99 protein-coding genes and 2 pseudogenes (1 of these 101 only partly in view) are annotated in these 113,042 nt (G+C 70.2%); 55 read left to right on the forward strand and 46 right to left on the reverse strand.

Going from position 1 to position 113,042, the window contains the following annotated elements:
• Both ACIBQ1_RS06750 and ACIBQ1_RS06755 read left to right on the forward strand, forming a co-directional pair.
• Positions 1-74: the 3' end of a (Fe-S)-binding protein gene (locus ACIBQ1_RS06750; RefSeq protein ID WP_397275040.1), read on the forward strand. 1,129 nt of this gene lie to the left of the window's left edge; only the last 74 of its 1,203 coding nucleotides appear in the window; the start codon falls outside the window, past its left edge; it ends in the stop codon at positions 72-74.
• Positions 71-823, forward strand: a complete 753-nt coding sequence (locus tag ACIBQ1_RS06755; protein WP_397275041.1) for an IclR family transcriptional regulator — start codon at positions 71-73, stop codon at positions 821-823. The genes ACIBQ1_RS06750 and ACIBQ1_RS06755 overlap by 4 nt, the downstream gene beginning before the upstream one ends.
• Here the strand turns inward: ACIBQ1_RS06755 and ACIBQ1_RS06760 are convergent.
• Positions 798-1,535 carry a VOC family protein gene (locus ACIBQ1_RS06760; RefSeq protein ID WP_397275043.1) on the reverse strand — a complete coding sequence of 246 codons (738 nt, stop codon included), beginning with the start codon at positions 1,533-1,535 and terminating at the stop codon, positions 798-800. The genes ACIBQ1_RS06755 and ACIBQ1_RS06760 overlap by 26 nt on opposite strands.
• Before the next feature lie 45 nt (positions 1,536-1,580).
• Here ACIBQ1_RS06760 and ACIBQ1_RS06765 point away from each other — a divergent pair, with 45 nt between their 5' ends.
• On the forward strand, positions 1,581-1,793 hold the full coding sequence (locus ACIBQ1_RS06765; RefSeq protein ID WP_397275044.1) for a DUF2277 domain-containing protein: 213 nt from the start codon (positions 1,581-1,583) through the stop codon (positions 1,791-1,793).
• A 58-nt stretch (positions 1,794-1,851) separates the two neighbouring features.
• Positions 1,852-3,753, forward strand: a complete 1,902-nt coding sequence (locus ACIBQ1_RS06770; protein ID WP_397275046.1) for a hypothetical protein — start codon at positions 1,852-1,854, stop codon at positions 3,751-3,753.
• Positions 3,754-3,776: 23 nt separating this feature from the next.
• Here the strand turns inward: ACIBQ1_RS06770 and ACIBQ1_RS06775 are convergent, their stop codons facing one another.
• Complete coding sequence (locus tag ACIBQ1_RS06775; protein WP_397275048.1) at positions 3,777-4,763, reverse strand: helix-turn-helix domain-containing protein; 987 nt, start codon at positions 4,761-4,763, stop codon at positions 3,777-3,779.
• A gap of 126 nt (positions 4,764-4,889) precedes the next feature.
• On the opposite strand from ACIBQ1_RS06775, the gene ACIBQ1_RS06780 reads away from it, so the two are divergent.
• The 3 genes from ACIBQ1_RS06780 to ACIBQ1_RS06790 all read left to right on the forward strand — a co-directional run bounded on the left by ACIBQ1_RS06780 (position 4,890) and on the right by ACIBQ1_RS06790 (position 8,881).
• Positions 4,890-7,289, forward strand: a complete 2,400-nt coding sequence (locus ACIBQ1_RS06780; protein ID WP_397275050.1) for an FAD-dependent oxidoreductase — start codon at positions 4,890-4,892, stop codon at positions 7,287-7,289.
• 80 nt (positions 7,290-7,369) lie between these two features.
• On the forward strand, positions 7,370-8,050 hold the full coding sequence (locus ACIBQ1_RS06785) for an HNH endonuclease family protein (RefSeq protein ID WP_397275051.1): 681 nt from the start codon (positions 7,370-7,372) through the stop codon (positions 8,048-8,050).
• A gap of 42 nt (positions 8,051-8,092) precedes the next feature.
• Positions 8,093-8,881, forward strand: coding sequence for an endonuclease/exonuclease/phosphatase family protein (locus tag ACIBQ1_RS06790; protein ID WP_397275053.1), 789 nt, complete (start codon positions 8,093-8,095; stop codon positions 8,879-8,881).
• A gap of 71 nt (positions 8,882-8,952) precedes the next feature.
• Here ACIBQ1_RS06790 and ACIBQ1_RS06795 read toward each other — a convergent pair whose 3' ends face one another.
• The 3 genes from ACIBQ1_RS06795 to ACIBQ1_RS06805 are packed head-to-tail and all read right to left on the reverse strand — an operon-like array spanning position 8,953 to position 11,274.
• On the reverse strand, positions 8,953-9,279 hold the full coding sequence (locus ACIBQ1_RS06795; protein ID WP_397275055.1) for a PepSY domain-containing protein: 327 nt from the start codon (positions 9,277-9,279) through the stop codon (positions 8,953-8,955).
• 35 nt (positions 9,280-9,314) lie between these two features.
• Positions 9,315-10,553 carry a sensor histidine kinase gene (locus ACIBQ1_RS06800; protein ID WP_397275057.1) on the reverse strand — a complete coding sequence of 413 codons (1,239 nt, stop codon included), beginning with the start codon at positions 10,551-10,553 and terminating at the stop codon, positions 9,315-9,317.
• A 40-nt stretch (positions 10,554-10,593) separates the two neighbouring features.
• Positions 10,594-11,274, reverse strand: a complete 681-nt coding sequence (locus tag ACIBQ1_RS06805) for a response regulator transcription factor (RefSeq protein WP_355372769.1) — start codon at positions 11,272-11,274, stop codon at positions 10,594-10,596.
• Positions 11,275-11,366: 92 nt separating this feature from the next.
• Here ACIBQ1_RS06805 and ACIBQ1_RS06810 point away from each other — a divergent pair, with 92 nt between their 5' ends.
• Complete coding sequence (locus ACIBQ1_RS06810) at positions 11,367-11,813, forward strand: hypothetical protein (RefSeq protein WP_397275059.1); 447 nt, start codon at positions 11,367-11,369, stop codon at positions 11,811-11,813.
• A gap of 8 nt (positions 11,814-11,821) precedes the next feature.
• Here ACIBQ1_RS06810 and ACIBQ1_RS06815 read toward each other — a convergent pair whose 3' ends face one another.
• The 6 genes from ACIBQ1_RS06815 to ACIBQ1_RS06840 all read right to left on the reverse strand — a co-directional run bounded on the left by ACIBQ1_RS06815 (position 11,822) and on the right by ACIBQ1_RS06840 (position 18,053).
• Positions 11,822-12,580 carry an SDR family NAD(P)-dependent oxidoreductase gene (locus tag ACIBQ1_RS06815; RefSeq protein WP_397275061.1) on the reverse strand — a complete coding sequence of 253 codons (759 nt, stop codon included), beginning with the start codon at positions 12,578-12,580 and terminating at the stop codon, positions 11,822-11,824.
• A 104-nt stretch (positions 12,581-12,684) separates the two neighbouring features.
• Positions 12,685-14,961: a tetratricopeptide repeat protein gene (locus ACIBQ1_RS06820; protein WP_397275062.1), complete on the reverse strand. Its 2,277-nt coding sequence runs from the start codon at positions 14,959-14,961 to the stop codon at positions 12,685-12,687.
• A gap of 19 nt (positions 14,962-14,980) precedes the next feature.
• A complete protein-coding gene (locus tag ACIBQ1_RS06825) occupies positions 14,981-15,736 on the reverse strand; it encodes a hypothetical protein (RefSeq protein ID WP_397275064.1) in 756 nt (251 codons plus the stop codon).
• Between the two features lie 49 nt (positions 15,737-15,785).
• On the reverse strand, positions 15,786-16,598 hold the full coding sequence (gene dapF / locus ACIBQ1_RS06830; RefSeq protein WP_397275065.1) for a diaminopimelate epimerase: 813 nt from the start codon (positions 16,596-16,598) through the stop codon (positions 15,786-15,788).
• Between the two features lie 9 nt (positions 16,599-16,607).
• The gene (miaA, locus tag ACIBQ1_RS06835) at positions 16,608-17,513 is read right to left on the reverse strand and encodes a tRNA (adenosine(37)-N6)-dimethylallyltransferase MiaA (RefSeq protein WP_397275067.1); all 906 of its coding nucleotides are present in this window, start codon (positions 17,511-17,513) and stop codon (positions 16,608-16,610) included.
• Positions 17,514-17,540: 27 nt separating this feature from the next.
• Positions 17,541-18,053 (reverse strand): methylated-DNA--[protein]-cysteine S-methyltransferase, encoded by a 513-nt coding sequence (locus tag ACIBQ1_RS06840; protein WP_397275069.1) that lies wholly within the window; start codon positions 18,051-18,053, stop codon positions 17,541-17,543.
• Here ACIBQ1_RS06840 and ACIBQ1_RS06845 point away from each other — a divergent pair.
• Positions 18,052-18,966, forward strand: coding sequence for a ribonuclease Z (locus tag ACIBQ1_RS06845; RefSeq protein ID WP_397275071.1), 915 nt, complete (start codon positions 18,052-18,054; stop codon positions 18,964-18,966). The two genes, ACIBQ1_RS06840 and ACIBQ1_RS06845, sit on opposite strands and share 2 nt — an antisense overlap.
• Here the strand turns inward: ACIBQ1_RS06845 and ACIBQ1_RS06850 are convergent.
• From ACIBQ1_RS06850 to ACIBQ1_RS06860, 3 genes are all read right to left on the reverse strand, one after another.
• The gene (locus ACIBQ1_RS06850) at positions 18,942-19,592 is read right to left on the reverse strand and encodes a hypothetical protein (protein WP_397275073.1); all 651 of its coding nucleotides are present in this window, start codon (positions 19,590-19,592) and stop codon (positions 18,942-18,944) included. The two genes, ACIBQ1_RS06845 and ACIBQ1_RS06850, sit on opposite strands and share 25 nt — an antisense overlap.
• A 25-nt stretch (positions 19,593-19,617) precedes the next feature.
• The gene (locus ACIBQ1_RS06855) at positions 19,618-20,352 is read right to left on the reverse strand and encodes an isocitrate lyase/phosphoenolpyruvate mutase family protein (protein WP_397275075.1); all 735 of its coding nucleotides are present in this window, start codon (positions 20,350-20,352) and stop codon (positions 19,618-19,620) included.
• A gap of 82 nt (positions 20,353-20,434) precedes the next feature.
• Positions 20,435-20,986, reverse strand: coding sequence for a hypothetical protein (locus tag ACIBQ1_RS06860; protein WP_397275076.1), 552 nt, complete (start codon positions 20,984-20,986; stop codon positions 20,435-20,437).
• A gap of 682 nt (positions 20,987-21,668) precedes the next feature.
• On the opposite strand from ACIBQ1_RS06860, the gene ACIBQ1_RS06865 reads away from it, so the two are divergent.
• A complete protein-coding gene (locus ACIBQ1_RS06865; RefSeq protein ID WP_397275078.1) occupies positions 21,669-21,803 on the forward strand; it encodes a hypothetical protein in 135 nt (44 codons plus the stop codon).
• 91 nt (positions 21,804-21,894) lie between these two features.
• Here ACIBQ1_RS06865 and miaB read toward each other — a convergent pair whose 3' ends face one another.
• Complete coding sequence (miaB, locus tag ACIBQ1_RS06870) at positions 21,895-23,391, reverse strand: tRNA (N6-isopentenyl adenosine(37)-C2)-methylthiotransferase MiaB (RefSeq protein ID WP_397275080.1); 1,497 nt, start codon at positions 23,389-23,391, stop codon at positions 21,895-21,897.
• Positions 23,392-23,528: 137 nt separating this feature from the next.
• Here miaB and ACIBQ1_RS06875 point away from each other — a divergent pair, with 137 nt between their 5' ends.
• From ACIBQ1_RS06875 to ACIBQ1_RS06925, 11 genes are all read left to right on the forward strand, one after another.
• Positions 23,529-24,284 carry an amino acid ABC transporter ATP-binding protein gene (locus tag ACIBQ1_RS06875; RefSeq protein WP_394490018.1) on the forward strand — a complete coding sequence of 252 codons (756 nt, stop codon included), beginning with the start codon at positions 23,529-23,531 and terminating at the stop codon, positions 24,282-24,284.
• An 18-nt stretch (positions 24,285-24,302) separates the two neighbouring features.
• Complete coding sequence (locus ACIBQ1_RS06880) at positions 24,303-25,166, forward strand: transporter substrate-binding domain-containing protein (RefSeq protein WP_397275082.1); 864 nt, start codon at positions 24,303-24,305, stop codon at positions 25,164-25,166.
• 58 nt (positions 25,167-25,224) lie between these two features.
• A complete protein-coding gene (locus ACIBQ1_RS06885; RefSeq protein WP_397275084.1) occupies positions 25,225-25,893 on the forward strand; it encodes an amino acid ABC transporter permease in 669 nt (222 codons plus the stop codon).
• Positions 25,890-26,807 (forward strand): amino acid ABC transporter permease, encoded by a 918-nt coding sequence (locus ACIBQ1_RS06890; RefSeq protein WP_397275086.1) that lies wholly within the window; start codon positions 25,890-25,892, stop codon positions 26,805-26,807. Before ACIBQ1_RS06885 ends, ACIBQ1_RS06890 begins: the two co-directional genes overlap by 4 nt.
• A 119-nt stretch (positions 26,808-26,926) precedes the next feature.
• Positions 26,927-27,772: a transporter substrate-binding domain-containing protein gene (locus tag ACIBQ1_RS06895; protein WP_397275087.1), complete on the forward strand. Its 846-nt coding sequence runs from the start codon at positions 26,927-26,929 to the stop codon at positions 27,770-27,772.
• Between the two features lie 50 nt (positions 27,773-27,822).
• Positions 27,823-29,631, forward strand: a complete 1,809-nt coding sequence (locus ACIBQ1_RS06900; protein ID WP_397275089.1) for a S9 family peptidase — start codon at positions 27,823-27,825, stop codon at positions 29,629-29,631.
• A 196-nt stretch (positions 29,632-29,827) separates the two neighbouring features.
• Positions 29,828-31,654, forward strand: a complete 1,827-nt coding sequence (locus tag ACIBQ1_RS06905) for an ABC transporter substrate-binding protein (protein WP_397275091.1) — start codon at positions 29,828-29,830, stop codon at positions 31,652-31,654.
• A gap of 14 nt (positions 31,655-31,668) precedes the next feature.
• Positions 31,669-32,700, forward strand: coding sequence for an ABC transporter ATP-binding protein (locus tag ACIBQ1_RS06910; RefSeq protein ID WP_397275092.1), 1,032 nt, complete (start codon positions 31,669-31,671; stop codon positions 32,698-32,700).
• A complete protein-coding gene (locus ACIBQ1_RS06915) occupies positions 32,700-33,767 on the forward strand; it encodes an ABC transporter ATP-binding protein (protein ID WP_397275094.1) in 1,068 nt (355 codons plus the stop codon). Before ACIBQ1_RS06910 ends, ACIBQ1_RS06915 begins: the two co-directional genes overlap by 1 nt.
• Positions 33,764-34,717, forward strand: coding sequence for an ABC transporter permease (locus ACIBQ1_RS06920; protein ID WP_397275095.1), 954 nt, complete (start codon positions 33,764-33,766; stop codon positions 34,715-34,717). The genes ACIBQ1_RS06915 and ACIBQ1_RS06920 overlap by 4 nt, the downstream gene beginning before the upstream one ends.
• Entirely contained in the window at positions 34,717-35,679 is a 963-nt protein-coding gene (locus ACIBQ1_RS06925; RefSeq protein ID WP_397275097.1) for an ABC transporter permease, read from the forward strand. The genes ACIBQ1_RS06920 and ACIBQ1_RS06925 overlap by 1 nt, the downstream gene beginning before the upstream one ends.
• 165 nt (positions 35,680-35,844) lie before the next feature.
• Here ACIBQ1_RS06925 and rny read toward each other — a convergent pair whose 3' ends face one another.
• The 3 genes from rny to recA all read right to left on the reverse strand — a co-directional run bounded on the left by rny (position 35,845) and on the right by recA (position 41,170).
• The gene (gene rny, locus ACIBQ1_RS06930; RefSeq protein ID WP_397275099.1) at positions 35,845-37,461 is read right to left on the reverse strand and encodes a ribonuclease Y; all 1,617 of its coding nucleotides are present in this window, start codon (positions 37,459-37,461) and stop codon (positions 35,845-35,847) included.
• A gap of 679 nt (positions 37,462-38,140) precedes the next feature.
• Positions 38,141-38,620: a recombination regulator RecX gene (gene recX / locus ACIBQ1_RS06935; RefSeq protein WP_397275100.1), complete on the reverse strand. Its 480-nt coding sequence runs from the start codon at positions 38,618-38,620 to the stop codon at positions 38,141-38,143.
• A 1,461-nt stretch (positions 38,621-40,081) separates the two neighbouring features.
• Positions 40,082-41,170 carry a recombinase RecA gene (gene recA, locus ACIBQ1_RS06940; protein ID WP_397275102.1) on the reverse strand — a complete coding sequence of 363 codons (1,089 nt, stop codon included), beginning with the start codon at positions 41,168-41,170 and terminating at the stop codon, positions 40,082-40,084.
• A 773-nt stretch (positions 41,171-41,943) separates the two neighbouring features.
• On the opposite strand from recA, the gene ACIBQ1_RS06945 reads away from it, so the two are divergent.
• A complete protein-coding gene (locus ACIBQ1_RS06945) occupies positions 41,944-42,216 on the forward strand; it encodes a hypothetical protein (protein ID WP_397275104.1) in 273 nt (90 codons plus the stop codon).
• Between the two features lie 11 nt (positions 42,217-42,227).
• Here the strand turns inward: ACIBQ1_RS06945 and ACIBQ1_RS06950 are convergent, their stop codons facing one another.
• Together ACIBQ1_RS06950 and ACIBQ1_RS06955 are read right to left on the reverse strand one after the other, a co-directional pair.
• On the reverse strand, positions 42,228-42,422 hold the full coding sequence (locus ACIBQ1_RS06950) for a DUF3046 domain-containing protein (protein ID WP_355372682.1): 195 nt from the start codon (positions 42,420-42,422) through the stop codon (positions 42,228-42,230).
• A 252-nt stretch (positions 42,423-42,674) separates the two neighbouring features.
• The gene (locus ACIBQ1_RS06955) at positions 42,675-43,163 is read right to left on the reverse strand and encodes a VOC family protein (RefSeq protein WP_397275106.1); all 489 of its coding nucleotides are present in this window, start codon (positions 43,161-43,163) and stop codon (positions 42,675-42,677) included.
• A 90-nt stretch (positions 43,164-43,253) separates the two neighbouring features.
• Here ACIBQ1_RS06955 and ACIBQ1_RS06960 point away from each other — a divergent pair, with 90 nt between their 5' ends.
• The 9 genes from ACIBQ1_RS06960 to ACIBQ1_RS07000 all read left to right on the forward strand — a co-directional run bounded on the left by ACIBQ1_RS06960 (position 43,254) and on the right by ACIBQ1_RS07000 (position 56,802).
• Complete coding sequence (locus tag ACIBQ1_RS06960) at positions 43,254-48,032, forward strand: ATP-dependent helicase (RefSeq protein ID WP_397275108.1); 4,779 nt, start codon at positions 43,254-43,256, stop codon at positions 48,030-48,032.
• A 116-nt stretch (positions 48,033-48,148) separates the two neighbouring features.
• Positions 48,149-48,823 carry a GntR family transcriptional regulator gene (locus ACIBQ1_RS06965; protein WP_397275110.1) on the forward strand — a complete coding sequence of 225 codons (675 nt, stop codon included), beginning with the start codon at positions 48,149-48,151 and terminating at the stop codon, positions 48,821-48,823.
• A gap of 90 nt (positions 48,824-48,913) precedes the next feature.
• The gene (locus ACIBQ1_RS06970) at positions 48,914-50,530 is read left to right on the forward strand and encodes an ABC transporter substrate-binding protein (RefSeq protein WP_397275111.1); all 1,617 of its coding nucleotides are present in this window, start codon (positions 48,914-48,916) and stop codon (positions 50,528-50,530) included.
• Entirely contained in the window at positions 50,530-51,489 is a 960-nt protein-coding gene (locus tag ACIBQ1_RS06975; RefSeq protein ID WP_397275113.1) for an ABC transporter permease, read from the forward strand. The genes ACIBQ1_RS06970 and ACIBQ1_RS06975 overlap by 1 nt, the downstream gene beginning before the upstream one ends.
• Entirely contained in the window at positions 51,482-52,333 is an 852-nt protein-coding gene (locus tag ACIBQ1_RS06980) for an ABC transporter permease (protein ID WP_397275115.1), read from the forward strand. Before ACIBQ1_RS06975 ends, ACIBQ1_RS06980 begins: the two co-directional genes overlap by 8 nt.
• The gene (locus ACIBQ1_RS06985; RefSeq protein WP_397275117.1) at positions 52,330-53,295 is read left to right on the forward strand and encodes an ABC transporter ATP-binding protein; all 966 of its coding nucleotides are present in this window, start codon (positions 52,330-52,332) and stop codon (positions 53,293-53,295) included. Before ACIBQ1_RS06980 ends, ACIBQ1_RS06985 begins: the two co-directional genes overlap by 4 nt.
• The gene (locus ACIBQ1_RS06990) at positions 53,292-54,260 is read left to right on the forward strand and encodes an ABC transporter ATP-binding protein (RefSeq protein ID WP_397275118.1); all 969 of its coding nucleotides are present in this window, start codon (positions 53,292-53,294) and stop codon (positions 54,258-54,260) included. The genes ACIBQ1_RS06985 and ACIBQ1_RS06990 overlap by 4 nt, the downstream gene beginning before the upstream one ends.
• Positions 54,261-54,271: 11 nt before the next feature.
• Entirely contained in the window at positions 54,272-56,065 is a 1,794-nt protein-coding gene (locus ACIBQ1_RS06995) for a gamma-glutamyltransferase family protein (protein ID WP_397275120.1), read from the forward strand.
• Positions 56,062-56,802: a sulfite exporter TauE/SafE family protein gene (locus ACIBQ1_RS07000; protein WP_397275121.1), complete on the forward strand. Its 741-nt coding sequence runs from the start codon at positions 56,062-56,064 to the stop codon at positions 56,800-56,802. Before ACIBQ1_RS06995 ends, ACIBQ1_RS07000 begins: the two co-directional genes overlap by 4 nt.
• A 21-nt stretch (positions 56,803-56,823) precedes the next feature.
• Here ACIBQ1_RS07000 and ACIBQ1_RS07005 read toward each other — a convergent pair whose 3' ends face one another.
• The 3 genes from ACIBQ1_RS07005 to ACIBQ1_RS07015 form a co-directional block, all read right to left on the reverse strand.
• Positions 56,824-57,909 carry a glutamate--cysteine ligase gene (locus ACIBQ1_RS07005; RefSeq protein ID WP_397275123.1) on the reverse strand — a complete coding sequence of 362 codons (1,086 nt, stop codon included), beginning with the start codon at positions 57,907-57,909 and terminating at the stop codon, positions 56,824-56,826.
• An 89-nt stretch (positions 57,910-57,998) separates the two neighbouring features.
• Entirely contained in the window at positions 57,999-58,649 is a 651-nt protein-coding gene (locus tag ACIBQ1_RS07010) for a M15 family metallopeptidase (protein ID WP_397275125.1), read from the reverse strand.
• 12 nt (positions 58,650-58,661) lie between these two features.
• The gene (locus ACIBQ1_RS07015) at positions 58,662-59,810 is read right to left on the reverse strand and encodes an ROK family protein (protein ID WP_397275126.1); all 1,149 of its coding nucleotides are present in this window, start codon (positions 59,808-59,810) and stop codon (positions 58,662-58,664) included.
• 136 nt (positions 59,811-59,946) lie between these two features.
• Between ACIBQ1_RS07015 and ACIBQ1_RS07020 the strand changes: the two genes are divergently transcribed.
• The 4 genes from ACIBQ1_RS07020 to ACIBQ1_RS07035 all read left to right on the forward strand — a co-directional run bounded on the left by ACIBQ1_RS07020 (position 59,947) and on the right by ACIBQ1_RS07035 (position 64,640).
• Positions 59,947-61,272, forward strand: a complete 1,326-nt coding sequence (locus ACIBQ1_RS07020; RefSeq protein WP_397275128.1) for an extracellular solute-binding protein — start codon at positions 59,947-59,949, stop codon at positions 61,270-61,272.
• Positions 61,273-61,277: 5 nt separating this feature from the next.
• Positions 61,278-62,282, forward strand: a complete 1,005-nt coding sequence (locus tag ACIBQ1_RS07025) for a carbohydrate ABC transporter permease (RefSeq protein WP_397275129.1) — start codon at positions 61,278-61,280, stop codon at positions 62,280-62,282.
• Complete coding sequence (locus ACIBQ1_RS07030) at positions 62,282-63,133, forward strand: carbohydrate ABC transporter permease (RefSeq protein ID WP_397275131.1); 852 nt, start codon at positions 62,282-62,284, stop codon at positions 63,131-63,133. Before ACIBQ1_RS07025 ends, ACIBQ1_RS07030 begins: the two co-directional genes overlap by 1 nt.
• Before the next feature lie 67 nt (positions 63,134-63,200).
• Positions 63,201-64,640, forward strand: coding sequence for a glycoside hydrolase family 3 protein (locus ACIBQ1_RS07035; protein WP_397275132.1), 1,440 nt, complete (start codon positions 63,201-63,203; stop codon positions 64,638-64,640).
• A gap of 46 nt (positions 64,641-64,686) precedes the next feature.
• On the opposite strand, the gene ACIBQ1_RS07040 is transcribed toward ACIBQ1_RS07035, so the two are convergent.
• Entirely contained in the window at positions 64,687-65,868 is a 1,182-nt protein-coding gene (locus ACIBQ1_RS07040) for an ROK family protein (protein WP_397275133.1), read from the reverse strand.
• 147 nt (positions 65,869-66,015) lie between these two features.
• On the opposite strand from ACIBQ1_RS07040, the gene ACIBQ1_RS07045 reads away from it, so the two are divergent.
• Complete coding sequence (locus ACIBQ1_RS07045) at positions 66,016-66,465, forward strand: RrF2 family transcriptional regulator (protein ID WP_387565158.1); 450 nt, start codon at positions 66,016-66,018, stop codon at positions 66,463-66,465.
• On the opposite strand, the gene ACIBQ1_RS07050 is transcribed toward ACIBQ1_RS07045, so the two are convergent.
• From ACIBQ1_RS07050 to ACIBQ1_RS07060, 3 genes are read right to left on the reverse strand one after another with little or no spacing between them, the layout of a single operon-like run.
• Entirely contained in the window at positions 66,466-68,364 is a 1,899-nt protein-coding gene (locus ACIBQ1_RS07050; RefSeq protein ID WP_397275135.1) for a protein kinase, read from the reverse strand.
• Positions 68,361-70,313: a protein kinase gene (locus tag ACIBQ1_RS07055; RefSeq protein WP_397275137.1), complete on the reverse strand. Its 1,953-nt coding sequence runs from the start codon at positions 70,311-70,313 to the stop codon at positions 68,361-68,363. The genes ACIBQ1_RS07050 and ACIBQ1_RS07055 overlap by 4 nt, the downstream gene beginning before the upstream one ends.
• Before the next feature lie 24 nt (positions 70,314-70,337).
• Positions 70,338-71,567, reverse strand: coding sequence for an MFS transporter (locus ACIBQ1_RS07060; protein WP_397275139.1), 1,230 nt, complete (start codon positions 71,565-71,567; stop codon positions 70,338-70,340).
• Between the two features lie 82 nt (positions 71,568-71,649).
• Here ACIBQ1_RS07060 and ACIBQ1_RS07065 point away from each other — a divergent pair, with 82 nt between their 5' ends.
• Positions 71,650-72,246 (forward strand): TetR/AcrR family transcriptional regulator, encoded by a 597-nt coding sequence (locus ACIBQ1_RS07065; RefSeq protein WP_397275141.1) that lies wholly within the window; start codon positions 71,650-71,652, stop codon positions 72,244-72,246.
• A 9-nt stretch (positions 72,247-72,255) separates the two neighbouring features.
• Entirely contained in the window at positions 72,256-73,035 is a 780-nt protein-coding gene (locus tag ACIBQ1_RS07070; protein WP_397275142.1) for a DNA-formamidopyrimidine glycosylase family protein, read from the forward strand.
• Here ACIBQ1_RS07070 and ACIBQ1_RS07075 read toward each other — a convergent pair.
• From ACIBQ1_RS07075 to ACIBQ1_RS07100, 6 genes are all read right to left on the reverse strand, one after another.
• Positions 73,032-73,388, reverse strand: a complete 357-nt coding sequence (locus ACIBQ1_RS07075) for a helix-turn-helix domain-containing protein (RefSeq protein WP_397275144.1) — start codon at positions 73,386-73,388, stop codon at positions 73,032-73,034. The two genes, ACIBQ1_RS07070 and ACIBQ1_RS07075, sit on opposite strands and share 4 nt — an antisense overlap.
• Positions 73,389-73,665: 277 nt before the next feature.
• Positions 73,666-74,157: a CinA family protein gene (locus tag ACIBQ1_RS07080; protein WP_397275146.1), complete on the reverse strand. Its 492-nt coding sequence runs from the start codon at positions 74,155-74,157 to the stop codon at positions 73,666-73,668.
• 3 nt (positions 74,158-74,160) lie between these two features.
• The gene (gene pgsA / locus ACIBQ1_RS07085; protein ID WP_397275147.1) at positions 74,161-74,733 is read right to left on the reverse strand and encodes a CDP-diacylglycerol--glycerol-3-phosphate 3-phosphatidyltransferase; all 573 of its coding nucleotides are present in this window, start codon (positions 74,731-74,733) and stop codon (positions 74,161-74,163) included.
• Positions 74,730-76,139 (reverse strand): 30S ribosomal protein S12 methylthiotransferase RimO, encoded by a 1,410-nt coding sequence (gene rimO / locus ACIBQ1_RS07090; protein WP_397275149.1) that lies wholly within the window; start codon positions 76,137-76,139, stop codon positions 74,730-74,732. The genes pgsA and rimO overlap by 4 nt, the downstream gene beginning before the upstream one ends.
• A 60-nt stretch (positions 76,140-76,199) precedes the next feature.
• Complete coding sequence (locus tag ACIBQ1_RS07095; protein WP_397275151.1) at positions 76,200-76,970, reverse strand: helix-turn-helix domain-containing protein; 771 nt, start codon at positions 76,968-76,970, stop codon at positions 76,200-76,202.
• Positions 76,971-77,046: 76 nt separating this feature from the next.
• Positions 77,047-79,548: a DNA translocase FtsK 4TM domain-containing protein gene (locus tag ACIBQ1_RS07100; RefSeq protein WP_397275153.1), complete on the reverse strand. Its 2,502-nt coding sequence runs from the start codon at positions 79,546-79,548 to the stop codon at positions 77,047-77,049.
• Positions 79,549-79,694: 146 nt separating this feature from the next.
• Here ACIBQ1_RS07100 and ACIBQ1_RS07105 point away from each other — a divergent pair, with 146 nt between their 5' ends.
• Together ACIBQ1_RS07105 and ACIBQ1_RS07110 are read left to right on the forward strand one after the other, a co-directional pair.
• Entirely contained in the window at positions 79,695-80,363 is a 669-nt protein-coding gene (locus tag ACIBQ1_RS07105) for a tyrosine-protein phosphatase (RefSeq protein WP_397275155.1), read from the forward strand.
• A 150-nt stretch (positions 80,364-80,513) separates the two neighbouring features.
• Positions 80,514-82,967 carry a SpoIIE family protein phosphatase gene (locus ACIBQ1_RS07110; protein ID WP_397275156.1) on the forward strand — a complete coding sequence of 818 codons (2,454 nt, stop codon included), beginning with the start codon at positions 80,514-80,516 and terminating at the stop codon, positions 82,965-82,967.
• 176 nt (positions 82,968-83,143) lie between these two features.
• Here ACIBQ1_RS07110 and ACIBQ1_RS07115 read toward each other — a convergent pair whose 3' ends face one another.
• The 3 genes from ACIBQ1_RS07115 to ACIBQ1_RS07125 all read right to left on the reverse strand — a co-directional run bounded on the left by ACIBQ1_RS07115 (position 83,144) and on the right by ACIBQ1_RS07125 (position 86,582).
• Complete coding sequence (locus ACIBQ1_RS07115) at positions 83,144-84,082, reverse strand: aldose epimerase family protein (RefSeq protein ID WP_397275158.1); 939 nt, start codon at positions 84,080-84,082, stop codon at positions 83,144-83,146.
• The gene (locus ACIBQ1_RS07120; protein WP_397275159.1) at positions 84,079-85,041 is read right to left on the reverse strand and encodes a LacI family DNA-binding transcriptional regulator; all 963 of its coding nucleotides are present in this window, start codon (positions 85,039-85,041) and stop codon (positions 84,079-84,081) included. Before ACIBQ1_RS07120 ends, ACIBQ1_RS07115 begins: the two co-directional genes overlap by 4 nt.
• 746 nt (positions 85,042-85,787) lie before the next feature.
• Positions 85,788-86,582 (reverse strand): NAD-dependent epimerase/dehydratase family protein, encoded by a 795-nt coding sequence (locus ACIBQ1_RS07125; protein WP_397275160.1) that lies wholly within the window; start codon positions 86,580-86,582, stop codon positions 85,788-85,790.
• 135 nt (positions 86,583-86,717) lie between these two features.
• Here ACIBQ1_RS07125 and ACIBQ1_RS07130 point away from each other — a divergent pair, with 135 nt between their 5' ends.
• From ACIBQ1_RS07130 to ACIBQ1_RS07150, 5 genes are all read left to right on the forward strand, one after another.
• Positions 86,718-88,025, forward strand: a complete 1,308-nt coding sequence (locus tag ACIBQ1_RS07130) for an extracellular solute-binding protein (protein ID WP_397275161.1) — start codon at positions 86,718-86,720, stop codon at positions 88,023-88,025.
• Positions 88,022-88,951 carry a carbohydrate ABC transporter permease gene (locus ACIBQ1_RS07135; RefSeq protein WP_397275162.1) on the forward strand — a complete coding sequence of 310 codons (930 nt, stop codon included), beginning with the start codon at positions 88,022-88,024 and terminating at the stop codon, positions 88,949-88,951. Before ACIBQ1_RS07130 ends, ACIBQ1_RS07135 begins: the two co-directional genes overlap by 4 nt.
• Positions 88,948-89,808 (forward strand): carbohydrate ABC transporter permease, encoded by an 861-nt coding sequence (locus ACIBQ1_RS07140; protein WP_397275164.1) that lies wholly within the window; start codon positions 88,948-88,950, stop codon positions 89,806-89,808. The genes ACIBQ1_RS07135 and ACIBQ1_RS07140 overlap by 4 nt, the downstream gene beginning before the upstream one ends.
• A gap of 67 nt (positions 89,809-89,875) precedes the next feature.
• Entirely contained in the window at positions 89,876-90,637 is a 762-nt protein-coding gene (locus ACIBQ1_RS07145) for an IclR family transcriptional regulator (RefSeq protein WP_397275166.1), read from the forward strand.
• Between the two features lie 12 nt (positions 90,638-90,649).
• Complete coding sequence (locus tag ACIBQ1_RS07150) at positions 90,650-91,555, forward strand: 5-dehydro-4-deoxyglucarate dehydratase (protein WP_397275168.1); 906 nt, start codon at positions 90,650-90,652, stop codon at positions 91,553-91,555.
• 516 nt (positions 91,556-92,071) lie between these two features.
• On the opposite strand, the gene ACIBQ1_RS07155 is transcribed toward ACIBQ1_RS07150, so the two are convergent.
• Positions 92,072-93,541 carry an aldehyde dehydrogenase (NADP(+)) gene (locus ACIBQ1_RS07155; RefSeq protein ID WP_397275170.1) on the reverse strand — a complete coding sequence of 490 codons (1,470 nt, stop codon included), beginning with the start codon at positions 93,539-93,541 and terminating at the stop codon, positions 92,072-92,074.
• A 104-nt stretch (positions 93,542-93,645) separates the two neighbouring features.
• Here ACIBQ1_RS07155 and ACIBQ1_RS07160 point away from each other — a divergent pair, with 104 nt between their 5' ends.
• From ACIBQ1_RS07160 to ACIBQ1_RS07170, 3 genes are all read left to right on the forward strand, one after another.
• A complete protein-coding gene (locus tag ACIBQ1_RS07160) occupies positions 93,646-94,902 on the forward strand; it encodes a glucarate dehydratase family protein (protein ID WP_397275171.1) in 1,257 nt (418 codons plus the stop codon).
• Positions 94,899-96,149, forward strand: a complete 1,251-nt coding sequence (locus tag ACIBQ1_RS07165; RefSeq protein WP_397275173.1) for a hypothetical protein — start codon at positions 94,899-94,901, stop codon at positions 96,147-96,149. The genes ACIBQ1_RS07160 and ACIBQ1_RS07165 overlap by 4 nt, the downstream gene beginning before the upstream one ends.
• A gap of 119 nt (positions 96,150-96,268) precedes the next feature.
• Positions 96,269-96,766, forward strand: coding sequence for a DUF402 domain-containing protein (locus tag ACIBQ1_RS07170; RefSeq protein WP_397275174.1), 498 nt, complete (start codon positions 96,269-96,271; stop codon positions 96,764-96,766).
• Positions 96,767-97,082: 316 nt separating this feature from the next.
• Here the strand turns inward: ACIBQ1_RS07170 and ACIBQ1_RS07175 are convergent, their stop codons facing one another.
• Both ACIBQ1_RS07175 and ACIBQ1_RS07180 read right to left on the reverse strand, forming a co-directional pair.
• Positions 97,083-97,724, reverse strand: a complete 642-nt coding sequence (locus ACIBQ1_RS07175) for a response regulator (RefSeq protein WP_397275176.1) — start codon at positions 97,722-97,724, stop codon at positions 97,083-97,085.
• Complete coding sequence (locus ACIBQ1_RS07180; RefSeq protein ID WP_397275178.1) at positions 97,721-98,917, reverse strand: sensor histidine kinase; 1,197 nt, start codon at positions 98,915-98,917, stop codon at positions 97,721-97,723. Before ACIBQ1_RS07180 ends, ACIBQ1_RS07175 begins: the two co-directional genes overlap by 4 nt.
• A 113-nt stretch (positions 98,918-99,030) precedes the next feature.
• Here ACIBQ1_RS07180 and ACIBQ1_RS07185 point away from each other — a divergent pair.
• From ACIBQ1_RS07185 to ACIBQ1_RS07195, 3 genes and pseudogenes are all read left to right on the forward strand, one after another.
• Positions 99,031-99,678: pseudogene (locus tag ACIBQ1_RS07185) on the forward strand (ABC transporter ATP-binding protein); the annotation flags it as partial.
• Positions 99,679-99,746: 68 nt separating this feature from the next.
• On the forward strand, positions 99,747-100,511 hold the full coding sequence (locus ACIBQ1_RS07190) for an ABC transporter permease subunit (protein WP_397275179.1): 765 nt from the start codon (positions 99,747-99,749) through the stop codon (positions 100,509-100,511).
• A gap of 770 nt (positions 100,512-101,281) precedes the next feature.
• Complete coding sequence (locus tag ACIBQ1_RS07195; protein ID WP_397275181.1) at positions 101,282-101,950, forward strand: ABC transporter permease subunit; 669 nt, start codon at positions 101,282-101,284, stop codon at positions 101,948-101,950.
• A gap of 691 nt (positions 101,951-102,641) precedes the next feature.
• Here the strand turns inward: ACIBQ1_RS07195 and ACIBQ1_RS07200 are convergent.
• The 3 genes from ACIBQ1_RS07200 to ACIBQ1_RS07210 all read right to left on the reverse strand — a co-directional run bounded on the left by ACIBQ1_RS07200 (position 102,642) and on the right by ACIBQ1_RS07210 (position 106,733).
• Positions 102,642-104,327: a ribonuclease J gene (locus tag ACIBQ1_RS07200; RefSeq protein WP_397275184.1), complete on the reverse strand. Its 1,686-nt coding sequence runs from the start codon at positions 104,325-104,327 to the stop codon at positions 102,642-102,644.
• A gap of 54 nt (positions 104,328-104,381) precedes the next feature.
• The gene (gene dapA, locus ACIBQ1_RS07205; protein WP_397275186.1) at positions 104,382-105,299 is read right to left on the reverse strand and encodes a 4-hydroxy-tetrahydrodipicolinate synthase; all 918 of its coding nucleotides are present in this window, start codon (positions 105,297-105,299) and stop codon (positions 104,382-104,384) included.
• Between the two features lie 990 nt (positions 105,300-106,289).
• Complete coding sequence (locus tag ACIBQ1_RS07210; protein WP_397275187.1) at positions 106,290-106,733, reverse strand: GNAT family N-acetyltransferase; 444 nt, start codon at positions 106,731-106,733, stop codon at positions 106,290-106,292.
• A gap of 768 nt (positions 106,734-107,501) precedes the next feature.
• Between ACIBQ1_RS07210 and ACIBQ1_RS07215 the strand changes: the two genes are divergently transcribed.
• Positions 107,502-108,218, forward strand: coding sequence for a GntR family transcriptional regulator (locus ACIBQ1_RS07215; RefSeq protein WP_397275189.1), 717 nt, complete (start codon positions 107,502-107,504; stop codon positions 108,216-108,218).
• A gap of 313 nt (positions 108,219-108,531) precedes the next feature.
• On the opposite strand, the gene ACIBQ1_RS07220 is transcribed toward ACIBQ1_RS07215, so the two are convergent.
• From ACIBQ1_RS07220 to ACIBQ1_RS07230, 3 genes are all read right to left on the reverse strand, one after another.
• On the reverse strand, positions 108,532-108,735 hold the full coding sequence (locus ACIBQ1_RS07220; protein ID WP_397275191.1) for a hypothetical protein: 204 nt from the start codon (positions 108,733-108,735) through the stop codon (positions 108,532-108,534).
• A 542-nt stretch (positions 108,736-109,277) separates the two neighbouring features.
• Positions 109,278-109,874: a zinc-binding dehydrogenase gene (locus ACIBQ1_RS07225; protein ID WP_397275193.1), complete on the reverse strand. Its 597-nt coding sequence runs from the start codon at positions 109,872-109,874 to the stop codon at positions 109,278-109,280.
• Complete coding sequence (locus ACIBQ1_RS07230; RefSeq protein WP_397275195.1) at positions 109,819-110,382, reverse strand: alcohol dehydrogenase catalytic domain-containing protein; 564 nt, start codon at positions 110,380-110,382, stop codon at positions 109,819-109,821. The genes ACIBQ1_RS07225 and ACIBQ1_RS07230 overlap by 56 nt, the downstream gene beginning before the upstream one ends.
• A 153-nt stretch (positions 110,383-110,535) precedes the next feature.
• On the opposite strand from ACIBQ1_RS07230, the gene ACIBQ1_RS07235 reads away from it, so the two are divergent.
• The 3 genes and pseudogenes from ACIBQ1_RS07235 to ACIBQ1_RS07245 all read left to right on the forward strand — a co-directional run.
• Positions 110,536-110,799, forward strand: a complete 264-nt coding sequence (locus tag ACIBQ1_RS07235) for a TetR/AcrR family transcriptional regulator (RefSeq protein WP_397275548.1) — start codon at positions 110,536-110,538, stop codon at positions 110,797-110,799.
• A 324-nt stretch (positions 110,800-111,123) separates the two neighbouring features.
• The gene (gene radC / locus ACIBQ1_RS07240; RefSeq protein ID WP_397275196.1) at positions 111,124-111,780 is read left to right on the forward strand and encodes a DNA repair protein RadC; all 657 of its coding nucleotides are present in this window, start codon (positions 111,124-111,126) and stop codon (positions 111,778-111,780) included.
• Between the two features lie 509 nt (positions 111,781-112,289).
• A pseudogene (locus ACIBQ1_RS07245) lies at positions 112,290-112,461 on the forward strand (transposase); the annotation flags it as partial.
• Between the two features lie 313 nt (positions 112,462-112,774).
• On the opposite strand, the gene ACIBQ1_RS07250 reads toward ACIBQ1_RS07245, so the two are convergent.
• On the reverse strand, positions 112,775-112,933 hold the full coding sequence (locus tag ACIBQ1_RS07250; RefSeq protein WP_397275197.1) for a hypothetical protein: 159 nt from the start codon (positions 112,931-112,933) through the stop codon (positions 112,775-112,777).
• Positions 112,934-113,042: the final 109 nt, after the last annotated feature.

A 113,042-nucleotide genomic window follows, 5' to 3' on the forward strand; every position in this document is an offset into this window, starting at 1 on the left:
GCGCCGGCTCGGACATCAGGGTGGCCCACACGGCCGAAGTGCTGGACGCCTCGCTGCGCGGGGTCTCCCTATGAGCGTCCAGTCGGTGGAGCGGGCGCTGGACGTGCTGGAGGCGCTGGCCGAGCACGGGGGCGAGGCGGGCCTGTCGGAGATCGCCGCCCGGACCGGCCTGCCGTACGGGACCATCCACCGGTTGCTGCGCACCCTGCTCGCCCGCGGCTACGTGCGGCAGGAGTCCGACAAGAGGTACGCCCTGGGCGGCGGCCTCGTACGGCTGGGCGGCATCGCCGAGAGCATGGTGGGCGTGTGGGCGCAGCCGTACCTGACCAAGATGGTCGAGCTGTCCGGCGAGACCGCCAACCTGGCCGTGCTCGAAGGCGACTTCGTCGTCTACGTGGCGCAGGTGCCCTCGCCGCGCAGGCTGCGGATGTTCGCCGAGGTGGGCCGGCGGGTGCTGCCGCACAGCACGGCCGTGGGCAAGGTGATGCTGGCCGGGCGGCCCCCCGCCGAGGCGGTCGCCGTCTTCGAGCGCACCGGCATGCCCCGCCGCACCCCGAACACGATCACCGACCTGGCGGCCATGCTGACCGAGCTCGATCGCGTCAGGGCGCAGGGCCACGCCATGGACCTGGGCGAGGAGGAGCTCGGCGTGCACTGCCTGGCCGTGCCCGTGTGGGACGGCGACCGGGTGGTGGCCGCGATGTCGGTCTCGGGCCCCGCCGAGCGGATCGACGCGATCGACCGCGACGACCTGGCCGAGGGCATGCGCAAGATCGCCCTCGACTTCGGCAACGAGCTCAGCCCGGTGGCCGGCGGAGGCTGAAGAACCCGCCGCCCGCCGCGTGATGGACGACCGCGACGCGGCCGTACGGCGAGTCGAACGGCGGCACCGGCACCTCCGCGCCCAGCTCGGCCGCCCTGGCCACGGCGGCGTCGAGGTCGGCCACGTCGAAGTAGATCATCCAGTGCGGCGGCACGCCCGCCCAGTGCTCGTCCATCTGCAGCCGCCCGCAGACCGGCTCGCCGCCCGCGTGGTAGACCGTGTAGTCGATCCCGCCCGCCACCTGCCGCTTCTCGTACGGGAACAGCGTGCCGTAGAACGCGTCGGCCGCCGCGCCGTCGGGCACGTTGACCTCGGCCCAGCTCATCGCCCCCGGCTCGGCCAGCACCCCGGCCCCGGCGAACTCGCCCGGCTGGTAGATCGCGAACCTCGCCCCGAACGGGTCGGTGGCCAGCGCGTAGCCGGCCGCCGGGCCCTCGATCAGCTCGCCGCCCACCGCGTCGAGCCGGGCGAGGGCCGCATCGAGGTCGGAGGTGGCGAGGTAGACCGTCCAGGCCGCCGGGTCGGCGGCCCGCGGGTCGGGCGTGATCGCGGCGACGGGACGCCCGCCGACGTGGGCCATCGTCCATCCGCCCTGGTCACGGCACTCCCAGCCGAGCAGCCCCGCGTAGAAGCGCTCGGCCGCGACGGCGTCTCTCGTGAGGAGCTGCGCCCAGCAGGGCGCGCCGTCCGCGTAACTGGTTCTCTCGGCCATGCTCGCGAGCCTGCCACACGCCCCCGACAAAGTTACGGTTGAGGCATGTGTAGAAGCATCAAGACCCTGCGCCCCCCGTACACCGAGAGCGTGACCGAGGAGGACGTGCGAGCGGCGGCGCTGCAGTACGTCAGGAAGATCTCCGGCTTCCGCGCGCCCGCCGGGCGCAACGCCGAGGCGTTCGAGCGGGCCGTGGAGACGATCACCAGGGCATCGGAGGAGCTGCTCGGAGCGCTCCAAGTTCGCGGAACGCGTTGACAGGCACCCGCGGTCGGTGAAGTGTTCCCTCGTGTAGGCCCTGAGCGAGGGAGCTCCCATGATCAGCGGGTTGTACCAGGGGCAGGACGGCGACTCGCGGCTGGCGCTCCGGGTCGACATCGACGGGGCCAGGCCGACCGGGCGGGTGAGCGGCGACCTGTTCACCGTGGCGGGCGCGACGACGTCCTACGCCGGCTCGTTCGTGGTCAACGCCCCCACCGTGCAGGAGGCCGGGATCCAGGGGCGTGGGGTCTTCACGTTCGACACCCCGGTGAGGGACGTGAGCGTGACGATCGCCGGCGGGTCGGGCACGGCGGTGGTCGCGGGGCGCACGTACCAGGTGACCTTCTCCTCGCCGTTCTTCCGCAGCGTGCTGCTGGAGCAGGACTCCGTGATCGGGACCGTGCCGTTCGTGTCGTACCAGACCGGTACGCTGCCGGGGCCGAGCGGCTCGCCGGCCAGGGAGCTGAGCGTGCGGGCGGCGTACGCGGAGGCGGGCATCGAGCTGACCCTCGCCCAGCCCGGGGTGATCCCGGTGGACGGGTCGGGCGCGGACCTGGCGTGGGACGACGCCGAGCTGCATCACGCGATGAGGCAGCAGTTCAGCGGGTTCGGCGACGTGCCGGCCTGGCGCGTGTGGCTGCTGGTGGCCAGCAAGCACGTGGGCGGCTATCGGGGCATCATGTTCGACTACAACGACGCGCACCAGCGGCAGGGGTCCGCAGTGTTCTACGACGTGATCAAGGGGAGCACGCCGCAGGCGCAGCGGGCGCAGCTGCGTACGTACGTGCACGAGCTCGGGCACGCCTTCAACCTGCTGCACTCCTGGCAGAAGAACCTCGGCACCCCGCCCCAGCCCCTGGGCCCGGACGGCGGCTTCGGCGACCTGTCGTGGATGAACTATGTGCATAACTACCGCCCGGGCGGCGAACCGAGCTACTGGCTGGGGTTCCCGTTCCAGTTCACGGACCCGGAGCTGGTCCACCTGCGCCACGGCTTCTACCGCGACGTGGCCATGGGCGCGAACGCGTTCGGCACCGGCGCCGCCGAGATCGCCCCGTTCGAGCAGCCCGTCGAGGACCACTCCGGGCTGCGGCTGGAGCTGCGCGCCAAGGAGTCGTTCGAGCTGGGCGAGCCCGTCGTGATCGAGTTCAAGCTGTCCTACGCCGTCGAGCCCCGCGTCACGCACGGCCACCTGCACCCCGACACGGAGTTCACCCAGGTGTCGATCACGCAGCCGGGCGGCCGGACCGTGCTGTACCGGCCGATGATGCGGCACTGCGTGGACACCTCGCCGGAGATCCGGCTGGACGAGGGCAATCCGGCCATCTACCGCAGCGCGTACATCGGGCACGGCCGCGACGGGCACTACTTCCAGCAGCCCGGCGACTACCAGGTCCGCGCCCAGTACATCGCCGCGGACGGCTCCCGCATCGTCTCCCCCGCGTGCCTGGTCAGGGTGCGCTTCCCGATCAGCCGCGACGACCACCAGGTGGCCGAGCTGATGCTGGGCGAGGAGCAGGGGCAGCTGTTCTCGCTGCTCGGCTCCGACTCGCCCGCGCTGCGCTCGGGGAACGTGGCCCTCGACGAGGTCATCGACCGCTACGGCGCCCACCCGCTGGCCGTCTACGCCCGCCTGGTCAAGGGGCTGAACGCCGAGCGCGAGTTCAAGGCGGTGACGGCGGGCAAGCGGCTGCGCGTCCGGCCGCCGGACCCCAAGCAGGGCATCGAGCACCTCAGCGAGGTCGTCCGCGACGCGAGCATCGACAACATCACCCTGAACATGGTGATGCGCCGCCTGGCCAGGGCCGAGGCGCGGCAGGGGGATCTGGACCGGGCGAACGCGGTGATGGACCGGATGGTCGCCACGTTCCAGGCCAAGGGGGTGAACCCCATCATCATGGGGCAGATCCAGCGCCAGGCCGAGCTGACGAAGGTGGCTCTGAGCGCCGAGTCCTAGCTCATTCGGGGCTCACCCGGGGCTCATTCGAGCAGGCGGTGCTGGGCGGCCAGGAACCCGGCGTGAAAGCGGGTCCTGGCGTCCAGGCGCTCGCACAGCACCTGCACCCGGCGCTGCACCGTACGCGGGCTGAGCCCCAGTTGCCTGGCGATGGCGTCGTCCTTCATCCCGGCCGCCAGCAGCGCCAGCACCTCCGTGTCGGGCGTCTGCGGCCACACCTCGGGCTCCAGGCCGGCCTCGGCGGTCAGGCGGAGCGGCACGGCGGAGCGCCACAGCGTCTCGAACAGCCCCACCAGGGCGTCCAGCAGCGCGGACGGGTGCACCACGAGCGCGCTCTCCACGGCCTGGTCCTCGTCGGAGACCAGGGGCAGGATGGCGGTGCGGGCGTCGGCGATGGCCAGCTTGACCGGCACCTGCCCGAGCCTGGCCTGCTCGCCGTCGGCGATGGCCCGCCGCGTGTGGGCCAGCATGCCGGGGTGCTCGAACGCCTGCGGACCGTAGATGCCGCGGGTGGGCGCCCCCTGGTGGGCCGCCCGCCTGCGGTTCTCCCGGTCGTCGCTGACGTCCACCGCGTACGGGGGATGCACCAGCACGAGCATCTCCCGCGTGGCGTTGCGTTCCAGCTGGAGATAGCGGCGGGCCACGGCGTCGCGCCCGCTCACCACCTCCAGCACCTCCTCCGGGTGCGGCCCGCTGCGCTCGGCGACCTCGGTGGCCAGCAGCGCGGCGGCCGCCCTGCTGTGCGCGATCTCCTCCTGGCGGCGCGCGACGAGGATGTCGATGGCGACGTTCGGCGGAGTGGCGATCAGCCGCAGCGGCCGGCCGGCCACCCGGGAGATGAGGCCGAGGTCCTCCAGCCTGGGCAGCATGCGGCGGATGGCCGCGGCGGACGAGCCGGTCTCGGCGGCGAGCTCGCTCAGCGTCGCCGGTCCGTGCCTGAGCAGCGCGCGGTAGGCCGTCTCCTCGGCGACCGTGACGCCGAGCCCCTCCAGCAAGCGCCGCTGCGCCATGTCCCCTCTTTCCGACATGCCATGATCCACGTTCAGATTAAGGCAGGCTTGTTCGAAGGTGCACCGGGCTTTATCGTCGATGCATATCCGGCACGTGTTGCGCATTAAGGAACAACCGGAGGCGTCATGAGTCGGCCCCGTCTGGTGATCGTAGGTGCCGGGATCGTGGGCTGCGCCCTCGCCGACGAGCTCACCGAGCGCGGGTGGACCGACGTCACGGTGGTGGACCAGGGGCCGCTCTTCGCCGCCGGCGGGTCCAGCTCGCACGCGCCCGGCCTGGTCTTCCAGACGAACCCGTCGAAGACGATGACCGAGTTCGCCGCCTACACCGTGCGGAAGTACACCGGGCTCGGCGGGTCGTGCTTCCGCCAGGTCGGCGGCCTGGAATTGGCCACCACCCCGGAACGCTGGACCGACCTGCACCGCAAGGTCGGCTGGGCCGAGTCGTGGGGCGTCGAGGGGCACCTGGTCGACCCCGAGCGGTGCGCGGAGCTGTGGCCGCTGCTGGACAGGGACAAGGTGCTCGGCGGCTACCACGTGCCGAGCGACGGGCTGGCCGCCGCGGTCGCGTGCGGGCAGGCGCAGGCGGCGCGGGCGGCCGAACGTGGGGCGAGATTCCTGGCCCGGCACACGGTGGCAGGCATCGAGCAGAAGGGCGGCCGGGTCACCGGCGTCGCGGTCCTGACCTCCGGCGAGTACCGGACGATCCCCGCGGACGTGGTGGTGTGCGCGGCGGGCTTCTGGGGGCCCACGGTCGGGAAGATGGCCGGGCTGACGGTGCCGCTGCTGCCGCTGGCCCACCAGTACGCCAAGTCGGGCCCCCTCCCCGCGCCCCAGGCGGAGGGCCCCATCCTCCGCCACCAGGACCGCGACCTGTACTTCCGCCGGCACGGCGACCGCGTCGGCGTCGGCTCCTACTCCCACCGGTCCATGCCGGTCGCCCAGGACGAGATCGGCCCCAAGGGCACCGTCATGCCGTCGGTGCAGGCGTTCACCGCGGAGGACTTCGACCCCGCCTGGCGGGACGCGGTCGAGCTGATGCCCGCGCTCGCCGAGTCCAAGTACGAGGACGGCATCAACGGGATCTTCTCCTTCACGCCCGACGGGTTCCCGCTGATCGGCGAGGCGCCGCACCTCGACGGGTTCTGGCTGGCCGAGGCCGTCTGGGTGACGCACTCGGCCGGGGTGGCGCGGGCGCTGGCCGAGGTGCTGGTGGACGGGCGGTCGCGGGCGGACCTGCACGAGTGCGAGCTGAGCCGGTTCGAGCAGGCGCAGCTGTCGCCGGCCTTCGTCGAGGAGCGCGGCAGGCAGAACTTCGTCGAGGTCTACGACGTCATCCACCCGCTCCAGCCGATGGAGTCGCCGCGGCCCCTGCGGACCAGCCCGTTCCACGCGCGGCAGCGGGAGCTGGGCGGGTTCTTCCTGGAGGCGGCGGGGTGGGAGCGGCCGCACTGGTTCGAGGCCAACGTGCCGCTCCTGGAGGACCTCGGGGAGGAGGCCTTCCTGGGGACGGCCCAGCGCGGCGAATGGGCCTCCCGCTACTGGTCGCCGGTGGCGGCCGCCGAGTCGTACGCCACGAGGGAGCGGGTGGCGCTCTACGACATGACGCCGCTCAAGCGGATCGAGGTCGGCGGGCCGGGGGCGGCGGCGTTCCTGCAGCGCATGACGACGAACAACGTGGACAAGAAGCCCGGCTCGGTCACGTACACGCTGCTGCTCGACGTCAAGGGCGGCATCCGCTCGGACCTCACGGTGGCGCGGCTGGCGGAGGACCTCTTCCAGGTCGGCGCGAACGGCAACCTCGACCTCGACTGGCTGACCAGGCACGCGCCCGGCGGGGTGCGGGTGCGCGACGTGACGCCGGGGACGTGCTGCGTGGGCGTGTGGGGGCCGCGGGCGAGGGAGCTGGTGCAGCCGCTCACCGACATGGACCTGTCGCATCAGGGCTTCCGCTACTTCAGCTGCAAGACCGGATACGTCGGACATGTTCCGGTGCTCGCGATGCGGGTCTCGTACGTGGGCGAGCTGGGGTGGGAGCTCTACACCAGCGCCGACATGGGGCTCAAGCTCTGGGACACGCTGTGGTCGCGCGGGATGGCGGTCGCCGGCGGGCGGGCCGCGTTCGGGAGCCTGCGGCTGGAGAAGGGGTACCGGCTCTGGGGCGTGGACATGACGACCGAGCACAACCCGTACGAGGCCGGGCTGGGCTTCGCGGTCAAGGAGGACAAGGACTTCATCGGCCGCGACGCCCTGACCGCCGACGTCACGCGCCGGCTGGTGCCGCTGCTCAGCGCCGAGGTGGTCATGGGCAAGGAGCCGGTACGGCACGGCGGCCGGACCGTCGGGTACGTCACGAGCGCGGCGTACGGGCACACCATCCAGCGGCCCATCGCGTACGCCTGGCTGCCGAGCGAGCTCGCCGAACCCGGGACGAATGTCGATATTTCGTACTTCGATCGCCGGGTCCCCGCGACAGTCGCCGCCGAGCCGCTGTTCGACCCGGGAATGGAAAAGATCAGACGTTGACCGCCCAGAGGCGTAGTAAGGCCTTTTATGGGCACTTGACCTAGACTTTACGAAGGTCGGGCGAAGTCTGGGGAGTGGGCGTGGGGCGGCGGGTTCGGGCGTTCATGGCCGGTGCGGCCACAGTGGCGATGCTGGCGGGCTGCGGCGGGCTGCAGGGGCAGTCCTCGGCCGGTACCGATAAGGCGGACAAGTCCGACTCGGTCTCCGCCTCGGACGCCCGCAAGAAGCTCGCCAAGTTAACGGTCAAGGGCCGCGCCCCGAAGACCGGGTTCGACCGCGACAAGTTCGGCCCGGCGTGGTCGGACGTCGACCACAACGGGTGCGACACCCGTAACGACATACTCAAGCGGGACCTGGATGACGAGAAGTTCAAGGCCGGGACCCACGACTGCATCGTGCTGAGCGGCACGCTGCACGACCCGTACAGCGGCAAGACGATCAACTTCAAGCGCGGCCAGGACACCAGCACGGCCGTCCAGATCGACCACGTGATCCCGCTGTCGGACGCCTGGCAGAAGGGTGCGCAGCAGTGGTCGGCGGACAAGCGCAAGGAGTTCGCCAACGACCCGCTGAACCTCATGGCCGTCGACGGCCCGCTGAACGGCCAGAAGAGCGACTCCGACGCGGCCACCTGGCTGCCGCCGCGCAAGGCGTACCGGTGCACCTACATCTCCCGCCAGATCGACGTGAAGACGAAGTACGGAGTCTGGGTGACGTCAGCGGAGAAGGACGCCATGGAGACCGTCCTGGAGAGCTGCTGAAGATCTATACGAGCAGTCACGCGGTCCGTAAGATCCGACGGCATGCATACGACAAAAATGATCAAAGTGATGATGACCGCCGCGGTCACGGTGCTCGCCGCCTCCACCCTTCCCGCCCCGGCGCACGCCGCGACGAACCTGGTCGTCCTCGACTGGAACATCGCGGGTGACACCGCCGACATGAAGGCCATCGCCGCGGTGATCCGCGGCAGCGGCGCCAACATCGTGACCGTCCAGGAGATCCATCGCAAGCCCGACGCCGACCAGGTCAAGCAGTTAGCCGACGAGCTCGGCTGGGACATCACGGCCAACGCCCACTTCGGCGCGGGTGACAACCCCGGTCCCTGCGACGATCCGCAACCCGGCAAGGCGGGCAACGCGATCCTGTCCTCGTTCAAGATCGTCGAGCGCGTGACGATCCCGCTCACCGACTTCGAGACCTGCCCGGTCAACCGCTCCATGGCCGGGGCCAAGCTCGATCTCGGCGGCGGCTCGACGATCACGGTGTTCACCACCCACCTGTCCCCCGGCCTGTCGGCCACCTCGGTGGCCCGCCGCGAGGCCCAGGCGGACAAGGTGCGCGACTACTTCGGCTCCCGGTCCCAGCTGATCCTCACCGGCGACTTCAACGCGCCGCCCACGGACGCGCTGTCGAAGAAGTTCGTGGCCGCGGGCTGGGTGGACACCGGCGCAAAATACGCCAACAAGCCGACCCACGGGGACGCCCGCATCGACTACGTGTACACGAAGGGCGTCACCACCACGAGCGGCTCCGTCCTGTCGAGCACCCTGTCCGACCATCGTCCGGTCGTCATGAAGATGACCCGCTGATCCCGGGCACGGCAAAGGCCCACCGCCGCGTGCGGTGGGCCGGTGGCCGTGAGGGATCCGTGGGGAGGTTGTCAGTCGTCGTCGCGACCGTGGTCGTCGTCCCTGTCCGTCCGGTGCTTGACGACCTTGCCGGTGGCCGCGTCCACGTCCACTTCGTGGCGCTGCGCGCCCTTGGTCAGCTCTACCTCCCACACGTCGGGCCGCGTGTCCCTGGTCTGGTAGTCGACTTCGCTGACCCAGGCCCCCGCCACCTCCTTGTGCGCGATCTCCATGGCCCGCTCGGCCGTGACCTTGGGTGCGGCGGCCGTGGACGCGGTGGCGGCGAAGGCGGCGCCCCCGCCCGCGACCAGCACGACGACCCCGGCACCGACGGCGATGAACTTCTTCGTGATCTGCATGACTCCACGAAATCGCGATCGCCGCTAATCGCGCGCTAAGCAGCGGTTAAGACCATCTCCACCCGTGCGCCGCCCCCTTCGGGCGTGGAGACGGCCAGGTGGCCGCCCGAGGACTCGGCGGTACGGCGGGCGATGTCGAGGCCGAGGCCGGTCGAGCCGCCCCCGCTGTTTCCCCGTTCCAGCAGCTCCAGGTCGAAGCCGGGTCCCGAGTCCTCGACCGCCAGCACGGCCCCCGACGGGTGCGGCGCGAGCCGTACCGCCATGGAGGCCCCTTCGGGGGTGTGCGCGAAGACGTTGCCGAGCAGGGCGTCCACGCAGGCCGCGAGCTCCTCCGCACCCACCGCGACGGGCAGCGGCCCGTCGGGCAGCGAGATCGACAGCTCGCGGCACTGATCCTCCGCCAGCACCGACCAGAACCGCACCCGCTCCCCCACCACCGCCGCCGCGTCACACGACTCGCGCCCGGCCGAGCGGCGCCGCGCCTCCGTGATGACGGCGCTCACCGCCCGCTCCAGGGCGTCCACGCGGGCCTGCACCCGTGCCGCCTCCTCCAGGTCCCGCAGCGACTCGGCGTCCAGCCTCAGACCCGTCAGCGGGGTACGCAGCCGGTGCGACAGATCGGCCACCGACTCCCGCTCCGCCACCAGCAGCTCGTCGATCCGCCCCGCCAGATGGTTGAGCGCCAGCGCCACGGAACGCACCTCGGGCGGCCCGCCCGGCTCCGCCCGAGCCGTCAGGTCGCCCCCGGCCAGCCGGTGGGAGACGCGGGCCAGCCCGTCCACCGGCCGCGTCACGGCCAGCGCCAACCGGTCCGCCAGGACGATCCCCAGCACCACCAGCGCGAGCCCGAGCACGAGCAGCCCCAGCCACGCCTCGCGCACGCCCTTGGCCAGCTCCGCGTCCGGCACGAACACCCTGATCACGGCCGTGCCCCCGGCCGACTGCGCGGAGACCAGCACCTCCCTGCCGCCGGTGGTCGCGGCGGTGACGCTGCGCCCGGTCGCGGCCAGGCGCACCGCGTCGGTACGGGGCGCCGCCGCACCCGCCGTGCGCCCGCCCGGCAGGAACACCGTCACCGGCCGCGACACCTGCGCCATCGCCAGCTCCAGGTCGGGCGTGCCCACCGCGACCGCCACGGACTCGGCGGCGGCGGTCGCCCTGCCCATCGCGCCGTTCTCGGCCACGGCCCGGATGAGCAGCGCCATCGGCACCAGCAGCGCGATCAGCACGAGGGACGTCGTCGCCGCCACCAGCAACGCCAGCCACCGCCTCACGCCCGGTCCCTCCGTGTCCCCCCGGCCGTCGTCACGCGCGTCATGACGGCTCGACCAGCTTGACGCCGACCCCGCGCACCGTGTGCAGGTAGCGGGGCTCGGCGGCCGTCTCGCCCAGCTTCCTGCGCAGCCACGACAGGTGCACGTCCACGGTCTTGTCCGCGCCCCCGTACGGCAGCTGCCACACCTCCGTCAGCAGCTCCCGCTTGGTCACCACCTCGCCGGGCCGCGCGGCCAGATAGTGCAGCACGTCGAACTCCCGCGGCGTCAGATCCAGCGCCGTCCCGTCGAGCGTGGCCGTACGCGCCCGCGGGTCCACCCGCAACGCCCCCACCGCCAGCGACGGCTCCGGCGCCGACCCCCCGGCCCGCCGCAACACGGCCCGCACCCGCGCGTCGAGCTGCGCCGCGCTGTACGGCTTGACGACGTAGTCGTCGGCCCCCGCGTCCAGCACCGGCACCATCTCGGCGTCCCCGTCACGCGCGGTGGCCACGATGACCGGCACCCTGCTGACCGCCCGCAACATCCGCAGCAGCTCCACCCCGTCGAGGTCCGGCAGCCCCAGGTCGAGCACGATCAGGTCGGGACGGTCCTGCACGGCCAGCCGCAGCCCGTCCAGCGCCGTCGGGGACGAGGAGACGGCGTGACCGAGATCGCGCAGCCCGCGGCTCAGCGCCGTCCGGATCGCCACGTCGTCCTCGATGAGCAGGATGTCAGCCATATACAAGAACGTAGACGCTCGATGACGATGCCCCGAGCAGCCTTAGCGTCGCCTTAACCTGGCCTTAGTCGTACATGGGGGATCGTGAGGCCATGAAGAGACTCGTGCTGGCCTGGGCCGCCACCGCCGTCGTCGCGACCGGCGCGGCCGTGGCGGTGCTCGCCCTGCTCGGCACCGGCCTCACCGGCGACTCCGGCCACGTCCTCAGCCAGGCCGAGGTCAGCGCGGCCCTGAACACCGCCGCCCAGCGCACCCCCTCCGACGCGGTGAACGCCGCCACCCCGACGTCGACGGGCACGCCGCCGCAGACGGCCCAGGGCCGGCTGATCCGCACCGAGGGCGGCACCGTGATCGCCTCGTGCGCGGGCGACCTGGTCACGCTGCGCTCGTGGAGCCCGGCCCAGAACTACTCGGTGGACTCGGTCGAGCCGGGGCCCGCCCGCAAGGCCAAGGTGGAGTTCGAGCCGGAGGAGGGCGCGGAGGTCGAGCTCAAGATCGAGTGCTCGGAGGGCCGGCCGGTGGCCGGCCTCGACTCCTAGACCCCGCGTCAGGTGAGCAGGACCCCGCCGTCCACGGGAAGCGTCACCCCGGTGATGTAGGAGGCGGCGTCACCGGCCAGGAAGACGGCCGCGGCCACCAGCTCCGCCGGATCGCCCGGCCGCTTCATCACCACCCTGGACTCGACGACCGCCTCCACGTAGCCGGGCTTGAACTGCTCGGTCATCTCCGAATGGAAGAACCCCGGCTCCAGGCAGTTGACCCGGATGCCGCGCCGGCCGGTCCACTGCTGCGCGAGGTCCCGCGTGAGGCCGATGATCGCCGCCTTCGAGGCGCTGTAGGCGGCCTGGGGCAGCCCGGCCGTGGTCTCGCCGAGGATGCTGCCGATGTTCACGATCGACGAGCCGGGCCGCATCACCCGCGCGCACGCCTGGGCCATCCAATATGTGCCGAGCAGGTTGACGTCGATGACCTGCCGGAACTCCTCGGGCGTCTCCCGCAGCGCGGGCACGGCGGTGCCGATGCCGGCGTTGTTGATCAGCACGTCCACGGCGCCCATGGCATCGACGGCGGCGGCCACCAGCGCGTCGCAGTCCTCCGGGCGCGCCACGTCGGTCTGCACGGCCAGGCACCGGCGGCCGGTCTCCTCGACCAGCCGTCGCGTCTCCTCCAGGCGGTCGGCGCGCCGGGCGCCGATCACGACGTCGGCGCCCGCCTCCGCGAGGCCCCTGGCGAACGCCACGCCCAGCCCCGAGGACGCGCCGGTGACGATCGCCACCTTGCCGTCGAGAGCGAACCGCTCCAGCACGCCACATCCCGCCTTCCGCTCACCCGCACGCGCGGGTGACGCCCGAGCCCGTACGCCGGGGAAGGGCGCCACGCGCGGGTGACGCCCTTCCGAGGTCGGGCAGCCTAGAGGCCGTATTCCTTGACGATCCGCTCGTGCCGCTCGACCTCGACGTCGATCTCGCGGGCCAGGTCGAGCCAGGCCAGCGGGTGCACCCACCGCTCGGTGGCGTCGTCGAGCAGCGCGTCGACCTCGGAGGCCGAGACGTCCGGCGGGACCGCGACCCAGCCGAACACCCCGGGCAGCGACTCACCCGAGGTCGGGTGGGTGACGGCGTAGTTTTCGTCGCTGTAGACCCACATGGGCCAGCCACGCTCGGCCATGACCTCGGTGAACTCCGCCCAGTCCTCCTCGCTCGGCGCCGCGCCGTCGAAGAAGTAGCTGGTGTAGCCGCCGGGCCGCAGGATGCGCACCGCGGCGAACGGCGGCACGAAGTTCTGCTGCTCCTGGGGGTCGTCGGGCACAGGCTCCAGCAGCTGCGGGTCGAAGACGACCAGGTCGCCGGCGTTGTAGTCCATGCCGCGGGGCTGCGGCAGGGCGAGCCTGGCCGTAGCGGGGCCGGTGCGGATGGACAGCACCTGGCGCTGGCCGCCGTCGGGCGCGGGGAGGATGAGCCTGATCAGGCCCATCTCCTCCTCGATCGGGCCCTCCTTGGACTTGACCGGCATGCCGATCTTGGCGGCGCCCTTGCGTACGGTGTCCCAGTCCTCCGCCGAGGTGGCCATGACGATCATGCGCCAGACGTCCTCGTCGGCGAGCTCGTCGAGCACCTCCAGCAGCACCTCCGCGGCCCGGGAGTTGGCGTCGAGCTGCTGGGCGGCGCCGGACAGCAGGCGGCGGGCCTCGATCCCGGCGCCGGCCGCGACGGCGTGCTCGGCGGCCTCGACCGTCTCCGCCCAGCGCTCGCGCGCGCTGTGCAGCCGGGCCAGCGCGAGGTGCTGGGCGGCGTGCGGCAGCATGGCGGCCATCTGCTCCAGCCGCTCGTCCTGGCGGGCCTCGACGAGCAGCGTGGTCAGGTAGGCCACGTCGTCGGAGTCGGCGCCGGCGATGTCGCCGGTGTCGACCAGCATCTTCCAGTAGATGTCGGCGCCGGTGGCGGGGTAGCCGAGGAAGCCGAGCGTGGTGGTGTGGCGGCGGGTGGCCTCCAGGTCCTCGCCGGACAGCGGGGCCAGCCAGCCGACCCACTTCTCCGGGTCGGCGTTGAAGCCGTCGGCGGCGTCGAAGAGGCCGACCCGCTCGCCGAGCGGCCCCGGAACCTCGGGCTCGGACGTGGCCTCGGCGGCGGCCCGCAGCGCGGCCACCCGGTCGGCGATCCCCTCGGTCTCGCGCAGCTCGGCGGCTCCGGACTCGGCCAGGTCGGCCAGCAGCCCGGCCTGCCACACGCCCTGCCGGGCGACGGCGAGGTCGCCGGCGACCAGGGCGAGCTCGACGCGGGCGCGGTAGCCGCCCATCATGCCGAAGTAGTCGATCCACTGGCGCAGCACGCGGCCGAGCTGCCAGGTGTTGGTGATCTGGGCCGAGTCGGCCAGCTTGCTGACCGCCTGCGCCCACTCCACGAACACGCGCGGGTGCTCGCCGACCACGTCGAGGTCGGGCAGCGCGTCCACGGCCTCGGCGGTGCGGCCGAGGGTGGCCAGGATCAGGGCCCGCCGCACGCCGTCGCGGTGCTCCTTGGCCACCGGGTCGTCGGCCTGGAACTCCGCCGCGGCCTGCAGGGCGTTGAGCGCGTCCTCGGCGCGGCCCGCGGCGAGCAGCGCGCGGGCGCTCTCGGCGCCGAGCTCCCAGCTCGCCTCGCGGCCCGCGACCCGCAGCCGCTCGACGGCGGACTCGGCGTAGGTCACGGCCTCGCCCGGCTTGCCGGCGTCGATGAGCGCGGCGACGTACTGGGTGACGAGGCCGGTGAAGGCGGACTTCTCCGGGCTCATGCCCTCGATGTGCGCCCCCAGCGTCTCCAGGCGCTCGCTCGCGTAGCCGGGGCCGTCGGTGTTGGCCCAGGTGATGGCGAGCGCCTCGACCGCCGCCGGGGCGGCCGGGCACTCGCGGACGTCTTCGCGCTGGGCGAACGCCAGCAGCTGCTGCGCGTCGTCGACGGCGACCGCGCCCTGCGCCCGGTCGCCGATGCGGCCGATCAGGTGCCAGTAGCGGGCGTAGAACTCCAGCCAGGGCAGCTCAAGGGACTCGGCCTGCTGCGCGATGGCGGGGGCCATGACGTCGAGCTGCGGATATCGGCCCTCATAGGCCTGTGCGGGGAGGTCTCCCAGCGCCATGGCGAGGCCAACGTTGCCCGCCTCGGAAAGCTGCTGCTGGGTTTCGCCGACCCAGGCCCAGATGTCCACGTCCATGGGCAGCCAGTCTGCCAGGTCAACGAGCGTCCCCAAAACGCAGAAGGCCGATCAGCTCGTCCGATTCGCTGCTGTCAAGGACCGAAAATGCCGGTGCCATCAGGTCGTCCGTCGTCTCCTCCACCGCGGCGCGGCGCGCCACGACGTCCGGGCCGGGCGTGGCGTACGGCTCCGGCCACTGGAAGAACTTGGCGATCATCTCTCCCGCGGCCGCCCCGAACGGCGTCGCGTCGTGGTCGGCCGCGAGCGTGGCCTCCAGCGGGTGCAGGCCGGCCGCGATCACGGCGTTGGCGTGCAGGCCGCCGCGCAGCTCGCGTACGACGTGCATGAGCTGTATGGCCCGCGCGGGCGGGTCGTCCGGCAGCGGCACGGCCCGCCAGCCCGCGAACAGCGGGACGCCCACGCACGAAGCGCCCTCGGCGACCGGCTCCAGCAGCTCCGCGAGCCGCGCGCAGCCCTCGTAGCCGCCCAGCCTGCGCCGGCCCCAGGCCCTGCAGATCTCGGCGTAGAGCTCGACGGCCTGCTCGGTGGGGAGCTTGCGACCGCCGTTCCAGCTCTGCTCGACGTGTTCGGGCGGGAAGAAAACGACGACCGAATTGACGACGTCGGCGTCGCATTCGCCGAGCACGCCGCAGCGGCCCCGGAAGTAGAGCTCGCGGGCGCCGAGGCCGTACTCCTCGCAGACGGCCTTGGCCTCTCTGGAGACCATGAACCCGCCACCGTACTGACCTATCGCCGCTTTGACCTGCATCGCGGTGGTGCGTGGGTCAGCCATGATCCACCTCTCAGTTCGCGAAGTGGACCCAGCATCCCTCAGGAGAACATTATTCTGCAAGCCTCAGCTCGCCGCTGGCCACGATGACCGCGGGGCCGGAGAGGTAGCTCGTCTCCTCCTCCAGGATGACGGTCAGCGAGCCGCCGGGCACCTCGACCGTCCACGTGCCGGTGGTCTCGCCCGTCAGGGCCGCGGCGGCGACGGCGGTGGCCACCGTGCCGGTGCCGCAGGAGCGGGTCTCGCCGCAGCCGCGCTCGTGGACGCGCATGACCGCGCGGCGGGTGCCGACGGGGTTGAACAGCTCGATGTTGACCCCGCCGGGGAAGACGCCGGGGTCGAAGCCCGGCTGGTAGTGGAGGTCGAGCTGGGCGACGGGGTCGCCGATGGCGCAGGCCAGGTGGGGGTTGCCCACGTCGACGTGGAGCCCCGTGTATTCCTGGCCGCCGACGGTCGTCACGCTCTGGCCGTGCACGACGGGCTTGCCCATGTCGACGGTGATGTCGCCGCCGGGCTCGACGCGGACCGTGCGTACGCCGCCCCTGGTGGCCAGCATGAACTCGCCGGGCTTCTCCAGCCCCTCGTCGATCAGGTAGCGGGCGAACACGCGCACGCCGTTGCCGCACATCTCGGCCACGCTGCCGTCGGCGTTGCGGTAGTCCATGAACCACTCGGCCACGGCGGCGTGCTCGGCCACCTCAGGGCTCTCCTTGGTGCGCGTCACCACCAGCACGCCGTCCGCCCCTATCCCTGCTCTCCTGTCGCAGATCTTGGCGACGAGCGCGGCTGTCACGCCCGCCTCTCCGCCAGGGTCGGGAAGGATGACGAAGTCGTTCTCGGTGCCGTGCCCCTTAAGAAACCGCATCTTTCAAGCTTATGCGAACGGGTTTGCGGAGATCAGCGCCAGGGACCGCTCAAGCAGATCCGGGGCGTCGTACGGCAGCCACCGCACCCTGGGATCGCGGCGGAACCACGACTCCTGGCGGCGGGCGAAGCGCCTGGTGGTCCTGACGGTCTCCTCGATCGCCTGCTCCTCGCTCCACTCACCCTCCAGGAAGCGGATGACCTGGGCGTATCCAAGGGCGCGGCCGGCCGTGCGCCCCTCGGCCAGGCCCTGTCCGAGCAGGCCCCGCACCTCCTCGACCAGGCCCGCCTGCCACATGCGCTCGACCCTGAGCGCGATCCGCTCGTCCAGCTCCGGCCTGGGCACCTCAAGGCCGATCTGCACGCTCGGGTAGACGGCGTCGTAGCCCGGCATGGTGGCCGAGAACGGGCGCCCGGAGTGCTCGATCACCTCCAGCGCGCGGACGATGCGGCGGCCGTTGCTCGGCAGGATCGCCGCCGCGGCCACCGGATCGAGCTCGCGCAGGCGCTCGTGGAGCGGGGCGGAGCCGCGCTCGGCCAGCTCGCCCTCCAGCCTGGCCCTGATCTCCGGGTCGGTGCCGGGGAACTCCAGCTCGTCGATGGCCGCCCGCACGTACAGGCCGCTGCCGCCGACCAGCACGGGCACCTCGACGGCGTCGATGACCTGCCTGGCCAGCTTCTGGTATTCGGCCACGCTGGCCGTGACCGTGACGTCCCAGACGTCCAGCAGGTGGTGCGGGACCCCGCGCTGCTCGGCGGGGGTGAGTTTGGCCGTGCCGATGTCCATGCCCCGGTAGAGCTGCATGGAGTCGGCGTTGACGCACTCGCCCCCGAGGCGGAGCGCGATGTCCACGGCGAGGTCTGACTTCCCGGCCGCCGTGGGGCCCACGACGGCGATGACTGGCTGCTGACGCACGAGGACAAGTTTGCTGGAAGTCAGGCCCTAGAAATCCAGCAGGGTCGGTTGCAGGTAGCCCTCGTGGGTGAGCAGCCGGCGCTTGGTCTCCACACCCTCGCCGCCGCTGAACCCGCCCAGGCCGTTGCCCGCGATCACGCGGTGGCAGGGCACGATGATCGGGATGGGGTTGGAGCCCATGATCGAGCCGATGCCGCGGGCGGGCACGCTGGAGCCGCTGCGCGCGGCCAGTTCGCCGTACGTGACGGCGGTCCCGTACGGAACCTGGTGCAACGTCTGGAGCACCCGCAGCCGCGAGCCGGCCATCAGCCGCCAGTCCACCGGCGTCTCGAAGACCTTCAGATCACCGGCGAAATAAGCGTTCAGCTCGGCGACCGCGAAGGCCGTACGATCCGCATCATGGACTTCAGCCAGGCCGAGCCGATCGGCCAGCGGCGGACGGGACCCCCAGCCCGACGCGATGAGTCCGACCTCGGTGACGGCCAGCACGAACGGCCCTACCGGCGTCGGCACCTCGGCGAACGCGACTGTGGTCATCATGTCCTCACGTGAGTTGGTGGTGCTGGGCACTTCCAGCGCGGTTCCTACCCGACACCGTAACCACAACGGTTACCTTCTGCGCTGGGATGGACAAGGCTTCCTTTTCGACCCCGGCGAGGGCACCCAGCGGCAGCTGCTGCTCGCCGGGGTGAGCGCGCACGACGTGCACTGGATCTGCGTCACGCACTTCCACGGCGACCACTGCCTGGGCGTGCCCGGGATCGTGCAGCGCATCGCGCGCGACAAGGTCAGGCATCCGGTGCGCGCGGTCTTCCCCGCCTCCGGCACCGAATACTGGCGCCGGCTCCGCCACGCCGCCGCCTTCGCCGACACCTCGGTGATCTCCGAGCACCCTCTCTCCGGCGACCTGGCCTCCGTCGGCTCACTGACCGCGCGCCGCCTGTCCCACCCCGTCGAGTCGTACGGCTACCGCGTCCAGGAGCCGTCCGGCCGCACCATGCTGCCCGACCGGCTGGCCGCGTACGGCATCCGCGGCCCGGAGGTCGGCGAGCTCCAGCGCACCGGCTCCGTGCGCGGGGTCACGCTCGACCGGTGCAGCGTGCCCAGGCCGGGCCAGAGCGTGGCGTTCGTGATGGACACGCGGCTCTGCGACACCGTGTTCGAGCTGGCCTCGGGAGTCGACCTGCTGGTGATCGAGAGCACGTTCCTGTCGTCGGAGAGCGCGCTGGCCAAGGAGTACGGGCACCTGACGGCGTTCGAGGCGGGGCTGGTGGCGGCGGACGCGGGGGTGCGCAGGCTGGTGCTGACGCACTTCTCCGAGCGGTACGGCTTCGCCGACGAGCCCGCCTTCGTGGCGGAGGTGCGGCGGCACTTCGACGGGGAGGTCGTGCTCGCCCGCGACCTGATGAAGATCCCGGTGCCGAAGCGTCAGGTCCACAGGCCGGCGAAGTAGCCCACGCCGTAGGGGGCCGTCTCCATGAGCAGGCGGCCCTCGTACCTCCGCGTGCCGGCCGCGCCGGCCAGCACCTGGAGGGCGGCCCGCCCGCTCACCCACAGCCGGTCCGCGTGCGCGGGGTCGAGGGCGGCCAGGGCGCCGGGGTCGGCCTGGGCTATGGCGTCCGCGATCAGGCGGTTGTACGGTCGCGCGGCCTCGTCGTACTTGCCCGGGGCCCTCGCGCTGAGGCAGGCGGAGCCGTCGGCCATGACCAGCAAAGCCACCTTTGGCGCGATTTTTCCTAGTTTTTCGCCCAATTGGAGGCATTCCTCGATCGGCGCGTCGAGCGCGACGGACTGGAAGCCGTCCGGGGCGCGGTCGCCCAGCAACCAGCGGCCCACGGTCAGGGACAGCGGGAGCACGGGACCCTCGCGACCGGCCGTGACGTCCATCCCCCACGGGCGGAGGGTGCCCGCCGCCCGGCCTCCGTACGCGGTCGCTGCCTGGGCGCCGCCCACCACGACCAGCGCGTCGGGACGGGCGTCGTGGAGCGCGGCTATCGCCGCGCGGCAGGCGGTGCGGAGGTCGTCGAGCTGGAGGGTGATCAGCGGAGTGGGCGGGCAGACGGCCGCGGCGACAAGCACGGGGCCAGCGTACGCGGCGGCCGGCTCAGTATGGACTGCGACCTGCCCTGACCTCCGCGAACATGCTCTGCGCGTAGACGTGCGCGGCCTGGTGCAGCCCGCTGCCGAAGCTGATCCTGCCCACGCCGAGCTCGGCCAGCCGCGCCGGGTCCGGAGCCCCCGGCCCGGCGTAGACGTTGACCGGCGCGCCCAGCTCGCTCACCAGCGCGCGGATCTCGTCCTCGTCCGCCAGCCCGATCGGGTATACGCAGTCGGCCCCCGCCTCCAGGTAACGCCGCCCGCGCTCCAGCGCCGCCTCGCGCGTCTTCAGGCCGTGGAGGTAGGTGTCGACCCTCGCGTTGATCACCAGTGCCTCACCGGCCGCGGCCCGGACCGCGGCCAGGAAATCCGCCTGCTCGCCGGGGTCGATCAGCCCGCCGGCGCCGGAGTCCTCCAGGTTGCAGCCCACGGCTCCGGTGGAGAGCAGGCGTTCGACCAGCTCGGCGGGCCCGAGCCCGTAGCCGCGCTCGATGTCGGCGGTGACGGGCACGTCCACGACCCTGGCGATGCGGGCGACGGCCGCCATCATCTCGGCGACCGGCGTCCGCTCGCCGTCCTCGTACCCCAGGACCCTGGCGACGGCGGCGCTGCTGGTGGCCACGGCGGGGAACCCGGCCTCCCGCACGGCCAGGGCGGAGGCGGCGTCCCAGGCGTTCGGCAGGATCACGGGGTCTCCCGGCACGTGCAGCGCGCGCAGGGCTGAGGCTCTATCAGTCGTCATGGCCCGACCCTACGGACCGGGGTGGTCGTCGACGTAGGTCCAATGCCGGCCACAAACGCCGAGCCACTTGACCGCGGTCCGCTCAGCAGCCGCTCTTGGAGCACTGGCCGCTGACCTCGCCCGCCGGGCCGTCCGCGGGGTTGTCGCCCTCGTCCGGCTGCGCGGGCTTGGTGGGGGCGGAGTCGGTGGGGCCGGGTTTGGCGGGAGACGTCGTGGCGGGCCGCTTGCCGCCCTTGGCGGAGTCGCTGCCGGCGTCGCCCGTGGGCTCGTCGCCCGTGCCCAGGTCGGGAGCGGCGTCGCCCATGCTGCCGTCGTCGGGGGTGTCGACCGGGGCGTCGCCGTCCTCCGGGGCGTCGGCGGTGACGTCGCCCATGGTGGCGTCGTCGTCGCCCCCGAGGTCCTCGTCGCCTCCGGCGGTCTGGGAGGGCGCGGGACGGGCGCCGCCCGGCTGGACGGTGCCGGCGGGGTTCGCGGCCAGCAGGTAGCCGACGCCGCCGGCCGCGAGCACCGCGACGAGCGCCGCGGCGGCGATGGCGACGGTCTTCTTCGCGCTCTTCGGGGGTTTGTCCGCCAGGCGGGTGTCCCCGGGCCCGGACAGGATCTCTGGACGATCCGGCTCGATCGGATCTCGCATGGTGGTGCAGCTCCCTGCGGTCGTATCGGCGAAAGCTAACCGGCTTCCGCGGGTGATGGACCACACTAGCCGCATCGGATGAATGCTCGCACACCAATCACAAAGGAATCACGACATGTCCCCCCGTGGATCCGTTTACCCAGGTCGCCGCGCCCACCTCGCACCGGTCGCCGGAGTCGCCGGGGTGCTCGCGACCGCGATCACGGGCATTTTCCTGGCATTCACAAACTCCCACGAACCGCCCGCGCAAAGTCCACCGGAATTCGCGGGGAAAAGCCCGCTTTCCCCAAGATCGCATTCTTCGTCCCCGACGCCGGCCCCCGGTCGAGGCGTTGGATCGTTCCAGGAAGCCGCCGCCCTCACGCCGTTCTCCTGGGTCCAGGCCGTTCCTTCGCCGGGGGCGCCGATCCCCACCGGCGCCGCCCCGGATCCCCTGGCGTCGATCTACGCGGTCCCGTCGCTCGCCCCGGATCCGCCGGCGCCGATCTACGGTCGCCCGCGTCCTCCGGCGCACGTCCCGGACCCGCTCGACCCCACGACGGGGCCTCCCGTCTCCGTCGTCGTGCCACCGCCGCCCGCGACGGCGGCACCGCGGCGGTCGGCGCCGCCCGGGCCGCAGCCCCGGAACGAGGTGGCCGTCCCTCCCCCGGCGAGCTCACCCGCTCCCCAGGCTCCGCCCCAGGTGCGCTCCGCGCCGGAACCGGACCGGCGCGCGGACCCGCCGCCGGCGATCCCGGGCGGCGCGGACCCGTGCGCCACGTTCCACGACTTCCGCCGCCAGCCCTGCTACGCCTACCTGAACCGCCTCGCCCACTGACCGGCCTCCGCTCGTGGCCAGGCGGCGCGGGGCGCTGTCAGGGGTGGGCCGTTCGCCGAGCTCGTGACCCGCCGGCGTGTGCGGCGTGGCGTCAGTGGGCCGAGCAGGCGCCCGAAGGGGCGGCGGGGGAAGGCGCGGGGCGGCCGATGGTGGGCATGCCCAGCAGAACCCCCGGCGCGGAACTCGCGGCGCCCTGCCGGGACTCCCAGGCGTCGCCCGCCCTCGTGCGCCGGACCGTCGCCGCCGGGCCGTCGGCCACCAGGTGGTGCGGGGCCGCGTACGTGACCTCGACCGTGACCATGTCACCGGGCCGCGGCGTCTCAGCGCCGACCGCGAAGTGGACCAGGCGGTTGTCGGCCGCGCGGCCCGACAGGCGGCGGGTGGCGTCGTCCTTGCGGCCCTCGCCCTCGGCGACCAGCACCTCCAGCGTGCGCCCCACCTGCTTCTTGTTCTCCTCCCAGGAGATCTCCTCCTGCAGGGCCACGAGCCGCTCGTAGCGCTCCTGCACGACCTCCTTGGGCACCTGGCCGGGCATGGTGGCCGCCGGGGTGCCGGGGCGGATGGAGTACTGGAAGGTGAAGGCGTTGGCGAAGCGGCTCTGGCGGACCACGTCGAGCGTGGCCTGGAAATCCTCTTCGGTCTCACCCGGGAAGCCCACGATGATGTCGGTCGAGATGGCCGCGTCGGGCATGGCCGCGCGCACCCGCTCGATGATGCCGAGGTAGCGCTCCGCCCGGTAGGAGCGGCGCATCTCGCGCAGCACGCGCGACGAGCCCGACTGCAGAGGCATGTGGAGCTGGTGCATCACGTTGGGCGTCTCGGCCATGGCGGCGATCACGTCGTCGGTGAAGGCCGCCGGGTGGGGAGAGGTGAAGCGCACGCGCTCCAAGCCGTCGATCGTGCCGCACGAGCGCAGGAGCTTGCCGAAGGCCAGGCGGTCGCCGAACTCAACGCCGTAGGTGTTGACGTTCTGGCCCAGCAGCGTGACCTCGAGGACGCCCTGGCCGACCAGCGTCTGGACCTCGGCGAGGACGTCGCCGGGACGGCGGTCCTTCTCCTTGCCGCGCAGCGAGGGCACGATGCAGAAGGTGCACGTGTTGTTGCAGCCGACCGAGATGGCCACCCAGGCCGCGTAGGCGGACTCGCGCTTGGTGGGCAGCGTGGAGGGGAAGACCTCCAGCGACTCCTTCAGCTCGACCTGGGCCTCGCCCTCGATGCGGGCGCGCTCCAGCAGCACCGGCAGCGAGCCGATGTTGTGGGTGCCGAAGACCACGTCGACCCACGGCGCCTTGCGGACGATCTCACCCTGGTCCTTCTGCGCCAGGCAGCCGCCCACCGCGATCTGCATGCGCGGGTTGCTCATCTTGGCGGGCCGGAGATGGCCGAGGTTGCCGTAGAGGCGGTTGTCGGCGTTCTCCCGCACGGCGCACGTGTTGAACACGACGACGTCGGCGGTCTCGCCCTCGGTGGCGGGCACGTAGCCGGCGTCCTCCAGCAGACCGGACAGCCGCTCGGAGTCGTGGACGTTCATCTGGCACCCGTATGTGCGCACTTCGTACGTGCGGGCGCCCTCCTGGGTCACAGTCATGGCACGTTCAAGGGTAGTCGCTGTGCGGCTTGGCACAGTCCCGACTGGGCTAAAAGGCCAGCTTGGTGGCATGATGTGATCGGATCGGTACCGCTTGGTTAGTGACCAGCGTTCTAGAGACCCTTACGGTTTGACCCATGACGGAGAACGGTAACGACGCTCCACTCGTACGGTTGGAGAACGTCAACAAACACTTTGGGGCGTTGCACGTCCTGAAGGACATAAACCTGACCGTCTCCCGCGGCGAGGTTCTGGTCGTTATCGGTCCATCGGGCGGAGGCAAGTCCACGCTCTGCCGCACGATCAACCGTCTGGAGACGATCAGCGAGGGGCAGATCGTCTTTGACGGCCAGGTGCTCCCCCAGGAGGGCAAGGCGCTGGCGAAGCTTCGCTCCGAAGTCGGCATGGTCTTCCAGTCGTTCAACCTGTTCGCCCACAAAACCATCCGCGACAACGTCACGCTCGGCCCCCTCAAGGTGCGCGGCGTCTCGAAGGACGCGGCGAACAAGCGGGCGATGGAGCTGCTGGAGCGCGTGGGCATCGCGGCGCAGGCGGACAAATATCCGGCCCAGCTCTCCGGCGGCCAGCAGCAGCGGGTCGCCATCGCCAGGGCGCTGGCGATGGAGCCGAAGATGATCCTGTTCGACGAGCCGACCTCCGCACTGGACCCCGAGATGGTTCAGGAGGTGCTCGATGTCATGATCGGGCTGGCTCGCGACGGGATGACCATGATGGTCGTCACCCACGAGATGGGCTTCGCCCGGCGGGCGGCCAACAGGGTGGTCTTCATGGCCGACGGCCAGATCGTGGAGGAGAACACCCCCGACGAGTTCTTCACCAACGCGCAGACGGACCGGGCGCGTGACTTTCTTTCCAAGATCCTCACGCACTGATCATTGAGGCAGGTATTCATGCACATGCGTCGAACGGGAGCGGTGCTCTCGATAGCGGCACTCGCCGCCGGTCTGACCGCTTGCGGCGGTGGCAGCAGCAAGACTTACTCGAGCGTGGTGGACAAGGTCAAAGACGGCGGCACGATCGTCGTCGGCACCAAGTGGGACCAGCCGAGCCTGGGCCTGAAGATGGGCAACGCGCCCGAGGGCTTCGACGTCGACGTGGCCAAGGCCGTGCTGAAGGAGGTGAACGGCGGCAAGGACGCGCAGATCGAATGGAAGGAATCGGCCTCGTCCAACCGCGAGCCGTTCCTCCAGAACGGCACCGTCGACATCATCTTCGCCACCTACTCCATCACCGAGGAGCGCAAGGGCAAGGTCACCTTCGGTGGCCCCTACGTCGTCGCCCACCAGGACGTGATGGTCCGCAAGGACGACACCGCGATCAACGCGCCGCAGGACCTCAAGGGCAAGAAGATCTGCAAGGCGGCCGGCTCCAACTCCTACAAGCGGATCACCGACCCGCCGCCGGACGGCAAGCTCGACATCGACGCCACCACCGTCGACGCGGCCAACTACTCCGAGTGCGTGCAGAAGCTGACCGGCAGCAACCTCGACGCCGTCACCACCGACGACCTGATCCTGGCGGGCTTCGCCAAGCAGGCCGGCGGCAACTTCAAGGTGCTCGGCCAGGGCTTCACGGACGAGAAGTACGGCGTCGGCCTGAAGAAGGGCGACACCAAGACGTGTGAGGCCGTCAACGCCGCGGTGAAGAAGCTGTGGGACAACGGCACCATGAAGCAGCTGCTGGACAAGTGGTTCGGCGGCATTCAGGGCCTGAAGTTGTCGGAGACGGCACCGCCCGCCGAGGGTTGCAGCTGATCATGCCAGAGGCGGCGGCCGGACATCCGGCCGCCGCTCCCCTATGCGGTGGAGCACGATGGAAGATCTGATTAGGTACGCGCCCGACCTCGCACTGGGGTTCCTGGAGAACATCAAGCTCTCCGTCGTGGCCGCGATCGCCTCGCTCATTCTCGGCACCGTCCTGGTGGCGATGAGAGTTTCCCCCACGCCGGTGCTGCGCGCGGCCGGCACGATCTACGTCAACGTAGTGCGCAACACCCCCCTTACGCTGGTGCTGGCCTTCTCCGCGCTCGGCCTCAGCGACCAGCTCGGGCTCGTCTTCTCCAGCGTGCCCCGCACGAACTCGTTCTGGATCGTCGCGATGGGCCTGTCGGCCTACACCGCGGCCTTCGTCTGCGAGGGTCTGCGCTCGGGCATCAACACGGTGCCGCTCGGGCAGGCCGAGGCGGCCAGGGCGATCGGGCTGACGTTCATGCAGTCGCTGCGGATGATCATCCTCCCGCAGGCGTTCCGCGCGGTCATCGCCCCGCTGGGCAGCGTGATGATCGCCATGGTCAAGAACACGACCGTGGCGACCGCCGGCGGGTTCGCCTTCGACTCCTCGAGCAGGATGAAGGAGGCCTTCGACCAGGTCGGCGCGTCGATCCCGATCTTCCTCGGCATCGTGGTCGCCTTCATGGCCGTGACCCTGCCCATCGGATTCTTCACCGGCCGGCTGGCCAGGCGTCTGGCGGTGGCGCGATGACCACCACAGTCCTGTTCGACGCCCCTGGCCCGCGCGCACGGGTGCGCAACGGCCTCCTCACGGTGATCAGCGTCGTGGCCGTGGCCGCCGTCCTGTACGGCATCTACCGCGGCTTCGACGCCAAGGGCCAGTGGGAAGGCAAGATCTGGCAGCCGTTCCTGCAGTGGGAGACGTGGGAGTTCTACATCTTCCCCGGCCTGCTCGGCACGCTGCAGGCCGCCGTGGTGGCCGCGGTGCTCGCGCTGGTGTTCGGGGCGGTCTTCGGCCTGGCCAGGCTCTCCGACCACGCCTGGATCCGCGTCCCGGCGGGCGTGGTGGTCGAGGTCTTCAGGGCCATCCCGCTGCTGCTGCTGATCTTCTTCATCTTCTACCTCGCGCCGGCGGTGGCGGGCAGCGGCGACTACACGTTCATGGCGGTCGTGCTCGGCCTGATGCTCTACAACGGCTCGGTGCTGGCCGAGGTGGTCAGGGCGGGCGTGCACGCGGTGCCGCGCGGCCAGTCGGAGGCGGCGTTCGCGGTGGGCATGCGCAAGAACCAGGTCATGCGCCTGGTGCTGCTGCCGCAGGCCGTCACGGCGATGATGCCGGCGATCGTCAGCCAGCTCGTGGTGCTGCTGAAGGACACCGCGCTCGGCTACATCATCGCCTACGTCGACCTGCTCAACACCGGCTTCAAGATCCTGCCGGCCCGTTTCTTCGGCTCGCTGATCCCGGCGGCGATCGTCATCGGGATCATCTACGTGGCGCTCAACATGGCGCTGAGCTACCTGGCCACGTGGCTGGAGCGGCGCAGCAGGCGCAGCCGCAGGACGGCCGCCGCCCCGGTCGCGGCGCCCGGCTCGGCCGAGGTCGGCGTGGGCGCGGGTGAGGGCACCGAGGACGCCGGGCCGGCCCCCGACCGTCCCGTGGAGTGACCGGACGTACGGGCGCTGCGGCGCCCGTACGTCCGCGAATCTCCAAGAAGACCCCATTTCTCTGTTGAAACCGCCCCAAGGCCGGTCCGTATCGTTCGGCCAGCCCCCAGACTGTGTCCATGCGTGGGGTGGCGCTCGCGGTGATGGCGGTGGCGGCGTTGGTCGCCGCGTGCGGCGGCGCGGGCTCGTACACGACCGTCGTGGGCAAGATCAGGAACGCCGGACGGGTCGTCGTCGGCACCAAGTGGGACCAGCCGAGCCTGGGCCTGAAGACCGGGGACGGCCCTCCCGTGGGCTTCGACGCGGACGTGGCCAAGTACGTCGTCGACCACATCGCCCAGGGCCGGCGGGTGCAGATCACGTGGCGGGAGTCGCCCTCGTCCGCCCGCGAGGCGCTGCTCCAGAACGGCAGCGTGGACCTCATCTTCGCCTCCTACACCATCACTCCTTCGCGCCGGCCCAAGGTGACGTTCGGCGGGCCGTACATCGTCACGCCGCAGGACACGATGGTCCGCGCGAACGACACCCGCATCAAGAAGCTGGGTGACCTGCGGGGCAAGCGGCTCTGCCTGGCGGAGGGCTCGAACTCGTACCGGCGGATCGTCGATCCCCCACCCGACGGCAGGCTGAACCTGCCCATGGTGCTGGTGCCCGCGGCCAACTACTCCGACTGCGTGCGGAAGCTCGCCGAGAACCGGCTCGACGCGATCAGCACCGAGAACCTGCTGCTGGCGGGGTTCGCCGAGGGGGAGCCGGGCCGCTTCAGGCTGCTGAACGACCCCGTGCTCAACGAGAACTGGGGGGTCGGCATCAAGAAGGGCGACACCGCCACCTGCGAGGCCGTCAACCAGGCGATCGCCGCGATGTGGCACGACGGCACGGCCACGCGGCTGCTGCACAGGTGGTTCGGCAAGACGGGGCTCAAGCTGCCGTCGTCCCTGCCGAAGCCCGTAGGGTGTCCCTGAACTGTGGGGACCGCCCCACGCCGTTGCCGATCTTCCGGCAGGATGCGGGTATGCCTTTCTGGCCCTCCCCCATCTCGACCAGAGACGTGGCCGCCTCCGGTGTGCGCCCCGGCTGGCCCACGGCCCAGGACGGCCGGATCTGGTGGACCGAGGACCGTCCGGACGAGGGCGGGCGCACCACGATCGTGCGCCGCGACGCCGACGGCAGCCGGCATGACCTGCTGCGGGCCCCGTGGAGCGCGCGCACCAGAGTCCACGAGTACGGCGGCAGGCCCTACGCCGTCACTCCCGGGGGCGAAGTGGTCTTCGCCAACTTCAAAGACCAGCGCCTGTACATTCTGGGCGATTACGGCGAACCGAAACCCATCACGGACGAAGGTTGCCGCTACGCGGATCCGCTGGTGCGCGACGGCCAGGTCTGGTGCGTGCGCGAGCGCCACGCCGAGGAAGGCAAGGTCACCCGGGCGATCGTATCGATCTCGCTGGCCGGTGGCGAGGTGCGCGAGTGGGCCACCGGCTGCGACTTCTACGCCTCCCCCGCCCTCTCCCCCGACGGGCGGCACCTGGCCTACGTCTGCTGGAACCACCCGCGCATGCCCTGGGACGGCACCGAGCTGCGCGTCGCCCGGCTGTCGGGCGGCGGCGCTTGGACGGTGAAGGGCGGCCCGGCCGAGTCCGTGCTGGCCCCGGCCTGGAAGGACGACACCAGCCTCTACCTGGTCTCCGACTGCTCCGGCTGGTGGAACCTCTACGAGGTCGGCCTGCGCGGCGACGGGCTGCGGGCGATCCACGCCGCCGAGGAGGAGTTCACGCTGCCACCGTGGCGGCTGGGCGGGCACCCGTACACCGTGCTCGGCGACGGGCGCCTCGCGGTCCTGCACGGCCGCGGCGACCTGCGGCTGGGCGTGCTGGACCCGGCCTCGGGCGCGCTCACCGACCTCGACGTGCCCTACGACGGGTGGGACGCGGCGCTGGCCGCCGAGGGCACGTCCGTGGTCGGCGTCGGGTACGCCCCCACGGTCCCCCGCTCGGTCGTCAGCGTGGACACGGCCTCCGGCGAGGCCCACGCGCTCAAGAGCGACCTCGCGCGGCTGCCCGACCGGTCCTACCTGCCCGTCCCGCGCGCGGTCGAGTCACCGGCGCCCGCCTACCTCTACCCGCCGCACGGCCCGGCGACCGAGGGCACGCCGCCCTACGTGATCTTCGTGCACGGGGGGCCGACCTCGCACGCCGGCACCGCGCTCGACCTGGAGAAGGCGTTCCTGACCTCGCGCGGCATCGGGGTGCTCGACGTCAACTACGGCGGCTCGACCGGCTACGGCAGGGCCTACCGCGAGCGGCTGAAGGGGCAGTGGGGGCTGGTGGACGTGGCGGACACGATCGCCGCCGCCGAATGGCTGGCCGCCGAGGGGCTGGCCGACCCCGGCCGGATCGCGGTGCGCGGGGGCAGCGCGGGCGGGTGGACCGTGATGGCGGCCTGCTGCCGGTCCGGCGTGTTCGCGGGCGGGGTGTCGTACTTCGGCGTCAGCGCGCTCGCGCCCCTCGCGGCGCACACCCACGACTTCGAGTCGCGGTACGTGGAGTGGCTGGTGGGGCCGGAGGACCCCCAGGTGTACGCCTCGCGGGAGCCGCTGGCCCTTGTGGACGGCGTGAGCTGCCCCATGCTGCTCCTGCAGGGGCTCGACGACCCCGTGGTGCCGCCCGCGCAGTCGGCGGCGTTCGCGGACGCGCTGTCGGAGCGGGGCGTGCCGTGCACGTATCTGGCGTTCGAGGGCGAGTCGCACGGCTTCCGCCGCACGGAGACGCGGATGACCGCGCTGGCCGCTGAGTTGGCCTTCTACCAGCAGCTTTTTACCTAATGTCGTAGTTTACTTACAAAATTCGTACCAAATCGGTATTACTTGCTAGTCGCTAATCATCATCGGTTGCATAACCGGCTTTTCGCTGGCGCTCCCTCGCGCGTGAACATGCAAGGTGGGACGTGCTCCGCGGCCACGGCGCACGCCCCACACGGCCAGCCATGCACGCCCCGCATCTCGGCACGAGGGAGGCCAGATGGCCAGCATGCGCCATTTCAGCATTGCCGTGGCGGTCTTCGCAACTTTGTTCGCCGCCGCCTGCCAAACGGACACCGGAGCCACGAACTCCGCCCCACCCACCTCCGCCGCCCCCGGCCAGCCCGTTTCCGGGGGGACGCTCCGGCTCGTGGGCGGCGGGGACGTCGATCACCTCGACCCCACCAGCTCGTACTACACGGTCACCAACGGGATCCTGCGCACGTACGCCCGCGGGCTCTTCGGGCTCAACGGGGTGGCAAGCGGGTCCGACACCACCAAGGGCTTCACGCTCGTCCCCGACGTCGCCTCCGAGCTGCCCACGGCGGGCAACGGGGGCCTGAGCGCGGACGGGCTCACGTACACGATCAAGCTCCGTGACGGCGTGCAGTGGGACACCCAGCCGCCGCGCGAGGTGACGGCGGGCGACTTCGTCCGCGGCTTCAAGCGGATCTGCAACCCGGTGGCGGGCTCCGGCGCGCCCGGCTACTACACGAGCACGATCAAGGGCATGAAGGCGTACTGCGACGCGTACGCCAAGGCGTTCACCAAGGCCAAGCCCACCGCCGCGGCGCTGGCCGGCTTCCAGAACTCCAACGAGATCGCGGGCGTCCAGGCCAGGGACGACAAGACGCTGGTCTTCACGCTGACCCAGCCCGCCAGCGACTTCCTCAACATCCTGTCGCTGAACTTCTCCGTGGCCGCCCCCAAGGAGTACGACCAGTACGTGCCGGACGACGCCACGTTCCGGCAGCACACGATCTCCGACGGCCCGTACAAGGTCACCCAGTACGTGGCCACCAAGTCGATCAGGCTGGAGCGGAACCCGGCCTGGAAGCAGGAGTCGGACCCGATCCGGCACCAGTACGTGGACGCCATCGAGGTCAAGATGGGCGTCAACGAGCCGGACGCGGTGCAGCAGCAGCTCGAGGCCGGCAGCGCCGACCTGTCGTGGGACCTGCCGGTGCCGACCGCGCAGATCCCGCGGCTCAAGGGCTCGGGCGACCCCAACTTCACGATCTTCCCCGGCGCGGTGAGCAACCCGTACATCGTCTTCAACCTGCAGAGCAAGAACGCCGGCGGCGCCATGGGCAAGCTCAAGGTCCGCCAGGCCATCGAGTACGCGGTCAGCAAGGTCGCCATCGCCAAGGTCTACGGCGGCGCGGACGTGGCCACGCCGCTGCACACCGCGATCCCGCCGGGCAACATCGGATACCAGGAGTACAACCCGTACCCGAGCCCCGGTGACGCGGGCGACCCGGCCAGGTGCAAGCAGCTGCTCACCGAGGCCGGCTACCCGAACGGGCTGACGCTCATCGGCGCCTTCCGCAACGCGGGCAACCACCCGGCCAACTTCCAGTCGTACTCGGCGGACCTGCAGAAGTGCGGGATCACGGTCAAGGGGCTGCCGGTCCGGCAGGGCGACTACTACGGCGCCTTCCTGCAGAACCCGTCCATCGCCAAGGCCAGCAAGTGGGACATCTCGGCGCCCGGCTGGGTCCCCGACTGGTACGGCAACAACGGCCGCGCGGTCGTCCAGCCGCTGTTCGAGACCAACTGCACGCCCGGCACCAGCAACTACGGCTGCTACAGCAACCCCAAGGTGGACTCGCTGATCAAGCAGGCACTGGCCGAGCAGGACCAGACGAAGTCGGCCGCGCTGTGGCACCAGGTCGACACGACGGTGATGGGCGACGCGGTGATCGTGCCGCTCAACAACCAGAACACGCCGATCTACAAGAGCAAGCGGGTGCAGAACGCCCTGTACCTGCCGGCGTTCCAGCTCTACGACTTCACCAACCTCTGGCTCAACCCCAGCAACCCGTGATGAGCCTGCTCAAGGTGACTGACCTCCGCGTGGCCTTCCCCACGTCCGACGGCGTGGTGCAGGCCGTGCGGGGGCTGTCGTTCCGCATCGAACGCGGCCGCACGCTGGCGATCGTCGGCGAGTCCGGCAGCGGCAAGACGGTGGGCACCCAGGCCATCCTGGGGCTCACCCCCGAGGCCGACATCTCGGGCACCGCCGTGTTCGACGGCGTCAACCTGCTCGAACTCGACAGCGAGCGGCTGCGCCACATCCGCGGCGCCGAGATCAGCGTGGTCTTCCAGGACCCGCTGACCAGCCTGCACCCGCTCTACAAGGTGGGCCGGCAGATCGAGGAGCTGATCCGGGTGCACCGGCCGGACACCTCGCGCGCCGAGGCCAGGAGGCGGGCGGTCGAGCTGCTCGGCCTGGTCGGCATCCCCCGGCCGGATCGCCGGGTGGACGACTACCCGCACCAGTTCTCCGGTGGTATGCGGCAGCGGGCGATGATCGCGATGTCGCTCGCCCTCAACCCGAAGCTGATCGTGGCCGACGAGCCGACCACGGCGCTCGACGCGACCGTGCAGGCGCAGATCCTGGAGCTCATCGCGCGGGTGCAGGCGGAGTTCGGGATCGCGCTCATCCTCATCACGCACGACCTCGGCGTGGTGGCGGGCATGGCCGACGAGGTGCTGGTCATGTACGCCGGGCTCGCCGTGGAACGGGCCGACCGGCGCACGCTCTACTACCGGCCGCACCACCCTTACACCAAGGGCCTGCTGGAGTCGATCCCGGGCAGCAGCGGGGACCGGGGCGGGCGGCTGCGGCCCATCCCCGGCTCGCCGCCCAGCCTGATCGCCCCGCCGCCCGGGTGCGCCTTCCACCCGCGCTGCCCGTACGCGATGCCGGTCTGCTCGGCCGAGCGGCCGCCCCTGGCCACGGTCACGGGCGAGGGCACCGGTGCGGGCGGCAGTGCGGGCGGCCACGCCTCGGCCTGCTGGCTGCCGCACGAGGCGGTCGGGCTGGGCGCGGCGGCCGACGCCCTGCGGCTCAAGGCGAAGGAGTCGTGATGCTGCTCGAAGTCTCGAACCTGGTCAAGTACTACCCCATCACCACGGGCGCGCTGGTCAAGCATGTCGTCGGGCAGGTCAAGGCGGTCGACGGGGTCAGCTTCGCGCTCGCTCCCGGCGAGACGCTGGGCCTGGTCGGCGAGACCGGCTGCGGCAAGTCGACGCTCGCCCGCTGCGTCGCGGGGCTGCATCCCGTCACCTCCGGCGGCGTGCGGTTCGACGGCGCGGACATCACGAACCTGCCCAGGAAGCGCATGCGCCCCTACCGCCGCGACATCCAGGTCATCTTCCAGGACCCGTACGGCTCGCTGAACCCGCGCCGCCGGGTCGGGTCGATCATCGCCGACCCGCTTGTGATCCACCGGGTCATGAGCGGCGACCAGCTCCGCCGGACCGTGCAGGAGCTGATGGAGCGGGTCGGGCTCAACCCGGAGCACTACAACCGGTTCCCCGCGGAGTTCTCCGGAGGGCAGCGGCAGCGGATCGGGGTGGCCAGGGCGCTCGCGCTGCGGCCCCGGCTGATCATCTGCGACGAGCCGGTGTCGGCGCTCGACGTGTCCATCCAGGCGCAGATCCTCAACCTGCTGAAGGACCTGCAGGCCGAGTTCGGGCTGACGTACCTGTTCATCGCCCACGACCTGTCCGTGGTGCGGCACATCAGCGACCGGATCGCGGTCATGTACCTGGGCAGGGTGGTCGAGCTGGGGGACGCGGAGCCGGTGTACGAACGGCCGCGGCACCCGTACACGAACGCGCTGCTGTCGGCGACGGCGGTCGCCGACCCGGACGAGGCGGAGCGGCGGCAGCGGATCGTGCTGACCGGGGACGTGCCCTCGCCGATCGATCCGCCGTCCGGGTGCCGGTTCCATCCGCGGTGCCCGCGGGCCCAGGAGGTCTGCTCGTCCGTGGAGCCGCAGCTGGAGGTGCTGCCTGAAGCGGGGCCCCGGCTTGAGGCACTGCCCGAAACAGGACCCCGGCTTGAGGCACTGCCCGAAGCTGGACCCCGGCTTGAGGTGCTGCCTGAACGGGCCGCCGCGTGTCACTTCCCGATCGAGGTGGTCGTATGACGCTGACCGAGATCAGACCCGGCGCCGTCGCCTCCCGGGGGATAGCCGGGCGCGGGCCCTGGCAGCTCGCCTGGCGCCGGATCAGGACCGACCGGGTCGCCATGGTGTCCGGCCTCGTCGTCGTCCTGCTGTGCGCGCTGGCGCTCGCCGCGCCGCTCATCGCCGCCTGGAACGGCCACGGCCCCGACGACCAGTTCCGCGACACCGGCATCACGGCCCAGGGGCTGCCGGTGCCGCCGAACGGGGAGTTCTGGTTCGGCACCGACCGGCTCGGGCGCGACCTGTTCATCAGGGTCCTGTACGGGGCCCGGGTCTCGCTGCTCGTCGGCGTGGTCGCCACCGGCCTGGCGGCGCTGGTCGGGGTGGTCGTCGGGCTGCTGGCCGGGTACTACGGCGGCGTCGTGGACACCGTGTTGTCGCGGCTCATGGACGTGGTGCTGTCGTTCCCGTACCTGATCTTCGCTATCGCGGTGGTGTCCATCGCCGGGCCCTCCCTGACGGCCACGATCGGGGTGATCGCGTTCTACTCGTGGGCGGCCATCGCCCGCGTGGTGCGCGGGCAGACGTTGTCGCTGAAGGAGCGTGAGTACGTCGAGGCGGCCCGGTCCATGGGGGCGGGCGACTTCCGGATCATGTTCGTGGACATCCTGCCGAACCTGCTCGCTCCCGTCATCGTGCTGACCACGCTGCTGGTGCCGGCGGCCATCGTGTTCGAGTCGACGCTGTCGTACCTGGGGCTGGGGATCGTACCGCCCACCCCGTCGTGGGGGAACCTGCTGAGCGAGGCGCAGGGGTTCTACCGGGTGGCGTACTGGTACCTGGGGTTCCCGGCCGCCACGCTGCTGGTCACCACGCTCGCGTTCAACCTGGTGGGCGACGGGATCAGGGATGCCATCGATCCTCGGATGGAGCGCCTGTTCAGCCGCCGCCGTACTCGTAAGGGGGCGTGATGCTGCGCGCGTTCCTGCTGCGCCGGGCCCTGCTCGGCCTGCTCGTGCTCTGGTTGGTCACCCTCGGGACGTTCCTGCTGTTCTTCGTCGCGCCGAGCGATCCCGCCAGGACGCTGGCCGGGCGGCAGGCCACACCCGAGCAGGTGGAGCTGATCCGCCACAACCTCGGCCTCGACCGGCCCATCCTCGTCCAGTATCTGGACTACCTGGGCAGGCTGCTCCACGGCGACCTCGGCCAGTCGTATTTCTCCGGCGAATCGGTCGGCAGGCTGCTGGCCGCCGACTTCCCGCCGACGTTCTCGCTGGTGCTGGGGGGCGCGGTGCTGTGGTTCACGCTCGGCGTCGGCGCGGGCGTGCTCAGCGCCACCCGGGTCCGGTCGCTGGTGGATCGCGGCCTGACGCTGCTGGCGCTGGCCGGGGTCTCCATGCCGACGTTCGTGGTGGGCCTGCTGCTGCTGTACTTCCTGTTCTTCCAGCTCACCATGGCGGGGGCGCCCATCCTGCCGCCTGACTCGTACGTGCCGTTCTCGCAGAACCCCGCCGAATGGGCCCGCCACCTGATCCTGCCGTGGATCACGCTGGCCACGGTCCAGGCGGCGTCGTACGCCCGGCTCACCCGCGGCTCCATGCTGGACGTGCTCGGCGAGGACTACATCCGCACGGCCCGGGCCAAGGGGGTGCCCGAGCGGCGCGTGATCTACCGGCACGGCCTGCGGGCCGCGCTCACGCCGGTGGTGACGCAGCTCGGGGTGGACGTGGGCACGCTGATCGGCGGGGTGGTGGTGACGGAGTCGGTCTTCGGGCTCGGCGGGGTGGGGCAGGCGGTGGTGCAGGCGTTCGTGAGCGGGGACCTGCCCGTGATCATGGGCGTGGTGACGCTGGCGACGACCGCGGTGGTGGTGGCGAACCTGCTGGTGGACGTGGCGTACGGGCTCCTCGACCCCCGCATCCGGCTCGCCTGACGCTCCCCGGACCCGTCGGACTCCGGCGGGCGTGCTCCGGCGCCTCAGCCTCCCTCAGGCACCGCCACGCCCGCCGGCCCACCACGGACGACTGACCGGCACGAACCCGACGCCGGGGAGCGCACCGGGCGGACGGGCGGGTGGACGGGCGGACAGGCGGGTGGCCTACCTTGCGAACTCGGTGGCCCGAGACTCCCTCACCACCGTGATGCGAATCTGCCCCGGGTAGGTCAGCTCCTCCTCCACCTGCTTGGCCACATCACGGGCGATCACCTGAGCCTGGATGTCGTCGATCGCATCCGGCTTGACCATGACCCGGATCTCCCGCCCGGCCTGCATGGCGAAGACCTTCTCCACGCCCTCGTACGACTGCGCGATCTCCTCCAGCCGCTCCAGGCGCTTGACGTACGCCTCCAGGGACTCGCGGCGGGCACCGGGACGGCTGCCGCTGATCGCGTCGGCGGCCTGCGTGAGAACCGCTTCGACGGTGCGCACCTCGACCTCGTTGTGGTGCGCCTCGATGGCGTGCACCACGTCCTCCTCCTCGCCGTACCTGCGGGCGATCTCCGCCCCGATCAGCGCGTGGCTGCCCTCGACCTCGTGCGTGAGGGCCTTGCCGATGTCGTGAAGGAGCGCGCAGCGCTTCATCAACGCCTGGTTCATCCTCAGCTCGGCGGCCATGATCCCGGCGATGTGCGCGGACTCGATCAGGTGCTTGAGCACGTTCTGCCCGTACGACGTCCGATACCTGAGCTGCCCGAGCAGCAGCGTCAGCTCGGGATGCATGTCGGTGATGCCCAGCTCGACCAGGGCGTCCTCGCCGGCCCGCGCGCAGAGGTCCTGCACTTCCTGTCGGCTGCGGTCGTGCGCCTCCTCGATGCGCTGCGGGTGGATGCGCCCGTCCAGCACGAGCTTCTCCAGCGTCAGCCGGGCCGTCTCCCTGCGCACGGGATCGAAACACGACAGCAGCACAGCCTCTGGAGTGTCATCGATGATGAGGTTCACACCGGTTGTGGACTCGAAGGCCCGGATGTTCCGCCCTTCGCGCCCGATGATCCTGCCCTTCATCTCGTCGCCGGGCAGATGCAGCACGCTGACGACCGACTCCGCCGTCTGCTCCGCCGCCACCCGCTGCACGGCCAGCGTCACGATCTTGGTGGCCCGCTTCTCGCCCTCCTTGCGGGCGTCGCCCTCGATCTCCCGGACGATCAGCGCGGCCTCTCGCTTGGCCTGGTTCTCGATCTCCTTGACCAGCTCGGCCTTGGCCTGTTCGCCGGTCAGCCCGGAGACCCGTTCGAGGATGGCCCGCCGCTCCTCCTCGACCTGGAGCAGCTCCTCGCGCCGGTCGGCCAGCTCGACCTCGGTCTCGCCCAGCTTCCTGTCGCGCTCGGACTGCCGCCTGGCCTCCTCGTCCAGCCGCTGCTCCCGCTCGGCCAGCCTGGCCTCCCGCCGTTCGAGGTCGGCGCGCAGCTCCTTGAGCTCGGACTTGAGGGTCCGGCTCTCCTCCTCGACCTCCCGCCGCATCTGCGCGGCGCTCTCGGCGGCGTTCTCCGACCTGCGCAGAGTCTCCTGGGCGTCGGTCTCGGCCTTGTGCCGGATCTCCCGCGCCTCCTCACGCGCCTGCTCGAGCTCCTCGTGCACCGCCTGCTGCTGCTCGGGGGTGGCCTTGGACGCGCGTGGCAGACTGCCCGAGGTGCGCCTTATGACGACGAGCAGCGCGACGATCATCCCGAACGCGAGCACAAGCACCGCCACCATCAGCACCACGACAAGCGGCCCCATGTGCGCCCCGCCCTCCTCGCGTCGTCAACACCTCATAACGCGGCCACAAACGGGAGGGGTCACAAGCGCGCCACGAAAAGCCCGGTCGGCGTCGGGATCGATATACAGCCAAGGCTGACCGGGCGTCGACTCGCAAAGCCGACACCTCGCCCGCCTAGATCAACCAGCCTCGTTCGTCCGTCGTTCACCGGTATGGCAATCCGCGCTGCGCGGAGTAACTCCTCACTGCCGTCGAGGTTATGCGTCGAACAGGTCACGAGCAAGCAAACGCGTCATCAAGCGTGTCTTACGAGCCTGCATCTCCACAGATGCCTTTGGGCAAGGCCGGAGACATGTATGGGCAAGAGAGCACATGCGAGTGCAGGAGCACCCGCACCCGCATATGCACTCGCATTCCCTGACGTACTCACAGATGCAGGTGCAGCAGCACATGCAGACGATCACTCAGCCAGCCCCGGGCACCCCCGGAGAACCACGGAACCAGAAAAACCACAGAACGGAGGAAGCCACGGAACCGGGGAAGCCCCATAGCGAGGGCCACAGAAACGGGCCCGCCGAACCGAAGAAGCCCACAACCGAGGGAACCCCGGAAGGAGGCTCGAAAGCGGATCGCGAGAGAGGGCCGCAGAAGGGGCCGCAGGATCGGGGAGCCCAGAAGGAGGGAGCCGCGGAAGGGGTGCTACGACGGGAAGTCCTCTTCCATCTCGATCCCCTCCTGCTCAAGCGCCTCGCGGATGACGCGGAAGGCCAGGCCCGCGGAGTATCCCTTGCGTGCCAGCATGCCCGCCAGCCGCCGCGTGCGGGTCTGCGGGTCGAGCGACCGGGTGGAGGCGAGCTTGCGCTCCACCAATCGCCGGGCCGTCTCCGCCTCCTGGTCGGAGTCCAGCCGTTCGACTGCCTCCTTGACCGTGTCGGTGTCCACACCGCGATGACGCAGCTCGGCGGCCAGGGCGCGCCTGGCCAGGCCACGGCCGTGGTGCCGAGAGTCGACCCACGCCGCGGCGAACGCCTCGTCGTTGATCAACCCCAGCTCGGAGAAGCGGCTGAGCACCGCTTCGGCGGCTTCGTCGGGCACGTTACGTTTCCGGAGGGCCTCGGCGAGCTGGGCCCGCGTCTTGGGCGCCATGGTGAGCAACCGAAGGCAGATGGCCCGCGCCACCGACTCCGGATCGGCCTCCCGCCCGCCTCCGTCGAAGCCCTCGTCACTCAGCCCGGACCCGGCAGACCCCCCACCACTGAGCCCGAGCCCGCCAGATCTCCCACCGTTCGGCCCTGACCTGCCGGACCTCCTGCCACCCCACCCAGCTCCGCCGGACCTCCTGCCACCCCACCCAGCTCCGCCGGAGATCCTGTCGCTCTGCCCGCCCCCGCCGAAGCCGTCGCGCCCGGCCCCAGGCAAGCCCTCGCCATCAGGCCCGGATCCAGCAAGCCCGTCGCCGTCACGCCCGTCGCCGTCACGCCCGTCGCCGTCACGCCCGTCGCCCGTGAAGCCCCGGCCACGCCGCCTGGACCTGCCTGAACGCCCATCGCCACGCCCCGCCCCGGCAGAACCCCCGCCGCTGCGGCCGGCCCCGCCGAAGCCCTCGTTATCAGGCCAGGCCCCGGCGAACCCATCGCTACCTCGCGTGCTCCCGGCGAACCCGCCACCGCCTCGGGTACTCCCGGCAAACCCGTCACCGCCTCCTGCGCTCCCGGCGAAGCCGCCACCATCCTGCGCAGCCTCGGTGGAGGTCCCGCTGTCGTGCCAGGGCTCGGCAAGGTCTTCGGCAGCAGGCGCCTCGGACGGCCGGCGCTGCCCGCGTGCCTTTCTCGCGCTCCCTCCGTCGGAGGTGCCCGATCGCCGTCCTCTGCCCGATCGTTTCTTACCGGTCTCGGCGTCGTCCGGCTGTTGGGCCGAGAACCAGCTGCTCCCCGCGAGCACCTCGGAGTGCCACCCGCCGTCCCCCCGGTCGGTAGGCGCGGCCTCAGCGGCCTCATCGGGAGAGCGCCGTCCCCTGGTGTGGCCCTGCCCGTCGTCGGAGTCGCCCCGGCCCTCACCGGCAGCGCCAGCGGCCGTGTAAGGGTGTTCAGGGGCAGCCTGGCTGTCCGAGCCGCCGTGGCCGTCAGCAGGCGGATCGGACGGGTTCGTGGCGGGGATCGGGGATTCTTCGTGATCGTCTGCGCCGACCGGCGCCTTGGCGACGGGCCGGGACTCGTGCTGATCGACTGCTCGGGCTTGGGGCTCGGCGGTGGCGCGGGGGTCGTCCTGATCGTCGGCGTCGCCGCCGAAGAAGGGGTGTCGGCCGGTGCGTTCCCTGTACAGGTGGCTGGCGGCCTCCGCCTCCGCTTCCTTCACCTCGACCTCGACGGGCGCATGATCTTCGGAGCGTACGTCGTCGTCCCGTCCACCTGTGATGGTGGATTCCTGGTCCGGCCCGGGCTCGCGCTCGGCCTCGGCGCGTTGACGCGTGCGGTGCTCGCGCCACTCGTCGACCGACGGCCAGCCGTCCGCAGCCGAGCGGGCCAGGTCGCTGCCCCGGGAGGGGTCGGGGCGGACGGGCCGGGCGTCCCCGGATTGGGACGCCGGTGGCCGGTTCGGGTCACTCATGGGAGGGGACACGATCGCTCATGGGGTGGACGATCAGACGTCACCCGGCTTCGGAGTGGACTTCGAGCCGCGGCCGGAAGGAGCGGCAGCCGGGGCAGGGGCGGCGGCTTCGGCCGGAGCGTCGAGACGGGGGCCCACGCCCAGCTTGTCCTTGATCTTCTTCTCGATCTCGTTGGCCATGTCGGGGTGGTTCTTCAGGAAGTTACGGGCGTTCTCCTTGCCCTGGCCGAGCTGGTCGCCCTCGTAGGTGTACCAGGCGCCGGACTTGCGGACGAAGCCGTGCTCCACACCCATGTCGATGAGGCCGCCCTCGCGGGAGATGCCCACGCCGTAGAGGATGTCGAAGTCGGCCACGCGGAAGGGCGGGGCCATCTTGTTCTTCACGACCTTGATCCTGGTGCGGTTGCCGACCGCCTCCGTGCCGTCCTTGAGGGTCTCGATGCGGCGGATGTCCATCCGGACCGAGGCGTAGAACTTGAGCGCCTTACCACCGGTCGTGGTCTCGGGGCTGCCGAACATGACGCCGATCTTCTCGCGGAGCTGGTTGATGAAGATGGCGGTGGTGCCCGTGCTGTTGAGCGCGCCGGCGACCTTGCGCAGGGCCTGGGACATGAGGCGGGCCTGGAGGCCGACGTGGCTGTCGCCCATCTCGCCCTCGATCTCGGCCTTGGGCACCAGCGCGGCCACCGAGTCGATGACGATGATGTCGACGGCGCCGGACCTGATCAGCATGTCGGCGATCTCCAGCGCCTGCTCACCTGTGTCAGGCTGGGAGACCAGGAGGGCGTCGGTGTCGACCCCCAGCTTCTTGGCGTATTCGGGGTCGAGGGCGTGCTCGGCGTCGATGAACGCCGCGATGCCGCCGGCACGCTGGGCGTTGGCCACCGCGTGCAGGGCGATCGTGGTCTTACCGGAGGACTCAGGGCCGTAGATCTCGACGATGCGGCCACGCGGCAGGCCGCCGATGCCGAGGGCGACGTCAAGGGAGATCGACCCGGTGGGGATCACTTCGATGGGAGCTCGGGCGTCGTCGCCCAGGCGCATGACGGAGCCCTTGCCGAACTGTCGCTCGATCTGAGCGAGGGCGGTCTCGAGGGCCTTCTCGCGGTCGTTGATTGCCATGGGAACTCCCCCTGGAGGGTCGTGGTCCGATCAGTCGAGTGAAAGCTACGGCCTGCCACCGACATTTTTTCCGCGACTGCCGGGGAAGACGTGGCTCGGGCGAAACCCATCGTAGCCGAACGGCTGTTCGATCACAGCAGGAACACGCAGGTCGCCGTCAATCACCCGCCTCCGGGGCGGAGAGGAGCCCGAGTGCCGTCCTGAACAGCTCCGGAGGGCACTGTCCGGGGGCGAGGAGGGCGAGCAGGCGCATGCCGATGTCCAGCGACTTCAGTATGGCGTCGGCCTGCTCGTACGGAAGCTCTCCCAGCCCGCTGCCGGGAGGCGCGAGGGCGTGGCCGTCAAGATCCCGTTCGCGGCGACCGATCCGCTGCCCCTGATCGAGGCGTCGGTCAACGGCGCCCCGCCGGTCGACATTGGGGGCGGCGACCTCGGCTTCACCGCTCCCCGCGCCACCTTCGAGGCCGCCGGCATCCCGATCCCCCGGGCGACGGCCTTCACCCGGCGACCGTGGACGAGGTGGCGCTCGGCTCCGTCACCCGCCGCCGGGTGCCCGGGTTGTCCGGCGCGTTCCCCGCCTGGTTCGAGCACGGTTTCGGCTTCCGCGTCGGGAGGCTGCCCGCGCACGAGTTCTTCAAGCCGTATGCGCTCACGTTCGACTTCGGACGCGTGCGCATCCTCGTGGACACGCCCCGCCGATGTTGGCCACCAATGTGTTGTCCGGGCGGTGAGCTGGGGAGACTCACAGCAGGGGCGAAGGTTGGAGGCGGCGAGTGGCGAACGGCTACACCAGGGAACGGCGCACCCATCTGGAGGCACTCGCCGAGGTGCTCCCCCATCACGGCCTGGTCAGTCGCATGGTGGGCACCGACGATCCGGTGCTGTGGGTCTGGCACCCGCGTACGGGCCGTCAGACGATCATCTTCGCCACCCCGTCGCACCGGGGATGGACGTTCCTGTGGTCGCCCGGCGGGCAGGGCAGCGTGGAGGAGCTGGAGCTCACGGCCACCGCGTTGCGTCAGACCCTGGACGGGACGCAGCCCTGACGCCCAGGAGGCTAGCGGAGCTTGGGAGAGACGTCCTCCACCTGGCAGACCGCGCGCCAGACGGTCTTGGCGCTCTCTCCGTCGGCCAACGCCTGCACGACGGTCCGTCCGCCCAGGGGCGCGAGCACGTAGTCGCGGGCCCACGAATCGGCGTACGTGTCACCGAAGTGAGCTTTCATCCGTCTCCAGAACTCCGTCAGGCGCATGGATCCAAGTATGGAATCACCTGGGGTGTGGGTAGGACACCCCCATGCCAAAGACCCCCAAGTCTTCGCCCCCGAAGACAGCCAAGACAAAGGCCAACAGGGCCAGACGACGCCAGTTACTGCACGCGGTGCGCATCGCCGTACAGAAGGAGAAGACCGAGCGATCAGAGAGGCACGCGGGCATCAGGCAGGAGCCCCGTGCGGGCAAGCCGCGTACGCGCAGGGCGTCGCGGCGCTAGGGCGGACCCGCGGTCACAGCACACGCGAGCCGTACATCTCACCGAGATGGTCGGCGAGCAGCTCCAGCCGGGCGCCATCGGGGTCCTTGAAGTAAATGGAGGCGCCGCTCTCTATCTGGTGCGGCACGCCGGCCATCTCCAGCTTCCCGCGCAGCCGCTCCCAGGTGGCGGGGTCCACGGAGATCGCGACGTGGTGCAGCCCGCCCAGCACCTCTTGGTACGGCCCGAGGTCGAGGCCGGGGAAGTCGAAGAACGCGAGCAGGTTGCCGTTGCCGATGTCGAAGAAGAAGTGGTTGGAGCCCTTGTAGTCGCGGTTCTCGATGATCTCGGTGAGCGGGAACTCCAGGAGCTCCTGGTAGAACTTGATGGTGCGTTCCACATCCGACGAGAGCAGGGCCATGTGGTGCAGGCCCCGGGCGCTGCTCGATGGCCGGTGCGGTAAGACGTGGCGCTGCTTCATCTCCGCTCGGCGGGCTTCGATGGCCGCATAGTCGATGGTCACGGTCGCTGTATGTCCGCCAGGGCCGCCGCTCAACCGCCCGCGGGGGAGCCAAATGCGTTTTCTGTCGGTGGCGCGAGGCAATATGTGCTGGTGAGCTCGCTAGACCAGTTCAGCCAGGTGACCAGGCAATGGTTCGCCGGGGCCTTCCAAGCTCCTACGGCCGCCCAGGAGGGGGCGTGGGAGTCGATCTCGCGCGGCGACAACACCCTGGTCGTCGCTCCCACCGGGTCGGGCAAGACGCTGGCGGCGTTCCTCTGGTCGCTCGACAGGCTGGCGTTCGAGAAGACCGCACCCGCCGCGCCTGAGGCCGAGCCCGCCGCATCCGAGGCCGCACCCGCCGAGCACGCGCCCACCGCAACCGCGCCCACCGCAACCGGACCCGCCGCACCTGGACCCGCCGTGCCCAAGCGCGCTTCCGGGAGCAAGGGCGCCCCCAAGGGGACGCGGGTGCTCTACGTGTCGCCGCTCAAGGCCCTGGCCGTGGACGTCGAGCGCAACCTGCGCGCGCCGCTGGCCGGTCTCAAGCAGACGGCGCGTCGGCTCGGACTGCCGGTGCCGGAGATCTCGGTGGCGATCCGCTCGGGCGACACCCCCTCGGAGGATCGCAGGCGCTACGCCGCCAAGCCGTCCGACATCCTGATCACGACGCCCGAGTCGCTGTTCCTGCTGCTCACCAGCCAGGCGCGCGAGGCGCTGCGCGGCGTGGAGACGGTGATCGTGGACGAGGTCCACGCGGTCGCGGCCACCAAGCGCGGCGCCCATCTGGCGCTCAGCCTGGAGCGGCTCGACGCGCTGCTCGACAAGCCGGCGCAGCGGATCGGGCTGTCGGCGACGGTGCGGCCGGTGAGCGAGGTGGCGGCGTTCCTGGGCGGCGCGCGGCCGGCCACGGTCGTGCAGCCGCCGTCGGAGAAGCGGATCGAGGTCGAGGTCGTCGTCCCCGTCGAGGACATGACGGAGATGGAGGGCCGGCCGCGGCAGGAGGGGGCGGAGGAGTTCGCCCCCGAGCCGGGCAACCGGTCGATCTGGCCCCATGTGGAGGACCGGCTGTTCGACCTGATCGGGGCGCACAGCTCGACGATCGTCTTCGCCAACTCGCGGCGGCTGGCCGAGCGGCTGTGCACCCGCCTCAACGAGCTCGCGTACGAGCGGGAGAGCGGCGGCGCCGAGGCCGTCGACCTCTCCATCTGGGAGACGGGGCCGGCCGCCGACCCGGTCCGGGAGACCCCCCGACCGCCCCAGCGGATGCCGGCCGACATGATGGCGCAGGCCGGGGCCGCCAAGGGCGTCGTGACCGAGATCGTGCGCGCGCACCACGGTTCGGTCTCCAAGGAGGAGCGGGCGCAGATCGAGGAGGCGCTCAAGTCGGGCCGGCTGCCCGCCGTGGTCGCCACCTCCAGCCTGGAGCTGGGCATCGACATGGGCGCGGTCGACCTGGTCGCGTGCGTGGAGGCGCCGCCGAGCGTGGCCAGCGGGCTGCAGCGCATCGGTCGGGCCGGCCACCAGGTCGGCGCGGTGTCCAAGGGCGTGATCTTCCCGAAATATCGGGGCGACCTGGTGCAGACGACCGTGGTGGCCGAGCGGATGAAGAGCGGCCAGATCGAGGAGCTGCGCTATCCGCGTAACCCGCTCGACGTGCTGGCGCAGCAGATCGTGGCGATGACCGCGCTCGACGAGTGGACGGTCGACGAGCTGGAGTCCGTGGTCAAGCGGGCCGCCCCCTACGCCACGCTGCCCAGGACCGCCCTGGAGGCCACGCTCGACATGCTGGCCGGGCGCTATCCGAGCGAGGAGTTCGCCGAGCTGCGGCCGCGCGTGGTGTGGGACCGGGTCACCGGCACCCTCCAGGGCCGTCCGGGCGCGCAGCGGCTGGCGGTCACCAACGGCGGCACGATCCCCGACCGCGGCCTGTTCGGCGTCTTCCTGGTGGGCGAGAAGGCCTCCCGGGTGGGCGAACTGGACGAGGAGATGGTCTACGAGTCGCGGGTGGGCGACGTGTTCGTGCTGGGCGCGACGTCCTGGCGGATCGAGGACATCACGGCCGACCGGGTGCTGGTCTCGCCCGCGCCGGGTCAGCCGGGCAAGCTGCCGTTCTGGCACGGCGACACCCCCGGGCGGCCGGCCGAGCTGGGCCGGGCGATCGGGCAGTTCCTGCGCGAGCAGGCCAAAGACGGCTCGACGGAGCGCATGCGGGAGGCGGGGCTCGACGAGTTCGCCTCGGGAAACCTGCTGGCCTACCTCCACGAGCAGCGCGAGGCCACCGGCTACGTCCCCGACGACCGCACCCTGCTCGTAGAGCGTTTCCACGACGAGCTCGGCGACTGGCGCGTGGTCATCCACTCCCCCTACGGCGCGCGGGTGCACGCCCCGTGGGCGCTGGCGATCAACCGGCGCCTGCGCGAGCGCTACGGCATCGACGTGCAGGCCGTCCACTCCGACGACGGCATCGTGCTGCGCATCCCCGACACGCTGGCCGAGCCGCCGACCGACGTGGCCGCGTTCGACGCCGAGGAGATCGAGCAGATCGTCACCGAGGAGCTGGGCGGGTCGGCCATGTTCGCCTCCCGGTTCAGGGAGTGCGCGGGGCGGGCGCTGCTGCTGCCGCGCCGCACGCCGGGCAAGCGCAGCCCCCTGTGGCAGCAGCGGCAGCGCGCCGCCCACCTGCTGGGCGTGGCCTCGCAGTACGCCTCGTTCCCGATCGTGCTGGAGACGATGCGCGAGTGCCTGCAGGACGTCTTCGACGTGCCGGGGCTCGTCCAGCTCATGCGCGACATCGCCGCGCGCCGGGTGCGGCTGGTGGAGGTGGAGACCTCGCAGGCCTCGCCGTTCGCGGCGTCGCTGCTGTTCCACTACGTGGGCGCGTTCATGTACGAGGGCGACGCGCCCCTGGCCGAGCGGCGCGCCCAGGCGCTGGCGCTGGACACCACGCTGCTGGCCGAGCTGCTGGGCCAGGCCGACCTGCGCGAGCTGCTCGACCCCGACGTGATCTCCGACACCGAGCGCGAGCTGGCCAGGCTCGACCGGCCGCTGCGCGATCTGGAGGACCTCGCCGACCTGCTGCGCTCCCACGGGCCGCTGCTCGCGCCCGACGTGAGCGTGCGCGGCGGCGACCCGGCCTGGCTGGCGGAGCTCGAACGCTCGCGGCGGGCCATCCGGGTGCGCATCGCCGGCGAGGAGCAGTGGGCGGCGATCGAGGACGCGGCCCGCGTACGTGACGCGCTGGGCGCGCCGCTGCCGGTCGGGGTGCCCCACGCGTTCCTGGAGCCGGTGCCCGATCCGCTGGCCGACCTGGTGGCGCGGCACGCCCGCACGCGCGGGCCGTTCCACGCGGGCTCGGCGGCGGCCCGGTTCGGGCTGGGCGTGGCCGTGGTGACGGACGCGCTGCGCCGGCTGGCCGCCTCCGGGCGGGTCGTGAACGGGGAGTTCCGGCCCGGCGGGCGGGGCGAGGAGTGGTGCGACGCCGGGGTGCTCCGGATGCTGCGCCGCAGGTCGCTGGCCCGGCTGCGCAAGGAGGTGGAGCCGGTCGCGCCGGAGACCCTGGCCCGCTTCCTGCCCGCCTGGCACGGCATCACCGGTTCGGGGGCCGCGGGGGCGGCCGGGGGCCGGGGCGCGAGCGAGGCGGCCCGGGCCATGGACGCGCTGGTCCGCTCGATCGAGCAGCTCCAGGGGGCCGCCGTGCCCGCGTCCGCGCTGGAGACGCTGGTGCTGCCCGCGCGGGTGCCCGGCTACCATCCGGCGCTGCTCGACGAGCTGACCTCCTCGGGCGAGGTGACGTGGGCGGGGCAGGGCTCGCTGCCCGGCGGTGACGGGTGGGTGTCGCTCTACTTCGCCGACACCGCGCCGCTGCTGCTGCCCGAGCCTGCCGAGATCACCATGACCCCGCTGCACGAGCGCGTGCTGGAGCTGCTGGGCGGGGGCGGCGCGCTGTTCTTCCGCGGCATCTCCGACCAGCTCGGCTCCCTGGACGACGCGACCCTGGCGGCGGCGCTGTGGGATCTGGTGTGGGCGGGGCGGATCTCCGGCGACACGCTGGCGCCGCTGCGGGCCGCGCTCGGCACCGGCCGTCCCGCGCACCGGCCCGCGACCACGCGGCGCCGCCGGGCCGTGCTGCCGAGCAGGAGCGGGCCGCCCACGGTGGGCGGCCGGTGGTGGTTGCTGCCCGCGCCCGCCGCCGACGCCACTCAGCGGGCGCACGCGCAGGCCGAGGTGCTGCTGGAACGGCACGGCGTGGTGACCCGGGGCGCGGTGACGTCGGAGCGGCTCCCCGGGGGATTTACGCCCATTTATCAGGTCTTGCGGGCGTACGAGGAGGGCGGGCGCTGCCGCCGGGGCTACTTCGTCGAGGGCCTCGGAGGCGCGCAGTTCGCCCTGCCGGGCGCGGTCGACCGCATGCGCGCCATGGCGCCGGGCCTCGCCCCGAGCGGCGCTCCGGGCCGGGGTCCAGGCGGCGGTCCGGGCCATGGTCCAAGTGGCGGTCCGGGTGGCGGTCCGGAGCCGGGGTCCGGGCGGCGGGCCGTGGTGCTGGCCGCCGCCGACCCGGCCAGCCCGTACGGCGCCGCGCTCCCCTGGCCGCAGCACCCCGGCGAGCTCGGGCACAAGCCCGGCCGGAAGGCCGGTTCGCTGGTCGTGCTCGTGGACGGCCACCTGGTGCTCTACGTCGAACGGGGCGGCAAGACGGTGCTGTCGTTCGCCGACGACGACCGGCTGCAGCCCGCCGTCGACGCGCTCGCGCTGGCGGTGCGGGACGGGGCGCTCGGGAAGCTGACCGTCGAGCGGGCCGACGGCGCCGCCATCGTCGAGTCGCCGCTGGCGGCCGCCCTGGAGGCGGCCGGCTTCCATCCCACCCCTCGCGGCCTGCGGCTACGCGCCTGAGCGATGGCGGGCTCGGCCTGGTGCGGCCCCTTGGTGGTGACGGTGCCGCCCGGCGGACGGGAGGAGGCGGTGCCGCGAACGTGGGATGGGACCTCGCTGTATACGATTGTCGCCTCATGACTGATTTGACGCTGGGCGCGGCCCATCAGACCTTGCGCGACGAGGTCACCCACGAGCTGCGGCGACGCATACTCTCCGGCGAGCTCGCCCAGGGTGCGCGGCTGGTCGAGGACCGGCTGGCCGCTCTGCTCGGCGTCTCGCGCAACCCCGTGCGCGAGTCCATCCGGGTGCTGGCCGCCGAAGGGTTCGTCGAGGTCGTGCCCCGGCTCGGCGCCACCGTCGCACGGCTGTCGGCGGCGGAGGGCGAGGAGCTCTTCGACGTGCGCATGGCGGTCGAGGGCCTGGCGGCGCGGCTGGCCGCGCGCAAGCGCACCCCCGAGTCGGCCGAGCGGCTGCGGCGGGTGCTGGAGCAGGCCAAGGAGGCCGTGGAGAACGGGCGCCTGGAGGAGGTGGCCGATCTCAACACCGCCTTCCACCTGGCCGTGGGCGAGGCGGCGGGCAACTCCTACCTCAGCCTGATGATGAAGCCCATGCTCCTGCGGGCGCAGTGGGTCTTCAGTCAGACCGCCGCCGCCCGCGGCCCGCACTCCTGGAGCGAGCACCTGAGCCTGTGCGAGGCCATCGCGGCGGGCGACGAGGACGAGGCGCAGGCCAGGGCGATCGCGCACGTCGCCGCGGCTCGGCGGTCGTTCCTGACGGCGGTCCGCAGGACAAATACCCCGAACGATTAGAAAACACTCAGATAACAACACGGGGTCATGAAACACCAGTGAAATGTCAGGTCTTGTATACAGTCTCCTAAACGTTTCAACGGAGGCCCCATGAGACCGTCCCCCAGGCTCGTCGCGGCGCTCGCCGTTCTCCCCCTTGCCCTGGCAGCTTGCGGCGGAGGCGGGTCGAGCGGCACCCCCGCGGCCCCTCCTTCCATAGCCGACGCCTCGGCCGACAATCGGCCGGTCAAGGCGGGCGGCACGCTCAACGTGGCGCTCAGCGCCGACCCCGACGCGCTCGACCCGAGCATCTCGACCACACTGGTGGGCCGTGAGGTGTTCGCGAACATGTGCGAGAAGCTCTTCGACATCGACGCTCAGTCGAACCTGGTCCCGCAGCTCGCCACCGCCCTGCCCGAGGTCTCCGACGACGGCAAGGAGGTGACGATCAAGCTGCGCGAGGGCGTGAAGTTCAACGACGGCACGGCGTTCGACGCCGAGGCGGTCAAGAAGTCGCTGGACCGGCACCGCACCTGGGAGAAGTCCGCGCGCCAGGCCGACCTGGCGGCGGTGTCCAAGGTCGCCGTGGTCGACCCCACGACGGTCAAGCTCACGCTGACGCGGGCGTTCACGCCGCTGACCGCGCAGCTCGCCGACCGCGCCGGCATGATCATGTCGCCCAAGGCCCTGGACGCGGGCAATGACAACTTCGGCGCGAGCCCGGTCTGCGTCGGGCCGTTCAAGTTCGCCAGTCGCACGTCCGGCAGCCAGATCGCGCTGGAGAAGGCGCCCGACTACTACGACGCCGCCAAGGTCAAGCTCGACAAGCTCGTATACAAAATCATCGTGGACCCGAACGTACGGGCCGCGAACCTGAAGTCCGGCGACGTCCAGGTGGGCGACAACCTCGCCACCACCACGGTCAAGGGCGTCCAGAGCGACCCGAACCTCAAGGTCGTGTCCGGCGGCGGCCTCGGCTACTACGGCATCACGATCAACACCGGCAACGCCAACGGCTCCACCGAGAAGCCCGGCGCGGTCGACACCGCGCTGGCCAAGAGCCCGCAGCTGCGCGAGGCGTTCGAGCTGGCCCTCGACCGCGACGTGATCAACAAGACCGTCTACAACGGCCTTCACGAGGTGGACTGCTTCCCCGTGCCGCTGGACAGCCCCTTCCGCGCCCAGGACCTGCAGTGCCCGAAGCGCGACCTGGCCAAGGCCAAGCAGCTGGTGCAGGCGTCCGGCGCGCAGACGCCGATCCCGGTCACGCTCACCAGCCCGAACGACGCCACCAACGTGCGCCTGGCCCAGGTCATCCAGCAGATGACCAAGGAGGCGGGCTTCAGCGTGAGCGTGCAGACCGCCGAGTTCGTCAGCACGCTTGAGCAGGGCAAGTCCGGCAAGTTCGACGTCCTGCTCAACGGCTGGTCGGGCCGCGTGGACCTGGACGGCAACCTCACGAACCTCATCACCAGCCGCGGCAGCAACAACTACAGCGGCATGTCCGACCCGGGCATCGACGACCCGATCAAGCAGGCCGCCGCCGAGTCGGACCCGGCCAAGCGGGCCGAGCTCTACGCGGGCGCCATGAAGAAGGCCGCCGAGGTGCGCGGCGTCCTGTACCTGTACCACAACAAGTACTACCTGGGCATGAGCAAGAACGTCGCCGGCGTCCAGTACTTCAAGGACGGCCTGCCGCGCTTCGTGACCGCCGGGTTCACCGCGTAATGCTCTGGTTCATCCTCCGGCGCTGCGGGTCGGCGGTGATCGTGTTGTTCCTGGCCAGCGTCCTGATCTTCCTCGGGATCAGGGCGCTGCCCGGAGACCCGGCCACGGTCATGGCGGGCGAGGAGGCCTCGCCCGCCGTGGTCGAGGCCATCCGGCACGACTTCGGCCTGGACAAGCCGCTGCCCGCCCAGTACCTCGACTACGTCGGCCAGACCCTGTCCGGCAACCTCGGCCGCTCCACGCAGGACCAGCTACCGGTGATCGACATCATCGCCGAGCGGCTGCCGGTGACGCTGGAGCTGTCGGCCCTGGCCATGCTGGTCGCGATCGTCGTCGGCGTGGGCGCGGGCATCGTCGCGGCAGTCAGGCGCGGCCGGCCGGCCGACTACCTGGCCACCGGGTTCGGCCTGGCCGGGCTGTCGGTGCCGCACTTCTGGCTCGGCCTGCTCGGCATCCTGCTGTTCGCGGTCACCTGGCGGGTCCTGCCCGCCTCCGGGTACGTCCCCTTCACCCAGGACCCCGGCCAGAACCTCCAGCGCATGATCCTGCCCGCCCTCGTGCTCGGCACCGGCTTCGCCGCCATCCTCATGCGGCAGACCCGCTCGGCCATGCTGGGCGCGCTGTCGGCCGACTATGTCAGGACCGCCAGGTCGAAGGGCCTGTCCGAGGTCAAGGTCGTGGGCGCGCACGCGCTGCGCAACAGCCTGACGACCGTGGTCACGGTGCTCGGCCTCCAGCTCGGCGCGCTGATCAGCGGCGCGGTGGTGACCGAGCAGATCTTCGTGATCCCCGGTTTCGGCAAGCTGACCGTGGACGCCGTGCTGACCAGGAACTACCCCGTCATCCAGGCCGTCGTGCTGATCACGGTCATCGGGTACGTGCTGGTCAACCTGCTGGTCGACATCGCGTACGCGTTCCTCAACCCCCGGATCAGGCTGGCGGGGGGCGGCCATGACTGAGGTGGCCGTGCCCCGCGGGGGCAGGATGTGGCGGCGCTTCAGAAGGCGCCCGATGCCGATGGCCGGGCTGGTGCTGGTGGCCGCGTTCGTGCTGCTGGCGCTGATCGGGCCGCTGGTGACCGGCGACCCCGCCGCGCAGGACTACCTGGCCACGCTCGCTCCCCCGTCGGCCGCGCATCCGATGGGCACCGACGACCTGGGCCGCGACGCGTTCGCCAGGATCGCGCACGGCGCGCAGGTGTCGCTGCAGGCCGGGGTGCTCTCCACGCTGCTGGCGATGGTCGTGGGCATCCCGATCGGCCTGGTCGCCGGGTTCTACCGGCGCTGGCTCGACCCGGTCGTGATGCGGCTGGTGGACGTGACGCTGGCGTTCCCGTTCCTGGTGTTCGCGGTGGGCCTGGCGGCGATCATCGGGCCGTCGCTGAAGGGCGTGGTGTTCGCGCTGGGCTTCTCGCAGCTGCCCGCCGTCATCAGGATCACCCGGGGCGAGGTGCTGGCGATCAGGGAGATGGACTACGTGGCCGCGGCGGTCGCCGACGGCGCGGGCGACGGGCACCTCATCTTCCGTTACGTGCTCCCGAACTGCCTCAGCCCGCTCATCGTGCAGGCCACCGTGGCGATCCCGGGAGCGATCATCGGCGAGGCCACGCTGTCGTTCCTGGGGCTGGGCGTGCAGCCGCCCACGCCCTCGTGGGGCGTGATGCTGACGACCGCGCAGCAGTATCTGAGCGACGCGCCCTGGCTGGCCGTCTGGCCCGGGATCATGATCGCGCTGGCCACGCTCGGCTTCAACCTGCTGGGCGACGGGCTGCGCGACGTCCTGGACCCGAGGAGCGGCCGATGAGCCTGCTGGAGATCACCGACCTGAGGGTCGGCTTCGACACCGAGGACGGCCTGGTGCAGGCGGTCAGGGACATCTCGCTCACGCTGGACGAGGGCGAGATCCTGGCGCTGTGCGGCGAGTCCGGCTGCGGCAAGTCGGTCACCGCGATGTCGGTGCCCAGGCTGCTGCCGCCCGACACGACCAGGCTGTCCGGCTCGGTCAGGCTGGACGGCCGCGAGCTCACCACGCTCCCCGAGGCGGACCTGCGGCACGTACGCGGCAAGGACGTCTCGGTCGTCTTCCAGGAGCCGATGACCTCGCTGAACCCGTCGTTCACCGTCGGATACCAGATCACCGAGGTGCTGCGCAGGCACGAGCGCCTCGCGCGCCAGGCCGCGAACAGCCGCGCCGTCGAGCTGCTGGAGCTGGTCGGCATCCCGGCGCCCCAGCGCCGCATGAAGGAGTACCCGCACCAGCTGTCCGGCGGCATGCGCCAGCGCGTGATGATCGCGATCGCGGTGGCCTGCTCGCCCCGGGTGCTGATCGCCGACGAGCCCACCACGGCGCTCGACGTGACGATCCAGGCGGGCGTGCTGGACGTCTTCCGCGACCTGCGCGACCGGCTGGGCACGGCGATCATCCTCATCACGCACGACCTGGGCGTGGTGGCCGACATCGCCGACCGGGCCGTGGTCATGTACGCCGGCCGCGCCGTCGAGCAGGCCCCGGTGACCGAGTTGTTCGCGAATCCGCGGCACCCGTACACGGTGGGGCTGATGAACGCGCTCCCGTCGGCGGCGGTCGACGGCCGCCTGGCGGAGATCCCCGGCATGGTGCCCTCGCCGCTGTCGGACCCCGACGAGTGCGCGTTCCAGGCCCGCTGCCCGCGTGCCCAGGACGACTGCCGCGCGGCCAGACCCCCGCTCGAACGGCACGCGGACGGCCATCTGGCGGCCTGTTTCCACCCGGGAGGCAAGCAGTGATCCTGCGGATCGACAACCTCGTCAAGCACTACGGCCAGGTGCGCGCCGTGGACGGCCTGTCGCTGGAGATCGGCCAGGGCGAGGTGCTCGGCCTGGTCGGCGAGTCGGGCAGCGGCAAGTCCACGGTCGGCAAGTGCGTGCTGCGCCTGACCGAGCCCACCTCGGGGGCCATCGAGCTGAACGGCAGCGACATCACCCACCTGTCGCGCCGGGCCATGCGCCCGCTGCGCAGGGACGTCCACATGGTCTTCCAGGACCCCTACTCCTCGCTCAACCCGCGTTTCACGATCGGGCAGATCGTCGCCGAGCCGCTGCTGCGGCACAAGGTGGCCGACCGGCGTGAGGTCTCCGGGCGCGTGTCCGCCATGCTGGAGAAGGTGGGGCTGCGGCAGGAGATGCGTTCCCGGTTCCCGCACGAGCTGTCCGGCGGGCAGCGGCAGCGGGTCGGGCTGGCCAGGGCATTGATCCTGGAGCCCAAGCTGGTCGTGGCGGACGAGCCGGTGTCGGCGCTGGACGTGTCGGTGCAGGCGTCGGTGCTCAACCTGATCACCGACCTGCAGCGGGACATGGGATTCTCGTGCCTGTTCATCACGCACGACCTGTCGGTGGTGGAGTTCCTGGCCGACCGGATCGCCGTCATGTACCTGGGCAAGATCGTCGAGTCTGGTCCGACGGCCGAGATCTTCGCCGCGCCGCGGCACCCGTACACGCAGGCCCTGCTGTCGGCGGCGCCGGTGGCCGACCCGGTCCGGCAGCGGGAGCGGCGCAGGATCGTGCTCGGCGGGGACGTCCCCAGCCCGATCGACCCGCCCTCCGGGTGCCGATTCCACACGCGGTGCCCGCTGGCGTACGACGCCTGCCGCACCGACGAGCCGCCCTTGACCGATCCACGTGGGAACGGCCATCCGGCCGCGTGCCACCTGGTCACGGTGGACCGCGTCCCCGACGCGGCCGCCCATCACTAGAAGGAGAGATCTTGTTCACCACCAGGCCCGAGCTGACGGGCGACTTCGGCATGGTCGCCAGCACGCACTGGCTGGCCTCGGCCACCGGCATGGGCGTACTGGAACGCGGCGGGAACGCCTTCGACGCGGCGGTGGCCGCCGGGTTCGTGCTCCAGGTCGCCGAGCCGCACCTGAACGGCCCCGGCGGCGAGGTGCCGATCCTGCTGTGGAGCGAGGACGAGCAGCAGGTGTCCGTGGTGTGCGGGCAGGGCGTGGCCCCGGCCGCCGCCACCATCGAGCGTTTCACCGAGCTGGGCCTGGACATCGTGCCCGGCACGGGGCTGCTGGCGGCCACCGTGCCGGGGGCGTTCGGCGGCTGGATGCTCATGCTGGAGCGCTGGGGCACCTGGTCGCTGGCCGACGTGCTGGCGCCCGCGATCCACTACGCCGAGCATGGGGTGCCGGTGCTGGAGCGCATCGCGGCCACGATCGAGTCCGTCCAGGGACTGTTCACCGACGACTGGCCGACGTCGGCGGCGACCTGGCTGCCCGGCGGGAACGTTCCCCCCGCCGGGTCGAAGCTGGCCAACCCGGTGCTGGCCGCCACCTACCGGCGGGTGGTCGCCGAGGCCGAGGCCGCGTCGAGCACCCGCGAGGGACAGCTGGCCGCCGCCCGCCGCGCCTGGTACGAGGGGTTCGTGGCCGAGGCGGTCACCGAGTTCTGCGCCAAGACGGCCTGGCGGGACAGCAGCGGTACGGCGCACGGCGGGCTGCTCACCGGCGACGACCTGGCCGGATGGTCCGCCTCGGTCGAGGCGCCGCTCACCTTCGACTACCACGGCCACACCGTCTGCAAGACGCGGCCGTGGGGGCAGGGGCCGGTGTTCCTGCAGCAGCTCGCCCTGCTGCGGGGCTTCGACCTGGACGGGACGGACTTCCTCGGCGCCGACTACGTGCACACGGTGACGGAGGCCGCCAAGCTCGCCTTCGCCGACCGCGAGGCCTGGTACGGCGACACCGACGTGCCCGTGTCCGACCTGCTCAGCGAGACCTACAACGCCGAGCGGCGCAAGCTCGTCGGCGCCGAGGCCAGCTTCGAGCTGCGGCCCGGCTCCCCGGGCGGCCGCGCGCCCAGGCTGCCCGACTACCCCGCGCCCGGCACGGCCGGCGACGCCCCCGGCGTCTCCGGCGCGCGCTCCCCGCAGGGCGTCGGCGAGCCGACCGTGGCCCGCGACGGCTCGGTGAAGGGTGACACCTGCCACCTCGACGTCGTCGACCGGGACGGCAACATGGTCTCCGCCACCCCCAGCGGCGGCTGGCTGCAGAGCTCCCCCACGATCCCTGAGCTGGGCTTCTGCCTGGGCACCAGGGCGCAGATGTTCTGGCTGCAGGAAGGGCTGCCCGCCTCGCTGCGCCCGGGTACGCGTCCGCGCACCACGCTGACGCCGTCGTTCGCGCTCAGGGACGGCAGGCCGTGGCTGGCGTTCGGCACTCCGGGCGGCGACCAGCAGGACCAGTGGAGCCTGAACTTCTTCCTCGCGGTCGTCCACGGCGGGCTGAACCTGCAGGAGGCCATCGACGCACCCATGTTCCACTCCGAGCACTTCCCCAGCTCGTTCTTCCCGCGCGGCTCCCGCCCCGGCGTGCTGCACGTCGAGGACCGCGTGGACGCGGGCGTGATAGCGGAGCTACGGCGGCGCGGGCACGAGGTCGAGGTGCAGGGCCCGTGGACGCTCGGCAGGCTCAGCGCCGTCGCCCGGGACGGCGGGTTCCTCAAAGCCGCGGCCAACCCGCGCGGCGCACAGGGCTACGCAGTCGGCCGATGACGGATCTGCTCTTCATGCTGGGCGCCGGCCTGCTGGCCGGCGTGGTGAACGCGCTGGCGGGCGGCGGGACGCTCATCTCGTTCCCCGCGCTGCTGGCGCTGGGTTATCCGAGTCTGACCGCGTCCGTGACCAACGCGGTGGCGCTGTGGCCCGGCTACCTGGGCGGCGTGCTCGGCTACCGGGCCGAGCTGCGCGGCCAGCGGCGCCGGGCCGCGGCGCTGTCGATCACGACCGTGCTGGGCGCGGGCGTGGGCAGTGCGCTGCTGCTGCTCACGCCCGGCCGGCTGTTCGAGTCGCTGGTGCCGTGGCTGGTGGCCTTCGCCAGCCTGGCGCTGCTGGCCCAGCCGTGGCTGCGCAAGCTCTTCGGCGGTGAGGCCGACGGGCCGCCCAGCAAGATGGTGTACGCCGGGGTCTTCCTGGGCGGCTGTTACGGCGCCTACTTCAACGGAGGCATGGGCGTACTGCTCCTGACGGTGCTCGGCATGTTCCTGCACGACAACCTGCATCGCGTGAACGCCGTGCGGGCCACGCTCGCGCTGGTGATCAGCACGGTGTCGGTCGTGGCGTTCTCCCTGTTCGGTCCCGTGCAGTGGCAGGCCGTGGCGGTGATCGCGCCGGCCAGCCTGGCCGGCGGGTTCCTGGGCACGCGCCTGGCCAAGCTCATGTCGGCCAAGGTTCTGCGCGGCGTCGTTGTCGCGTTCGGCCTGGGCGTGGCCGTGGCGCTCGCCCTGCGTTGAGCCATGCGTCGGGCGGCCCGGCTACGCGACGGTGGCCTCGATGAGGTCGTCCACCACGTCGGCCAGGTCGTTGCCCCTGGCATGGACCCGGCGCTGGCGCATGGCTCCCGAGCCCTTGCTCAGCAGCCGGTCCAGCCCCTCCTGGACGAACGTCAGGTCGCCGGCCTCCGCCAGCGCCGGGCGTACGTGCTCCAGGAGGCGGCCCGCCATCACCGGCGCGGGCACGAGGGTGCCGTGCCGCACGTCCATGCTGTCGCCCATCAGGCCGTAGCGGGCCGCGCGCCAGTAGGCGGCGCGCAGCACCTCGGCCGGGATCGGCAACCCACGGTCACCCCGCTCCACCGCGGCCAGCGCGGTCACGACCAGCGCGCGGATGAGCCCGATCAGGGTGAGACTGTCGCTCACGTCGAGCGGCACGTCGGCCACCCTGATCTCGACCGTGGGCAGCCGGGACGACGGCCGGGCGTCCCAGTAGACCGTCTTGGCGTCGAGCAGCACGCCCGAGTCCGTCAGCGCGCGCACCGCCAGCTCGTAGTCGCCGAACGACGGGAAGTACGGCGGCGCGCCGGACACCGGCCAGCGGCCCCAGCTGATCACCCGCCAGGACGCGTAGCCGGTGTCGCGGCCCACGAAGAACGGCGAGTTGGCGGCCAGCGCGATCAGCGTGGGCAGCCAGGGACGCAGGTGGTTGCCGACGTAGACGGCGTGCTCCTCGTCGGGCACGTCCACGTGCACGTGCAGGGCGCAGATGCTGATCTCGTCGTGAAGCGCTCGATAGAGCGTCCTCCCTTCGTGATATCGATCGTCGTCGGCGAGCGGCGGCAGCATGACGTTCCCCAGCACGGGGATGCCGCTCGCGACGACGGCCAGTCCGCACGAACGGGCGGCGGACGCCACCTCCTGCCGCGCGGAACGCAGTTGCGAGCCGAGCTCGCTGAGGTCGGCGGAGGGCGGCGTGCGCGCCTCCACCTGGAACCTGGTGATTTCTTGCACCACGTCGAGCACATCCGTCGCCGCGGCCAGGACATCGGCCGCTCGGGGAGCCACGTGGCGGGTGCGGGGATCGACTACGAGGTATTCCTCTTCGATCCCGATCAACGGAACCATGCCCACACCTCGCTGGGAGTCCAAAACCCTCCGACTGAAGGTTGTGCCCTGCGCGCGCCCCGGGGAAAACCCCTCAAGCAAACGGTTGCTTAGATGGGCCCGTAGTGGGCGTGGGGAAATCCCGTGGACATGGCCCAGTAGCGGTCGCCGTACGACCAGTGCCACCACTCGGTGGGGTAGTTGACCAGGCCGACGGGCTCCAGGGCGGCGGCGAGGAGCTTGCGGTGGGAGCGGGCGTCGGCGGAGATATTGGGCGCGCCCGTATAGCAGGCGCCGTCGCTCTGCTCCGGGTTGTCGTTGACCTGGGTCCCCATGTCGTGCTCGACGCCGTCGGGGTCGCACAGGGTCAGGTCCACGGCCGCGCCGGCGGTGTGGGGTGCGACTTCAACCGGGGACACATACCGACTCGCCGCGATATATGACTCGTCGGGGGAGATTTCGGGGAATGTGGTGTGGAGCTCCGCACGGTACGTGTCGAAGATCTGCCGCTGGGTGGCGATGGGCCGGTAGCCCTCGACGACGAGCAGGTGGAACCCGTCGGGCAGCGAGCGCTCAGCCCGCTCCAGCCGGTCGAGCAGGCCGGAGCGCAGGTGCGCGTACGCGCCCTCGTCGTCCGCCAGCCGCGTGTCCAAGCGCAGCCGCCCGCGCACGTCGGCCAGCGGTTCGCCGCATTCCCGCACGGGGATCGCGGTCACCCGGGGGTCGGAGATGAGCACGACATCGTCAGGGGACTGCCACATGAGCAGAAATTCTCACACAGTATCGGAGAAGACCTGCTCCCGGGCCTGCTCCAGGGCGGCCACCAGAGCCCCGCGCAGCACGGGGTTGCCCGCCACCCGAGTCGTCACCACGGTGGGCCGGCTGGGGCAGATGCGGGCCACCGCCTCCTGCACCTTGGCGGCCAGCCGCGCGCCGCCCGCGCGGCCGACGTCGCCGCTGAGCACGATCAGCCCGGGGTCGAGCACGACGGTCACCGCCGCCGCGCCCACGGCCAGCCGCCCGGCCACCTCGTCCAGGTAGCCCTCGTCGCCGCCGCGCACCAGGTCGGGCACCGTCCTGCCGGCCACGCCGTGCCGGTCGGCCAGGCCGCGCAGCGCGTCGTGGCCCACCAGGCGCTGGAACGAGCCCGACTGCGGCTTCGAGACGTCCGTCGGCAGCGGCTCGCCGGGGACCGGCAGCCAGCCGATCTCGCCCGCTCCCCCGCTGATGCCCCGGTGCAGCCTGCCGCCCAGCATGACGCCGAGGCCCTGGCCGACACCGGCCCAGATCACCACGAAGTCGTCGTGGCCGACGGCGGCGCCGTACTTGTGCTCGGCGAGCGCGACCAGGTTGACGTCGTTCTCGATGGTGACGGACGCGCCCAGCGTCTCGCGCAGGCTGGCCAGCACGCCGACGTGCCAGGCCGGCAGGTCGTACGACCAGCGCACGTCGCCCGTGTCCGGGTCGACCACGCCCCTGGTGCCGATGACGAACGAGCGCAGCCGCGACAGGCTGACGTTCGCCGTGTCGCAGGCGCGCTGCACCGCCTCGTGGACCGCCTTGACCGGGTCGCGGCCGTCGGACGGGTTGAGCGTGATCTCGACGACCACCCTGCCTGTGATGTCCGCCACAGCGACCCTGAGGCTGTCGGGCAGGACTTCGAGGCCGGCGACGTACGCGCTGGAGGGGACGACGGTGTACAGGGCGGCGTGCGGCCCCCTGCCCCCCGCACGCTCCCCCGCGACCTCGACCAGCCCCCGCTCCTCCAGGCGGGCCAGCAGCTGACCTGCGGTTACCTTGGAGAGCCCGGTCCGTTCCCCCAGCTCGGCCCGGGTGAGCGGACCGTCCACCAGGAGGAGCTCGAGTGCCGCGCGATCGTTCAACCTGCGCAGCAGCCGGGGGACTCCCGGGCTTCGACTCATTACCGCACCCCTCTCGTCACGAATGGCTAACGGGCGTTTCTTTTAAGAAAGTTTCTTGTTAGTTTAGCAGCGTTGTTCGACATTGACGATCAGCCTGGTGCGGACCGTGGGCCGGCACCCGGGAAGGGAGAACCCTGTGAGGATCGCGAAGATCACAGCCGCTACGGTCAGCACGGCCGCGCTGGCCCTGGGTCTGGCCGCCTGTGGCTCGAGCGAGACCCCCTCGTCCTCACCCAGCGCCGCCGCACCTGCCAGCAGCGGCCCCAAGTACGCCGGCAAGACGCTGACGTTCTGGCGCCTCGGGGACACCAACCCCGCCGCCCAGAAGTACACCGACGAGCTGGTCGCCGAGTTCGAGAAGGAGACCGGCGCCAAGGTGAACGTCGAGTGGATCCCCTGGCCCCAGGTCAATGACAAGTTCACGGCCGCGGCCGCCGGCGGCACCGGGCCCGACGTGACGGAGATCGGCAACGACCAGGTCCCGCTGTGGCAGAGCCAGGAGGCCCTGGAGCCGATCACCGACATCGTGGCCGCCGGTGACCAGGCCCAGATCCCCAAGAACCTCATGGGGCTGGAGACCATCGACGGCGAGACCTACGCCGTGCCGTGGGGCGGCGGCAGCCGGGCGGTGCTCTACCGCGCCGACTGGTTCAAGGAGCTCAAGATCGAGATCCCCAAGACCTGGGACGAGCTCGTGGCCGCGGCCAAGAAGATCCAGGCCAAGAAGGGCAAGGACGTCGACGGCTTCGCCTTCAACGGCGGCTCCGACGCCAACCACCTGCTCGGCGCCCTCGCCTGGACCGCCGGCGGCGACTACGCCGTCAAGGAGGCCGACAAGTGGGTCGGCAAGCTCACCGACCCCGGCTTCAAGGCGGGCTTCGCGCAGTACACCGGCCTGGTCACCGACGGCCTGTCCGGCAAGTCGCGCCTCAACCAGAACACCACCGAGATCCGCACCAGGATGGCCAACAACAAGGTGGGCATGTACCTCACCGCGTCGTGGGACCTGCCGGGGATCGAGCAGGACAGCAAGGGCAAGCTCAAGGGTGACAAGCTGGCCTTCTTCCCGCTCCCGTCCAAGGACGGCGGCGAGGCGCAGTCGTTCCTCGGCGGCAACGACATCGCCGTGTGGGGCTCCGCGAAGGAGAAGGACGCGGCCAAGGAGTTCGTGAAGCTGGCCTCCAACAAGCAGTGGGGCGTCAAGTACGCCACCGACGGCGGCCTGCTCCCCGTCTACCCCGACGCTCTGGCGGCCCTGTCCAGCGACCCGGCGCAGGCGCCGTTCGCCGCCGCCTTCGCCAAGGCCAAGGCCTTCCCCGCCGACCCGCAGTGGACGGAGGCCAACGAGACCAAGGCGGTGCTGCAGAACGCGGCCCGCAAGGTCATCGAGGGCAAGGCGAGCGCGGATGACGCGCTGGCCGCGGCCAACAAGGAACTCGAAGACATCCTCAACGCCTCCTGAAACCTATGACGAACACGTCAACGCTCGCCCGGGGCGGAGGCAACACCTCCACCCCGGGACGGCGCCGCTCACACCGTCCACCGCGAGCCAGCGGGCTGCCCGCCTGGTCGATCCCCTACGTCCTGCTGATCCCGGGGCTGCTGGTCATCGGGGCGCTGCTCCTGTGGCCCCTGATCCAGATGGTGATCATCTCCTTCCAGAAGGTGGGCCTCGTCCAGATCTCGGGCAAGAAGCCGGCCACCTGGGTCGGGCTCGAGAACTTCACCAAGGTCTTCGAGAACGACATCTTCTGGTCCTCGCTGCGCAACACGGTGGTGTTCGCGGTGATCGCGGTGCCGCTCACGCTGATCCTCGGCACCGCCGTCGGCATCCTGCTGCACCGGCTCGGCAAGAAAATGTCGCTGTTCGTCATCATCGGCATCATGTTCGCCTGGGCGGTCCCGCCGGTGGCGCAGGGCGTCATCTGGCGCTGGCTGTTCGACGCCGAGCGAGGCATCGTCAACTGGGCGCTCAACCTGCTGCCCGACTGGCTCTCCAACGCCCTGTTCGGCCGGGCCGACTGGACCGGCCAGCCGTGGCTCAACGACGCCTGGTCCATCTACATGGTGCTGATCATCTGCGTCGTCTGGGCGGGCTTCCCGTTCATCGCGGTCTCGGTGCTGGCCGGGCTCAAGGGCATCCCGGCCGAGCTGTACGAGGCGGCCAAGGTGGACGGCTCGGGCCCGTGGCGCACGTTCAGGAAGATCACCTTCCCGCTGCTGAAGCCGGTGTTCGCGGTGCTGACCGTGCTCTCGATCATCTGGGACTTCAAGGTCTTCGCCCAGCTGTACGTGCTGGCCGGCACCACCAACCGGGAGGCGTACAACCTGTCGATGTACGCGGTGACCGAGGCGTTCAAGGCCCCGCCGAAGATGGGATCGGGCGCGGCCATCGCGGTGGTGCTGACCGTGATCCTGCTCATCGTCACCGCGGCCTACATCCGCCAGATGTTCAAGCAGGAGGAGCTGTGATGAGCCCACTGGCCCGCAGGCGCCTGGGGAAGGTCGCGCTCAACGCGGCAGGCGTGCTGGTCTTCCTGGCGGCGATCTTCCCCGTCTACTTCATGGTCTCCACTGGCTTCAAGGCGAACGACCAGATCTTCACCACCGAATTCATCCCGTTCCCCACGCACTTCACCCTTGAGCACATCACGCGGGTGCTCACCGACGGCGTGGCCGGGCACTCGATCTGGCTCTACATGCGCAACAGCGCGATCGTCGCGCTCGGGACGGTCCTGATCGGCGCGGTCTTCGCGCTGCTGTCGGCCACCGCCGTGGCCCGGTTCCGGTTCAAGGGGCGCACGCCGTTCCTGGCGCTGCTGCTCGTCGCGCAGATGATCCCGTCCGAGGCGCTGCTCATCCCGCTGTTCCTCGGCGTCAAGCGGCTGGGCCTCTATGACCAGTTGCTCGGGCTGATCGTCACGCAGGTCGCGCTGACGCTGCCGTTCGGGATCTGGATGCTGCGCACGTTCGTCGCCGCCGTGCCCAAGTCGCTGGAGGAGGCGGCCTGGATCGACGGCGCGAGCCGGTTCACCACCTTCTGGAAGGTGCTCTTCCCGCTGGTGGCCCCGGGTCTGGTCGCGACCAGCATCTTCTCGTTCATCACCGCGTGGAACGAGCTGATCATGGCGCTGTACCTGATCAACGACCCGACCAAATACACGATGCCCCTCGCCCTGCAGTACTTCTTCGGGCAGAAGGGCACCGACTGGGGCGCCATCATGGCCAGCTCCACGATGATGACCATCCCGGTCGTCATCTTCTTCCTTCTCGTACAACGCCGCATGGTCTCCGGCCTGGTCGCCGGGGCTGTGAAGGGCTGACATCCGCAGGGGCGAATGCCTTGTTCGACCCTGCTCATTTTCTGGGCCCGAAAACAGATGAGGAGCCATGAGTCAGAGTGATCGGGGGCTGCGCCGTCTCGCGGCCGGCACGCTGCTCGTAGCCTTCCAGGGCACCGTGGCGCCCGAATGGGTGCTGCGCGAGCTGGAGCAGGGCCTGGGCGGCGTCACGCTCTTCGGCTTCAACGTGGCCGACCCCGGCCAGGTACGCGACCTGACCACCGCGCTGCGGGGCGCCGGTGAGCCCGTCATCTCGCTGGACGAGGAGGGCGGCGACGTGACGCGGCTGGCGTACCACGTCGGCAGCCCGTACCCGGGGAACGCGGCGCTCGGCGCGGTGGACGACGTCGAGCTGACCCGCCGGGTCTATCGCGCGATCGGCTCGGAGCTGGCCGCCTGCGGCATCAACCTGGACATGGCGCCCAGCGCCGACGTCAACACCGAGGCCGACAACCCGGTGATCGGCACCAGGTCGTTCGGGGCCGACGCGGAGCTGGTCTCCAGGCACACGGTGGCGGCCGTACAGGGCCTGCAGTCGGTGAACGTGGCCGCCTGCGTCAAGCACTTCCCCGGCCACGGCGCGACCCGGGTGGACTCCCACCTGGCGATCCCGGTCGTGGACGTGGACCTGGACGTGCTGCGGGAGCGGGAGCTGGCGCCGTTCCGCGCGGCGGTCGGCGCGGGGGCCAGGTCGGTGATGACCGCGCACGTCGCGGTGCCGGCGGTGACGGGCGAAACGCCCGCCACGCTGTCCAGCGCCGCGCTCACCGGGCTCCTGAGGGGCGAGCTCGGCTACGACGGCGTGGTCATCACCGACGCGCTCGACATGCAGGCGATCACCAGGAGCGTGGGCCTGGCCGGCGGCGCGGTGCTGACGCTCGCGGCCGGGGCCGACCTGCTGTGCCTCGGGCCGCTGCCGACCTACGACGACGTGCAGGCCATCATCGCGGAGATCGTCTCCGCGGTGGGCGAGGGTCGCCTCCGGCTTTCCCGGCTGGAGGAGGCGGCGGCGCGGGTGGCGGCGCTGCGGGCGTGGTTCGGGGCGCCCGCGACCGTCGCCGCCGAGCAGAACGTGGTCGGCCTGCATGCCGCGCGCCGCGCCGTGCGGCTGACCGGAGCGACGGAGCCCCTGGTCGAGCCCCTGGTGGTCGAGGTGGACACCCCGCCGACGATCGCCGTGGGCGACGTGCCGTGGGGTGTGGGCCCGTGGCTGCCGGACGCGGAGATCGTCCGGGTCAAGCCCGCGGCCGCCGACATCCCCGGCCTGCTGGCCAAGGCCGTGAACCGGTCCCTGGTCGTGGTGGTCAAGGACGCGCACCGCCACCGGGCGAGCCAGGACCTGGTCTCCGCGCTGGTGGCGGCCCGCCCGGACGCGACGGTGATCGAGATGGGGCTGCCCGTGTGGCGCCCCGAGAGCGCCGCCTACATCGCGACGTACGGGGCCGCCAGGGCCAACGCCCAGGCCGCGATCGAGCTGCTCACGGCCTAAGGCGCCGGCAGCTCCTCGCGGGCCTGGTCGAGGGGCTGCGCACGGCCTAAGGCGCCAGCAGCTCCTCGCGGGCCTGGTCGAGGGCGGCCAGCACGGCGCCGCGCAGGACCGGGTTGGCGTCGGTCACCTTCGTGGTCACGACCTGGGGGCGTACCGGGCAGATGCCGGCCACGGCCTCCTCCACCCGGGACGTGAGCGCGGATCCGCCGGCGTGGCCCACCTCGCCGCCCAGCACGACCAGGCCGGGGTCGAGGATCACGCACACGGCGGCGACGCCCAGGGCGAGCCGGTTGGCGATCTCGTCGAGCAGCGGCTCGCCCTCGGCGCCCGCCGCCATCGCGACCTTGACGCACTCGCCCGCGCTCCCGGCCGCGAACCCGTACGCCTGGGCCAGCTCCGCCACCGCCTCGGCGCTGACCAGCGACTGCAGGCCGCCCGCCAGCGACGGCAGCCGCCCTGGCTCGGTGCGGACGTCCTCGGGCAGCGGCACGCCGGGCACCGGCAGGTAACCGATCTCGCCCGCGCTGCCTGAGCGGCCCCGGTGCAGCCTGCCGCCGAGCATGATCGCCAGGCCCAGGCCGCGGCTCGACCACAGCAGGACGAAGTCGTCGAGCCCCTTGGCCGCCCCGTCGGCGCGCTCGGCGATGGCGGCGAGGTTGACGTCGTTCTCGATGGTCACCTCGCGCCGCAGGTCGCCGGCCAGGGCCTCGTGGATGCCCTCGTGCCAGCCCGGCAGGTCGAACGAGAAGCGCACGTCGCCGCTGCGCGGATCGACCACGCCGGGCGTGCCGATCACGACCCCGCGCAGCTTCGACAGGCTGATCTTGGCGCTGCGGCAGGCCTTGACGATCGCGCCGTGGACCACCGAGACGGGGTCGTCGTGGCCGCCGGGGTCGACCGTGACCTCGGCGATCGTGTGGCCGTGGATGTCGGCGACCGCGGTGGAGATCAGCTCGGGGCCGACCTCCAGACCGGCCACGTACGCGCTGGAGGGGATCACGGAGTAGAGGGCCGCGTTGGGCCCCCGCCCGCCGGCCTGGGCGCCGACCACCTCGACCAGGCCGCGCTCCTCCAGCCTGGCCAGCGTCTGCGAGGCCGTGACCTTGGACAGGCCGGTCAGATCGCCGATCTGGCCGCGCGTCATGGGGCCTGTGGCAAGCAGCAGGTCCAGCGCGGCCCGGTCGTTGATCTCCCTGAGCAGTCTGGGCACACCAGGACGTCGCTCCACGCTGAATTCCGCCGTCTCATGAGAACCGCTGTTATCGAAAAGGTTGTTGGAAGTTTAGCGCTCTCACCATCGGGTGCATTCGGATCGCGTGCCCGTTCTGACGAGCTTGCGCCTAACCAGTGTTGACCAGGGGGGATAATCGAGAACATGCGCCTTTCCGCTCGTGTCGACTACGCCCTCCGCGCCGCCGCCGAACTCGCCGCAGCCGGTGCAGGCCCGACTACCGTGGGCGAGCTCGCCAAGGAACAGGACATGCCACCCAAATACCTGGAGAACATCCTGTTGCAGATGCGGCGTGCCGGGCTCGTGCGCGGGCAGCGTGGGCCTGAAGGTGGCTATGTGCTGGCCAGGCCCGCCGCCGACATCTCGCTGGCCGATGTGATCAGGGCCGTGGACGGCCCGCTGGCCAACGTACGCGGTGAGCGGCCCGAGCACGTCGGCTACCGGGGGCCCGCCGAGTCGTTGCAGCAGGTGTGGATCGCGTTGCGCGCCACCGAGCGCGCCATCCTGGAGGAAGTGACGCTCGAACAGGTCGCCTCCGGGGCGCTGCCCGAGCGCGTCCGCCAGCTCGCCGCCGACCCGGCCGCCTGGGACTGATCACTTCCGGGTGAACCAGAGCACCACCTTGGCGAGTTCCCCCTTGGGCCCGGCGGCCAGCCTCCGCACGGTGCGGCCGGTGGCGTCCGCGAGGACCACGTCGGTGTTCCTGCCGTCGGGCACGCTGGCCAGGAAGTGGGCGTCGTCGAGCCACCCGTGGAAGGCGCCGCCCTTCGGCAGCCGGGCCACGCCTTTTCTGCCGCCGCTCTCCGCATCCCAGAAACAGACATTTACCGAAATTTCTGGGCATTTCGTGGCAAAGATTGACCCGAGCGTGGTGCGGGCCATGCTGCCCGCGTACAGCTCGCCCACCCCCGTGAACGTCCGCACCGGCCTGCCTTCGAGATCCAGCACCCGCACGGCCCCGCCGGGCATCCCGTGGACCACGCTCCTGCCGTCGGCGCCCCACCCGAACTTGACCTCGCTCCCGCCGACGGCCTCGGTGACCTTGACGGTGCCCGCGACCGGGTCCACGATCGCGAAGCCCACGACGCGGTCCCGCTCGCGGTCCTCGACGACGGTGGCCAGCCATCGCCGCCCGTCGGCCGACCAGCTCGGGTGGAACAGCGTGTCGGGCTTGTCGACGGTACGGACGTGCCGGTCCTGGCCGGTGGCGCGCTCGCGCATCCAGACGGTCTCGAAGTCCGACTTGCGGAGGCGGGTGGCCGAGAGCGAGGCCACGTAGCCGCCGCCGGGCGAGACGATCGGCTCCTCGAAGCCCCCGAAGTACCCGAAGGTCCCCGTGGCCGCGTCCCGCACATACGAGGGGTAGCCGGTGCCGTCGCGCTGGTCGTGGTACGACGACACCCAGACCGGGTCGGCCGCGTTCTCGTACAGCGTGATCCGGGTGTCCGGGATCTTCGACTCGGCCGTCGAGGTGAGCGCCATTCGCCCCGCCCGCGGGGCGGGCAGGGGTGCGGCGGCGGAGGTGGGGGTGGGCGCGCCGGGCGTCGGCCGGGTGAGCAGCACGGCCGCCGTCACGGCCAGAGCGGCCGTCACGGCCCCGGCGACGAGCCACCACCGGCGGGCGGGGCCCGGAGGCCGACCGGGGGGCGGTGTCGCGGACTGCTGCCCTTCGGCCAGGAGCCGCTGCTCCGGCACCTGGTGGCCGAGCAGACCGAGCAGCGCCCGCGCCGCGGTGGGGCGGGCCTCCGGGTCCTTGGCCAGGCACCGCATCACCAGCTCCCGCAGCTCGTCGTCGAGACCGCCCAGCTCGGGCTCGGCGTACAGGATCCGGTTGATCAGCGCGGGCACGTCGCCCGTCCCGAACGGCGGGGTGCCCGTCGCGGCGGCCACCATGGTCGCGGCCCAGGCGAACATGTCGGCCCGCGGCCCCGCCGGCCGCCCGCCGAACTGCTCGGGAGCCATGTACGGGGGCGTCCCCACCAGGTGGTCCCCCTCGAGCTCCGACTCCTCCAGCGCCCTGGAGATGCCGAAGTCGATCACCCGCGGCCCGTCCCTGCTGAGCAGCACGTTGCCGGGCTTGAAGTCCCGGTGCACCACGCCCGCCTGGTGGATGGCCGACAGCGCGGTCAGCGTGCCGATGGCGAGCCTGCGCAGCTCCGCTCCGCGCAGCGCGCCGCGTTCCCGGATCGCCTCCGCCAGCGAGGGCCCGTCGACGAACTCGCTCACCACGTACGGGAGGCCGCCCAGCTCGCCGCTGGCCAGCACCTGGGCCGTGCAGAACGCCTTGACCCGGCGCGCGTACCCGATCTCCTGCCGGAAGCGCGTCCGCGCGTCGGGGCCGTCCAGCCCGGTCCCCAGCATCTTGACCGCGACCCGCCGCCCTTCGGGCGCCTCACCGAGGTAGACCACCCCCTGGCCGCCCTCGCCGAGCCGGCCCACGATGCGGTACCCGCCCACCTGAGCGGGGTCGCCGGCGATCAGCGCTCTCATCATCGCGGCACGGCGGCGAACTGCAACGAGGCCTTGCGCGGGTTCACGTCGGCGAGCACGCGGACGGTCTTGCCGACGAGATCGATGATCTTGACCTGGGCCGTTTCCTTCTTCTTGCCCGGCTCCTGCACCAGCAGGTGCGACTCGTCGAACCAGCCGAGCAGGTTGCCCTCCGAGTCGGCGAGGGGCACCGTTTTCAGCCTGTCGCCGGTCGCGGCGTTCCAGACGCACAGGTCCTTTCTGCCGCCCGGACAGACGGTGACGAACTGCTTGCCCGACGGCGAGTACCAGTCGCGGTCCCGCGGCAGGCCCACCCAGTGCATCGACTTGGTCACCTGGCCCGAGTCGCTGTAGAAGTCGATCCCGTTGGTCTTGCCGTCGAAGTAGGCCTTGGCGATCCTGCCGTCGGGGGTGAAGGTGAAGCTGAGCGAGGCGTTGTCGGTGAAGGCCGTCTCGACGTGGACGGCCTTCCTGGCGGCCACGTCGACCAGGACGAAGCCGACGATCCGCTGCGGCTTGCCGTTGTCGACGACCGAGAGCAGCAGCCTGCGCCCGTCGCGCGACCAGGCCGGGATCATGGTCTGCAGAGGCTTCTTGACCGTGGCGACGGTGAAGCTCTCCCCGGTGGACAGTCTGGTGAACTTCACCTGGTCCATCTCGGCGTTCTGGAACTTCAGCCACGGGTTGAGCGCGACCCAGTCGCCGTCGGGCGAGACCATCGGCTCCTCGGCCATGCCGACGGCCTTGAAGGCGCCCGACCTGTCCCTGACGTAGCTGGTGTACTTGCCGGCGACCTCCAGATAGGCCGCCAGCCTGACGGAGTCCTTGGGGTTCTCGTGCAGGGTCGCGCCGACCACCGGGAGCTTGGTGTCGGTGGCGGCCTTCGCCTCCACCTTCTCCACCGGCACCTGCGTCAGCGAGGAGGTGACGGTGGGCGTGGTGCTCGGCGCGGGTGTGGTGGCGGCGACTGTCCTGACCGGCGCCGGCTCGTCGACCAGCACGTACACGGAGGCTCCGGAGAGCAGCGCCCCGGCCGCGAACGCCGCGGCCAGCGCCGCCAACCCCCGGCCGCCACGGCTCGGCGGCCTCGTCTCCTGCCCGGCCACCGCGAGCGGCGGGACGGGGAGCGGAGGCTGCGGGGCGGGCGGCCGGGGGGCGGGCGGCACCTGCCCGGTCAGGAACAACGTCTGGCCCACCAGCCGTAACAGCACCTCGCTGGCGCCGGGCCGCCGGGCCGGCTCCTTGTCCAGGCAGGCCACGATCAGGCCGTGCAGCTCGCCCAGGTTGCCGGGCAGCGTGGGCGCGTCGTGGACGATCCGATCGACCGTCGCGGCCATGGAGCCGCCGTCGAACGGGGCCGCCCCCGTCGCGGCGAACACCATGGTGGCAGCCCAGGAGAACACGTCCGCGGGCGGCTCTGCCACGGCGCCCCGCAGCCGCTCGGGCGCGGTGTACGCGGGCACGGCGACCTTGCGGGTGGAGATGGTCGCCTCGGTCATCGCCTGCTCGAGACCGGTGTTGATCAGCCGCGGCCCGTCCGGGCCGAGCAGCACGTTGCCGGGCCGGATGTCGCCGTGCACGAGCCCGGCCTGATGGATCGCGACCAGCGCCGTGATGGTGCCGACCGCGAGCCTGTGGAGCCCCACCTCGCTCAGGCTCCCCCCGGCCTCTTCGAGCGCGGGGCCTTCGACGTATTCGCTGACGACGTACGCCTGCTCGCCCAGCAGGCCGGTGGCCAGGATCTGCGCGGTGGTGACGGCGGAGACGCCCTGCAGCCGCTCCATGGCCAGCAGGAAGGGCTCAGGCTCCATCTCCGCCGGCAGCAGCCTGACGGCCACGGGTTCGCCGGAGCGGGACCGTCCGGCGTACACGCTCGAGCTCAGGCGGCCCGTCAGCCGATATCCGCCGATCTCGGCGGGGTCGCCCCCGCGTAAACCTGTGATCTCCGGCATGCCCCGCTCAGCCTTCCGCCAGGCCTACTCCTCGCCCGTCATTATGGTCTCCCCCGCCGCCCCGACGCAGCCTTTCCCGATCATCAACCGCCCGCCTGGGCGCCTCCTTGCCTTGTTCGCCGCCGCCCAGAAGAGCGCGAGGGCGGCCAGCTCGACGACGGCCGCCGCCAGGGGGAGCCGGCCGCTTCCGTGGCTCTCCAGAACGAGCCCGCCGATCGCGCCACCGCCGGAGACCCCGACGTAGACGGCGCTGCCGTTGAGCGCCAGCGCCTGCGGCCCGGCCGGGCCGGCCAGGGCGAGCAGCCGGGCCTGCGCGGTCGGCGGGATCCACCACGACACGGCCGCCCACACCAGCAGCAGCGGCAGGAGCGCCAGCAGCGGCAGTGGCCGCAGTGCCCAGCAGACGGCGAACAGGCCCATCACCGCCGTGAACCCGGCGATGCCCGCGATCAGCGCCCGGTCGGCGCCCCACCGGTCGGCGGCCCACCCGCCGAGTTGCCCGCCCGCCAGCCCGGCGAGCCCGGCCAGCGCGAACACCCACCCCAGCTCCGCCGGCCCGGCCCCGGCCAGGTCCCGCAGGAACGGCGCGAGATAGGTCATCAGCATCATGCTGCCCAGCACGATCCCCACGACCCCGAGCAGCCCGAGCAGCACCCGCGGCCGGGCCAGCGGCGCCAGCCGCTCCCTGACCGGCATGGCGGCCGCCGGGGGCGACTCGGGCAGCGTCGCCCTGATCGCGACCAGGGCGGCCAGCCCCAGCAGCCCGCCGAGCCCGAACGTGGCCTGCCAGCCGAACGCGCCGCCCACCCACGTGCCGATGGGCACGCCGAGCATGAGGGAGCCGGTCATCCCGCCCATCACCAGCGCCAGGTATCGGCCTCGGCGCTCTTCGTGCGCCGGCGAGGTCGCCAGGGCGTACACGGCGGGCACGACGGCCGCTGCGGCCAAGGCCGCCAGCACGCGCAGCCCCATGAGGACGGCGTAGGACGTCGTGAGCGCCGCCGCCCAGTTCGCCGCCGCGAACAGCGCCAGGGCCCAGGTGAGCAGCCCGCGCCGGGACCAGGTGGCGCTCACCACGGAGGCCACTGGCGCCCCCAGCGCGAACGCCAGTGAGAAGGCGGTGACGAGCTGCCCTGCCGCCGCCTCGCTGACCCCCAAGTCGGCGGAGACCTCGGGCAGCACACCCGCGATCACGTAGTCGTCGGTGGCGAGGGTGAACGTGGTGAAGACCAGGGCGAGCAGCCACGCGGGCATGGGTATCCCCCAATAAGGGTAACAGTCGTTTCCCATATAGGGTAACAGTCGTAACCCCAGCGACCTCAAAGGGATTTCGCCGATGGCCAGGACCGCCGACCCGCACCGCCGGGCAGAACTGCTCGACCAGATCGTCGACTACCTGGCCCAACACGGCCTCTCGACCCTGTCGATGCGCCCGCTGGCCGAGCACCTGGGCAAGTCCACCCGCGTGCTGACCCACCACTTCTCCGACAAGGAGGCGCTGCTCTCGGCCACCATGGAGCGCCTGGACGAGCGGCACCGCGAATGGCTGCGCGCGCTGCCTGGCTGGTCGGGCTCCGACAGCGTGGGCACGATCATCCGCCGCACCTGGGACTGGCAGGCGCGGGAGGAGAACCTGCCGGTCGCCCGCCTGATCCACGAGATCGAGGGCCTGGCGGCCGGCGGCAGGCTCCCCGGGCCCGTGCCCCGGCTGCTGGCGGACCGGTCGGAGTTCGTGGCGGGCCTGCTGCGCGATCGAGGCGTCCCGGAGGCCGACGCGCTGCGGATCTCCACGCTGGCCAACTCGGCGTACACCGGGCTGCAGATCGACTTCCTCACGACCGGCGAGCGCGAGCGTGCGGAGGAGGCGCTGGACCAGCTGTGCGCGCTGGTGGACGACTGGGTGGCCGCGCACGGAACGGGACCGCGTTCTTAGACTGGAGGGATGCCCGAAGGAGACGCCGTCTACCGCACGGCCGCGAGGCTGCGCGGGGCGCTGGACGGCCAGGTGCTCACCAGGTCGGACTTCCGCGTCCCCAGGCACGCCACGGCCGACCTGACCGGCCGCGCGGTCATCACCACGGTCTCCAGGGGCAAACACCTGCTCACCCGCGTCGAAGGCGACCTGACCGTGCACACCCATCTGCGCATGGACGGGAGCTGGCAGGTCATGGCGGCGGGACGCCGGACCGCGCCGGGCGACCAGGTCAGGCTGGTGCTGGCCAACCAGCGGTGGCAGGCCGTGGGGGTCAGGCTGGGAATGGTGGATCTCGTCAGGACAGGCGAGGAGGAGCGGCTGGTCGGCCATCTGGGGCCGGATCTGCTCGGCTCGGACTGGGACCCGGATGAGGCCGTGCGAAGGCTGCGAGCGGCGTCCGACAGGACCATCGGGGAGGCGCTGCTCGATCAGCGCAACCTGGCGGGGATCGGCACGATCTATCGCGCCGAGACCCTTTTCCTGCGCGGGATCTGGCCGTGGAAGAAGGTCGGGGAGATCGAGGATCTCAACGGGCTCGTGTCACTGGCCCAGCGCTTGCTGGACGCGAACAAACGTCATGCGGGCACGGTGACCACAGGTGATCGCCGCCCGGCGCACCAGACGTGGGTCTACGGCAGGGCGGGGAGGCCCTGTCGCCGATGCGGCACCCGCATCAGCCGTGGGGAGATGGGGGCGCAGCCACAGGAACGGCTGATCCTGTGGTGTGCTGGCTGCCAACCGGCTTAGGCAGCCACCATGTCCTTGACTTCGGGGAACACGGAGTCGGTGATCGACCCGGGAACCGTCTCCGCAAGGGGCAGCCGTTCGCGATCGGGCACGTCGGCCAGCACAGGGGCAGCCTGGAGCTCCGCCAGCGAGAACTGGTCGGAAACCTCACGCAACACCTGCGAAAGGGGCACTTCGAGCGCGCCGCAAATGGACGCCAGCAACTCCGACGAGGCCTCCTTCTGGCCGCGCTCGACCTCGGACAAGTAGCCGAGCGAGACACGTGCCTGGGTGGACACCTCGCGTAGCGTGCGTCCTTGCCGCACCCTCAACCGCCTCAGCACGTCGCCGAGCAGCTGACGCAGCAGAATCATCTGTCGCTCCCTCCCCGGCGCGGACGATGACTTCACCACGCCCCGCGCGATCGGATCGTGCCGCACTTTGGTCTTCTTACCTTCGTACATACTCCTCGCCGTCATCATCGGGCGTCGCCGACCCTGGACTGCCGCTCGCGACTCTTCAGGCCCGCCGGCCGGGCGCTCGGGGTTTGCAGTTGGCTCACGGACCTCACTCACAGCTCCACCGTACCCGTATCCACCGACACCGCGTCAGACCGTGCTTGGCATGTTCGCTCGGGACGTAACACGGTAATCACCCGGAATGTTCCCCTTTGTTCGCCTTCAGCACACCTGACAGTAGATCGACTGCCTCGTCCACCGTCTCTACCCTGATACGTTCACGCGACCCGCTAAGTCTCAATTCACGCCCCCAAATCCTGCCCCCTGGCCCGCAGACGGCCGCGTACACGGTGCCGACGGGCTTGCCGTCCTGCGGCTCCGGCCCGGCCACCCCCGTCACGGCCAGCCCGTACGTGGCCCCGCACAGCCGCGCGACCCCCGCCGCCATGGCCGCGGCCACCTCAGGGTGTACGGCCCCCTCGCGGCGCAGCAACTCCCCCGGCACCCCCAGCAGCTCGTGCTTGAGATCGGTGGCGTACGAGATGACCCCGCCCCTGAACGCCTTCGACGACCCCGAGACCGACGTGATGGCGGCCCCGATGAGCCCGCCGGTCAGCGACTCGGCCACCGCGACCGTGGCGGACCGGCCCACGAGCATCGTCAGAACCTCGGCCACATCCGCCATCGGTCACTCCCCGCGCACCTGTTTCGCGACCTTGCGCAGCCGCACCGCCCTGATGACGTAGTCGACCCCGGTGGCCACGGTGACCACCAGAGCCGCCCCCATGACCACCCACCGGACGGGCCCCGGCACCCACGGCAGGAGGTAAAGCACGATCGCGGCGATCTGCAGCACGGTCTTGACCTTGCCGCCGTAGCTGGCCGGGATGACCGCGCGCCGCAGCAGCACGAACCTGAGGACCGTGATGCCGATCTCCCTGCCGAGGATCGGGATCGTGACCCACCAGGGCAGCTCGTTGAGTATGGACAGGCTCACCAGCGCCGCGCCGGTGAGCGCCTTGTCGGCGATCGGATCGGCGATCTTGCCGAAGTCGGTGATGAGGCCGTACCGCCTGGCCAGCTCACCGTCCAGGTGGTCGGTGATCGAGGCCACCGCGAAGACCGCGAGCGCGGTCACCCGCCAACCCGTGCCCGGCAGGAAGAGGCATACGACGAAGAAGGGGACGAGCGCCAACCGGAGAACCGTGAGGACGTTGGCGATGTTCCACGGGCTTACCACGCGGCGCTCGTCCCTTTTCATGGACTGGCCTTGATACGCGCGATCAGGTCGACCCCCTCGGAGTCGACCACGACCGCGCGCACGATCTGCCCCTTGACCAGGCCGATGCCCTGCACCGTGACGGAGCCGTCGACCTCGGGGCCCTGGTGGGCGGCCCGGCCCTCGTAGCCGCCGTCGCCCAGGTCGTCGTCGATCAGCACGTCGACCTCGGTGCCGATGCGCTCCTCCGCGCGCTGGGCGGTCAGCTCCTCGGCCAGCTCGGTGAGCACCCGCACGCGCTCGTCGATGACCTCCTGGTCGAGCTTGCCCGGCAGCCCGGCGGCCTCCGTGCCGTCCTCGTCGGAGTAGCCGAACACGCCGATCACGTCGAGCCTGGCGGCCTCCAGGAAGCCCACCAGCTCGCCGAACTCCTCCTCGGTCTCGCCGGGGAAGCCCACGATGAAGTTGGAGCGCACGCCCGCCTCAGGGGCGCGCTCGCGGATGCTCTCGAGCAGCCCGAGGAAGCGCTCGGGGTCGCCGAAGCGGCGCATCCGGCGCAGCACGGTGCCGCTCGCGTGCTGGAAGGACAGGTCGAAGTAGGGGGCGATCCCCTCGGTGTCCGTGATCACGTCGATCAGCCCCGGGCGCAGCTCGGCGGGCTGCAGGTAGCTGACCCGTACCCGGGAGACGCCCTCGACCGCCGCCAGCTCGGGCAGCAGCTTCTCCAGCGCCCGCAGGTCGCCGAGATCCTTGCCGTAGGAGGTGGAGTTCTCGCTGACCAGGACGAGCTCGCGCACGCCCCGGTGGGCCAGCCAGTCGGCCTCGGCCAGCAGCTCGTCGGGCCGGCGCGAGACGTAGGAGCCGCGGAAGGCCGGGATGGCGCAGAACGTGCAGCGCCGGTCGCAGCCGGAGGCCAGCTTGAGCGAGGCCACCGGGCTCTCGTCGAGGCGCTTGCGCAGCACGCGCGGGCCGCTCACGGGCGCCAGCCCCTCGGGCAGGTCGCCGTGACCGGGGATGTTGGCCTTGGGCGCGCTGGCACGGTCCACCGGCGAGATGGGCAGCAGGGTACGGCGGTCACGTGGCGAGTGCGGCTTGAGCGGCCGCCCGGCGAGCACGTCGTCGAGACGACCGCCGATCTCCGTGTAGTCGTCGAAGGAGATGACCGCGCTGGCCTCGGGCAGCGCCTCGGCCAGCTCGTTGCCGTAGCGCTCGGCCATGCAGCCCGCTGCGACCACCTTTACACCGGTGTCGGCGGCGGCCAGCAGCGTGTCGATGGAGTCTTTCTTGGCCGAGTCGATGAAGCCACACGTGTTGACGACGACGACATCGGGGTCGTCGTCGCCCAGCTGCCAACCGGCAGCCTCAAGTCGCGCGGCCAGCTCCTCGGAGTCGACCTCGTTGCGCGCGCAGCCCAGAGTGATCAGCGATGCGGTTCGGCGGGATGACATGGTGAACACTACGGTATCGGGAGTTGGCCACCACCCGATGCACGGGCTCCCGCCAGATGACTATCGCGCGGCTGTTTTGGGCGGCCCGAACGAGCGCCGCACCAGCTCCCCCCTGCCCGCGTCCAGCTTCACTTTCTTGCCGTTGACCTGGAGCGTAACGGCCGACGCGTCCGCGAGCAGCACGTTGACCTTGTCTTCCGCGCTCCACGTGTCGGACTTTCCGGCCTTCAGCGTCCCCGAGAACAGCTTGCGCCCCATGGCGTCGTGAGCCTGGACGTACGACGACCGCTTCGCCTTGATCTCGACGGTCACCATGCGTTTGACCGCCTTGGCCGCCGCGGGCCTGGGCTCGATGGGCATGTTCGGCGGGACCTTGGGCCGGGCCGAGGCCACCTGCACGTCGGCCGTCCGCACCTGGTCGCTCGCGCCGCCCAGCACCCGCATCATGCCGAAGACGACCACGATCGCCAGCGCGACCCCGAGCGCCATCGTCCAGTTGGGCCCCCGCCGCTCCGGCACGTTGATCTTCTTGTCGGCCTGGAACACGGCCGAGGCCGCGACCGGCCTGGGCGCCCCGCCGTGCTGCTGGTCGTAGAGATGGACGGTGGCCTCCGGATCGAGCCCCACGGCCTTGGCCACCGCCTTGACGTGCCCTCTGGTGTAGAAGTCGCCACCGCACTGGCTGCCGTCATCCTGCTCCAGACTTTGGATGATCGCCTCGCGGATCCTGGTTGCCGAGCTGACCTGCTCGACGGTCAGCCCGGCCGCTTGCCTGGCCGCCGCCAGCATGGCCCCGATGCTCTGCTCCTGCACAACGAACGCCTCCCCCACGGCACCTGCACCTGCCTACCACTATGGGTAGTGGTTTATATTCAACCAGTTACTACCCGGCAGGCACGCATTGGGGTCATTCGCCACGCAGGTCGGCGAGCAAACCCGGTAGATCGTCCGGTTTGACCATCACCTCGCGGGCCTTGGAGCCCTCGCTCGGGCCGACCACGTTCCGGCTCTCCAGCAGGTCCATCAGCCGCCCGGCCTTGGCGAACCCGACCCGCAGCTTGCGCTGCAGCATCGAGGTCGAGCCGAACTGGGTGGTCACGATCAGCTCCGCGGCCTGGATGAGCAGGTCGAGGTCGTCGCCGATGTCCTCGTCGATCTCCCGCTTGACCGGCGCGGCCGACACGTCCTCGCGGTATTCGGCCTGCATCTGCGTCTTGCAGTGGCCGACGATCTCGGCGATCTCCTTCTCGGAGACGAACGCGTTCTGGATGCGGATGGGCTTGCTCGCGCCCATCGGCAGGAACAGCGCGTCACCCTGGCCGACCAGTTTGTCGGCGCCCGGCTGGTCGAGGATGACCCGCGAGTCGGTCAGGCTCGACACGGCGAACGCGAGCCTGGACGGCACGTTCGCCTTGATCAGGCCGGTGACGACGTCGACGGAGGGCCGCTGGGTGGCGATCACGAGGTGGATGCCGGCCGCGCGGGCGAGCTGCGTGATGCGCACGATCGAGTCCTCGACGTCGCGCGGGGCCACCATCATGAGGTCGGCCAGCTCGTCCACGATCACCAGCAGGTACGGGTACGGCTGGTAGACCCGCTCGCTCCCGGGCGGCGGCTGCAGCTTGCCCGCCCGCACGGCCTTGTTGAACTCGTCGACGTGCCTGAACCCCGACGCCGCCAGGTCGTCGTAGCGCCGGTCCATCTCGCCCACGACCCATTCGAGGGCTTCTGCGGCCTTCTTCGGGCTGGTGATGATCGGCGTGATCAGGTGGGGGATGCCCTCGTACACGCTGAGCTCGACCCGCTTCGGGTCGACCAGCACCATGCGCACCTCGTCGGGCGTGGCCCGCATCAGGATGCTGGTGATCAGCCCGTTCACGCAGACCGACTTACCGGCGCCGGTGGCGCCGGCGATGAGCAGGTGGGGCATCTTGGCGAGGTTCGCGACGATGGTGCGGCCCTCGACGTCCTTGCCCAGGCCGACGATCATCGGGTGGTGGTCGGCCTGCGCCACCTGCGCGCGCAGCACGTCGCCCAGGGCCACCAGGTCCTTGTCGGCGTTGGGGATCTCGACCCCGATCGCCGACTTGCCCGGGATGGGCGACAAGATCCGGACGTCGGCGGACTTGACGGCGTACGCGATGTTCTTGGTCAGCGCCGTGACCTTCTCCACCTTGACCGCGGGCCCCAGCTCGATCTCGTACCGGGTCACCGTCGGGCCACGGGTGAACCCGATCACCTGCGCGTCGATGGTGAACTGCTCCAGCACGCTGGTCAGCGCGTTGACCACGGTGGTGTTGGCCTTGGTCTGCGGCTTGGGCGCCGTGCCCTGCTTGAGGAACTGCAAGTCGGGCAGGCTGTACGGGCCCGCCTGCGGCGACAGCACGAGCTGCTCCACCTTGCGGGGCGCGGGCGTCGGCTGGGGCGGCTCAGGCCGCTTCTCGGCCTCGGGAGCGGGCGCCTCCGCCTCGTCCGTCAGACCGGGCACGATCTCGGGCGAGTGCTCGGTCCGCTTGTCGTTCTTGTCCGACAGGACCGGCGTGTCGTACGGCTTGACCGAGTCGGGCCCCTCCTCGGCGGGCTTCTTCCCGGCCCTGGTCCGCTTCTTGCCCGGCTGCCGCGACTCGGGTTCGGCGTGCCGTTCGAAGAGCATGTGCTTGAGCTCGGTCAGCCGCTCCGGGATCCGGTGCACCGGGGTGGCGGTGATCACCAGCACCCCGAACCCGGACAGGAGCAGCAGCAGCGGGATCGTGATCCACGGCGGCAGGATGCTCATCGGCGGCGCTGACACGATGAACCCGATCATGCCGCCGGCCTGCGACACCTTGTCCATGCCCTGGCCTTCGCCGGCCGGGTAGGGGGTGCCGTTGGCCACGTGGATGACGCCCAGCACGCCGACCATCAGCGCGGCCCACCCGATCACCATGCGCCCGGTGTCGGCGTTCTGGTCGGGGTGGCGCAGGTAGCGCCAGGCCAGCAGCCCGAACAGCAGCGGCAGCGCCCACGCCAGCGAGCCGAACACGCCGTGCACGGCCGTGTTCACCACGCCCGAGACCGCCCCGTCGGCGTTGCGCCAGGTCATGGCCGCCAGCACGATCGCGCCGGCGAGCACCGTCAGGCCCACGCCGTCGCGCCGGTGCGCGGGATCGAGCTCGCGGGCGTTCTTGCCCAGCGCGCGGGCCGTGCTGCCGATGCCGTTGGCGAGCAGCATCCACAGCCCGACGATCAGCTTGCCGATCATCGTGAAGACCCAGCTGATCGGGTCCTGGTGAGTCATCGAAGGCTTGCGGCCGGAGGCCGCCCTGGGACGCCCCGTCGACGAGGCCCCGCGCTTGACGGGGGTCGAGCGAGACGAGGTCGACCGCTTCGCCGGCCCCTTCGATGCGCTTTTCGGCGTACGGGTGGCCATGATGCCAAAGGTACGTCGGAGACACCGTGGATCGCGCGTAGGCTCGCCGAGGACCCCGCCAAACGGGCACGAAGATCCCGGGAAGGTTCACCCGATGTCCACATAAAAGCCGCGCACCCGCAGACAACTCCTTCCTGAATGGTCCTATGCCTCTCCTCAACTTCCGGGACGTCGCGACGGAGACCGCGCTGCGCCCGGGTGTGCTCTACCGCTCCGCGCAGCCGCACACGCTCACGGCCGACGACGCGAAGCTGGTGGCCGGGCTGCGGCTCATCGCCGACCTGCGCGGCGACAACGAGCGGGCCCCCGGGGACTGGGCGCCCGTGCTCGGCGGCGCCGTCCGGCACGCGCTGCTCGGCGCGGGCTCCTCCGACGCCTCACCCGCCCAGCTCGCGGCGCTGCCGCCCGACCTGACCCTCGGCGACCTGTACGTCGGATTCCTGCGGCACCGGACGACGTGGTTCGCCGGCGTCGTCGCGGAGATCGCCGACGGCCTGCCCGCCCTCGTCCACTGCGCCGCCGGCAAGGACCGCACCGGCATCGTCGTCGCGCTCATCCTCGACCTGCTCGGCGTGGACCACGAGGCCATCGTCCGCGACTACGCGCTCACCGCGAAGGCGCTGCCCGACATCATGCTCATGCTCGGCCTGACGCCGTCGCGGGACGCGCCCGCCGCGCTCCTGGAGGCGCCGGAGAGCGCGATGCGGACGTTCCTGGCCACGCTGGGCGAACTCGGCGGCGCGGAGCGGCTCCTGCTGGCCAACGGGCTCACCAGGGCGCACGCCGACCGCCTCAGGGCCGCCCTCGTCCCCTGAACTCATCGGTCGGACCCTGAAACCCGTCAGTCGGGGCCCTGAACGCGTCGGGCGGGGCCGCCTTCTTCACAACAGGAGGTATCAGCCGCACCATTCTGCCACTCTGAGAGTCACCGGACTGCCACATCGAGTGATGTTCTAGGACGCAGAGTGGACACGACAAGGGTGTCGAGCACGGCCTTCGACGGGACGCCGCATGCCCCGGCTCACGCGCGCAAGTTCGTCCGCCAGGTGCTCGGCGAGTGGCGCCTGGGCCACCTGGCCGAGGACGCCGTGCTGCTGACCGGCGAACTCGTCGCGAACGCCGTCGAGCACGCGGGCACCGGCATCGAGCTCACCTGCCGCCTGGACGTGGAGGCCAGCCCTCCGAAACTGGAGATCGAGGTCGACGACCGCCACCCCGCCCGGACGATCCTGGCGGCCGAGCCCGTGCCCGAGCCGACGCGGGCCTCCGGGCGGGGCCTCGCCCTCGCGGGCATGCTGGCCGACGCCTGGGGCGTCACGTACACGAGGACCGCCAAGCGCGTCTGGGTGCGCATGGAGATCACGGACGGCTGCGAGGTCCAGGAGGCCCCGCCGGCGCCGCTCAGCGCGGCGCCCATCGAGACGCTGCACGTCGGCGTCGTCGTGGCCGACCGCGACGGGGTCGTGCAGTCGTGGAACCCGGAGGCGGAGAAGCTGCTCGGCTGGCGGGCCGACCAGGCGATCGGCCGTTCCCTGGAGCGGCTGGTGGCCTGGCGCGGCCACGGACCGTACGCGCTGTCGCTGGCCGACACGCTCAACCTGGGCCGCTGGCGGGGCGAGGCGCACATGCGCCACCAGGACGGCAGGCTGGTCCCCGTCTACGTCTCGCACCTGCGCTCCAGGCGGCAGCGGTGCTCGATCTGGATGATGGTGGCCGCCGACCATGGCTACGTGCTGGCGCCGCCGCCGGCGCCGCAGCTGCGCGGGGCGGGCCGGCGCATCAAGGACCTGCTCGACCAGGACGTGCCGTTCGCCGAGCTGCTCGACACGATCGCCCAGATCGTGCAGATCTCCAGCGGGGGCGACGCCGCGTACGTGCTGCTCGCGGCGGAGGGCGGCAACAGGTTCGGCGTGGCGGCGGGCGCGGGCGCGACGGCGGGGCTGGTGGGGGTGCTGGCCACCGGCGTGTTCGGCGCGGAGCGCAAGACCCCCACGATGATCGAGGACCTGCTCGCCGTGGACGTCGAGCTGGCCGAGCAGCTGCGCGCCAGATCGCTGGCGTGCGCGCCGCTGCTGGCGGGCGGCGAACTGGCCGGATACATCGTGGTGACCGCGACCCAGCCGGACCGCTTCGACCAGGAGCTCACGGTCAGCCTCCAGCACATCGCCGGTCAGGTGGCCGTGCCCGTGCAGCGCGAGCGGCTGGCCGAGCAGGACCGCGCGCACCGGGGGCGGCTGTCGTTCCTGGCCGAGGCGGGCGAGCTGCTGGCCGGCGTGCACGACGAGGAGCTGATCGCGGCGCTGACCGCGCAGCTCGTCGTACCCAAGATCGCCACCTGGGCGGCCGTCTACCTGACCGACCTCGCGGGCATGACCAGGCTCGCCCACGTCTGGCACAGTGAGGAGCGCCACAACGCCGACCTGCGCAAGTCGCTGCCCGCCATCCCGCGCACCGCGCTCAGCGACGTGAGCTGGCCGGTCGGCCCCGAGACCGTGCTGTCGTTCCCGCTGCTCACGCAGGGCAGGTCGCACGGGGCGCTGGTGATCGGCCGCGCCGAGCCGACGCTGCCGCTGGAGCTGGCCGACCTGCTGTCCGACCTGTGCCGCCTGGTGGCGCTCAACCTGCACACCGCCATGCTGTACGCCAGGCAGGCGACCACCTCGCGGGTGCTCCAGCGCAGCCTGCTGCCCATGCGCGTGGCGCCCATGCCCGGCCTGGAGTCCGCGGTCGTCTACGAGCCGGCCGAGGAGGGCGCGCACGTCGGGGGCGACTTCTACGACCTGTTCACGGTGGCCGACCACTGGTGCTTCGCCCTGGGCGACGTGTGCGGCAGCGGGCCCGAGGCCGCCGCCGTCACCGGGCTGGCCCGCCACGCCGTACGCCTGCTGGCCAAGGAGCACTACACGGTCGCCGACATCTTCGACCGGCTCAACCACGCGCTGCTGGAGGAGGGCGAGGAGGGCAGGTTCCTCAGCCTGCTGTGCGGCGAGCTGACCCCGCTGCCGCAGGGCGGCGCGCTCTGCACGATCGCCTCCGCGGGTCACCCTCCGCCGCTCCTGCTGCGCCCGAACGGCAAGGTCGAGCCCATGGCGACCCCGCAGCTGCTGCTGGGCATCGAGTCCGGCGCCAGGTTCTACGTGGAGACGTTCGAACTGGCGCCGGAGGAGCTGCTGCTGTGCGTCACCGACGGGGTGACCGAGCGGCGCGACGGCACCCGGCTGCTCGACGACGGCGACGGGCTGGCCACGCTGCTGTCCGGCTGCACGGGGCTGAGCGCCCACGCGGTGGCGGAACGCGTGCGGCACGCGGTCGAGACGTTCGCCGAGGAGCCGTCACAGGACGACGTGGCCCTGCTGGTGATCAAGGCCTCCCCCGTCCTGCGCCGTGAGGGCGCGCCGTCACCCGGCCTGAGGCCGTAATCAGGCGACGGCTCCCCGGCGACCGAGCCCGCCTCACGGAGTGAGGCCATGAACAGGTGAGGGAGCGCCGTCGCCTGGACTGAGGAGCGCCGGGAGCGCAGCGACCAGAGCGACGAGGGAAGGCGACGGCTCCCCGGCGACCGAGCCCGCCTCACGGAGTGAGGCCATGAACAGGGTCAGGACGTGAACCGGTACGTGGTCGTCGAGGTGCGCCGCTGGCCCGGCCGGAGCACGGTGGAGGGGAACTGCGGCTTGTTCGGCGAGTCGGGGAAGTGCTGCGTCTCCAGGCACAGCCCGCCGAAGGGCCCGTACGGCGTCGCGTCCCCGTCCAGCATGTGGCCGGTGTAGAACTGCACGCCCGGCTCGGTCGTCGTGACCTCCATGGTCAGGCCGCCGGCCGTCACCGTGGCGCCACCGCCGCCGAGCACGTAGCAGTGGTCGTAGGCGCCGTCGTTCCGCTCCCCCACGGCGTGCGGCTCCGTGAAGTCGAACGGCGTGCCCTTGACCGGCGCGAGCTCCCCTGTGGGGATCTTGGCCTCGTCCACCGGCAGGTAGTGCTCGGCGTCGATCCGCACGACGTGGTCCCGCACGTCGCCCTCGCCCGCCAGGTCGAAGTAGGAGTGGTTGGTGAGGTTGACCACGGTCGGGGCGTCGGCCTCCATCTCGTAGTCGATGCGCAGCGCGTCATTGTCGAGCGTGTACGTCACCCGGGCGGTCAGCGTGCCCGGGTAACCCTCGTCCCCACTGGGGCTGATCAGCCTGAACGTCGCCGACTTGGCGTCGTTGGACTCGATGGTCCACACCTGCTTGTCGAAGCCCACGATGCCGCCGTGCAGGTGGGCGGTGCCGTTGTTGACGGCCAGCTCGTACTCGACGCCGTCCAGGGTGAAGCGGCCGTTGGCGATGCGGTTGCCGTACCTGCCGACGACCGCGCCGAAGTAGCGGCTGCGGGTCTGGTAGTCCTCCAGCGTGTCCAGCCCGAGCACCACGTTGCGGCCGGACACCTCCAGCGAGCGCACGATGGCGCCGTACGTGAGCACCTCGGCACGCAGCCGTCCTGACGACAGCTCCACCAGCTCGACGCTCTCCCCTGACGGCAGCGTTCCGAAGTTCATGATTGGGCCCTTCCCGTGGACTCGCGGACAATGAGGGCGGTGTCGAGGGTCACTGTCGCGCCCTCGCCCCCCGACTGGAGCAGCAGGTCGACGGCCATCCTCCCGGCGGCCACGGCCGGCATGGCCACCGTGGTGAGCTTGGGCCGGTTGAGCCGTCCCGGCAGGATGTCGTCGAACCCGATCACACTTATCTGGTCTGGTACCCCTATCCCCATCTCCGACAGCCCCTCAATGAGGCCAAGCGCGACGAGATCGTTGTACGCCAGCACCGCCGTCGCCCCGCAGGCCGCCACGTCGGCGGCCACCGCCAGGCCGCCCGACTCCGTGGGCTGGTTGGGGCCGAAGAAGACGAGGTCCAGCCCGGGCGCCTCGGCCGCGGCCCCCTGCATCTCGTTGCTGGTCCACGAACCGATCGGGCCCGACACGAGCGCGATCCTGCGATGCCCCAGCCCGACCAGGTGCTCCAGCGCCAGCTTGGCGCCCTGGGCGACGTTCATCAGCACGGCGGGCATGCCCTTGATCCGCCGGTTGACCACCACGAACGGCACGTCCTCGGCCAGCCGTTCGATCATCTTGTTCGACAGGCGCGGGCTGCACAGCAGGACGCCGTCCACCTGCTTGGTGAACGTCCTGATCAGCTCCTCCTCGACGCGCGGGTCCTCGTCTGTGTCCGCCACGAACACGTGGTAGTCCCGGCCCCTCGCCTGCGCCTGGGCGGCCTTGATGAGCGGCGGGAAGAACGGGTTGGCGATGTCGGCCACGATCAGGCCCATGTTGAACGTGCGGCCGGTCGTGAGCGCCCTGGCCGCGCGGTTGGGCCGGTAACCGAGGTCGTCGGCGGCGGCCAGCACGCGGCTCCTGGTGGCAGGATTGACGAGGTGGGGCGCGGAGAAGGTGCGGGACACAGTGGACACATGCACGCCGCAGACACGGGCCACGTCCTTGATCGTCGCCGCCATCGCCGTCCTCCCTTGCAAACGGTTGCCAGACTAAACCTTGACCTTCACACCTGTCGCCGTCAAGGTTCTTGCAACCGGTTGCCGGGTACTCTCACGACAACCGCCCGCTGACCCCACCCGCTACCGCCCTGACACGCCCCACACCCTCAGGGTCCACCATTAAGCGCCGACGCGGACCACGTCACGCCCAGCGCCACCGTGGGGGGCATTCACACGCTCAACCGCGCCACCGCAGCCGAGCACCCTGCCGCCCGCCCACGTCAGCGCCTTCACCCGCCACGCCGCCGCACCGCCGCGCCCCGCTGAACCGCCGCCCAGGCCGCCTCGCCGCGCCGCCTCACCAGCCGCGCCACCTCACAGCACCACGCCGCACCACCGCGCCACACCCCACCAGCGCCCCGCCAACCCGCGCCGCCTCGGCTGCCCCGCAGCGCAATGGGTCGTGTCCCGCCGCACGACCGAAGGCTCATCGCGGATGCTCCCCACGGCCGCGGCCCAGCGGACGCGCTCCAGGTGGCCGCCCCACACGGCATCCGGCGAGCCACCGCTGCCGAGCCGGCCCCGCCCCACGTGCGCCGCCCCCACCGCGCCCCCGCGTGCCCCGACCCAGCTTCGGCCCCTTCATGCCGATCTCACGTGCGCCCGCCCATCCGACGCCCGTACCACCCGGAGGGGCGGCGTCCCGCGAGGACGGATGCGGCCGAGCTCAGGCCCGGCGACGGCCGCCGGTCAACCGAGACGCCCGGTCACCAGCGACCCCCCAGCTCGTTGAGGGTGAACACCCCACCGGCACGGTTGTGGAGCGGCGCGGAAAGGTCCGGCTCCCCCTGCTCGGCGATGAGTGCCGCCTCCTGGGCGTCGGAGGAGTCGCGGGACTCGTACCCGATGGCCTTGGCCTCCTCCAGCGACCACCACCGCCGCGCGTTGTCCGAGACCCCCCAGACCACGTGGTACCCGGGCGCGGTCAGCGCCGCCTCGATCAGCCGGGCCAGGTCGTCAGGCGAGATCCACGTGGCCAGCCCGCGTGTGTCGCCGGAGGCCTCGTTGCAGGTGCCGAGCCGGACCACGGTGACGTTCATGCCGAACCGGTCGTGGTACAGGCTCCCCAGGGCCTCCATGGCGACCTTGCTCACTCCGTAAAAGGTGTCAGGCCGGGGAAAGGCGTAGTCGGGCAGGTCGGAGCCGTCGGCGGGCCGGGTGTGGAAACCGGCCGCGTGGTGGCTGCCCATGAGCACCAACTGCTGGACGCCCTCTTCTCGCGCCGCCTCCAAAAGCACTTGCGTGCCGTTGATGTTGGCCTGCACGATGTCTGCCCAGGGATGTTCCCGGCTCTGGCCGCCAAGGTGAACCACCGCGTCCACGCCCTTCATCGCCTCGGCCACCGCGGCCGGGTCGGCGAGGTCGGCCGTCACCCACTCCTCGCCGGGGCCTGGCTCGATCGGGTGGAGGTCGGAAAGCCGCAGGGTGCGGCCGTCACGGGCGAGCCGTGGGCGGAGCAGCGTGCCGACTTTTCCAGCGGCTCCGGTCATAAGAATGCGCATGTCTCATGGTGTACACGATTCTGACCGAAATTCACATCCTTGAATATTGACCGTGAACCATGCCGCTAGTTACGTTCGCAGACACGAGTTCAAGTCCACGACTCAAGTCCACGTATGTGAACGGGAGGCGGTCTGATGTCACGTCGTCTGCTCGGGGTCGCAGTGACAGCGACCCTGGCCGTAACGCTGACAGGCTGCGGTTCCGGGGGATCAAGCTCAGACAACGCTCTGGAGATCTGGATCAGGCAGGCGCCCGATTCGGACTCCGCCAAGACGGCGGTGAAACTCGCCGACGCATTCACTAAGGCCAGCGGGGTGAAGACGAAAGTCGTCGCGTTATTCGACGACTTCGAGACCAAGCTCAACCAGCAGGCCGCCCAGAAGAAGCTCCCCGACATCGTCATCAACGACACCGCACAGCTCGGCAACATGCACTCGCAGGGCTGGCTGCGCGAGATCGACAAGGCCACGCTGGCCAACGGCGACAAGCTGTCCGACCGCGCATGGGTGGCCGCCACAGGGGCCGACGGCAAGTTCTACGCCGCCCCGTTCTCCGCCCAGGCCTTCGCACTGATCGTACGGAAGGACTGGCGCGAGAAGGTCGGCATGGAGCCGCCACAGACCTGGGAGGACCTGGCCAAGCTGGCCCAGGCGTTCACCCAGAAAGACCCCGACGGCAACGGCCAGGCCGACACGGCGGGATTCGTCATCCCCGCGGGCACCAAGCGCGGCTACGCCTCCTGGTACGCCTCCTCCCTCATCTACGCCAACGGCGGCGACTTCATCAAGAGCACCGGCGGCGGCCACTTCCAGGCCACCGTCAACGACCCGAAGACCGTCGAGGCCGTCCAGTACCTGCAGGACCAGTTCTGCAAGACCAAGTCCGTCAACCCCGGCGCCGTCAGCAACGACACGACCGTCACACACGAGGTGTTCGAGAAGGGCCAGGGCGGCATTTACCTGGTCGGCCCGTACGTGCTCGCCAGGTTCGTCAAGAGCATCGGCACCGACAAGATCGAAGTTCTGCCCCTGCCGAAGGGCCCGTCCGGCGGCCCCGGCACCCTCGGCGAGGGCGAGAACGTCTACCTGATGGCCGGCTCCGACCAGCAGGACGCGCAGAAGAAGTTCGCCGAGTTCGCGATCTCCCCTGATGGCCAGAAGATCGGCATGAACAAGGACGCCAACGGCGCCATCGTCCGCCTGCCCGTCAACACGCAGGTCGACATGGCCGGCGAACGGCAGGACCCGCGCTGGAAGGTGTTCCAGGACGCCTACGCGAACGCCGTCTACGCCCCACCCGTGCCGAACTGGGCGCCCATCCGCCAGGATTCGGCCGACTCCATCAACGCGGTCTGGGCCGACTGCGCCTCCAACGTCAAGACGGCCATGGACCAGCTGAACACCAAGCTCACGCAGGAACTCCAGAGCCAGAAAGCGTCATGACCTCGACACTGACCGAGGCGCGCAGCCGCACGACGACCCCCCACCGCCGCCCCAAGCGGGCGCGGTGGCGGGGGCCGCTGATCGCCTGGCTGTTCCTGGCGCCCGCGCTGCTGCTGTTCCTGTACTTCAAGTTCATCCCGATGTTCGTGGGCCTGTGGAAGAGCTTCTTCAAGGTCCAGACGTTCCTCGGTGACGAGTGGCTGGGCCTGCAGAACTACCAGACGATCATCAGCGACGCCGACTTCGCCGCAGCCATCTGGCACAGCATCCTGCTGGCGCTGGGCACCACGGTCGGCTCGCTGGTGCTGGGTCTGGGGTTCGCGCTGCTCATCGAGGGGCCGGCGCGCTATCTGTGGTTCGTGCGCACCGCGGCCTTCCTGCCCGTCGTCACCACGATGGCGGCCGTGGCCGAGGTGTGGCGGATCATGTTCCACCCGGCCGACAGCGGGATGCTGAACGTCATCATCGGCTGGGTCGGCATCGATCCCCAGCCGTGGCTGGCCAGTGAGCACTCCTCGCTGTGGTCGATCATGCTGATGAGCATCTGGCGCGGCACCCCGTACGACATGATGATCTTCCTGGCGGGGCTGGTCGGTGTCGACCGCACGCTGTACGAGGCCGCGGCCGTGGACGGCGCCTCCACCTGGCACCGGCTGCGGTACATCACGCTGCCCGCCCTGCGGCCGGTGTTCTGGATCCTGTTCACGCTGGCCGCCATCCGCGGGCTTCGGGTCTTCGTCGAGGTGTACGTCCTGACGAACGGCGGTCCGAACGGGTCGTCCGAGGTGCTGATGACCCTGATCTACAAGCTCGGGTTCCAGAAGAACGACCTGGGCGTGGCCTCGGCGGGCGGGATCGTGCTGTTCCTGGCCACGCTGGCGCTGACCCTGGTCGCGCAGATGTTGCGCAGGAGGCAGGCGTCATGAGGTTCGACAGCGCTCTGGGGCTGGAGTCGCGCAAGGGACCGCTGGCCGTCGGCGGAAAAGTCCTGATTTATAGCTTTATGGTGGTGGTTTTCACCGGGCCGCTGGTCGGGCTGCTCGTCAGCGCCTTCAGCAAGACGCTCGACCCCACCTCCTTCTCCCTGTGGCCGGACGAGTTCACGCTGGAGAACTTCGTCCAGGCCAAAGAGAAGAACGTCTACCTCTACCTGCTCAACTCCTTCATCGTCGTCGGCTTCGGCCTGCTGCTGCAGATGCTGGTGAGCGTCTTCGCCGCGTACTCGCTGGCCCGCAAGAAGTTCCGGGGCATGACGTTCGTGCTGCTGCTCATGCTCACCACGATGATGCTGCCCGAGGAGATCATCGCGATCCCCCTCTCGCTGGTCCTGGCCGACATGCCGCTGCTGCACGTGAACCTCATCGGCACGTACGCGGGCATGATCCTGCCGGTCGGGGCCTGGGGCTTCTCCATCCTGGTCATGACCGAGTTCATGAAGGAGGTGCCGGTCGAACTGGAGGAGGCCGCACGCATCGACGGCGCGGGCGAAATACGGATCTTCGCCACGATCATCCTGCCGCTGTGCCGTCCCGCGCTCGGCGTGATCGGGGTGTTCGGCTTCACGATGATCTGGGACCAGTACCTACTGCCCCTGATCGTCGCGCCCGAGTCGAGCATGTGGACGCTGCCCATCGCGCTGCGTTCGCTCCGCTCCGATGAGGAGGTGGGGATCGGCGTGCTGCTGGCCGCGTCGCTGCTGGCGCTGCTGCCGTCGATCATCGCGTTCCTGGCCTTCCAGCGACAGTTCATGCGCGGTCTGACAAGCGGCGCCATCAAGGGTTAAGCGTCCATGTATCTGGACGCTATCCCATATCCTGGATGTCGAACACGCAGCAGTAGATGGGAAGAGTATGGAGCCTCAGCTGGTCAAGTCCGCGGAACGGACGGTGCGCATCCTGGAGGCACTGGCCGAGTCGCACGACAGCCTGACGCTGTCGGAGCTCCAGCAGCGCACCGGGTTCCCACGCAGCAGCCTCCACGCCCTCATGCGAACGCTGGTCGAGCTCAACTGGGTCGAGACCGACTCGGCCAGGTCGGCGTTCGGGATCGGCCCGCACGCGCTGCTCACCGGCACCGCGTACCTCGACAAGGATCCCGCGCTGCCGTTCGCGCAGGAGACCCTGGAGGACCTGCGGGCGGAGATCGGACAGACCACCCACTTCGCCCGCCGGGACGGCGCACACGTCCTCTACCTGGCCACCCGTGAGTCACGCGAGGCCGACCACGTGATCCCCAGGGTGGGCCGGCGGCTGCCCGCCCACGTCACGGCGCTCGGCCAGGTGCTCCTCGCCCAGCTCACCGACGACGAGGTCATGGCCATCCTGCCGGACCCGCTGTCTGTGCTCACCGAGCACACGATCACAGACCTGAACAAACTGACCGGCGAGCTCGACCAGGTCCGCACCCGCGGCTGGGCCTACGAACGAGAGCAGGGCACGCCCGGCCTGGCCTGCGTGGCCGTGGCGGTCGACTACCGCATCCCGGCCACGGATGCGATCAGCTGCTCGATGCCCGCGAGGCTGGCGCCCGGCGAGGTCGAGCGGATCACCGAGGCAGTGATCAAACACACCCGCAAGCTGGCTGCCACCCTGCGCAGGGAGGGCATCCGCTAGAAAGGACTGTCGATGCGGCTGGATGGTGTTCTCTTCTTCCCGGTGACCCCTTTCGAAGCCGATGGCGACCTCGCCGAAGCCGTACTGGCGCGGCACGTCGCCGACGGAGTCGCGGCGGGAGCGGGAGGGGTGTTCACCGCGTGCGGCACCGGTGAGTTCAACGCCCTCGACCTCGACGAATACACCCGGGTGGTGGGCGTCTCGGTCACCTCCGCGGCCGGCCGCGTCCCCGTCTTCGCCGGCGCCGGCGGCCCGCTGCCCACCGCCAAGGCCATCGCCCGCGCGGCCGCGGCCCAGGGTGCCGACGGGCTGCTGCTCATGCCCCCCTACCTGGTCAGCGGCCCGCCTTCAGGCCTGGTGCGCTACGTACGCGAGATCGCGGCGACCGTCGACCTGCCGATCATCATCTACCAGCGCGGCACCACCCGCTTCACCCCCTCGGCAGTCGCCGAACTGACCGAGGTGCCCAACATCGTCGGCTTCAAGGACGGGCTGGGCGACTTCGACCTGCTGCAACGGATCATCCTCACCGTCCGCCGGTCCACCGACAAGGACTTCACCTTCTTCAACGGCCTCCCCACCGCCGAACTGACCGTCCCCGCCTACCGCGGACTCGGCGTGAACCTGTACTCGAGTGCGGTGTTCGCATTCGCACCCGAGATCTCGCTGGCCTTCTACAAGGCGGTGACGGGCGGGGACGAGGTACTGGCGCAACGGCTGCTGACCGACTTCTACCTCCCGCTGGTGGAGCTACGCGACCTCGTCCCCGGCTACGCGGTCGCACTGGTGAAGGCCGGGGTGCGGTTGCGGGGGATGGAGGTTGGAGGCGTACGCCCACCCCTGGTGGACCCGACGCCCGAACACATCGAGCGCCTGGAACGAATCATCACAAGGGGCCTGGAAATAGCCGGCGCCTAACCCCACCACACCGTCACCCCAACCAGACCGACCCTCACACCACCACACCATCACCCCAACCAACCAAAACCCGACACCACCACACCATCACCCCCACCAGACCAGCCCCCACACCACCACAGCACCAGACACCACCGCACCGTCAGCCCAACCAGACCGACCCTCACACCACCACACCATCACCCCAACCAGACCAGCCCCCACACCACCACAGCACCAGACACCACCGCACCGTCAGCCCAACCAGACCGACCCTCACACCACCACAGCACCAGACACCACCGCACCGTCAGCCCAACCAGACCGACCCTCACACCACCACACGGTCACCCCAACCAACCGGCGCCCCCATCACGACACCATCGCCCAAGGCCGACACCCGCCCCCACGACCGACCGGCCAACCTCACAGCTGGCCGGTCAGCCGCACAAACCGTGGCCACGAGCCCCAACGGCCGGCCCCACCTCCGCCATCAGCCCGCGACCACCATCACCCCACTTCAGGGGACCAGGTCGGTCACACCTCCAGACGACCGTCAACCCTCCGCGGAACGGACAGCGGGTTGTCGTCCTTGAGCTCGTCCGGCAGCAGCGCCTCGGGCCAGTCCTGGTACGCCGTAGGCGCCAGCCACCGATCGATCGCCGTCGCCCCGACCGAGGTGGTCGTCGTGGTCGCGGCAGGCCAAGGACCACCGTGCTGCATCGCCCAGCACACGGCCACCCCGGTCGGCCACCCGTTCCAGATGAGCCGGCCGGCCTTCCTCCCCAGCACCTCGACGACCTCGCCGGCCTCGTCCGGGTCGGTGCCGTGGACGGTCGCGGTCAGCGACCCGTCCAACCGCTCAAGCACAGGCCGCAGATCGGAAATTTCCCGATACGTCACCACGATCGACGCCGGCCCGAAGCACTCCTCGGCGATCCGCGGCAGCTTCTCCTCGAACGTGTCGAGATCGGTGGTGAACACCTTGGGCGTGACCGCCCAGCTCCCCTCCCCCGGCTTGCCCTCGGCCAGCAGGCGCAGCTCACCCAGCCGCTCGACACCGCCGAGGTACCCGTCCCTGATCCGCTCGGCCAGCATGGGGCCACCGCTGGTCCCCTCGACCGCCTCGGCCAGAGCCTTCTGCAGTTCGTCGCCTTCGGGCACGAACATGAGCCCGGGGTTCGTGCAGAACTGCCCGACCCCCAGCGTGAGCGACCCGGCGAACCCCGCGGCCACGTCCTTGGCCGGCGCGGAGGGCAGCACGACGACCGGGTTGACGCTGCCCAGCTCGCCGTAGAACGGGATCGGCACCTCCCGCTCATCGATCAGCCGCTGGATCGCCTTGCCCCCGGCCACGGACCCGGTGAACCCGGCCGCGACCACCCCGGGGTGCTGCACCAGATCGATCCCGGCCTGCATGCCCTGCACCAGACCCAGCAGGTCCGGGTACGGGAGCGCGTCACGAACGATCTTCGCCACCCGCTCGGAGGTGTTCGGATGCCCGGGGTGCGCCTTGACGACCACCGGACACCCGGCGGCCAGCGCGGACGCCGTGTCACCCCCGGCCACCGAGAACGCGAACGGGAAGTTGCTGGCCGCGAACACGGCGACGACGCCCGGCAGCGCGTGCTTCATCCGCCGCACGTCAGGACGGGGCGGCGCGAGCGAGGCATCCGCGTGATCGATGATGGCCTCGACGTAACCGCCGTCCCTGAGGACCTGGGCGAAGAGCCGGAACTGGCCCGCCGTACGCGCGACCTCACCGCGCAGCCGTACCTCACCGAGCGCGGTCTCCTGGTCGGCGAGCTGCCACAGCTCGTCCACGTGCGCGGTCAGCGCATCGGCGACGGCCTCGAGCGCGACCGCACGCTCAGCCGCCGGAGTCGCCCGCCAGGCCGTGCCGGCGGCGGCCGCGGCGGAAACGATCAAGTCGACCCCGGCACTGTCGGTCTCGGGCAGTGCGGCGCCAACGGTCTCGCCGGTCCTGGGGTCGTGTCCGTAGATCATCGAAAGGCCCTTCCGAGCTTGACACTTCTTCAGCCTGATTCTTACAGTTGCGGCAACTTGTCCACAAATCTGGCTATTGTTCACATATCTGGACGGCGGTCTAAATGATCATTAGGCAGATCCACGTCACCCCTGTCGCCTTCCGGGATCCGCCTCTTCTGAACGCCGCCGGAGTCCACGAGCCGTGGGCCCTCCGCACCATTGTCGAGGTCGTCACAGATGAGGGCTTGACCGGGTTGGGGGAGACCTACGGGGACCTCGGGCACCTGGGCAAGGTACGCGAGTGCGCGCAGGCCCTCATCGGCCTCGACGTGCACGCCACGAACACGATGTACGCCCGGATCAGTGCGATCGTCGGCCACACGGTGACCGATCTGCATGGATTGACCGGTGCCGCCACCAAGGAGAAGAGCATCGACCGGGTCTTCTCCCCCTTCGAGGTCGCTTGCCTCGACATTCGCGGCAAGGCGGCAGGCGTCCCGGTCACCGACCTGTTGGGCGGCCGCATCCGGGATGCGGTGCCGTACAGCGCGTACCTCTTCTACAAGTGGGCGGGCCACCCCGACGGGGAGCCCGACCGGTTCGGCGCGGCTCTGGACGAATCGAGTGTCGTCGAACAAGCGGCCCTCCTCATCAACGAATACGGCTTCGAGTCCATCAAGCTCAAAGGCGGTGTCTTCCCTCCCGACCAGGAAATAGCCGCGATCCGCGCGCTTCACGAGGCGTTCCCCGAGACACCCCTCCGCCTGGACCCGAATGCCACCTGGACGGTCGAGACCTCGATCCGCGTGGGCCAGGAACTGGAGGGCACCCTCCAGTATCTGGAAGACCCCACCCCCGGCATTTCCGGCATGGCGGAAGTGGCCGCCGCCGTCCCCATGCCGCTGGCCACGAACATGTGCGTGGTCACCCACGAGCACCTCCCTCCTGCCATCGCATCCCGCGCGATCGGCGTACTCCTCCTGGACCACCACTACTGGGGTGGCCTGGTACGTTCCGCGCATGTCGCCACCTTGTGCGACACGTTCGGCCTGGCGCTGTCCATGCACTCCAACTCCCACCTCGGGATCAGCCTGGCCGCCATGACCCATTTGGCCGCCGCCACCCCGAACCTCACGTTCGCGTGTGACACGCACACCCCCTGGCAGGATGGCCAGGACGTGGTCGCGCCCGGTGCCCTGCGCTTCGTGAACGGCGCCGTCCCCGTGCCTGCCGGCCCCGGCCTCGGCGTCGAGCTGGACCGCGACGCGCTGGCCGTCATGAACGAGCAGTACGAGAAATGCGGGATCTCCGCCCGCGACGACACGAGTTACATGCAACGCTTCGAGCCCACCTTTTCCGCAAGGAGACCGCGCTGGTGAACGTGGCCTACGTCTACCCCTGGGACATCGTCGGCGACCCCGCCGCCCCCGACCGCCTGGCCGGCCTGGGAGTGGAGGCGGTAGCTCTGGCAGCGAGCTACCACTCGACGAGAGCCGCCACGCCTTACCACCCGTCCCACCGCGTACTCGACGTTCCCTATCCGGCCTTCTACCTCCCGATCCGCCCTTCGTCCTGGTCCCGCCTGGTTCCCGCAACCCCCACCTGGACCCCGGAGGACGCGTACCTCCAGGCCAGAGACGCTCTGAAGGCGGTCGGCCTCCAGGTGCACGCCTGGACCGTCCTGACTCACAACTCCTACCTGGGCACCGCGAATCCCGACCTGGTCGTACGCAACGCCTTCGGCGACCCCTATCCGTACGCCATCTGCCCTGCCCACGAGGACGTTCTCGAGTACTGCGAGCACCTGGTCGAGGAGATCCTCGCGGTAGGCGAGCCGGACGGCCTCATCCTGGAAGCCTGCGGCCCGATGGGCTTCGGCCACCAGAGCGTTCACGAGAAGACCTCCGGTGCGGACTGGACACCCGCCGACTCGGACCTCCTCTCCTTGTGCTTCTGCACGGCCTGCGCCGACCGCTACCCGGCAACCACCCGGGACAGAGTCCGCGCCGCCATAGACCGCACCCACCCCACGGATTCATATCGAGCTACACCTGCCGCCACAGCCCACATCACCACCCCTGCAACAACCCACTCCGCGACATCCATTTCCGCGGCCCACACCAGCACCGCCCCGGTCGGCGGCACGGCCACCAGCGCTCAACCGCTCACGATCGAAGAAGCTCTCGGCGAACTGGCCGACGAGGTGCGCACCGTTCGCCGTGGCCTGTCCGATTCCCTCCGCCACCGCCTGATCGCCGTCGCCCGAAGGACCGCCCCCAGCACCCCCATCACCCTCCACGCCAACCCGAACCCCTGGGCAGCAGGAGCCTTCGCACCGCTGCCGTCGGGAGAACCGGGAGCAGACGTGCTCGTCGCCAACTGCTGGGGCGACCCCGCCACGGATGCCACGCGCCTCGCCCAACTCAAGGACCTGTCCACCCCGGGCCAGCGAATTGGCGCCTACGTCCTCGCCCTGCCCCCTCGCCCGGCCGACCCTGCGGTACTGGCCGACCAACTCCGTACGTACGCCAAGGCAGGAGCGACCGAGTTCCACCTGTACCACGCCGGCCTGGCCTCCCCACAACGCCTAGCCGCCATCACAGAAGCCCTACGCCAGCACACCTAACGCGACAAACCCAGCCACCCGAACTCCCACCGAAAACCGAACACCGTAAACCAGGGCCCTGCGCGATACGTGGGGCCCTGCGCACGTAAGCCCCCCACGCCATGGATAAGTTGCCACATGTGACCGATGTACGAGTTGTGTACCGGAAGTACGGCGGATCGCTGCACTGGAACCACCCCGGCCGACTGCTGGGCGAGGACGAACACGGAATCTGGGCAGAAATACCCGGCGGAACGGTCGCCCGCAAGGGCGAGGGCCCACCGGTCACGTGGGAGACCACTGCGATCATGTTATTCCCTCGAAACGCCTGGTGGACTGCATCCTTCAACACACCACCCCACCGGGCCGAGATCTACGTCGACGTCACGACCGTCCCAGAGTGGAAAGACGGCGAGGTGACGATGCTCGACCTCGATCTCGACGTGATCCGAATGCGGGACGGCCGGCTCATCCTCGACGACGAGGACGAGTTCGCCGAACATCAGGTCCTCCTGGGCTATCCCCCCGAACTCATCGCCCAGGCAGAAGCCACCGCACGCTGGCTACTCGACGCAGTAGGCCGCAGAAAGGGCCCATTCGACGGCACCCACCTCGAGTGGCTCGCAAGGACAACCTGACCAACTCAGCCCACTCATCCCCGCAAATTCATGAGAATCCGCACCATCGCAGCCCACCAAGAAAGCCATCGGCAGTCAATAAACACATACCCACCGCTGCACCGCGTCCTGCCACCTGCCTGGAATATGACTCTTCCCAGCACAACAGCGCGCTCTACTGCTACACCGCATCCCATATCGGGCCACACCCTGCTACGGCGATACCCGAGACCGTCGAAACCTCAGCCAATTTCTCGAACAGGCCGTCAACATCGACCTCGCAAAACGCAGACAGCTTCAACATCAACCACACAGCCCCATGCCGATGCACGCAAATTCAGCTCGCAGCTGAAACCAGCCCACTCTCATACGCCGCAATAACGAGTTGCGCCCGATCTCGGGCTTCCAGCTTGGCGAGCAGCCGAGTGATATGAGTCTTCACCGTAGCCAAGCTCACCTGAAGATATTCCGCGATCTCCCCATTGGACAAGCCCCGGGCGATCAACATCAGAACTTCTCGCTCCCGCTCCGTAATCCCGTCCAGCCCCTTCACCCGGGGCAGAACAGGCGTACGCGTGAACTCTTCGATCAACCTGCGCGTAACCGTAGGCGCCAACAGCGCCTCCCCACTCGCGACCACACGGATAGCGGCAAGCAGATCCGCAGGCGGCGTGTCCTTCAAAAGAAATCCGCTAGCCCCAGCCCGCAACGCATCATAGACGTAAGAATCGAGATCGAACATCGTCACGACTAGCACGCGTGAAACATCCCTGAGGCGCCGAGCAGCCTCAATCCCGTCCATTTCTGGCATTCGAACATCCATAAGCACGACATCCGGCCGCTGCTCCAAGGCAACACTAACAGCTTCGACCCCCGTGGCCGCTTCTCCGACGACAGCCAGATCAGGCTCGGAGTCCACCAGCACTCGAAAACTCCCCCTGAGCAACGCCTGATCATCGGCGATAACGACCCGGATCACGAGACGTCCTCATAAGGCAGTTCGGCGAAAACACGAAACCCTCGCCCAGAAAGGCGCCCGGCTTCGAACGTCCCGCCGTACATCATGACCCGCTCCCGCATCCCGATCAGGCCATGCCCGGTGCCGGCGGCGGACGACGTGCGACTGCCGGCTCCGTCATCCACCACCTCGATCCGAACCATCTTGCCGTCGGCGAACACGGACACCCAACAGCGAGCACGCGCGGCATGTTTGATGACATTCGTCAGCGCTTCCTGCACGATGCGATAAACCGACAGCCCCACGCCCTCAGGCAACCGCCCTCGCCCCTCGGGCTGTCCCTCTCCCCCCTCATCGCTGCTCCCGATCCGTACCTTGAGTCCGACCTCGACCCCCGCCAGCCGAGCCTGCGCAACCAACCCTTCGATCCCCGCCAGGCCAGGAGCAGGAACGAAATCAGGCTTGGACGACGATCTCAGCACACCGAGCAGATGGCGCATCTCAACCAGCGCGCTCCGACTGGCCGTCTCGATCACACGCAGCGCGTCATGCGCCTCATCCGGTCTGGTCGCCATCACGTGATTGGCCACACCGGCCTTGACGGCGATCAATCCCACGCTGTGCGTGACGACATCGTGCAGCTCGCGAGCGATCCGTAACCGCTCCTCCGTCACCGCCTGCGCCGCCAACCGCTCAGCGTCACGGGCAGCGTAAAACCTGCGCTCCTGCACGGCCCGACCGACCGTCCAAGCGCCGCCCAGCGCCGCGATCCCCATGAGTGGCTGGTCGAGATGCACCAGCCACCCAGGAGCGGTGTCACGCGGCGCACCCGCCACAGCCAGGCCGACAACCGTGACCAGACTCAATCCGCCGATGGCCGACGTCGGGACCAGGGCGCCGAACCTGTCGGACAGGGCGACTATATAAAGGACGTAAGCGGGCGCGAGGTAGGCGAATCCCACGACGTCGACCAGCGCGGCGAAGATGGCGAGCACAAGCGTGAAACAGAAGACGGGCAGAGGCCACAGTCTCCGCAGCGTCAGCGGCAGCCCCAGCCCGAGAGGGATGGCGATCCTCATCCAGGGCGGCAGCGCGGTGGCGTTCACCGCAACCGTGAAGGAAACTAAGGCGAAGCACATCCCTGCCACCAGATCGAGCATGAGCAGCTGGCCACGGCTCAATCGCCTGGCGAAGAAGGGATGGGTGTCGTCCACGCGTTGAACGGTAGCCGCTGCGGCGGTCTCCTCACGTCAACCCAGGGTCTGACCTTGAGATTCGAACCGTGGTCCGACGCGCCGGCGACCCGCCGTCCCGCATTCTTTACGGCGTGATCGAACTCCAGCACCTCACGAAGCGCTACGGCGGCACCCTCGCCGTGGACGACCTGTCGTTCAGGGTCGAGCCAGGCCACGTCACGGGTTTCCTCGGTCCGAACGGCGCGGGCAAGTCCACCACGATGCGCCTGATCCTCGGCCTCGACGCCCCGACCTCCGGCCAAGCGCTGGTCAACGGGCGCCGATACACGTCGATCGCCAAGCCGATGCACGAGGTGGGCGCCCTCCTCGACGCGGGTGCCGTCCACGGCGGCCGCAGCGCCTACAACCACCTGCTGTCCCTGGCCCGCACCAATGACATCGGCCCCACGCGCGTGGCCGAGGTGCTCGACCAGGTCGGGCTGGCAGGCGTGGCGCGAAAACGGGTGAGCGGGTTCTCACTCGGCATGAAACAACGGCTCGGCATAGCGTCGGCGCTTCTCGGCGATCCGGCCGTGCTGATGTTCGACGAGCCGGTGAACGGCCTGGATCCCGACGGCGTGCGCTGGATCCGCGACCTCATGCGCTCTCTGGCCGCCGAAGGTCGCACGATCCTGCTCTCCAGCCATCTGATGAGCGAGATGGCCCTCACCGCCGAGCGCATCGTCATCGTCGGCCGCGGCAAGCTGATCACCGAGGCCACGGTCGCGGAGCTGACAGCGCACTATCCCTCGCTCGAAGACGCCTACATGGCCCTGACCGCCGGCAGCGTGCAGTACGGGGCGCCCCGATGAGAGCGGTCCTCTCCGCCGAATGGCTGAAGCTGCGCTCAGTGACCTCCACTTACCAAGCGGTGGGTACGTCGGCCCTCACCGTACTCCTGGGCGTGGCATGGACCATCTATGTGAGCGGCCTGGCCGACGAGCGGGGCGAGCTGAGAGCCGCGGCCCCAGAGCAGGGCTTTCTCCCACTCGTCCAGATCAGCCTGGCTGTGCTGGGCGTGCTCGCGATCACTTCCGAATACGCCACGGGAACGATTCGCACCAGTCTGATCGCCGTCCCGAAACGCGGCACATTACTCCTGGCCAAGGCCGGCATCGTCGGCCTGGCCACATTGATAGCCGCGAACGCGGTCCTCCTGGTCACCTATTCGGTGAGCCGCTTGATAGCGAGCGGTCACGAGCTGGGCTTCAACGACACCTCGATCACCGACGACCTGCCGATGCTGCTCGCTTCCGGCCTGTCGGTGACCGCGCTGGCATTGGTAGGCCTCGGCCTGGGCACCGCGATCCGCTCAACGGCGGGAGCAATCGTCTCGATCGTGGCACTGCTTTTCGTACTACCGGGCGTCGTCAACTACTTGCCCCCACCCTGGAACACCCGCGTGGCCACGCTCCTCCTGCCGAACCTCGTCCCTCAAATAGCCGACCGGAGCCTCTCCTCACGTTTGGGCGACGGGCTCCTGCCTCCCTGGGCCGCACTAGCCGCTCTCCTCGCCTACCCACTCGTCGCCCTCGCCATCGGCTACTACCAACTCCACCGAAGAGACGTCTGAGTCCTCCCTCTTCCAGAACGAACACTCACAGGCATCGCCAAAACGAGACAGGCATCCACAGCACATCACCAGCCCTGAAAGAACGCCCACGCAGCTACTCTCGCCCAAACCGCATGTCCGCATGAGCATCCAACCGCGCCAGCAGTTATTGAGCACCCCCATATGAGGGCCGAGCGCAGCCACAAGTCTGCTCTCACTGCCGGAGCACGGACGCAAAGCCTGTTCTCACCGCAGGAGCAACCCGCCAAGCGAATGCTCTCGCCAGAGAGCACACCCGCTCAAGCATCTCCGGGCCCAGAACCAACGACCGTGAATGCCCCAACTGCAGTAACAACGTGAACAAGCACGCTTTCGCCACGAAGGACCACTCGGATGAGCATCTGCTTGCAGCCGGGAGCGCAGCTCAGGCGAGCGGCACCCAAGCGGCGGCATGTTCTTTCTCACACTTCGGCAAGCGCTACAACACGCCACACGAACGCCTATCCGAACGTCCCCACACCACGACAAAAGACCCCGGGAACGCAGCACTACACGAACACTCCCGCCCCCGAAAACAGTCACAACGTAACAATTCCCCCAAGAACGGACCAGCCTCATATGAACACATACATCCGAAGAATGGGCACCCGCGTGGACATCCTCAGCTCGGAGCGGACGAAAGCATGAGCGTTCTCGCCTCAGAATGGCTGAAGGTCCGCTCCCTCCGCTCGACGTACCTGATCCTCGGGCTCAGTCTCGGCACGGTCCTCCTGGGTCTCGCACTCGCCGTGATGGCCGCCAACATGTACGACACCGCTCCCGCCGCCCGACGGCCCAACGCCCGGATCGCGGACCTGGAGGAGGTGATCGTGATCGTGCCCCAACTGTGCATGGGCATCCTGGGCACGCTTGCCATCACTTCCGAATACGTAACCGGCTTGATCAGAACGAGCTTGACCGTCGTCCCGCGCCGCTGGCCCGTCCTTGTCGCCAAATCCACGATCGTGGGCGTACTAGGGCTGATCATCGGCTTGGTGACGGTTTTCGGCACCTACTTCGTCACCCGATGGGTGCTGGGCGACCGCTTCTCCGGCGCGTACGCCGGCGCCTTCGCGGACAGGCTGCCGCTCCTCACCGCCACCAGCCTCACGGTGTCCGCGTTCGCGCTGCTCGGCTTGGGCCTGGGCGCGCTCTTCCGCTCGACCGCCGCTTCGATCGCCACCTTGGCCGGCCTCGTCTACGTGATCCCCATGATCATCGGTAACATCCCCGAACCCTGGAGTGAACGCCTCGGCTCGGTGATGATCGGCGCACTTCCCCGCGAGATCACCGGCGACATCATCACCACATCGGTATACGGCTCCCTCTTGCCTCCGGCAGCCGCCGCCGCAGTGCTGGTCGCCTACGCGCTGGTCCCCTTGTTGGCTGCCACGTGGCTGGTCCGCCGGAGGGACGCCTGAGATGTCCGCCTCGGAGCCTTTGATGCGACCTGCCCATCACCAAACCAGGCCACGCCCGAGCACCGGTTCCCGGCTCAGGGGCGCATGGCAGCTCATCCGCCGCATCATCGGTCTTCCAGGGGTCCGCCGCGACACCAACGCAGCGGCGACGCGCGCAGAACAAGCATGCATGCCCGTCCGCTGGACGCGGAGGCACCTGCAGGATCCAAGAGATAGCACCGAACCATCGACACCATGTGTTCTCGTTCAGTGGGACGCAGCGGCGTCAAGTCCCCCGAACCACCTCGACCACCCTGCACGGCGGGACTGCCAAACGCCCGTCACCGTTGGCACCCACCCCGCGAGGCGAGACCGCCAAAGACCCCAGACAACCGGCACCCACCCCCAAAGGCAAGCACACCAACCGCCCACAACGATCGGCACCCACCCCACAGAGCGGGACCGCCAAACGCCCCTGACGGTTGGCGCTCACCTTGAGGGGCAAGGTTGCCGGAGCCCCCAGACCGTCCCGGAGAGGCGACAGCGCCAAATCGTCCAGGACGTTACTGCTCGTCCGGAGGGGAGGAGGCAGCCCATCGCCCAGCCGACCGTCGGTCTCGCCAAGGAGCGAGCGACGCGGTCGGACATTCGCCCCACGCCTGCTCTCCCAGAGGTACGGCAGACGACATCGCCTGCCGTACCAGGGGGAGGCTCAGACCTCGAGAACTACCGGGATGATCATGGGTCGGCGGCGGTAGGTGTCGCTCACCCAGCGTCCCACCGTACGGCGGACCACCCGGCGGATCTCCTGCATGTCGACCACCCCGTCCGCGGCCTTCTCCGCGAGGGCTCGCTCGATCTGCGGGATGAACTCCTCGAACTGGGCGGGGTCGATGCCGGAGCCACGCGCGTGGATCTCTGGGCCGGCGGTGAGCTTGCCCGTGTTGGAGTCGACCACGACGACCACCGAGATGAATCCCTCGTCGCCGAGGATCCTGCGGTCCTTCAGCGAGGTGTCGGTGATCTCGCCCACCGACGAGCCGTCGACGTAGACGTACCCGGCATGAACCGCACCGACGATCTTCGCACGGCCGTCGACCAGGTCCACCACGACGCCGTCCTCGGCGATCACGATGTGGTCCTCCGGCACGCCCGTGAGCGCGGCCAGCTTGGCGTGCGCGCGCAGATGGCGCCACTCACCGTGTACGGGCATGAAGTTCGACGGGCGGGTCAGGTTGAGCACGTACAGGAGCTCGCCGGCGGCCGCGTGGCCGGAGACATGCACCTTGGCGTTGCCCTTGTGCACGACGCGGGCGCCCCACCTGCTCAGTCCGTTGATCACCTTGTTGACGGCGGTCTCGTTCCCCGGGACCAGCGACGAGGCCAGGAGTACGGTGTCGCCCTCGGCGATACGGATCGGGTGATCGCGGTTGGCCATCCTGGACAGTGCGGCCATGGGCTCACCTTGAGAGCCGGTGCAGACGAGCACCACGTCGTGCGGCGGCCACTCCTCGATGTCGCGCGAGTCGACGATCAGCTCCGGCGGCACCTTGAGATATCCAAGGTCGCGGGCCACGCCCATGTTGCGCACCATCGAACGTCCGACCAGGGCCACCTTCCGGCCGTGCCTGGCCGCAGCGTCCATCACCTGCTGAATGCGGTGCACGTGCGAGGCGAAGCTGGCCACGATGACCCGCTGTTCGGAGGTGCGGATCACCTCGTCGATGACCGGTCCGATCTCACGCTCGCTGGTGACGAACCCCGGCACTTCGGCGTTGGTCGAGTCGGACATCAGCAGGTCGACGCCCTCGGTGCCGAGCCTGGCGAAGCCGCCGAGGTCGGTGAGACGTCCATCGCTCGGCAACTGGTCCATGCGGAAGTCGCCGGTGTGGAGGACGATGCCGGCAGGCGTCCTGATGGCGACTGCCAGCGCGTCGGGGATCGAGTGGTTGACCGCGAGGAACTCGCAGTCGAACGGCCCGAAAACGTGCCGTTCGCCCTCGACGACCTCGAGCTTGGTCGGTTGGATCCTGTGCTCGGTGAGCTTGGCCTCGATCAGGGCAAGCGTGAGCCTCGATCCGATGAGCGGGATATCGCGCCGCTCGCGCAGCAGGTACGGCACCGCCCCGATGTGATCTTCGTGGGCGTGCGTGAGCACCACGGCTTCGACGTCGTCGAGCCGGTCTCTGATGTATTCGAAGTCAGGCAGGATGAGGTCGACACCCGGCTGATCGGGCTCGGGGAAGAGTACCCCGCAGTCGACGATCAGCAGGCGGCCGTCGTATTCGAAGACGGCCATGTTCCTGCCGATCTCCCCCAACCCGCCCAGCGCGACGATGCGCAAGCCGCCGTCAGGCAGCACCGGCGGGGGACCAAGCTCAGGATGCGGATGGCTCATGCCTGGCCCCCACGGTCAGTTCGTGTTCTCAAAACTCCCGGTTCCTCCCCGTTCCTATGCGTCTGTCAACTTCACCCCGCCGGCTACCAGGCAAGCACGCAGCTCGGCGATTTGCGTCTCTGTGGCGTCCACGAGCGGCAGTCGTACCGGACCCACCGGTACGCCCACCATGCTCAGTGCCGCCTTTGCCATGATCGCGCCACCCGCACGCAGCATGATCCCGTCGACCACTGGGGTCACCTGGCTGTGTACGGCCAGGGCCTGGGCGACGTCGCCGTTCTTGTGCAGGTGGATCATGCGCGCCAGCTCGGCGCCCACCACGTGCCCGACGACGCTGACGAACCCGGCCGCCCCCAGGGAGAGCCAGGCCAGGTTGAGCAGGTCATCGCCGGAGTAGAAGGCCAGATCGGTCGCGCTCATCACCTGACTGGCGGCGAACAGATCACCCTTCGCGTCCTTCACGGCCACGATGCGTTCGTGCTGCGCCAGTCTCAGCAGAGTCTCGGTCTTGATCGGCACGCCGCTGCGTCCCGGAATGTCGTACAGCATCACCGGAAGGTCGGTCGCATCGGCGACAGCGGTGAAGTGCTGGTACAGCCCCTCTTGAGGGGGCTTGTTGTAGTAAGGCGTCACCACCAGCAGACCGTGCGCGCCCACACGTGCCGCCTGCTTCGCGAGCTCGACACTGTGGCGGGTGTCGTTGGTGCCCGCCCCTGCCACCACAGTCGCGCGATCGCCGACCGCATCGAGGACGGCGCTGACGATGCGCTGCTTCTCCTCGTCCGAGGTGGTGGGCGACTCACCGGTCGTCCCGTTGACGATCAAGCCGTCATTGTGCTGCTCGTCCACCAGATAGATGGCAAGACGTCGCACGGCCACATAATCGACCTCGCCGTCAGGAGTGAACGGCGTGACCATGGCGGTCAGCATGCGGCCGAAGGGCGCGTCTGTGGTTCCAGTTGGCGATGCCATAGTGCGAACGCTACCTGGATTCAGAAATCCATTGGACGCCGCCACCCCGCTTTGCCTGCCTGGAGCCGCTTTTTGCCCCCTTTCGCGGACATCTCAGAGGCTTGCCTGACGACGACAACCATCTCACCTAGCATCAGAACGCGCTCAGCTGATCGCCAAGTCACAGCGAGGGCCCCCAGCAAGCCTCTCAGGACCCCGCGCCTGGCTGCCACAACTGTATGGCGGGCAGGTGTGGTGCCCAGCTGCATAGCAGGCACACGTAGTGCCCAGCTGCATGACGCTCAGGCGTTGGCACCCGGCTACGGAGGCCAGGCGTGATGCCCAGCAACATAACGACCAGGCGTGGCACCCAGCTGCATAGCAGGCACACGTAGTGCCCAGCTGCATGACGCTCAGGCGTTGGCACCCGGCTACGGAGGCCAGGCGTGATGCCCAGCAACATGACGACCAGGCGTGGCACCCAGCTGCATAGCAGGCACACGTGGCGCCCAGCTGCATGACGCTCAGGCGTTGGCACCCGGCGCACGGCAAGCAGGCGTGGCGCCGGGTCTGCCCACAGCAGCTACAGCGCCCTTGAGGTTACAAAGGTGCCATGTCCGGCCGTCGCGGCCGCAAAGCAGTGGCGGCTGGTGAATCTTCCAACTGCCGCCGAAGGAGCCATCAAGGCGCACGGTGTGTCACATCCGACTATCGCGGCCCAAGGCAGCGTCGGCCCTCAGACCTTCTCACCGCAGCCAAAGCACCCACCGGGCCGAATGGGGTGCCGCATCTGACCATCGCCACCTGGCACCGGACCGGCAGGCGCCGCACGTGGCCGTTGACTCCGCGGCACCCGTCCGGCCATGGCGACGAACCGTACCCGGCAGTTGCGGCGGGCTCCTCCGCCCCAACGGGCGCCGCGGAGGAGCGCCGCTGCTGCGCTCGCCGAACTTTCGAAGGCGAGCTCGGCAGCGTACGCGCGGTTGCCCGGATGGCGGCAGGAAGCGGCTACTACGACAGTTCGATCTGGTACCTGATGAAACCTCGGTTCTCCGCCACTTTGTCGTACAGGCTGCGTGCTGTGGCGTTCGATTCATGCGTGTTCCAGTACACGCGGGAGCAGCCGCGTTCCCTGGCCCAGCCGGTCACGGCTTCGATCAGCGTGCGAGCCACGCCTTTGCCTCGGACGTCCGGAGCGGTGAACAGGTCCTGCAGGTAGCAGACGTCGGTGTCGGGCGCCGAGGTGTTCGCGTGGGAGAAGAAGTGCGTGATGCCGACGAGCCGACCGTCCAGCCTCGCGCCGAGGGCGTGCAGGCGGGTGTCCGCCTGGAACTCCTGCCATGCGCGGTCGTACATCTTGTCCGGTTCGACTCGCTGGTAGAAGTCGATGTACGCGCGGAACAAGCCCTCCCAGACATCTCGGTCGGACGGAAGGAGCTTGCCTATGTCGATCATGAAGCTTCCTCTTGCTTGGACATCTCCCAGGTCACCGGTCGGCGGTGGCTCGGCGCAGCAGTGTGGGACATGTCCTGGCGAGTGATTGATGGCGAAGTCTGTGCCGTCAAACCTAGGGAAAAGTGGCCCACCGAGGTACGGCCACTCCACGGCGATACGAGGAGACCACTTGCGGGCAGCCTGCCGGGCGAGGCCACCGCGACCCGTGCCGGGGAAATGACAATTGCTCACCAAGTGCACCCCCGCGTGGACGGTGGATGCGTGGCAGGCGTATCGAAGAGCAGTGCATACCCACCACGCGCTCTCAATGGCAGTGCATCCCGGACGCCCGCATACCCCCAGCTCGCGTCGAAGGCTTGCGCCGATCGCGCAGCTCGCGAGGCGGCCAGTACCAGGCAGGTGCACCAGCGTTCAGAATGCCTCAAGGGGCTGGGCTCACTCGCCGTACGTTGCAAGGTCCGCGCCGCTCGACCGGCAAGGACGGATGCGCCCAAAGATCCAGATCACCGGCCGTGTTCGGCCAGGTCGGACGAGGTCAGCACCCCATGGTGCGCACATTGGAAGAGGCCGCCGATATGTGCTCGGGGGTACACACATCGACGACCTCTACCGGAGAATCGGTCCCTCTTACACCGGTGTTACAGGGTTTCTCCGATAATTTTCTGCCATCGCAAAGTTGGGGCTCCAACGACCATCGATGACGGTCGGTTACCTGCCGAATACGGCAACATGGGGCAACGCCTCACACGAACCCCCAGGGATGGACTAGTGGCCACCTCAGATCCGGTCTACCTGCGTGTCGTCGAAGACATTCGGCGACAGATCACCGACGGCACCCTTCCCCCCGGCGCGCCGATCCCATCGCGAGCGCAGCTGACCCGTAAATATCAGGTCGGAGAGACCGCCGCCCGGCACGCCCTACGCGTGCTCGCGGGCGAGGGCCTCATCATCGGCCGCGTGGGCTCGGGCCATTACGTCAGGGAACGCCCCGACCTGACCTCGCTCTACCGATGGCGCTTTCTCGATCATCCCGCCCCGTTCGCGGCCGACCTGCAATCGCAGGGCAGACGGGTGACATGGGACTGGCATAGCGAACCAACCGAAGCAGGGCCTGACATCGCCAAACGCCTGCGCCTCAGCGAGGCGACCACGCTGACCAGAACGCACTACATCTTTCGCGGCGAGGGCAAACCTTTGCAGCTCGCCACGTCGTACGAGCCTCTGGAGTTCACACCGCAGTCCGAGGAGGAGCGGCGCAGCCTGGTCGCGAGAATGTACGCGCATGGCGTAAAGATCACCGAGGTCGTCGAGAGCGTGCACACCCGGGTTCCGCGCCCCGCGGAGAGTGACGCGCTCGATCTGGCGGCGGGCGTCCACGTGCTGCACATCGAACGTACCCACTGGGCTGGTGACCGTCCCGTCGAGACGAGCGATATCGTCGTTCCAGGCGACCGGTTCAGGGTCACCTACAGCATGCCCGTCTGACCTCTCGGACGCGGGCGTCTCCGGGCGAAGCCCCTTCTCGCCCGGAGCCCCAAGCCGGGCACCTGGACATCTTCGGCGGGTGTGGCCGGTTTGGTGGTGCGTCGAGCCTGGGCAAGGCCCGATCCGGTGGGTAAATCCGTTCCGCAATCGGGTATATATCGGGCGCGGCGGGCAGGGCCATCGGTCAGGTGCCCCGTGCAGGGCCAGCAGCTGTGTGGACGTCATCCCGTCCGTGTGGATGTGGTCATTCTCTTGCCTTCGCGGCGGAGCAGGAGGTTGTACGCGCCGCGCGAACTGCTGTCGGCGTCGAGGGTCACGTCGGACTCCTCGTCCGGCCCGCCACCATCGGACTCCTCGCCCAGCCCGCACCAACCGCGTGGCCGATCACGTGGGCGGCGCCGAGGTCGCGGCAGAACCCGGCATACGCGGCGGTAGCGTTGCCGCCCATGGCACGCACGGCGCTGGGGGTGTCGCCCATGGCCTGCACGAGCTGGAGCGCGATGTTGCCCCCGCCCATGGCGATCTCCGGCGGCGCGGTTCCTGGAGACCGTGACACTGGCGAGCGAGCCGTCGGCCCCGACGGCGAAACAAGACCGATGGCGAGCTGGTCCTGACGGCGAACCGAGACCGACAGCGAACCAGCCCCGACGGCAAGCCGAGGCCGACGGTGAGCCGAGGCCGACAGCCAGCCGTGGCCTGACAGCGAACCGGCCCCCGCCAGGCAACTGGGGGACGACATCGCGAAGTGCCCGCAGGGCAGTGATCCCGATGCGAGGGCAAGATGTCGGTCGGCATGAGATCACTCGTGGTGCGGGCTTGGCTGAGGGTGGAGAGCTTGGCTGCGGGCGGGGGCTTGGCAAAGATCGTGGAGCCGCGGGATTGGCGGTGACACGGCCGACTGCAGCGCCTGTACGGCCGTGAAGCCAGTACGTCCGCGGACTCCCGCCAGAAACTCCACACCCGCTGCCCGACCGCTTCAGCCTCCCGCGAAGTCTGTCCCCGAACCTCCGCCCCACATCGTGCGCATACCGCCCGAGCGGATCTTCACATCGTTCGGGTTCACGCCGGAGCCGTGGACGCGGAGGAACGCCTCCCCTGTTTCGGATCCAGCTTGGATATGGCGCGCACGTTCAGCTCATCGGCGTCGCACTCGGCGGCCCGCATCATCAAACATGCCCCTCCCCCCATCGAGACGACAAACTTCCCGCGATGCCGCATACCAACGAAATCCTGATAAGACCGGACGGCATCCGCGAACCGATACCGGCGGCTGATCGGATCGGGCAGCGTGCCGTCGAGCAAATACGCCGCGATGGCCCGGAGCGTATGGTCATGGACCTTCAACGCGCCCATCACCACGGTCACTGACAGATCTTCCCGGCCGAACGCGGACTGTTCGGGCGTACCAGGCGTGGTGCTGAGCAGGCGCCCTCCAGGGCGGATCGCCCTGGCCGCCGCGATCAACGGCTCGCCCCTGAGCGCCAGGTTGACGATCGCGTCGACACCACCCGGATGGCGTCGCAGACTCTCCTCGGCGACATCAGCCGTGAGGTAGTCAAACGAGCTCACTGCTCCGAGCGTGCGGACATACCGCTCGTCCTCACCGGCCGCCGTCGCGATGACCTCCACCCGCCCGGCCGGCATCGGCACCACCACGCTGCCGGCGCCCCCAGCCCGCGCCGATCACCAGGACCTTCTCCCCCGGCTCGAACTCGCCGACCTCGACCACCGCGAGCCCGGTCATCCCCGTGCTGGGCAGCGCCGCCGCCACCTCGGGGCCCAGCGCATCCGGCCGTTCAGCCAGGTAATCACCGACAGTGACGACCGCGTACTCGGCCATCGCCCCCGAGGCGATCGCGGCCATCCCCACACCCTTCGCGTACGACGGCGGGGCCCCGAACCCGAACACCTCGTCCCCCACCTCGAACCCGTCCGCATCGGGCCCGAGCCGCGTCACTGTCCCGGCGAGTCGGTGACCAGTATGTGCGGGAAGTCCGGCGGCACCTGGTCGCGCACGGTGCCATCGGCCGGCAGGAAGTCGCCGGAGTTGATCGAGGCCGCGCACCCGTACCTGGAGCTGGCAGGGGCCGGGCTCAGGGACGGGAAGGTCCTTGATGGCGAAGAGGTCCGGCGGGCCGTACTGCTGGGCCACGAGTGCTCTCACGGTCATCCTCAATCCAGGCATGTTGTCGGGACGTCATGCTGCCGACCAGGGAGATGTGCCGATCTGGACAAGGATCGAGATTTGTCGCAATAAACCGGCAACGTCCTGATCCGCCGTACGCGAAAGCTCCTGAGGGACGCGTTGGTCTGACTCATCGAGGAACGCGGGTTCGAATGTCTCACCGTGCGCCAAATTACCGAACAGGCCATGGTGAGCAGAGCCGCCTTTTATCGGAATTATCGCGACAAGTACCACCTCGTGGAACAGATCTTCGACGAGGCCATGGAGGCGTTGCCGGGCAGCGTGGCCGAAGGCGACGAGCGGTCCCCGATCGAACGCTGGGCCGCATTCTTTGAACATGTCACCGAATATCGGCGTTTGTATGGCGCATTACTCGGCAGGAAAGGCAGCCCGTGATTCGCGGCGAGGATGCAAACTTCGCTCTCGAACATAATCGCCCAGCACCTGGACCCGCTCCCCACATCAGGCGGCCTGGTGGCGACGCTGGCGGGAGGCATGTTCGTGCAGGCGATCACGTGGCGACTGGAGAACAGGCGGCCGATGTCACCGTACGAGATCGCCGCGCAGACGCGCCGGCTCGCCTCAGCCTTGATCACCGAGGCCGACCGCGCGCCAGGCTTACACAATTCCCCCACCCCTGCGACGAACGCTGGATTCCCGACAAAACCGCAGGTCAGAGATTGTCGGTGCGCGCTGATACAACGGTCGCGGAGGTTGCCGATGCGAGTCAAAGACCTGGCCAAGAGCGACCGGCCACGCGAGCGGCTCATGTCCAGCGGCGCTGCCGCGCTGGCGGACCGCGAGCTGCTGGCCGTGCTGCTCGGCTCGGGATTTCGCGGGTCGAGTGCCCTGGACCTGGCCAGCCAGGTGATCAAACACTGCGGAGATCTCGATGGCCTCCGCCGTTCGGACCCGCATCGGTTACTCGCCGTGCCCGGAGTGGGCCCCGCCAAGGCCGCGCGAGTCGCCGCGGCCTTTCATCTCGTACGCCGTGCGGACGCGTGGCCGGAGCGCGAACGGATCACCAGCACATCCGACCTCGCCAACCACTGCGCCCCGCTGCTCCGCGGCCGCAAGCAGGAGCGGCTCGTCCTGGTGGTGTGCGACACCCGCGGCAGGGTGCTGAAGCATTCGATCCTGACCGAAGGCGCATCCGACCACACTGCGGTGCCGATCCGGGAGGTGATCACGGAGGTGCTCACCGCGAGCGGAGCCATGTTCGGGCTCGCCCACAACCACCCGGCCGGCTCCCTCGAACCGAGCGCATCCGACCTCGAGGCCACGGCCCAGCTCGTACACGCTGCCGAGACGGTGGGGCTACGGCTCCTCGACCACCTGATCATCACGGACGCCGCTTGGCGGCGAATCCCCACATAAATCGATTCCTCTAGGGACCATGAACCCACCGAACACCAAAGGGAATCATCCCGTGTATAGCGCCGAACTGCAGTTTTCCAAGTGACGCCCATGAGAATCTAATACCGCGGGTAGGCCGTTACGGACGTCAGCCGGCCATTACTCGCAATGGCATGGTCCCGTGCCTCCGGAGGGCTCGGGACCATGCCCGTCACTCGCACCGATTCCAGGCGCGGCCCGGCGCTCTTCGGCGGGCGCTCGGGCAGGCGCGTCGCCTGGGATTGCAAGGTGCGCCCCCGATGGCACCTTCGGGTGCCATCACCTAGGGTGTCCGGTTCGCGCGCTCGGCGGCCTAAGCGCGAACCGGACACCTGTCCATCCCACTCTCCGCAGGCCTGCGGTCGCCAAGCGATGAGAGCGCTGTTCGCAGGGTGCGACACAACCCTTGTCCCTTGAGAGCTCCAAACTTCAGGATCAAGGCACGGCTTTTGTGCGGAAAGGCACCTGCGGACGCTTCGCCCACGGGAGTGGGGGCCGACTACGGCGAACGCGGCAGTGAACGGACCAACTCGTACAACGGTTGCCGGGCCTCGAGTGGGACATCCGAGCCGGCACCGTAGAGTTGACGACCCCCAAGCTGCGCCAGGGCTCGTTGTTCCCAACTGGGTGCTGGGACGCCGGCGCCGGGCCCGGCAAGCTCTCAACTGGTGATTTCCGACTGTCACCGCGATCGGCGCGCCCTTGGCGGGCGTTTCCTCGCAGAGTTGCAGGACACTCCACCTCCACAACCTGCCGATCTGCGTACCCAAGTCCGCGCCTCCGTTCGTGTCCGGCATCTTCGACCGGCCCGGCACCGCCTCCGTGCGTACCCAGTGCGCCTGGATCGTCCAGCAGAGTGCAGGGAAGGCGACAAGACGAGAACCCTGTCCATGGTGCGTCGCGACCAGCCACCTACGGCGCTTCAAAGGCGTCGGCGACGTGTGAAAGCCAAACCCTGCCGACGCTCGGGTTGCGGTCAGCAAGCTATCCCGTCCAGCAATTGAGCCCAGGTGACCATTGCCTTTGAGTGAATGACCCGGCCGCTCTCGTCGATCACCGTCTTTTGGCCAACGCGGCGGGTCCTGCGGATGAAGTACTGGCCGCCGCTCTCGCACAGCTCGTAGAACGTCGGCATGCAAGCACACGTGTAGTCCCGGACTCGTACGCGTGCGGTGTGCGGCAACACGGGATCCCACCTGATGGCCACGTGGTCGGGTCGTGGATCCCCTACATGGACTGCGATC

The sequence above is a fragment of the Nonomuraea sp. NPDC050153 genome, from assembly GCF_044460125.1.
Taxonomy (GTDB): Bacteria; Actinomycetota; Actinomycetes; order Streptosporangiales; family Streptosporangiaceae; genus Nonomuraea.

What these genes read in the sequence shown, in the direction of transcription:
- ACIBQ1_RS06970 (WP_397275111.1), top strand. Translation starts at nt 48,914, where the DNA reads ATGAGACCGTCCCCCAGGCTCGTCGCGGCGCTCGCCGTTCTCCCCCTT.
- ACIBQ1_RS07055 (WP_397275137.1), bottom strand. Translation starts at nt 70,313, where the DNA reads ATGCCGGAGATCACAGGTTTACGCGGGGGCGACCCCGCCGAGATCGGC.
- ACIBQ1_RS07220 (WP_397275191.1), bottom strand. Translation starts at nt 108,735, where the DNA reads ATGGGCGGGGGCAACATCGCGCTCCAGCTCGTGCAGGCCATGGGCGAC.
- ACIBQ1_RS06770 (WP_397275046.1), top strand. Translation starts at nt 1,852, where the DNA reads ATGATCAGCGGGTTGTACCAGGGGCAGGACGGCGACTCGCGGCTGGCG.
- ACIBQ1_RS06900 (WP_397275089.1), top strand. Translation starts at nt 27,823, where the DNA reads ATGCCTTTCTGGCCCTCCCCCATCTCGACCAGAGACGTGGCCGCCTCC.
- ACIBQ1_RS06805 (WP_355372769.1), bottom strand. Translation starts at nt 11,274, where the DNA reads ATGGCTGACATCCTGCTCATCGAGGACGACGTGGCGATCCGGACGGCG.
- ACIBQ1_RS06760 (WP_397275043.1), bottom strand. Translation starts at nt 1,535, where the DNA reads ATGGCCGAGAGAACCAGTTACGCGGACGGCGCGCCCTGCTGGGCGCAG.
- dapF (WP_397275065.1), bottom strand. Translation starts at nt 16,598, where the DNA reads ATGCGGTTTCTTAAGGGGCACGGCACCGAGAACGACTTCGTCATCCTT.
- ACIBQ1_RS07065 (WP_397275141.1), top strand. Translation starts at nt 71,650, where the DNA reads ATGGCCAGGACCGCCGACCCGCACCGCCGGGCAGAACTGCTCGACCAG.
- ACIBQ1_RS07025 (WP_397275129.1), top strand. Translation starts at nt 61,278, where the DNA reads ATGACGAACACGTCAACGCTCGCCCGGGGCGGAGGCAACACCTCCACC.
- ACIBQ1_RS06950 (WP_355372682.1), bottom strand. Translation starts at nt 42,422, where the DNA reads ATGCGCCTGACGGAGTTCTGGAGACGGATGAAAGCTCACTTCGGTGAC.
- ACIBQ1_RS06890 (WP_397275086.1), top strand. Translation starts at nt 25,890, where the DNA reads ATGACCACCACAGTCCTGTTCGACGCCCCTGGCCCGCGCGCACGGGTG.
- ACIBQ1_RS06780 (WP_397275050.1), top strand. Translation starts at nt 4,890, where the DNA reads ATGAGTCGGCCCCGTCTGGTGATCGTAGGTGCCGGGATCGTGGGCTGC.
- ACIBQ1_RS07105 (WP_397275155.1), top strand. Translation starts at nt 79,695, where the DNA reads ATGCCTCTCCTCAACTTCCGGGACGTCGCGACGGAGACCGCGCTGCGC.
- ACIBQ1_RS07030 (WP_397275131.1), top strand. Translation starts at nt 62,282, where the DNA reads ATGAGCCCACTGGCCCGCAGGCGCCTGGGGAAGGTCGCGCTCAACGCG.
- ACIBQ1_RS06880 (WP_397275082.1), top strand. Translation starts at nt 24,303, where the DNA reads ATGCACATGCGTCGAACGGGAGCGGTGCTCTCGATAGCGGCACTCGCC.
- ACIBQ1_RS07070 (WP_397275142.1), top strand. Translation starts at nt 72,256, where the DNA reads ATGCCCGAAGGAGACGCCGTCTACCGCACGGCCGCGAGGCTGCGCGGG.
- ACIBQ1_RS07160 (WP_397275171.1), top strand. Translation starts at nt 93,646, where the DNA reads ATGATCATTAGGCAGATCCACGTCACCCCTGTCGCCTTCCGGGATCCG.
- ACIBQ1_RS06845 (WP_397275071.1), top strand. Translation starts at nt 18,052, where the DNA reads ATGTCCTCACGTGAGTTGGTGGTGCTGGGCACTTCCAGCGCGGTTCCT.
- radC (WP_397275196.1), top strand. Translation starts at nt 111,124, where the DNA reads ATGCGAGTCAAAGACCTGGCCAAGAGCGACCGGCCACGCGAGCGGCTC.
- ACIBQ1_RS07115 (WP_397275158.1), bottom strand. Translation starts at nt 84,082, where the DNA reads ATGAACTTCGGAACGCTGCCGTCAGGGGAGAGCGTCGAGCTGGTGGAG.
- ACIBQ1_RS07140 (WP_397275164.1), top strand. Translation starts at nt 88,948, where the DNA reads ATGAGGTTCGACAGCGCTCTGGGGCTGGAGTCGCGCAAGGGACCGCTG.
- ACIBQ1_RS07000 (WP_397275121.1), top strand. Translation starts at nt 56,062, where the DNA reads ATGACGGATCTGCTCTTCATGCTGGGCGCCGGCCTGCTGGCCGGCGTG.
- ACIBQ1_RS07050 (WP_397275135.1), bottom strand. Translation starts at nt 68,364, where the DNA reads ATGATGAGAGCGCTGATCGCCGGCGACCCCGCTCAGGTGGGCGGGTAC.
- miaB (WP_397275080.1), bottom strand. Translation starts at nt 23,391, where the DNA reads ATGACTGTGACCCAGGAGGGCGCCCGCACGTACGAAGTGCGCACATAC.
- ACIBQ1_RS07015 (WP_397275126.1), bottom strand. Translation starts at nt 59,810, where the DNA reads ATGAGTCGAAGCCCGGGAGTCCCCCGGCTGCTGCGCAGGTTGAACGAT.
- dapA (WP_397275186.1), bottom strand. Translation starts at nt 105,299, where the DNA reads ATGGCATCGCCAACTGGAACCACAGACGCGCCCTTCGGCCGCATGCTG.
- ACIBQ1_RS07135 (WP_397275162.1), top strand. Translation starts at nt 88,022, where the DNA reads ATGACCTCGACACTGACCGAGGCGCGCAGCCGCACGACGACCCCCCAC.
- ACIBQ1_RS06925 (WP_397275097.1), top strand. Translation starts at nt 34,717, where the DNA reads ATGCTGCGCGCGTTCCTGCTGCGCCGGGCCCTGCTCGGCCTGCTCGTG.
- ACIBQ1_RS07250 (WP_397275197.1), bottom strand. Translation starts at nt 112,933, where the DNA reads ATGCCGACGTTCTACGAGCTGTGCGAGAGCGGCGGCCAGTACTTCATC.
- ACIBQ1_RS06810 (WP_397275059.1), top strand. Translation starts at nt 11,367, where the DNA reads ATGAAGAGACTCGTGCTGGCCTGGGCCGCCACCGCCGTCGTCGCGACC.
- ACIBQ1_RS07035 (WP_397275132.1), top strand. Translation starts at nt 63,201, where the DNA reads ATGAGTCAGAGTGATCGGGGGCTGCGCCGTCTCGCGGCCGGCACGCTG.
- ACIBQ1_RS07045 (WP_387565158.1), top strand. Translation starts at nt 66,016, where the DNA reads ATGCGCCTTTCCGCTCGTGTCGACTACGCCCTCCGCGCCGCCGCCGAA.
- ACIBQ1_RS07060 (WP_397275139.1), bottom strand. Translation starts at nt 71,567, where the DNA reads ATGCCCGCGTGGCTGCTCGCCCTGGTCTTCACCACGTTCACCCTCGCC.
- ACIBQ1_RS07190 (WP_397275179.1), top strand. Translation starts at nt 99,747, where the DNA reads ATGAGAGCGGTCCTCTCCGCCGAATGGCTGAAGCTGCGCTCAGTGACC.
- ACIBQ1_RS07145 (WP_397275166.1), top strand. Translation starts at nt 89,876, where the DNA reads ATGGAGCCTCAGCTGGTCAAGTCCGCGGAACGGACGGTGCGCATCCTG.
- ACIBQ1_RS06895 (WP_397275087.1), top strand. Translation starts at nt 26,927, where the DNA reads ATGCGTGGGGTGGCGCTCGCGGTGATGGCGGTGGCGGCGTTGGTCGCC.
- ACIBQ1_RS06920 (WP_397275095.1), top strand. Translation starts at nt 33,764, where the DNA reads ATGACGCTGACCGAGATCAGACCCGGCGCCGTCGCCTCCCGGGGGATA.
- ACIBQ1_RS07100 (WP_397275153.1), bottom strand. Translation starts at nt 79,548, where the DNA reads ATGGCCACCCGTACGCCGAAAAGCGCATCGAAGGGGCCGGCGAAGCGG.
- ACIBQ1_RS07125 (WP_397275160.1), bottom strand. Translation starts at nt 86,582, where the DNA reads ATGCGCATTCTTATGACCGGAGCCGCTGGAAAAGTCGGCACGCTGCTC.
- ACIBQ1_RS07080 (WP_397275146.1), bottom strand. Translation starts at nt 74,157, where the DNA reads ATGGCGGATGTGGCCGAGGTTCTGACGATGCTCGTGGGCCGGTCCGCC.
- ACIBQ1_RS07195 (WP_397275181.1), top strand. Translation starts at nt 101,282, where the DNA reads ATGGCCGCCAACATGTACGACACCGCTCCCGCCGCCCGACGGCCCAAC.
- ACIBQ1_RS06980 (WP_397275115.1), top strand. Translation starts at nt 51,482, where the DNA reads ATGACTGAGGTGGCCGTGCCCCGCGGGGGCAGGATGTGGCGGCGCTTC.
- ACIBQ1_RS07075 (WP_397275144.1), bottom strand. Translation starts at nt 73,388, where the DNA reads ATGATTCTGCTGCGTCAGCTGCTCGGCGACGTGCTGAGGCGGTTGAGG.
- ACIBQ1_RS06905 (WP_397275091.1), top strand. Translation starts at nt 29,828, where the DNA reads ATGGCCAGCATGCGCCATTTCAGCATTGCCGTGGCGGTCTTCGCAACT.
- ACIBQ1_RS06755 (WP_397275041.1), top strand. Translation starts at nt 71, where the DNA reads ATGAGCGTCCAGTCGGTGGAGCGGGCGCTGGACGTGCTGGAGGCGCTG.
- ACIBQ1_RS06765 (WP_397275044.1), top strand. Translation starts at nt 1,581, where the DNA reads ATGTGTAGAAGCATCAAGACCCTGCGCCCCCCGTACACCGAGAGCGTG.
- ACIBQ1_RS07210 (WP_397275187.1), bottom strand. Translation starts at nt 106,733, where the DNA reads ATGATCGACATAGGCAAGCTCCTTCCGTCCGACCGAGATGTCTGGGAG.
- pgsA (WP_397275147.1), bottom strand. Translation starts at nt 74,733, where the DNA reads ATGAAAAGGGACGAGCGCCGCGTGGTAAGCCCGTGGAACATCGCCAAC.
- rny (WP_397275099.1), bottom strand. Translation starts at nt 37,461, where the DNA reads ATGGGGCCGCTTGTCGTGGTGCTGATGGTGGCGGTGCTTGTGCTCGCG.
- ACIBQ1_RS07120 (WP_397275159.1), bottom strand. Translation starts at nt 85,041, where the DNA reads ATGGCGGCGACGATCAAGGACGTGGCCCGTGTCTGCGGCGTGCATGTG.
- ACIBQ1_RS06825 (WP_397275064.1), bottom strand. Translation starts at nt 15,736, where the DNA reads ATGGCTGACCCACGCACCACCGCGATGCAGGTCAAAGCGGCGATAGGT.
- ACIBQ1_RS06860 (WP_397275076.1), bottom strand. Translation starts at nt 20,986, where the DNA reads ATGCGAGATCCGATCGAGCCGGATCGTCCAGAGATCCTGTCCGGGCCC.
- ACIBQ1_RS06855 (WP_397275075.1), bottom strand. Translation starts at nt 20,352, where the DNA reads ATGACGACTGATAGAGCCTCAGCCCTGCGCGCGCTGCACGTGCCGGGA.
- ACIBQ1_RS06840 (WP_397275069.1), bottom strand. Translation starts at nt 18,053, where the DNA reads ATGATGACCACAGTCGCGTTCGCCGAGGTGCCGACGCCGGTAGGGCCG.
- ACIBQ1_RS06775 (WP_397275048.1), bottom strand. Translation starts at nt 4,763, where the DNA reads ATGGCGCAGCGGCGCTTGCTGGAGGGGCTCGGCGTCACGGTCGCCGAG.
- recA (WP_397275102.1), bottom strand. Translation starts at nt 41,170, where the DNA reads ATGGCAATCAACGACCGCGAGAAGGCCCTCGAGACCGCCCTCGCTCAG.
- ACIBQ1_RS06885 (WP_397275084.1), top strand. Translation starts at nt 25,225, where the DNA reads ATGGAAGATCTGATTAGGTACGCGCCCGACCTCGCACTGGGGTTCCTG.
- ACIBQ1_RS07150 (WP_397275168.1), top strand. Translation starts at nt 90,650, where the DNA reads ATGCGGCTGGATGGTGTTCTCTTCTTCCCGGTGACCCCTTTCGAAGCC.
- ACIBQ1_RS06985 (WP_397275117.1), top strand. Translation starts at nt 52,330, where the DNA reads ATGAGCCTGCTGGAGATCACCGACCTGAGGGTCGGCTTCGACACCGAG.
- ACIBQ1_RS06915 (WP_397275094.1), top strand. Translation starts at nt 32,700, where the DNA reads ATGCTGCTCGAAGTCTCGAACCTGGTCAAGTACTACCCCATCACCACG.
- ACIBQ1_RS07200 (WP_397275184.1), bottom strand. Translation starts at nt 104,327, where the DNA reads ATGAGCCATCCGCATCCTGAGCTTGGTCCCCCGCCGGTGCTGCCTGAC.
- ACIBQ1_RS06795 (WP_397275055.1), bottom strand. Translation starts at nt 9,279, where the DNA reads ATGCAGATCACGAAGAAGTTCATCGCCGTCGGTGCCGGGGTCGTCGTG.
- ACIBQ1_RS07005 (WP_397275123.1), bottom strand. Translation starts at nt 57,909, where the DNA reads ATGGTTCCGTTGATCGGGATCGAAGAGGAATACCTCGTAGTCGATCCC.
- rimO (WP_397275149.1), bottom strand. Translation starts at nt 76,139, where the DNA reads ATGTCATCCCGCCGAACCGCATCGCTGATCACTCTGGGCTGCGCGCGC.
- ACIBQ1_RS06975 (WP_397275113.1), top strand. Translation starts at nt 50,530, where the DNA reads ATGCTCTGGTTCATCCTCCGGCGCTGCGGGTCGGCGGTGATCGTGTTG.
- ACIBQ1_RS07010 (WP_397275125.1), bottom strand. Translation starts at nt 58,649, where the DNA reads ATGTGGCAGTCCCCTGACGATGTCGTGCTCATCTCCGACCCCCGGGTG.
- ACIBQ1_RS07155 (WP_397275170.1), bottom strand. Translation starts at nt 93,541, where the DNA reads ATGATCTACGGACACGACCCCAGGACCGGCGAGACCGTTGGCGCCGCA.
- ACIBQ1_RS06875 (WP_394490018.1), top strand. Translation starts at nt 23,529, where the DNA reads ATGACGGAGAACGGTAACGACGCTCCACTCGTACGGTTGGAGAACGTC.
- ACIBQ1_RS07130 (WP_397275161.1), top strand. Translation starts at nt 86,718, where the DNA reads ATGTCACGTCGTCTGCTCGGGGTCGCAGTGACAGCGACCCTGGCCGTA.
- ACIBQ1_RS06965 (WP_397275110.1), top strand. Translation starts at nt 48,149, where the DNA reads ATGACTGATTTGACGCTGGGCGCGGCCCATCAGACCTTGCGCGACGAG.
- ACIBQ1_RS06820 (WP_397275062.1), bottom strand. Translation starts at nt 14,961, where the DNA reads ATGGACGTGGACATCTGGGCCTGGGTCGGCGAAACCCAGCAGCAGCTT.
- ACIBQ1_RS06790 (WP_397275053.1), top strand. Translation starts at nt 8,093, where the DNA reads ATGCATACGACAAAAATGATCAAAGTGATGATGACCGCCGCGGTCACG.